At 51.1% G+C, this 111574-nt stretch carries 111 protein-coding genes; 2 read left to right on the top strand and 109 right to left on the bottom strand.

All coding sequences use genetic code 11. From position 1 onward, the window contains the following. The 42 genes from nadA to def all read right to left on the bottom strand — a co-directional run. On the bottom strand, nucleotides 1-942 hold a 942-nt coding region (gene nadA, locus WC317_03590; protein MFA5339219.1), incomplete at its 3' end, for a quinolinate synthase NadA. A 4-nt stretch (nucleotides 943-946) separates the two neighbouring features. Next, nucleotides 947-1300, bottom strand: coding sequence for an aspartate 1-decarboxylase (panD, locus tag WC317_03585; GenBank protein ID MFA5339218.1), 354 nt, complete (start codon nucleotides 1298-1300; stop codon nucleotides 947-949). After that, on the bottom strand, nucleotides 1301-2143 hold the full coding sequence (panC, locus tag WC317_03580; protein ID MFA5339217.1) for a pantoate--beta-alanine ligase: 843 nt from the start codon (nucleotides 2141-2143) through the stop codon (nucleotides 1301-1303). It abuts the gene before it with no gap. Beyond that, the gene (gene folK, locus WC317_03575) at nucleotides 2118-2561 is read right to left on the bottom strand and encodes a 2-amino-4-hydroxy-6-hydroxymethyldihydropteridine diphosphokinase (GenBank protein MFA5339216.1); all 444 of its coding nucleotides are present in this window, start codon (nucleotides 2559-2561) and stop codon (nucleotides 2118-2120) included. Before folK ends, panC begins: the two co-directional genes overlap by 26 nt. 8 nt (nucleotides 2562-2569) lie before the next feature. After that, nucleotides 2570-3739: an LL-diaminopimelate aminotransferase gene (locus WC317_03570; protein MFA5339215.1), complete on the bottom strand. Its 1170-nt coding sequence runs from the start codon at nucleotides 3737-3739 to the stop codon at nucleotides 2570-2572. Further along, nucleotides 3736-4458, bottom strand: a complete 723-nt coding sequence (dapB, locus tag WC317_03565; protein MFA5339214.1) for a 4-hydroxy-tetrahydrodipicolinate reductase — start codon at nucleotides 4456-4458, stop codon at nucleotides 3736-3738. Before dapB ends, WC317_03570 begins: the two co-directional genes overlap by 4 nt. A gap of 13 nt (nucleotides 4459-4471) precedes the next feature. After that, nucleotides 4472-5341, bottom strand: coding sequence for a 4-hydroxy-tetrahydrodipicolinate synthase (dapA, locus tag WC317_03560; GenBank protein MFA5339213.1), 870 nt, complete (start codon nucleotides 5339-5341; stop codon nucleotides 4472-4474). 16 nt (nucleotides 5342-5357) lie between these two features. Beyond that, a complete protein-coding gene (dapF, locus tag WC317_03555) occupies nucleotides 5358-6176 on the bottom strand; it encodes a diaminopimelate epimerase (protein MFA5339212.1) in 819 nt (272 codons plus the stop codon). Nucleotides 6177-6189: 13 nt separating this feature from the next. Further along, nucleotides 6190-7449, bottom strand: coding sequence for a diaminopimelate decarboxylase (lysA, locus tag WC317_03550; GenBank protein MFA5339211.1), 1260 nt, complete (start codon nucleotides 7447-7449; stop codon nucleotides 6190-6192). Further along, nucleotides 7449-8768, bottom strand: coding sequence for an argininosuccinate lyase (gene argH, locus WC317_03545; protein MFA5339210.1), 1320 nt, complete (start codon nucleotides 8766-8768; stop codon nucleotides 7449-7451). Before argH ends, lysA begins: the two co-directional genes overlap by 1 nt. Next, nucleotides 8765-9949 carry an argininosuccinate synthase gene (locus tag WC317_03540; GenBank protein ID MFA5339209.1) on the bottom strand — a complete coding sequence of 395 codons (1185 nt, stop codon included), beginning with the start codon at nucleotides 9947-9949 and terminating at the stop codon, nucleotides 8765-8767. Before WC317_03540 ends, argH begins: the two co-directional genes overlap by 4 nt. A 7-nt stretch (nucleotides 9950-9956) precedes the next feature. After that, a complete protein-coding gene (gene argF, locus WC317_03535) occupies nucleotides 9957-10877 on the bottom strand; it encodes an ornithine carbamoyltransferase (GenBank protein MFA5339208.1) in 921 nt (306 codons plus the stop codon). Continuing rightward, a complete protein-coding gene (locus WC317_03530; GenBank protein MFA5339207.1) occupies nucleotides 10867-12063 on the bottom strand; it encodes an aspartate aminotransferase family protein in 1197 nt (398 codons plus the stop codon). Before WC317_03530 ends, argF begins: the two co-directional genes overlap by 11 nt. Further along, nucleotides 12060-12917, bottom strand: a complete 858-nt coding sequence (gene argB / locus WC317_03525) for an acetylglutamate kinase (GenBank protein ID MFA5339206.1) — start codon at nucleotides 12915-12917, stop codon at nucleotides 12060-12062. The genes WC317_03530 and argB overlap by 4 nt, the downstream gene beginning before the upstream one ends. Beyond that, nucleotides 12901-14097, bottom strand: coding sequence for a bifunctional glutamate N-acetyltransferase/amino-acid acetyltransferase ArgJ (gene argJ / locus WC317_03520; protein MFA5339205.1), 1197 nt, complete (start codon nucleotides 14095-14097; stop codon nucleotides 12901-12903). The genes argB and argJ overlap by 17 nt, the downstream gene beginning before the upstream one ends. Then, nucleotides 14097-15125: an N-acetyl-gamma-glutamyl-phosphate reductase gene (argC, locus tag WC317_03515; GenBank protein ID MFA5339204.1), complete on the bottom strand. Its 1029-nt coding sequence runs from the start codon at nucleotides 15123-15125 to the stop codon at nucleotides 14097-14099. The genes argJ and argC overlap by 1 nt, the downstream gene beginning before the upstream one ends. 99 nt (nucleotides 15126-15224) lie before the next feature. Then, a complete protein-coding gene (rpsI, locus tag WC317_03510; protein ID MFA5339203.1) occupies nucleotides 15225-15620 on the bottom strand; it encodes a 30S ribosomal protein S9 in 396 nt (131 codons plus the stop codon). A gap of 12 nt (nucleotides 15621-15632) precedes the next feature. Further along, nucleotides 15633-16052: a 50S ribosomal protein L13 gene (gene rplM / locus WC317_03505; GenBank protein MFA5339202.1), complete on the bottom strand. Its 420-nt coding sequence runs from the start codon at nucleotides 16050-16052 to the stop codon at nucleotides 15633-15635. 88 nt (nucleotides 16053-16140) lie between these two features. Further along, on the bottom strand, nucleotides 16141-16875 hold the full coding sequence (truA, locus tag WC317_03500) for a tRNA pseudouridine(38-40) synthase TruA (GenBank protein MFA5339201.1): 735 nt from the start codon (nucleotides 16873-16875) through the stop codon (nucleotides 16141-16143). Beyond that, nucleotides 16851-17882: an aspartate-semialdehyde dehydrogenase gene (locus tag WC317_03495; protein MFA5339200.1), complete on the bottom strand. Its 1032-nt coding sequence runs from the start codon at nucleotides 17880-17882 to the stop codon at nucleotides 16851-16853. The genes truA and WC317_03495 overlap by 25 nt, the downstream gene beginning before the upstream one ends. Nucleotides 17883-17893: 11 nt before the next feature. Next, nucleotides 17894-18949: a 3-isopropylmalate dehydrogenase gene (locus tag WC317_03490; protein ID MFA5339199.1), complete on the bottom strand. Its 1056-nt coding sequence runs from the start codon at nucleotides 18947-18949 to the stop codon at nucleotides 17894-17896. Beyond that, nucleotides 18942-19433 carry a 3-isopropylmalate dehydratase small subunit gene (locus WC317_03485; GenBank protein ID MFA5339198.1) on the bottom strand — a complete coding sequence of 164 codons (492 nt, stop codon included), beginning with the start codon at nucleotides 19431-19433 and terminating at the stop codon, nucleotides 18942-18944. Before WC317_03485 ends, WC317_03490 begins: the two co-directional genes overlap by 8 nt. Next, nucleotides 19430-20701, bottom strand: a complete 1272-nt coding sequence (leuC, locus tag WC317_03480) for a 3-isopropylmalate dehydratase large subunit (protein MFA5339197.1) — start codon at nucleotides 20699-20701, stop codon at nucleotides 19430-19432. Before leuC ends, WC317_03485 begins: the two co-directional genes overlap by 4 nt. After that, entirely contained in the window at nucleotides 20702-21151 is a 450-nt protein-coding gene (locus WC317_03475; GenBank protein MFA5339196.1) for an N-acetyltransferase, read from the bottom strand. It abuts the gene before it with no gap. A gap of 1 nt (nucleotide 21152) precedes the next feature. Further along, the gene (locus WC317_03470; GenBank protein ID MFA5339195.1) at nucleotides 21153-21935 is read right to left on the bottom strand and encodes a thiazole synthase; all 783 of its coding nucleotides are present in this window, start codon (nucleotides 21933-21935) and stop codon (nucleotides 21153-21155) included. Then, entirely contained in the window at nucleotides 21904-22587 is a 684-nt protein-coding gene (locus WC317_03465; GenBank protein MFA5339194.1) for an endonuclease III, read from the bottom strand. Before WC317_03465 ends, WC317_03470 begins: the two co-directional genes overlap by 32 nt. Continuing rightward, the gene (glgC, locus tag WC317_03460) at nucleotides 22588-23817 is read right to left on the bottom strand and encodes a glucose-1-phosphate adenylyltransferase (GenBank protein ID MFA5339193.1); all 1230 of its coding nucleotides are present in this window, start codon (nucleotides 23815-23817) and stop codon (nucleotides 22588-22590) included. Between the two features lies 1 nt (nucleotide 23818). Continuing rightward, nucleotides 23819-24457, bottom strand: a complete 639-nt coding sequence (locus tag WC317_03455; GenBank protein ID MFA5339192.1) for a MarC family protein — start codon at nucleotides 24455-24457, stop codon at nucleotides 23819-23821. Between the two features lie 66 nt (nucleotides 24458-24523). Then, nucleotides 24524-25501 (bottom strand): dipeptide ABC transporter ATP-binding protein, encoded by a 978-nt coding sequence (locus WC317_03450; protein ID MFA5339191.1) that lies wholly within the window; start codon nucleotides 25499-25501, stop codon nucleotides 24524-24526. A gap of 1 nt (nucleotide 25502) precedes the next feature. Continuing rightward, nucleotides 25503-26300: an ABC transporter ATP-binding protein gene (locus WC317_03445; GenBank protein MFA5339190.1), complete on the bottom strand. Its 798-nt coding sequence runs from the start codon at nucleotides 26298-26300 to the stop codon at nucleotides 25503-25505. After that, nucleotides 26297-27109, bottom strand: a complete 813-nt coding sequence (locus WC317_03440) for an ABC transporter permease (protein ID MFA5339189.1) — start codon at nucleotides 27107-27109, stop codon at nucleotides 26297-26299. The genes WC317_03445 and WC317_03440 overlap by 4 nt, the downstream gene beginning before the upstream one ends. Beyond that, entirely contained in the window at nucleotides 27106-28086 is a 981-nt protein-coding gene (locus WC317_03435) for an ABC transporter permease (GenBank protein ID MFA5339188.1), read from the bottom strand. The genes WC317_03440 and WC317_03435 overlap by 4 nt, the downstream gene beginning before the upstream one ends. After that, nucleotides 28080-29666, bottom strand: coding sequence for a peptide-binding protein (locus tag WC317_03430; protein ID MFA5339187.1), 1587 nt, complete (start codon nucleotides 29664-29666; stop codon nucleotides 28080-28082). Before WC317_03430 ends, WC317_03435 begins: the two co-directional genes overlap by 7 nt. A 23-nt stretch (nucleotides 29667-29689) precedes the next feature. Beyond that, the gene (secG, locus tag WC317_03425; GenBank protein MFA5339186.1) at nucleotides 29690-30055 is read right to left on the bottom strand and encodes a preprotein translocase subunit SecG; all 366 of its coding nucleotides are present in this window, start codon (nucleotides 30053-30055) and stop codon (nucleotides 29690-29692) included. 32 nt (nucleotides 30056-30087) lie between these two features. Then, the gene (tpiA, locus tag WC317_03420; GenBank protein MFA5339185.1) at nucleotides 30088-30846 is read right to left on the bottom strand and encodes a triose-phosphate isomerase; all 759 of its coding nucleotides are present in this window, start codon (nucleotides 30844-30846) and stop codon (nucleotides 30088-30090) included. A 1-nt stretch (nucleotide 30847) separates the two neighbouring features. Continuing rightward, entirely contained in the window at nucleotides 30848-32071 is a 1224-nt protein-coding gene (locus WC317_03415; GenBank protein ID MFA5339184.1) for a phosphoglycerate kinase, read from the bottom strand. A 3-nt stretch (nucleotides 32072-32074) separates the two neighbouring features. Then, nucleotides 32075-33127: a type I glyceraldehyde-3-phosphate dehydrogenase gene (gene gap / locus WC317_03410; protein ID MFA5339183.1), complete on the bottom strand. Its 1053-nt coding sequence runs from the start codon at nucleotides 33125-33127 to the stop codon at nucleotides 32075-32077. Between the two features lie 29 nt (nucleotides 33128-33156). Then, the gene (galT, locus tag WC317_03405; protein MFA5339182.1) at nucleotides 33157-34155 is read right to left on the bottom strand and encodes a galactose-1-phosphate uridylyltransferase; all 999 of its coding nucleotides are present in this window, start codon (nucleotides 34153-34155) and stop codon (nucleotides 33157-33159) included. Between the two features lie 3 nt (nucleotides 34156-34158). Beyond that, a complete protein-coding gene (locus tag WC317_03400) occupies nucleotides 34159-35190 on the bottom strand; it encodes a galactose-1-phosphate uridylyltransferase (GenBank protein ID MFA5339181.1) in 1032 nt (343 codons plus the stop codon). Continuing rightward, nucleotides 35191-36510, bottom strand: a complete 1320-nt coding sequence (locus WC317_03395; GenBank protein MFA5339180.1) for a CBS domain-containing protein — start codon at nucleotides 36508-36510, stop codon at nucleotides 35191-35193. Between the two features lie 55 nt (nucleotides 36511-36565). Continuing rightward, nucleotides 36566-37501: a methionyl-tRNA formyltransferase gene (gene fmt / locus WC317_03390; GenBank protein ID MFA5339179.1), complete on the bottom strand. Its 936-nt coding sequence runs from the start codon at nucleotides 37499-37501 to the stop codon at nucleotides 36566-36568. Further along, complete coding sequence (gene def / locus WC317_03385; protein ID MFA5339178.1) at nucleotides 37498-37992, bottom strand: peptide deformylase; 495 nt, start codon at nucleotides 37990-37992, stop codon at nucleotides 37498-37500. The genes fmt and def overlap by 4 nt, the downstream gene beginning before the upstream one ends. Before the next feature lie 97 nt (nucleotides 37993-38089). On the opposite strand from def, the gene WC317_03380 reads away from it, so the two are divergent. Then, a complete protein-coding gene (locus tag WC317_03380) occupies nucleotides 38090-38695 on the top strand; it encodes a tetratricopeptide repeat protein (GenBank protein MFA5339177.1) in 606 nt (201 codons plus the stop codon). A gap of 3 nt (nucleotides 38696-38698) precedes the next feature. Here the strand turns inward: WC317_03380 and priA are convergent, their stop codons facing one another. The 18 genes from priA to WC317_03290 all read right to left on the bottom strand — a co-directional run bounded on the left by priA (nucleotide 38699) and on the right by WC317_03290 (nucleotide 58453). Continuing rightward, nucleotides 38699-40783, bottom strand: coding sequence for a primosomal protein N' (gene priA / locus WC317_03375; protein ID MFA5339176.1), 2085 nt, complete (start codon nucleotides 40781-40783; stop codon nucleotides 38699-38701). Further along, nucleotides 40735-41454 (bottom strand): uracil-DNA glycosylase, encoded by a 720-nt coding sequence (locus tag WC317_03370; GenBank protein MFA5339175.1) that lies wholly within the window; start codon nucleotides 41452-41454, stop codon nucleotides 40735-40737. Before WC317_03370 ends, priA begins: the two co-directional genes overlap by 49 nt. Before the next feature lie 9 nt (nucleotides 41455-41463). After that, nucleotides 41464-42612 carry a glycosyltransferase gene (locus WC317_03365; GenBank protein ID MFA5339174.1) on the bottom strand — a complete coding sequence of 383 codons (1149 nt, stop codon included), beginning with the start codon at nucleotides 42610-42612 and terminating at the stop codon, nucleotides 41464-41466. Then, nucleotides 42609-43187: a D-glycero-beta-D-manno-heptose 1,7-bisphosphate 7-phosphatase gene (gene gmhB / locus WC317_03360; GenBank protein ID MFA5339173.1), complete on the bottom strand. Its 579-nt coding sequence runs from the start codon at nucleotides 43185-43187 to the stop codon at nucleotides 42609-42611. The genes WC317_03365 and gmhB overlap by 4 nt, the downstream gene beginning before the upstream one ends. Further along, the gene (locus WC317_03355; protein ID MFA5339172.1) at nucleotides 43168-43950 is read right to left on the bottom strand and encodes a glycosyltransferase family 2 protein; all 783 of its coding nucleotides are present in this window, start codon (nucleotides 43948-43950) and stop codon (nucleotides 43168-43170) included. The genes gmhB and WC317_03355 overlap by 20 nt, the downstream gene beginning before the upstream one ends. Before the next feature lie 3 nt (nucleotides 43951-43953). Beyond that, nucleotides 43954-44982: a glycosyltransferase family 2 protein gene (locus tag WC317_03350; protein MFA5339171.1), complete on the bottom strand. Its 1029-nt coding sequence runs from the start codon at nucleotides 44980-44982 to the stop codon at nucleotides 43954-43956. Further along, entirely contained in the window at nucleotides 44973-45809 is an 837-nt protein-coding gene (locus tag WC317_03345) for a glycosyltransferase (protein MFA5339170.1), read from the bottom strand. Before WC317_03345 ends, WC317_03350 begins: the two co-directional genes overlap by 10 nt. Then, on the bottom strand, nucleotides 45806-46891 hold the full coding sequence (locus WC317_03340; GenBank protein MFA5339169.1) for a glycosyltransferase family 9 protein: 1086 nt from the start codon (nucleotides 46889-46891) through the stop codon (nucleotides 45806-45808). The genes WC317_03345 and WC317_03340 overlap by 4 nt, the downstream gene beginning before the upstream one ends. Continuing rightward, nucleotides 46876-47886 carry a glycosyltransferase family 9 protein gene (locus WC317_03335; protein ID MFA5339168.1) on the bottom strand — a complete coding sequence of 337 codons (1011 nt, stop codon included), beginning with the start codon at nucleotides 47884-47886 and terminating at the stop codon, nucleotides 46876-46878. The genes WC317_03340 and WC317_03335 overlap by 16 nt, the downstream gene beginning before the upstream one ends. 7 nt (nucleotides 47887-47893) lie before the next feature. Then, the gene (locus WC317_03330) at nucleotides 47894-49357 is read right to left on the bottom strand and encodes an O-antigen ligase family protein (protein MFA5339167.1); all 1464 of its coding nucleotides are present in this window, start codon (nucleotides 49355-49357) and stop codon (nucleotides 47894-47896) included. Further along, entirely contained in the window at nucleotides 49354-51123 is a 1770-nt protein-coding gene (locus WC317_03325) for a hypothetical protein (GenBank protein ID MFA5339166.1), read from the bottom strand. The genes WC317_03330 and WC317_03325 overlap by 4 nt, the downstream gene beginning before the upstream one ends. 23 nt (nucleotides 51124-51146) lie before the next feature. Next, nucleotides 51147-52112, bottom strand: coding sequence for a GDP-mannose 4,6-dehydratase (locus WC317_03320; GenBank protein ID MFA5339165.1), 966 nt, complete (start codon nucleotides 52110-52112; stop codon nucleotides 51147-51149). Nucleotides 52113-52173: 61 nt separating this feature from the next. After that, a complete protein-coding gene (locus WC317_03315) occupies nucleotides 52174-53352 on the bottom strand; it encodes a glycosyltransferase family 4 protein (GenBank protein ID MFA5339164.1) in 1179 nt (392 codons plus the stop codon). Next, nucleotides 53349-53699 (bottom strand): hypothetical protein, encoded by a 351-nt coding sequence (locus WC317_03310; GenBank protein ID MFA5339163.1) that lies wholly within the window; start codon nucleotides 53697-53699, stop codon nucleotides 53349-53351. Before WC317_03310 ends, WC317_03315 begins: the two co-directional genes overlap by 4 nt. Continuing rightward, nucleotides 53696-54226 (bottom strand): DUF4330 domain-containing protein, encoded by a 531-nt coding sequence (locus tag WC317_03305; protein ID MFA5339162.1) that lies wholly within the window; start codon nucleotides 54224-54226, stop codon nucleotides 53696-53698. Before WC317_03305 ends, WC317_03310 begins: the two co-directional genes overlap by 4 nt. Nucleotides 54227-54255: 29 nt before the next feature. Beyond that, nucleotides 54256-56130, bottom strand: coding sequence for an ElyC/SanA/YdcF family protein (locus WC317_03300; GenBank protein MFA5339161.1), 1875 nt, complete (start codon nucleotides 56128-56130; stop codon nucleotides 54256-54258). Beyond that, a complete protein-coding gene (locus tag WC317_03295) occupies nucleotides 56127-56951 on the bottom strand; it encodes a class I SAM-dependent methyltransferase (GenBank protein MFA5339160.1) in 825 nt (274 codons plus the stop codon). Before WC317_03295 ends, WC317_03300 begins: the two co-directional genes overlap by 4 nt. Nucleotides 56952-56953: 2 nt before the next feature. Further along, a complete protein-coding gene (locus WC317_03290) occupies nucleotides 56954-58453 on the bottom strand; it encodes a radical SAM protein (GenBank protein ID MFA5339159.1) in 1500 nt (499 codons plus the stop codon). 96 nt (nucleotides 58454-58549) lie between these two features. Between WC317_03290 and WC317_03285 the strand changes: the two genes are divergently transcribed. After that, nucleotides 58550-59680 carry a glycosyltransferase gene (locus WC317_03285; protein ID MFA5339158.1) on the top strand — a complete coding sequence of 377 codons (1131 nt, stop codon included), beginning with the start codon at nucleotides 58550-58552 and terminating at the stop codon, nucleotides 59678-59680. Here WC317_03285 and WC317_03280 read toward each other — a convergent pair. The 49 genes from WC317_03280 to WC317_03040 all read right to left on the bottom strand — a co-directional run. Continuing rightward, nucleotides 59677-60390 (bottom strand): transglutaminase domain-containing protein, encoded by a 714-nt coding sequence (locus WC317_03280; protein MFA5339157.1) that lies wholly within the window; start codon nucleotides 60388-60390, stop codon nucleotides 59677-59679. The two genes, WC317_03285 and WC317_03280, sit on opposite strands and share 4 nt — an antisense overlap. Continuing rightward, complete coding sequence (asnB, locus tag WC317_03275; protein MFA5339156.1) at nucleotides 60387-62288, bottom strand: asparagine synthase (glutamine-hydrolyzing); 1902 nt, start codon at nucleotides 62286-62288, stop codon at nucleotides 60387-60389. The genes WC317_03280 and asnB (WC317_03275) overlap by 4 nt, the downstream gene beginning before the upstream one ends. Continuing rightward, on the bottom strand, nucleotides 62288-63379 hold the full coding sequence (locus WC317_03270) for a glycosyltransferase family 4 protein (protein MFA5339155.1): 1092 nt from the start codon (nucleotides 63377-63379) through the stop codon (nucleotides 62288-62290). Before WC317_03270 ends, asnB (WC317_03275) begins: the two co-directional genes overlap by 1 nt. A gap of 1 nt (nucleotide 63380) precedes the next feature. Continuing rightward, on the bottom strand, nucleotides 63381-64577 hold the full coding sequence (locus WC317_03265) for a glycosyltransferase (protein ID MFA5339154.1): 1197 nt from the start codon (nucleotides 64575-64577) through the stop codon (nucleotides 63381-63383). Continuing rightward, nucleotides 64577-65995 carry a glycosyltransferase family 39 protein gene (locus WC317_03260; GenBank protein MFA5339153.1) on the bottom strand — a complete coding sequence of 473 codons (1419 nt, stop codon included), beginning with the start codon at nucleotides 65993-65995 and terminating at the stop codon, nucleotides 64577-64579. Before WC317_03260 ends, WC317_03265 begins: the two co-directional genes overlap by 1 nt. Then, nucleotides 65992-66954 (bottom strand): methyltransferase domain-containing protein, encoded by a 963-nt coding sequence (locus tag WC317_03255; GenBank protein MFA5339152.1) that lies wholly within the window; start codon nucleotides 66952-66954, stop codon nucleotides 65992-65994. Before WC317_03255 ends, WC317_03260 begins: the two co-directional genes overlap by 4 nt. Continuing rightward, nucleotides 66955-68247 (bottom strand): glycosyltransferase family 39 protein, encoded by a 1293-nt coding sequence (locus WC317_03250; GenBank protein ID MFA5339151.1) that lies wholly within the window; start codon nucleotides 68245-68247, stop codon nucleotides 66955-66957. Then, complete coding sequence (locus WC317_03245; protein ID MFA5339150.1) at nucleotides 68244-69635, bottom strand: radical SAM protein; 1392 nt, start codon at nucleotides 69633-69635, stop codon at nucleotides 68244-68246. Before WC317_03245 ends, WC317_03250 begins: the two co-directional genes overlap by 4 nt. Nucleotides 69636-69639: 4 nt before the next feature. Continuing rightward, nucleotides 69640-71097 (bottom strand): radical SAM protein, encoded by a 1458-nt coding sequence (locus WC317_03240; GenBank protein MFA5339149.1) that lies wholly within the window; start codon nucleotides 71095-71097, stop codon nucleotides 69640-69642. Further along, complete coding sequence (locus WC317_03235; protein ID MFA5339148.1) at nucleotides 71094-71795, bottom strand: class I SAM-dependent methyltransferase; 702 nt, start codon at nucleotides 71793-71795, stop codon at nucleotides 71094-71096. The genes WC317_03240 and WC317_03235 overlap by 4 nt, the downstream gene beginning before the upstream one ends. Then, entirely contained in the window at nucleotides 71796-72491 is a 696-nt protein-coding gene (locus WC317_03230; GenBank protein MFA5339147.1) for a glycosyltransferase family 2 protein, read from the bottom strand. It abuts the gene before it with no gap. Between the two features lies 1 nt (nucleotide 72492). Further along, nucleotides 72493-73668 (bottom strand): glycosyltransferase family 4 protein, encoded by a 1176-nt coding sequence (locus WC317_03225; protein ID MFA5339146.1) that lies wholly within the window; start codon nucleotides 73666-73668, stop codon nucleotides 72493-72495. Further along, nucleotides 73668-74600 (bottom strand): GDP-mannose 4,6-dehydratase, encoded by a 933-nt coding sequence (locus WC317_03220; GenBank protein ID MFA5339145.1) that lies wholly within the window; start codon nucleotides 74598-74600, stop codon nucleotides 73668-73670. The genes WC317_03225 and WC317_03220 overlap by 1 nt, the downstream gene beginning before the upstream one ends. Next, nucleotides 74597-75565 carry a glycosyltransferase gene (locus WC317_03215; protein ID MFA5339144.1) on the bottom strand — a complete coding sequence of 323 codons (969 nt, stop codon included), beginning with the start codon at nucleotides 75563-75565 and terminating at the stop codon, nucleotides 74597-74599. The genes WC317_03220 and WC317_03215 overlap by 4 nt, the downstream gene beginning before the upstream one ends. Nucleotide 75566: 1 nt before the next feature. Continuing rightward, nucleotides 75567-76469 (bottom strand): NAD(P)-dependent oxidoreductase, encoded by a 903-nt coding sequence (locus tag WC317_03210; GenBank protein ID MFA5339143.1) that lies wholly within the window; start codon nucleotides 76467-76469, stop codon nucleotides 75567-75569. A gap of 7 nt (nucleotides 76470-76476) precedes the next feature. Then, nucleotides 76477-78204 (bottom strand): hypothetical protein, encoded by a 1728-nt coding sequence (locus WC317_03205; protein ID MFA5339142.1) that lies wholly within the window; start codon nucleotides 78202-78204, stop codon nucleotides 76477-76479. Nucleotides 78205-78210: 6 nt separating this feature from the next. Next, on the bottom strand, nucleotides 78211-78852 hold the full coding sequence (locus WC317_03200) for an HAD hydrolase-like protein (GenBank protein MFA5339141.1): 642 nt from the start codon (nucleotides 78850-78852) through the stop codon (nucleotides 78211-78213). Beyond that, nucleotides 78845-79513 carry a cyclase family protein gene (locus WC317_03195; protein ID MFA5339140.1) on the bottom strand — a complete coding sequence of 223 codons (669 nt, stop codon included), beginning with the start codon at nucleotides 79511-79513 and terminating at the stop codon, nucleotides 78845-78847. Before WC317_03195 ends, WC317_03200 begins: the two co-directional genes overlap by 8 nt. Further along, the gene (locus WC317_03190) at nucleotides 79510-80427 is read right to left on the bottom strand and encodes an NAD(P)-dependent oxidoreductase (protein ID MFA5339139.1); all 918 of its coding nucleotides are present in this window, start codon (nucleotides 80425-80427) and stop codon (nucleotides 79510-79512) included. Before WC317_03190 ends, WC317_03195 begins: the two co-directional genes overlap by 4 nt. Then, the gene (locus tag WC317_03185; GenBank protein ID MFA5339138.1) at nucleotides 80424-81347 is read right to left on the bottom strand and encodes a phosphoglycerate dehydrogenase; all 924 of its coding nucleotides are present in this window, start codon (nucleotides 81345-81347) and stop codon (nucleotides 80424-80426) included. The genes WC317_03190 and WC317_03185 overlap by 4 nt, the downstream gene beginning before the upstream one ends. A gap of 10 nt (nucleotides 81348-81357) precedes the next feature. Next, on the bottom strand, nucleotides 81358-82851 hold the full coding sequence (locus WC317_03180) for a radical SAM protein (GenBank protein ID MFA5339137.1): 1494 nt from the start codon (nucleotides 82849-82851) through the stop codon (nucleotides 81358-81360). 3 nt (nucleotides 82852-82854) lie between these two features. Further along, entirely contained in the window at nucleotides 82855-83655 is an 801-nt protein-coding gene (locus WC317_03175; protein MFA5339136.1) for a hypothetical protein, read from the bottom strand. A 10-nt stretch (nucleotides 83656-83665) separates the two neighbouring features. Continuing rightward, complete coding sequence (locus WC317_03170; GenBank protein ID MFA5339135.1) at nucleotides 83666-84283, bottom strand: DapH/DapD/GlmU-related protein; 618 nt, start codon at nucleotides 84281-84283, stop codon at nucleotides 83666-83668. Beyond that, nucleotides 84280-85272 carry a class I SAM-dependent methyltransferase gene (locus WC317_03165; protein MFA5339134.1) on the bottom strand — a complete coding sequence of 331 codons (993 nt, stop codon included), beginning with the start codon at nucleotides 85270-85272 and terminating at the stop codon, nucleotides 84280-84282. The genes WC317_03170 and WC317_03165 overlap by 4 nt, the downstream gene beginning before the upstream one ends. A gap of 10 nt (nucleotides 85273-85282) precedes the next feature. Continuing rightward, nucleotides 85283-86050 carry a 3-deoxy-manno-octulosonate cytidylyltransferase gene (gene kdsB / locus WC317_03160; GenBank protein ID MFA5339133.1) on the bottom strand — a complete coding sequence of 256 codons (768 nt, stop codon included), beginning with the start codon at nucleotides 86048-86050 and terminating at the stop codon, nucleotides 85283-85285. A 14-nt stretch (nucleotides 86051-86064) separates the two neighbouring features. Continuing rightward, a complete protein-coding gene (locus WC317_03155) occupies nucleotides 86065-86820 on the bottom strand; it encodes an aldolase/citrate lyase family protein (protein MFA5339132.1) in 756 nt (251 codons plus the stop codon). Beyond that, nucleotides 86813-88639, bottom strand: a complete 1827-nt coding sequence (locus WC317_03150; GenBank protein ID MFA5339131.1) for an ABC transporter ATP-binding protein — start codon at nucleotides 88637-88639, stop codon at nucleotides 86813-86815. The genes WC317_03155 and WC317_03150 overlap by 8 nt, the downstream gene beginning before the upstream one ends. Nucleotides 88640-88658: 19 nt before the next feature. Further along, nucleotides 88659-90521 carry a hypothetical protein gene (locus WC317_03145; GenBank protein MFA5339130.1) on the bottom strand — a complete coding sequence of 621 codons (1863 nt, stop codon included), beginning with the start codon at nucleotides 90519-90521 and terminating at the stop codon, nucleotides 88659-88661. After that, entirely contained in the window at nucleotides 90518-91849 is a 1332-nt protein-coding gene (locus tag WC317_03140) for an amidase (GenBank protein MFA5339129.1), read from the bottom strand. The genes WC317_03145 and WC317_03140 overlap by 4 nt, the downstream gene beginning before the upstream one ends. 17 nt (nucleotides 91850-91866) lie before the next feature. Continuing rightward, nucleotides 91867-93018 (bottom strand): N-acetyl sugar amidotransferase, encoded by a 1152-nt coding sequence (locus WC317_03135; GenBank protein ID MFA5339128.1) that lies wholly within the window; start codon nucleotides 93016-93018, stop codon nucleotides 91867-91869. Between the two features lie 6 nt (nucleotides 93019-93024). After that, nucleotides 93025-93582, bottom strand: a complete 558-nt coding sequence (locus tag WC317_03130; protein MFA5339127.1) for a GNAT family protein — start codon at nucleotides 93580-93582, stop codon at nucleotides 93025-93027. After that, a complete protein-coding gene (locus WC317_03125) occupies nucleotides 93579-94901 on the bottom strand; it encodes a DegT/DnrJ/EryC1/StrS family aminotransferase (GenBank protein MFA5339126.1) in 1323 nt (440 codons plus the stop codon). Before WC317_03125 ends, WC317_03130 begins: the two co-directional genes overlap by 4 nt. Next, nucleotides 94898-96004 carry a hypothetical protein gene (locus WC317_03120; GenBank protein MFA5339125.1) on the bottom strand — a complete coding sequence of 369 codons (1107 nt, stop codon included), beginning with the start codon at nucleotides 96002-96004 and terminating at the stop codon, nucleotides 94898-94900. Before WC317_03120 ends, WC317_03125 begins: the two co-directional genes overlap by 4 nt. Nucleotides 96005-96038: 34 nt before the next feature. Continuing rightward, the gene (locus WC317_03115) at nucleotides 96039-97001 is read right to left on the bottom strand and encodes a Gfo/Idh/MocA family oxidoreductase (GenBank protein MFA5339124.1); all 963 of its coding nucleotides are present in this window, start codon (nucleotides 96999-97001) and stop codon (nucleotides 96039-96041) included. A 1-nt stretch (nucleotide 97002) separates the two neighbouring features. After that, nucleotides 97003-97776 (bottom strand): hypothetical protein, encoded by a 774-nt coding sequence (locus tag WC317_03110; protein ID MFA5339123.1) that lies wholly within the window; start codon nucleotides 97774-97776, stop codon nucleotides 97003-97005. Between the two features lie 2 nt (nucleotides 97777-97778). Beyond that, nucleotides 97779-98696 (bottom strand): methionyl-tRNA formyltransferase, encoded by a 918-nt coding sequence (locus WC317_03105; GenBank protein MFA5339122.1) that lies wholly within the window; start codon nucleotides 98694-98696, stop codon nucleotides 97779-97781. A 2-nt stretch (nucleotides 98697-98698) separates the two neighbouring features. After that, complete coding sequence (locus WC317_03100; GenBank protein MFA5339121.1) at nucleotides 98699-99364, bottom strand: PIG-L deacetylase family protein; 666 nt, start codon at nucleotides 99362-99364, stop codon at nucleotides 98699-98701. After that, a complete protein-coding gene (locus tag WC317_03095; protein ID MFA5339120.1) occupies nucleotides 99361-100149 on the bottom strand; it encodes a GNAT family N-acetyltransferase in 789 nt (262 codons plus the stop codon). The genes WC317_03100 and WC317_03095 overlap by 4 nt, the downstream gene beginning before the upstream one ends. Next, nucleotides 100121-101125, bottom strand: coding sequence for a hypothetical protein (locus tag WC317_03090; protein MFA5339119.1), 1005 nt, complete (start codon nucleotides 101123-101125; stop codon nucleotides 100121-100123). The genes WC317_03095 and WC317_03090 overlap by 29 nt, the downstream gene beginning before the upstream one ends. After that, on the bottom strand, nucleotides 101122-102195 hold the full coding sequence (locus tag WC317_03085; protein ID MFA5339118.1) for an N-acetylneuraminate synthase family protein: 1074 nt from the start codon (nucleotides 102193-102195) through the stop codon (nucleotides 101122-101124). Before WC317_03085 ends, WC317_03090 begins: the two co-directional genes overlap by 4 nt. Further along, nucleotides 102188-103213, bottom strand: a complete 1026-nt coding sequence (locus tag WC317_03080; GenBank protein ID MFA5339117.1) for a class I SAM-dependent methyltransferase — start codon at nucleotides 103211-103213, stop codon at nucleotides 102188-102190. The genes WC317_03085 and WC317_03080 overlap by 8 nt, the downstream gene beginning before the upstream one ends. 22 nt (nucleotides 103214-103235) lie before the next feature. Beyond that, nucleotides 103236-104348 carry an N-acetyl sugar amidotransferase gene (locus WC317_03075; GenBank protein MFA5339116.1) on the bottom strand — a complete coding sequence of 371 codons (1113 nt, stop codon included), beginning with the start codon at nucleotides 104346-104348 and terminating at the stop codon, nucleotides 103236-103238. A gap of 17 nt (nucleotides 104349-104365) precedes the next feature. Continuing rightward, the gene (locus WC317_03070; protein ID MFA5339115.1) at nucleotides 104366-105112 is read right to left on the bottom strand and encodes an imidazole glycerol phosphate synthase cyclase subunit; all 747 of its coding nucleotides are present in this window, start codon (nucleotides 105110-105112) and stop codon (nucleotides 104366-104368) included. Nucleotide 105113: 1 nt separating this feature from the next. Next, complete coding sequence (gene hisH, locus WC317_03065) at nucleotides 105114-105722, bottom strand: imidazole glycerol phosphate synthase subunit HisH (GenBank protein ID MFA5339114.1); 609 nt, start codon at nucleotides 105720-105722, stop codon at nucleotides 105114-105116. Further along, nucleotides 105719-107407 (bottom strand): asparagine synthase (glutamine-hydrolyzing), encoded by a 1689-nt coding sequence (gene asnB, locus WC317_03060; GenBank protein ID MFA5339113.1) that lies wholly within the window; start codon nucleotides 107405-107407, stop codon nucleotides 105719-105721. Before asnB (WC317_03060) ends, hisH begins: the two co-directional genes overlap by 4 nt. Nucleotides 107408-107410: 3 nt before the next feature. Next, nucleotides 107411-108736 carry a UDP binding domain-containing protein gene (locus WC317_03055; protein MFA5339112.1) on the bottom strand — a complete coding sequence of 442 codons (1326 nt, stop codon included), beginning with the start codon at nucleotides 108734-108736 and terminating at the stop codon, nucleotides 107411-107413. Between the two features lies 1 nt (nucleotide 108737). Further along, nucleotides 108738-109877: a DegT/DnrJ/EryC1/StrS family aminotransferase gene (locus WC317_03050; protein MFA5339111.1), complete on the bottom strand. Its 1140-nt coding sequence runs from the start codon at nucleotides 109875-109877 to the stop codon at nucleotides 108738-108740. Then, nucleotides 109870-110736, bottom strand: coding sequence for a radical SAM/SPASM domain-containing protein (locus tag WC317_03045; protein MFA5339110.1), 867 nt, complete (start codon nucleotides 110734-110736; stop codon nucleotides 109870-109872). Before WC317_03045 ends, WC317_03050 begins: the two co-directional genes overlap by 8 nt. After that, the coding region (locus tag WC317_03040; GenBank protein ID MFA5339109.1) for an NTP transferase domain-containing protein at nucleotides 110733-111574 on the bottom strand (842 nt) is incomplete at its 5' end. The genes WC317_03045 and WC317_03040, both read right to left, overlap by 4 nt.

Below are 111574 nucleotides of genomic sequence, written 5' to 3'. Positions count from 1 at the left end.
GCCGGATACCTCAAGCATCCTGTCAAGCGACTGCTTCGCCTTCGCCTTGACATCCTCCGGCACCTCGACTTTATAGACCATATTCTCCAGGGAATGCGCGAGCCAGCCGAGCGTGGTGAGTTTCATGCTCGGGCAGATAAGGTGCGAGGTCGCGAGGAAGAACTCTTTGCCCGGGTTCTCCTTCTTCAACCGGTAGAGCATCCCCGACTCGGTGCCTATGATAAACCTCTTCGACTTGGACCCTTTTATGTATTTGAACATTCCGCCGGTCGAGCATATGTGGTCGGCCAGGGCCAGGACATCGGGTTCGCATTCCGGGTGGGCTATGAATTCCGCATCAGGATAATTCTTCCTCACTTCCAATATATCTTCTTCCTGGACCCTTATATGCGTCGGGCAGAATCCCTTCCAAAGGATTATCTCTTTGTCCGGGACCTGGCTTTGCACGTATTGACCCAGGTTCCTGTCCGGGATGAATATCACGCGTTTAAACTCTTTAAGGGATTTGACTATCTCTATCGCGTTCGAGGAGGTGCAGCAGATATCGCTCTCGGCCTTTACCCTCGCCGAGGAATTTACGTAGCAGACGACAGCCGCGTCAGGATATTGCGCCTTCAGGGCGCGGACCTTCTCGGCCGTTATCATATCGGCCATCGGGCATCCCGCCTCGATGACCGGCAGGAGCACTGTCTTGTCGGGATTGAGTATCGCGGCGGTCTCGGCCATGAACGTGACGCCGCAGAAGACTATGACCTTGGCGTCTGTCCTGACCGCTGCCTGGCTGAGCGCCAACGAATCTCCCGTGATATCGGCCAGATCCTGGACCTCGTCGCGCTGGTAATTATGCGCGATTATGACGGCGTTGCGCAGTTTCTTTAGCTGGAGGATCTTTTCTTTTAGCTGTTCGTTGTAGGTAGCTTCTGGGTTAGAAGGGTTTTCGATCACTTTAGGCTTTCTTTATCCTGTTCTTGGCGTCGACGAATACTATCCTGGGTTTGATCTTGCGGACTTCCGATTCATCCGCCTGGCAATACGATATTATTATGACGGTATCTCCCTTGTGCGCCCAGCGCGCGGCAGCCCCGTTCATGCAGATCGTGCCGCTTCCGGTTTTTCCGGCAAGGGTGTAAGTTTCGACCCGGGAACCGTTGTTCAGGTTTACTATCTGGACGCGCTCGCCGGGGAGCATATCCGCTGCCTTAAGCAACTTGCCGTCTATCGTGATGGAACCGGTGTATTTGAGATTCGCTTCGGTCACAGTCGCGCCGTGAATCTTCGACTTCAACATCGTCCTTAACATTTATGCTTTGACCTCTATGTTGTCTATCAGCCGCGTTCCGCCTATCCGGACCGCCACAGCGACCAGGACTTTCCCTTTTATCTTTTTTACTTCTTTCAGGCTTTCCGGGTCTACTATCGAAATGTAATCGATCTTGTCCGCGGCAACCGAGAGTATCTTCCTTATCTCGGACTTTATCTTCGCGGCATCCCTACTGCCTGATTTTATCAAATCCCCCGCCAGTTGTAAAGCACGATATACCGTCGGGGAGACCCTCCTCCCGTCGGGAGAAAGGTAGGCGTTGCGCGATGACATCGCCAATCCGTCCTTTTCCCTGACCGTGGGCATGATTTTTATCCTTATCCCCATATTCAGGTCTTCGGCCATCTGCTTTATCACGATCGCCTGCTGCGCGTCCTTCTGTCCGAAGTAAGCCGTATCCGGCCTGACGATATTAAAGAGCTTTGCGACGATTGTAGCTACCCCGCGGAAATGCGAAGGCCTGAACTTCCCGCAGAGGTTCTCTGTAAGCCCCTCGACATTCACATACGTCGAATATCCCTTCGGGTACATCGCCTTCACCGCCGGATAAAAGATATGATCAACACCTTCTTTTTTACAAAGAGCCGCATCTTTCCGCAGGTCCCGGGGATATTCTTCATAGTCCTCGTTCGGGCCGAACTGCGCCGGATTCACGAAGATGCTTACGACGACGGTCTTATTCTCTTTGCGGGCGCGCCTGATAAGCGAAAGGTGCCCCTCGTGGAGAAAGCCCATCGTCGGGACGAACCCGACTGACCGTCCTTTCTGTCTGTCGCGTTTGAGTTCTTTATTCAGCTTATTTATCGAGCGGATTATTTTCATGTTCATTTTGGCTGAACTTCGAGGCCACGTCAGGAGCTATCTCTGCAAGCGGCTCTAACATAAAACGCCTCAAATGAAGCTGAGGGTGGGGTATCACAAGGTCCGGCTCATTCATTACGATATCACCGTACAGGAGAATATCCAGGTCGATCTCCCTGGGGCCCCATTTTACTTTTGACGGCGTCCTTCCTACCTTCTTTTCCGTCAGCTTAAGGAGCGCGAGCAACTCGTGAGGCGTAAGAAGGGTCAGGATCTCCGCGGCGCCGTCGAGGAAATTATCCTGCGGCGGGCCGCCGACAGGATCGGTCTCGTAGAGCTTTGAGACCTTTACCACCTCAACCATTCTTGAATCTCTGAGCTCTTCTATCGCTTTTCCTATATTCCCGCGCCTGTCACCCAGGTTAGAGCCAAGCGCGATGAACGCCCTTACTTTAGGAATTTCTTTATCCTCTGGACCGCGGTCTTTATCCTGTCCTTGGAAACGGTGAGGGCCATCCTTATATAACCTTCGCCGTACCTGCCGAACCCGTTCCCGGGAGTAACGATGATATCGGCCTTCTCAAGCAAAGCCTTTGCCAGCGAGGACGAGTTATAACCCGGAAGATTCTTTGCCCAGACATAGAACGACGCCTTCGGCTTGGGAACTTTCCAACCCAGGGAATTCAGGCCGTTCACCAGCGCGTCGCGGCGTTCCTTGTATGTCTTATTGGCTCTCGCTACCGGTTCCTGCGGGCCTTCGAGCGCGGCGATCCCGGCCAGTTGCACCGCCTGGAATATCCCCGAATCGATGTTCGATTTAACCTTCGCGAGCCCCTGGATAGCTTTCTTGTTCCCGCAAGCCCATCCTATCCTCCAGCCCGTCATATTGTACGTCTTCGAGAGCGAGTGGAATTCGACTGCCCTGTCCTTGGCGCCGACCATCTGGAGAATGCTCATCGGGCGGTATTTGTCGTAACAGACCTCCGAATACGCCGCGTCTGAACAGATGAGGATATTATTCCTGTGCGAGAAATCGAGGACTTTCTTGTAGAATTCTTCGTCAGCGACCGCGCCGGTCGGGTTATTCGGATAGTTGACGAATATCATCTTAGCCTTATTTGACACGGCCGTATCTATCCTGCCCAGATCAGGCAGGAAATCATTCTCCGCCAAAAGCGGCATAAGGTAAGGCACGCCGCCCGCGAATATCGTCCCGTTCTTGTAAGGCGGATAACATGGGTCCGGCACAAGCACGTAGTCGCCAGGATTTATGAAAGCGAGCGGCATATGCGCTATCCCCTCTTTCGAGCCGATAAGCGGCAGCACTTCGGTATCAGGGTCGAGTTCGACCTTAAACCTCTTCTTATACCATTTCGCTATCGCCTGTCTTAACTGCGGCATCCCGGAATCCAGCGCGTAATGATGATTGTCCGGCTCCAGTGAGGCTTTGTGCAGGGCGTTTATTATATGCCTTGGCGTCGGGAGGTCAGGGTCGCCTATGCCCAAGTCGACTATGTCCCTTCCTGCTGCCTTCGCCTGCCTCTTCGCCTTGTCTATCTCCGCGAAAAGATACGGGGGAAGTTTTGCCAACCTCTCAGAAAATTCAAAATCGCTCATTTCATGTCTCCTAATACATCCTGCATGTCGTATAATCCCGGCTTTTTGCCTGCGATGAATTTCGCGGCGGCCAAAGCGCCTTTCGCTAATATATCGCGCGTCTTCGCGCTGTGCGAAAGCTCAATGATGTCATAAGGGCTTTCGAATGTCACCTTGTGATCACCCACTATCTCGCCCTCGCGTATGGACTTTATGTCCGAGACCTCACGCTTGGAGGCCTCCTTGACTATTTGGGCGAGTTTCTTCGCGGTCCCTGACGGCGCGTCCTTCTTGTGTATGTGGTGCGCCTCGATTATTGTCACGCCATAATCCTTAGATAATTTCCCCGCGGCCTCTTTTACCAGCCGGAAGAGCAGGTTTACGCCCATTGACATATTAGGCGAGAGGATGACGGGTATTTTCTTCGACGCTTCCTTGATCTTTTTTACCTGTTCCTCGGTAAATCCCGTAGTGCCGATGACAAATGCCTTTTTGTATTTTACGGCGGCGGCAAGATGTTCCATCGTCGCTTCGGGAACGGTAAAATCCATAAGTACGTCCGCGGCCTTTATGTCATCGAGCCGGTCCGAGACCTCGCCGTAAGCGAATTTCGAGCCGACAGACGGGTGTCCCTTCACCTCAAGCCCGAGGATGACCCTCATCCCGCTCTCTTTGGGGGCTAGTCCGGCGATCCTTGCGCCCATCTTTCCAGCGTAACCGCAAACAGCGACTTTTATCATCTCAGTCCTTTTTTTACAAGCCGTATTTCTTCAGCGCTTCGGCGAGCTTCGCTAAGTTCTCTTCCGACATATGGCACAGCGGCAGGCGGAGTTCCGGCTCTATCATTCCCATCAGCTCCATAGCCGTCTTTACCGGTATCGGGTTCGTCTCGATGAACATGGCTTTCACGAGCGGCAACAACTTATAATGTAGTTCCTGAGCCTTTTTTATATCACCCTTCTTGAACGCGGCGACCAGGTCGGCTACATCGCGCGGGACTATATTCGCGACCACCGATATCACGCCGACGCCTCCTATCGCGAGGATAGGCAGCGTAAGCGCGTCATCTCCTGAGATTATCGCGAAGTTAGGCCCGCAGAGGTAACGTATCTTCGAGATCTGCTCGAGGTTCCCGCTCGATTCCTTCACACCCACTATATTCTTTATCTGCGCGAGTTTCTGGAATGTCTCCGGCTCGATATTTACCGCGGTGCGCGATTGGATGTTGTAAGGGATGATCGGTATCTTGACCGAATCCGCGACTGCCTTGTAATGCATATAGAGCCCGCGCTGTGTCGGCTTGTTGTAATAAGGCGACAATAACAGCGCTGCGTCCGCGCCTGCCTTTTCGGCATACTTCGTCAGCTCGATCGCCTCAGCCGTGCAATTCGATCCCGTTCCCGCGATTATAGTGATCCTCTTCTTCGCCGCTTCGATCACTACCTCTATCACGCGGTTGTGCTCCTCGTGCGTCAGCGTCGCGGACTCGCCTGTCGTCCCGCACGGCACTATGCCCGAGGTCCCGTTCTTTATATGGAACTCTACCAGTTCGCGTAATTTTGCTTCGTCAACTTTTCCGTTCTTGAACGGCGTCACAAGCGCGACTATCGAACCTTCGAACATCCTTACTCCCTCCTAATTATTTGTAAAGATACTTGCCTAAAAATACTTCCCGTGCGCCGCCTTCCAAATAGACGTCGGTAAAATCATCACCGCTCCTCTTGAAATATATTTTAAGACTGTCCCCGCCTTTTGTAAGGCAGGTGACCGGGCTCTTGAAATTCTTCACAGCCGCCGATATGATCGCGGAGGCCGTTACACCCGTCCCGCAGGCGAGCGTCTCACCCTCAACGCCGCGCTCGTATGTACGCACTTTAATAGGACCGTTTCTTCCACCGACTTCAACAAAATCTACGTTCGTGCCTCGCGGCGCAAAAGCGTCGTGGTAACGGACTTCCTTGCCTGTTGTCTTTACGTTATGGCCCTCAAGATGGTCCACAAAGATTACAGCGTGCGGCACCCCGGTGTTCACAAAATTCACGTTATACCCGCCGTCGCTTAAAGCGAGGTTGATATCGAGTTTCAGGCCGCTGGGATCCGACATCTTCAGTTTTACTATCGCGCCCTTGACCTCGGCCTCGATCAATCCGGCGAGGGTCTCGAAATCCATCCTCTTTCCCGCTATCTTGTTATCAACAGCGAATAACGCCGCGCAGCGCGCGCCGTTCCCGCACATCTCGGCCTCGCTGCCGTCGGAATTTATTATGCGCATCCTGAAATCGGCCTTTTTCGAGCGCTCGATAGCGATAAGCCCGTCGCCTCCGACGCCGTAATTCCTGTCGCAGATCTCCCTGGCGAAGGAATACAGTTTCGCGCCGGGTATGACCGCCTTGCGGTTATCGATGACGACAAAGTCGTTGCCGCTGGCGACCATCTTGACGAATGCTATATTTTTCATGGTTAGGTTTGGCTCACTTAAGTTCTTTGGGGATATTCTCGCCTTTTACGAGGTCTTCGTATTTTTCTCTCTCTCGCACCACGTAGAACCTGCCGCGCAAGACCATTACCTCGGCGACGCGCGGCCTCGAGTTGTAATTGCTGGACATGGTAAACCCGTAAGCGCCCGCCCCCATCACGGCTATCAATTCGCCGGGCTGGAACTCGGGCAACCTCCTGTCCCTCGCGAGGACATCCCCGCTTTCGCAGATGGGGCCTACAACATCTGCCAGTATCTTCCTGCGCGCAGGCCGCCTTATCACCGGGACGATCTCATGATAGGCGTCATAGAGCGACGGGCGGATAAGGTCGTTCATCGCCGCGTCGGATATGATGAAATTCTTCGAGCGGGTCTTCTTGACATACGTAACTTTCGCGACCAGTATGCCGCTGTTGCCGGCTATAAACCTGCCCGGCTCGAGTATGAGCCGGACGTTTATCCTGCGGATAAGCGGTACCACGGATTTCGCGAAACGCGCGGCCGTCTGCGGCTTTTCCTTGTTGTAGATTATCCCGAGGCCGCCTCCTATATTAAGCCAGTCGACCCTCGCGCCTTTCCTCCTGATATTCCCGATCAAAGTGCCGGTCTTGTTTATCGCCTTGCGGAACGGCTCGGCCTCGGTTATCTGCGAGCCGATGTGTATGTGTATCCCGCGCAGCCGGACGTTCGGGTATTTCGGGGCCTTCAGGAACGTCTCCTCGACGGTCGCGAAATCCAGGCCGAACTTGTTCTCGGCTTTCCCCGTCGTGATGAATTTGTGCGTATGCGGGTCGATATCCGGGTTGGCGCGCAGGGTGCAGTCCACCGTCCTGCCGAGCCTCTTGGCAGTCTTGTTTATCTGCGCCAATTCAGGCAGAGATTCGATATTAAAGAATAATATGCCCGACCTGATCGCGTCCTCTATCTCGCGTTCGGTCTTGCCGACGCTCGCGTAGACGATCTTCTTCGATTCGCATCCGACTTTCAGGGCTTTGTACAGTTCGCCTCCGGATACGACATCGAGCCCTGCGCCGGCTTTTACAAGCGCCATGACGACAGCGAGGTTCGAGTTCGCTTTCATCGAGAAGCAGATGAGCGGATTGAGCTCCGAGAAAGCGTCGCGCAGTTTCCTGTAATGGTCTATGAGCGTCTTGTGGCTGTAGAGATAGAAAGGCGTCCCTACGGCGGCCGCTATACCGCCTATCCCCACTTCTTCACAAAAGAGCTCATCGCCCTTATATTTGAATTCGTGCATTATCTTCCTTTTTTCCTTGATGCGACCGAAACCTTCGGATCCAGTAATTTAAACACGTCCTTTTCGAACTTATCCGAAAACTTCTTAAGTTCTTTAAGGGTGAGACCCGATATCCTCTCCTTCTTCTCGAGCGTCGCCGTCACTAATTTTCCGATCGTCGAATGCGCCTGCCTCGAGTCCAGTCCCTTAGCGACCAGGTACTCGGCCAAATCTGTCGCGTAAAGCGACTCGTCCAAAAGCGCCCTGCCGATATTCGCCTTATTTACTTTTACGCCTTTCACCATCTTGGCATATATCGATAACACCTTAGATATCTTCTCGACCGAATCGAAGAGCGGCTGCTTGTCCCACTGCATATCCCTGTTATACGTTAGCGGCAGGCCCTTCATCATCGTCAGGACCGAGAATAAGTTCCCGTATATCCTGCCGGCCATGCCCCTTACCAACTCGAGGAAATCCGGGTTGACTTTCTGCGGCATTATGCTCGAGCCGGTGCAGAACTGCTGGTCTATCTCGACGAACCCGAACTCAGGCGTAGCCCAGAGTATGAGGTCTGAAGCGAGCCTAGAGAGGTGCATCGATACCAGCGATATGGCCTCAAGCATTTCGACGACAAAATCCCTGTCAGACACCGCGTCCATCGTGTTTTCGCAGAGCGCCGCGAACCCCAGCTCTTTGGCGACATATTTCCTGTCGATCTTAAGCGAAGTCCCGGCCAACGCGCATGCGCCAAGCGGCATGAAGTCCGCCGCGTGATAGGCGTAATGGAGCTTCCTCTTGTCCCTCGCCAGCATCCATACATATGCCTCAATGTGATCGGACAAAAGCACCGGCTGCGCGTGCTGGGTATGAGTCAAACCAGGCACTATCACGTCCTTGTTCTTCTTCGCGAAACCGAGCAAGGATTCCTGCAAACTCGAAACCAAGCCGTATAATTCCTGGGCCTTATCCTTGCAATACATCCTCGTATCCAACGCGACCTGGTCGTTCCTCGACCGCGCGGTATGGAGCTTGAGCGCAGGCTTGCCTATCTTCTTCTCCAGTGCATTCTGGATATTCGTATGGATATCCTCGGCCGTAAAGTCGTATACGAACCTGCCCGCATCGATCTCTTTAGATATCGCGGTAAGCCCTTTTACTATTGCGGCGGCGTCCTTCTTCGGGATTATCCCGCATTTCCCGAGCATCTTCGCGTGGGCGATAGAGCCGAGGACGTCGTACTCTGCCAGCCTGTAGTCAAAATACATGCTGCACGAAAAATCCTCGAACTCAGGGTCCTGCGACTTCTTGAACCTTCCGCCCCAAAGTTTATTTTTCATTTTTTATGCGATCCTTTATAAGGCAATCCCCAAATCTGGACGAAACCCTTCGCCAGCGACTGGTCGAACTTATCGCCTTGCTCATACGTCGCCAATTCTTTCTTGTAAAGCGAATCCGGCGATTTCCTGCCTACGACGATGCAATGGCCTTTATGCAGTTTCACCTTTACCGTGCCGTTGACGGATTTCTGCGTATCGTCGACGAATTTGTCGAGCGCTTCCTTGAGCGGCGTATACCAGAGCCCGAAATAAGTAAGCTCCGCGTATTTGAGCGCGACAACCTCCTTGAAATGGAGCGTCTCCCTGTCAAGGACAAGGGCTTCGAGCGCCTTATGCGCGTTAAAAAGCGTCCACGCGGCCGGCGCCTCGTATATCTCCCTGGACTTTATGCCGACGAGCCTGTTCTCGATCATATCGCTCCTGCCTACGCCTGCGTCGCCGGCTATCTTCGACAGTTTCAATATCAGGCTCACTCCGTCCATCGCCTTGCCGTTAAATTTTACCGGCACGCCTTCCTTGAACTCTATCTCCGCGTAGACAGGCTCCGCCGCAGCCTTATCTACTCCCTTTGTAAGTTGATATATATCTTCGTCAGGCGCGTAATAAGGATCTTCCAGCTTCCCACTTTCAATCGATATTCCCCATAGATTAAGATCAATCGAGTACGGCTTTTTCTTTGTCGTATCAATGGGAATATTATTCTTCTTTGCATATTCTATCTCTTCGGCCCTTGTCTTAAGCTCCCACTCCCTGACAGGCGCCAGTATTTTCAGTTCCGGATCAAGCGATCCGATAGTGACTTCAAACCTTACCTGGTCGTTACCTTTACCCGTGCAGCCGTGCGCGACATATGCGGCCTTCTCTTTATGGGCCGTCTCTACGAGCCCCTTGGCGATTATCGGCCTCGACAGCGCTGTCGCAAGCAGGTATCCGCCTTCGTATACCGCCCCGGCTTTAAGCGACTTGAATACGAAGTCCTTCACGAACTCCTTCTTTAGGTCCTCGACAACGACCTTTACGGCGCCGGTAGCCAATGCCCTCTTCTTATAGACCTCAAAGTCAGACTCCTGGCCTACGTCAGCCATATAAGCGATGACGTCGTAACCCTTCTTCGACAGCCACTTTATTATGACCGAAGTATCGAGTCCGCCTGAATACGCAAGCACTACTTTCTTGTTCATCTCATCCTCACTTTAAAAGTAAAAGTAATATCGCCTTTTCGACATGCAGTCTATTCTCCGCCTGATCAAATACAACCGAATGCGGGCTCTCCAGAGACTCGTCAGAGATCTCCTCGCCCCTGTGCGCGGGCAGACAGTGCATGATAATATAATCTTTTTTAGCCTTCGAACAAAGCTTCTCATTTATCTGGAAACCCTTAAATGCCTTTAACCTTTTCGCCCTTTCCTTCTCCTGTCCCATACTCGTCCAGACGTCCGTATACACGACGTCCGCTCCGGCAACCGCCTTCTCCGGGTCGGTGCAGATAACGACCTTCGAGCCAGTGACTCCGGCGAAATCCTCGGCTATCTTCACGACCTCTTTATCCGGCTCGTAACCCTTGGGTGTAGCCACGGCGATATCCGCCCCTACCCGGGCCGCGGTCATGAGAAGCGAGTTGCAGACGTTATTGCCGTCGCCCACAAACGCGATCTTGACGCCTTTTACCTTGCCCTTCTTCTCTTTGACCGTAAAAAGGTCTGCCAGCGCCTGGCACGGGTGCGAGAAATCCGATAACCCGTTTATGACCGGGACCGACGAATACTCCGCCAGTTCCACGATGTCATCGTGCTTGAACGTCCTGGCGACTATCCCGTCGAGATACCTCGCCATCGTCCGCGCGACATCCTTTATCTCTTCCCTTTCGCCGAGCTTTACTTCCTCCGGCGCCAGGTATATCGCCGTGCCGCCTAACTGCGCCATCGCGGCCGCGAAAGACACCTTCGTCCTTAAAGAGGGCTTCTGGAATATCAACCCCAGGGTCTTCCCATTCAACGGCTCGTCTTTAGATATCCTTCCCTCACCCTTTAGCTTCGCGGCCAGGGCGAATATCTCCTCGATATCCGAGATCGAAAGGTCTTTTATCGTTATCAGGTCTTTAACCTTCAACTGTTACTCCCTTCATTACTTCCTGTATGATCGCGACAGCCGCGTCTATATCCGCGTTCTTTACCACCAGCGGCGGCATTATCCTCAATACCTTCTTCTGTGTGCAATTTATGAGGAGGCCCTTCTCGACGCATTTGTCTATTATCTGCTTCCCCTCTATCTCAAGCTCCACCGCCTGCATCAGGCCTTTGCCCCTTACTATCTTCACGAACGGGAAATCCTTCTTTAAAAGCGAGAGCCTGTTATGGAGATACCTGCCCCTCCTTACGGCCTTCTCGACAAGGTTGCCTTCCTCTATTGCCTCGAATACCGCGAGCGCCGCGGCGCACGCGAGCGGGCTGCCTCCGAATGTCGAGGCATGGGTCCCGGGCTGCAGAACGTCGGCGATCTCCTTCTTTGCGACCATCGCGCCTATCGGGAACCCGCCGCCGAGCGACTTGGCCAGCGTCATAATATCAGGCACCACGTCGTAATGCTGGTAGCAGAACATCTTCCCTGTCCTGGCTATCCCTGTCTGGACCTCATCGAATACGAGGAGTATCTTCTTCTCTTCGCAGACTTTCTTCAATCCCGCGATGAACTCCTCGGACGCGACGTTTATCCCGCCCTCGCCTTGTATCGGCTCGAGCATTATCGCGGCTGTCTTGTCGGTTATCTTCGACTTGACCGATTCCAGGTCGTTGAACTTAGCGTACACGAAACCGCCCGGGAGCGGCGCGAAACCTTCCTGGTATTTAGGCTGCGCCGTCGCCGTTATCGCGGCCAGTGTCCGTCCGTGGAATGAATCTTCCATCGTTATTATCTCATATTTTCCCGACGGATACCCTACTTTTCTCGCCAGTTTGATGGCGCTTTCCACCGCCTCTGCGCCGCTGTTGCAGAAGAAGACCTTGCCTTCGAACGAATTCTCTATTATCTTCTTCGCCAGTTTCCCCTGCAGTTCGTTGTAATAGTTGTTCGGCACGTGGATTATCTTCCCAACCTGCTCCTTTATCGCCTTGACCACCTTCGGGTGGCAATGGCCCAGCCCTGACACGGCCCATCCGGGGAAAAAATCCAGGAACTCTTTGCCCTCTATGTCATATGCCTTTATGCCTTTGCCTTTTACCATCACAAGCGGCGACTTGGCGTAAGTCGGCATCACGTATTCGTAATACAGTTGCACAACTTCTTCTGTCTTCGTCATTTTATTATCTCCGTTCCTATTCCTTTGTCGGTGAATACCTCAAGTAATATCGCGTGGCTCAGCCTACCGTCGATAATATGCGTCTTATTCACGCCTTTCTTCAGCGCGTCGACCACTGCCTTGACCTTGGGGATCATCCCGCCCCGTATTACTCCCCTTTCGATCAATTCTTCGGCTTCCTTCCTTTTTAATGTCGGGATGAGAGTAGACTCGTCAGACTCGTCTCTCAATATCCCATTGGTATCGGTTATCAAAACAAATTTTTCCGCCTTAAGCGCCGCGGCTATGTCGCAGGCCGCAAGGTCGGCGTTGATATTATAGGCCTTCCCATCTTTCCCTAATGCCACCGGGGTTATGACGGGTATGGCGCCGTCCTTGAGAGCGTCCTTAATGGGCTTGGTGTTTACAGATACGATCTTCCCCAGGAAACCCATGTGTTTGCCCTTATGCTTTAAAGTCACAGCCTTTATTATCTTGTCCTTCTTGCCTGACAGCGCCTTGACCTTGCCGCCCAGCTCTTCTATATGTTTGGCTATCTCCTTGTTCGTCGCCTCGAGCGTATCGTCGACTATCTTCATCGTCTTCGCGTCGGTGACCCTGAACCCGTCTACGAATTTCGCGACGATACCGGCTTCCTTCATCTTCTCGGTTATCCTCGGCCCGCCGCCGTGTATGATTACCGGCTTTATCCCGACCAGACTCATGAAGATTATGTCCTGGAAGATACCGGAGATGACTTCCCTGTTCTCCATCATGCTGCCGCCGGCCTTTATGACGACCGTCTTGCCCCTGAACTTCTTTATGTAAGGCAGCGCCTCTATGAGGACGTCGGCCTTTTTAATTATATCTTGCATTTATTTTAATATACCCTTCCGTAAGGTCGCATGTCCACGCCGTCGCCGAATGCTTGCCCGAGTTTAGCCCGACCGTTATCGCAACTTCTTTCTTCTTAAGCGACTTCTGCGCCTTCGGCCTTAATCCGAAATTGGCGTTCCCGCCGCTGACTATCTTTATGCCGTTCAGGTAAATATCCAGCTTCGACTCGTTAAGTTTCACTCCCGAGGCCCCGGCCGATGAGGCGATCCTCCCGGTATTCGGGTCCTCGCCTGCGATAGCCGTCTTGACTAGGTTCGAATTGGCTATCTCTTTCGCCATCTTCTTCGCGTCGGCCTTGCTCTTCGCTCCCTTGACCTGCACTTCTATAAATTTATTCGCGCCTTCCCCGTCCCTGGCTATCTCCTTGGCCAGGTAGACCATGACGTATTTCAGCGCTTCACAGAATATTTTATGGCCCTTGCTATCGTTCTTTATCTTCGCGTTCGCGGCGAGGCCGTTAGCCATTATAAAAACGGTGTCGTTCGTGCTCATATCGCCGTCGACCGTCACCATATTCAATGAATCCTCTACCGCGTCTTTCAAGGAACTCTTTAATGCTTTAACATCTATATCCGCGTCGGTCGTGATGAAACACAGCAGTGTCGCCATGTTGGGGCAAATCATACCCGAACCCTTGGCTATCCCGCCTATCTTCACGGTCTTGCCGCCTATCTTCACAGCGACCGCTATCCTCTTCGGGACCAGGTCGGTCGTCATTATCGCCTTGGCCGCGGAAAGCTCGCCCTCCTTGCACAGGCCTTTCACCAGGGCCGGCACAGACGCCTCGATCTTTTCTACCGCGAGCGGTTTTCCGATTATCCCGGTCGACGCGACGAGCACATCCTGCGCGTCTATCCAGGTATTCGCCGAAACCGCCTCAGCCATCCGGACCGCCCACTTCATCCCGTTCTTCCCGTTAAGGCAGTTGGCGTTCCCGCTGTTAGCTATTATCGTCTGCGCCCATCCGTCCTTTAAATTCCCGGCGGAAAGCACTACCGGCGCGGCCTTTACCGTATTCTTCGTGAATACGCCGGCCGCGTGGGCCGGCACGCTCGAATAGATCAGGCACAGGTCGAGGCCCTTCTTTTTTATCCCGCTTTTGACGCCGGAGGCGGCAAATCCCTGAGGGGCTGTCACCGATCCCTTTATCGTCTTCATTAAATAAGGCCCGCAGTTTCGCCGAATCCCATCATCAAATTCATGTTCTGGACCGCCTGCGATGCGGCGCCTTTCCAAAGGTTATCTATCGCGGTGATCACTATAACCCGCTTTCCCGCCGTTTTTATACCGATATCGCAAAAGTTCGTGCTGTAGACGTGCTTCGTCTCCGGGAATATGCCCTCATCCAGCACCCTGACGAACGGCGCGCCTTTGTAGAACTGTTTATAAAGCGACAGCAGCTCTGCGGTGGTCGCCTCTTTCTTCAGCGTGAAATATATCGTCGAGAGTATCCCTTTGTTCATCGGCACCAGATGCGGGGTGAACGTGACGCCTATCTTCGAGCCCGCCGCGATAGAAAGCTCCTGGTCTATCTCAGGCATATGCTGGTGCTGGTTTATCTTGTATGCCTTGAAGTTCTCGTTTAATTCCGCGAAATTAAGCGCCAGCGAAGCCGCCCTGCCTGCCCCGGTAACGCCGGATTTCGAGTCGACGATGATCTGGTCCGTATCGACGAGGCCTTTACTCACCAACGGGGCGCTTCCGAGTATCGAGCCGGTCGGATAACATCCCGGGTTCGCTATGAACTTGGACTTTTCTATCTCTTTCTTATGAAGTTCCGGAAGCCCGTATACCGCTTCCTTAAGCAGCTCCACGCTCGTGTGTTTCGCGCCGTACCATTTCTCGTATACGCCTGTATCTTTGAGCCTGTAATCCGCGCTCAGGTCGACGACCTTCTTTCCCGCCTTCAAAAAATCAGGGACGAAGAGCATCGAGACCTTATGCGGAAGCGCCAGGAATATCAGGTCTGCCGCCTTCGATATGGCCGGAACGTCGACATTGCCGCATACAAGGCCAAGCCGGCCTTTGAATAGCGGGAATATCTCCGATATCTTCTCGGCCTTCTCAACCTTGCCGCTTACCGAAGTTATCGTTACCTCCGGATGGACCAGCAGTATCTTTATCAGCTCGCAGCCGGCATAACCGGTCGCGCCGACCACCGCTACTTTAAGTTTTTCTTTTGCCATTTTATTCCCTTTCGTCATTAGATTATAAAATAAAAACGCCTATTCCGTCAAGCTGTTTCCGTCGGAATAGGCGTAATTTTGCCTTATATAAATAAGGTGCTAACGTTTAGTCCACTGGAAATGGCTGCGGGCTCCTTTTTGTCCGTACTTTTTACGTTCCTTCATGCGCGGATCGCGGGTCAAAAGGCCTTTGCCGCGGAGAACGGAACGGAAAGTAGCATCCGCCTTGAGCAAGGCGCGGGCTATGCCCAAACGCACAGCGCCAGCCTGGCTTGCGACGCCGCCGCCTGCGACATTCACAAAAATGTCGTATTTGGCCGCGGTCTGTGTCGCTTCAAGCGGTTCCCTGAGGATGCCCCTAAGCGTCTCCCTCGGAAAATAATCATCGATAGTCCTTTTATTGACGACGAACTGGCCTGAGCCGGGTTTCAATATGACCCTGGCCGTCGACTCTTTCCTTCTTCCTGTACCTAAAAATAATGCCTGCGCTTCCATTTCGCTCCTGTATTATACCTTTAAAGGTTCGGGTTTCTGGGCCGCCATGTTATGTTCCTTGCCCGCGAATACTTTCAATTTGCCCAACGCGCTCTTCCCGACCTTGTTCTTCGGCAGCATGCCTTTCACCGCGTGGGTAATGACGTATTCCGGCTTCCTCACGAGCAGATCCCCTAACATCTCGGATCTCCTGCCGCCGGGATAGCCCGAATACCAGTCATATTCTTTTGCCTTCAGCTTATTGCCGGTCACTTTTATCTTTGCGGCGTTCACGACGACTACCCCGTCGCCGGTATTGAAATCCCTGCGGTACGTGGGCTTATTTTTGCCCGAAAGTACGCGCGCGACAGCCACGGCGACCCTTCCCAGGATCTTGCCTTCGGCATCGACTATAAACCATTTTTCCGATATTTTTTCTTCCTTTTTCACCATTTTAGGCCTTCCTCAGATAGGTAAACACCAAGAAGTAAGAATTATAACATAATACGAGGGAATGTCAAGGGAAAATTAGTCCAATCCGCTAATATTTTACCTCAATGAGGCACAACCCCTTCGCCGGGGCTGTCTCACCGGCAAGTTCCCTATCCTTTGCTTTAAGGATACGGACCATGCTCCCTGCCGGAAGCTTTCCGCGGCCGATATCTACCAACGTCCCGGCGATATTCCTTACCATATTATACAAAAATCCGTCTGCCTCGATATCAATAATTATAGCCTCGCCCTTCTTTTTTATATCAAGTTTCTTTATAGTGCGGACCGAGGAGCGTTCAACCCTGTCCGCGGCCTGGAACGATTTGAAGTCATGCTTTCCCGCGAGGACCTTCGCTTCTTTTTTCATCAATGCGACATTAAGCTTATAAGGAAGATAAACTGTAAAATTCCCGGAGATCGCGGACCGGGATGAGCCGTTCATTATAGTGTAGCGGTATAGTTTAGACTTAGCGTCGAACCTTGAATTGAATTTAAGCGGGGCTTCTTTCGCTTCCTTTATCGCTATATCCTTGGGCAGGACGCTGTTGAGCGCCCTCTGCAGCTTGAAGGGCGGGATCTTCGATTCGGTCTTAAAATTCGCGAACAGGCTTAACGCGTGGACGCCGGAGTCGGTCCTCCCGCAAGAGATAAGCCGCGCTTTACGGCCTGTTATCCGATTAAGCGCGGCTTCTATAGTATCCTGTATGCTCTTTGCGTTCTTCTGCGACTGCCAACCGGCGTAATCGGTGCCGTCGTATTCTATTTTGAGTAGGATATTACGCATTCGGCGATCTGGACCGCGTTGGTAGCGGCGCCCTTGCGCAGGTTATCCGCTACGACCCACAGCCACAGCCCGTTCTTTACGAAACAATCGGAGCGGATGCGGCCAACAAAGGTTTCATCCCTTCCCTCAGCGTCCTTGGGCATGGGATAAAGGCCTTTCTTGGGGTCATCCTCGACTATGATGCCCGGCGAACTCGAAAGGAGCGCCCTGACCTTATCCGGGCTTATCGGTTTCCCTGTCTCTATATATACAGATTCGGAATGGCCGGTCCTGACAGGCACCCTCACGGTGGTCGCGGAGATCTTTATCTTATCCGCGTGCATTATCTTATGGGTCTCGTTGACAAGCTTCCACTCCTCGTTGGTATAATCACATTCAACGAAACTGCCGATGTGTGGAAAGACGTTATATGCCAGCTGCTGCGGCATCGAGCGCTCGACGTCTACGTGTATATTCTCGTATCTGCTCGCGTGGATCGCCGCCGCCTCTGCTTTCAACTGATCTACCGCGCTCTTTCCGGCGCCGGATGACGCCTGCAGGGTAGTGACGATTATCCTCTTTATCCCGACCTTTTTGTGGATCGGGTTAAGCGCTACGACCATCTGTATGGTCGAACAGTTCGGGTTCGCGATTATCCCTTTATGCTTTTTGACGTCGGCGGCGTTAACTTCCGGTACGACCAAGGGGACTTTCGGGTCCATCCTGAAATCGGCGCCGTTATCTATGACGATGCAACCCCTCTTTACCGCCTCAGGGGCATAAGTGACAGCCGCGCCCTTCTCGCCCTCAGTTCCGGCAAAAAGCGCTATGTCCATCCCGTCAAACGCCTCAGGTGAGATCGCCCGGACAGAGTATTTTTCTCCGTCAACGGTTATCTCCCTTTCGCTGCGCGCCAAAACCCGCAGGTCTCCTACCGGGAAATTCCGCTGGCGCAATACGCGCAGCATCTCTATCCCTACGACACCTACTCCGACAACGACTACATTATATTTACTTTTTCTTTTCATTTCTTTAACCCTTATATCATTACGGCGACCATATCGCCGACTTCGCTTGTTGAATAACCCATTTTACCGGCAGCGAGAGACTTCAATTTCGTGTTCACGACCTTTATGACCGCGTCCTCTATCGCCTTTCCGGCTTTTTCCTCGCCGAGGTTTTCGAGCATCATCCCGCCGGCGCAGATAGCGGCCAAGGGGTTGATTACGTTCTGGCCCGTGTATTTCGGGGCTGAGCCGCCTATCGGCTCGAACATCGATACGCCCTTCGGGTTGATGTTCCCGCCGGCCGCGATACCCATACCGCCCTGTATCATCGCGCCGAGGTCGGTTATGATATCTCCGAAGAGGTTGTCTGTCACGATGACGTCGAACCATTCCGGGTTCTTGACGAACCACATCGTAGTCGCGTCGACATGCGCGTAATCTGTCTTGACCTCGGGAAACTCTTTCGCGACCTCGTTGAACGTCCTCTGCCATAAGTCCCAGGCGTAAGTCAGGACGTTCGTCTTTCCGCAGAGCGTAAGCCTATTTTTCCTGTTGCGCTTCTTGCATAACTCGAAAGCGTAACGGATACAGCGCTCGACGCCCTTGCGGGTGTTATAAGAGATCTGTATAGCCACCTCTTCATCAGACCCTTTCTTCTGGAACTCGCCCATCCCCTTGTAGAGGCCTTCCGAATTCTCTCGCACGACGACAAAATCTATATCCTCCGGTTTCTTGTCCTTGAGCGGGCAGTATGCCGAGTTATAGAGCTTTACCGGGCGGAGGTTTATATACTGGTCTAGCGAAAACCGCAATTTAAGAAGGACCTGCTGTTCGAGGATGCCTGGCTTTACATCAGGATGCCCGACAGCGCCGAGATAGATCGCGTTATATTTCCTGAGCTCCTCGACATCTTTATCCTCGACGGTCTTTCCTGTCCTCAGGTAGCGTTCGCCGCTGAAATCGAATACCTTCGTCTCGTATTTGAAGCCGAACTTATCGCTTGCGGCTTTTAAGACCTTAAGTCCTTCGTTTATCACTTCCGGCCCTGTCCCGTCGCCGGGTATGACCGCTATCCTGTAATTACCCATTTTTCTTGACCACCCATTTCATGAGCCCGCCCGCCCCGATAAGCTCCTGCATGAACGCGGGCATCGGCTTCGCCTGGTACTTCTTGTTTTTTGTGAGGTTCCTTATCAACCCTGTCGAGGCGTCGACTTCCACTTCGTCGCCTTCTTCTATTGACTTCGCGGCCTCCGGGCATTCAAATATCGGGAGGCCGATGTTTATGCTGTTCCTGTAGAATATCCTCGCGAAGCTGTCCGCGATGACGCACGAAATGCCGCTTCCTTTTATCGCGAGCGGCGCGTGCTCACGGCTCGAGCCGCAGCCGAAGTTCTTGCCGCCCACTATAATATCGCCGGCAGAGATCTTCTTAGAAAACCCGGGGGTTATACCGTCCATGCAATTCTCCCCGAGCACCTTTGGGTCAACCGAAACAAGGTACTTCGCCGGAATTATCTCATCTGTATTTATGTCATTTCCGAATTTCCAGGTCTTCCCTTTGAGTATCATATTACTTCCTCCGGATGCGCGATCCTGCCCTTTATCGCGCTAGCCGCGGCTACAGCCGGGTTCGAGAGATAGACCTCGGACTTCAAGTGCCCCATCCGCCCGACAAAGTTGCGGTTCGTCGTCGCGATAGAGCGCTCGCCCGCGGCCAATATCCCCATATGCCCGCCTAAACACGGCCCGCACGTAGGAGTCGAGACTGCGCAGCCAGATCTCACGAATATCTCGAGCAATCCTTCGTCCATCGCCTGTAAATATACCGCCTGTGTGGCCGGGAAGATTATGCAGCGCACGTCCTTATGGACTTTCTTTCCCTTCAAGACCTTCGCGGCCATCCTTAAGTCGCTGATGCGGCCATTCGTGCATGAGCCGATTACCGACTGGTCGATCCTGACGTTCTTGACCTGGCTTACAGGCTTCGCGTTGGACGGCAACGGCGGCAAGGATACCATCGGCTCGAGTTTCGAGACGTCGTATTCCTTTACCTCACTATATTGCGCGTCCTTATCGCTCTTGTATATTTTCCATTTCTTCTTGGATTTCTTGGTAGTCTCTTTCACGTATTTCAATGTAGTTCCATCGGCCGCGATGATGCCGTTCTTGCCGCCGGCCTCGATGGCCATATTGCACATCGCGAAACGGTCGTCCATCGGAAGGCGCTCGATCGCGCCGCCTGTGAACTCCATCGCCTTATACAAAGCCCCGTCTACGCCGATATCGCCTATCGTGTAGAGTATGAGGTCCTTGCCTCCGACCCATTTATTGAGCTTTCCGCTGTATACGAATTTTATCGACTCCGGCACTTTAAACCATATCCTGCCCCTTATGAATACCGCGGCGAGGTCTGTCGAGCCGACGCCTGTCGAGAACGCGCCGACAGCGCCGTATGTGCAGGTATGCGAATCCGCGCCGATTATAAGGTCACCGGGCATGGTAAGCCCCTCTTCCGGGAGGAGCGCATGCTCGATGCCCATGCACCCGATCTCGTAATAATACTTGATGCTATGCTTCTTCGCGAACTCCCTGAGCACCTTGAGCTGTTCGGCGGATTTAATATCCTTCGCCGGAGAGAAGTGGTCAGGGACGAGCGCTATCTTCTTATTATCGAAGACCTTACCTGCGCCGGCTTTCTCGAACTCCGATATCGCTATAGGCGCGGTGATATCGTTGCCGAGGCAGAGGTCGACCTTGCAGTCGATCAAATCGCCGGGAGATATCGACTTCCTGTCCGCATGCGCCATCAATATTTTTTCAGTTATCGTGTATCCCATTTACAACTCCTTGACATATGCTATCTCATCGCACTTCGCGAACTTCGCGCAGATGCTGCAATCTGTCCATATCTTCTGAGGCAGCTTCTTCTTCTCGATCGGCATAAACCCGAATCTCTTGAAGAAATCCGATTTCTGCGTAAGCACGAAAACGCTTTTTATCCCCATATCCTGCGCTTCTTTCAGGCATGACTTCACCAGCCCGGTACCGATCCCTGATTTCACGTGGCCGGCATCGACAGCCAAAGACCTTATTTCCGCCAGTTTATTCGAGAAGATATGCAGCGCGGCGCAGCCTATCAGGACGCTGCCTTTCTCGTATACCCAGAAATCCCTAATGTTCTCCGCGATCTCGCTCTCCGCACGGGGAAGCATCAGATTATTCTTCGCGTAATAGTCTATAAGCTCGTGTATACGCCCTGTGTCCTTTACCTGCGCTTTTCTTACCATATTATTTTATGATCCCTGTTGTCGGGCTCGACGGCGAAGCGTATTGCTTCATCGCTATCCTTCCCGACAGATATGCCAATCTCCCCGCTTCGGTCGCCAATCTCATAGCACGGGCCATCCCAACCGGGTCTTTTGCCCCCGCGATGCCGGTATTCATAAGCACGCCGTCGACACCTAATTCCATCGCTACCGCCACATCCGAGGCCGTGCCTACACCCGCGTCGACTATCACCGGCACTTTAACGGCTTCCCGGATAAATCTTATATTTATGGGGTTCAATATCCCCATACCCGAACCGATCGGAGAAGCCAGGGGCATGACGCACGCCGCGCCCGCGTCCGCGAGCTTCTTCGCCATGACCGGGTCGTCGTTCGTGTACGGCATGACGGTGAAACCTTCCTTGACGAGGACTTTGGTCGCCGCGAGCAGCGCTTCCGTGTCCGGGAAGAGCGTCTTTTCATCGCCTATGACCTCGAGTTTTACCAACTCGGACAGGCCCATCCCTCGCGCGATATGCGCTATCCTTATCGCGTCCTCCGCCGTGTAGCAGCCTGCCGTGTTAGGCAATATAGTATATTTATTTCTGTCGATATGGTCAAGTAGAGTTTCTTTCTTCGCGCCGGCATCGCCGAGGTCGAGCCGCCTTATCGCGACGGTGACTATCTCGGCGCCGGATGCCTCAAGCGCTTTTTTCATTACATCGAAATCGGCGTACTTGCCGGTGCCGACGAGTAGCCGCGACCTAAACTCCCTATTTCCTATTATTAACGCCTTGTCTTCCATACTTTTCTCCGTAATATTTACACGCCTGCTTAAGGTCGCACAACGGGCATTTCGGGTCCCGTGCCGCGCATACCTGCCTGCCGTGCATTATCAGGTGCACGTGGAATTCCTTTATCGCGTCCGCTGGTGTTTCCGCGGTCAGGTATTCCTGCGCCTTCTCCGGCGTAATCTTTCCGCCGATAAGCCCGAGGCGCTTTGTCACCCTGAATATATGCGTATCTACCGGCATAACCGGCTTATTAAACCCAAAGAGCAGGACTATCGCCGCCGTCTTAGGCCCGACGCCTTTTATTGATCTTAAGAACGCGTATCCTTCACGCGTACCCGTCCGCTTTAAAAAATCCAACTCCAGCGAGCCCCGCATCAAATATATTAAGTTCAAGGCATGTTTGATGCGGGACGCCTTGATATTCGAAAGGCCGGCGATCTTTATCTCGCGCCTTATGGCCGGGACGTCCGCCCTCCTTAAGCTCTCCCAGTTCCTGAAACGCTTTTTTAGGTTGTCGAACGCCCGAAAGGAAGTTACATCAGAGGTGTTCTGCGAGAGGATAGTCTTGACGAGCAGGCCTACCGCGTCTTTCTCTCTCCTGAACCTGAGCCTTCCGAAACGGCGGCGCAAAAGCCTGATCACAACCGGTATATCGCGCCGCATCTATCTTTCTATGACCGTGCTCTTGGCTACCACGACCAGCCCGGACTCGGTCACCGTAAATCTCTTCTTGTCTTCCTCGAGATCGTACCCGATCTCTGTCCCCTGCGGGACTTTGACATCTTTATCTATTATCGCCCGTCTTATCCTGGCGTTGCGGCCGATATCCACGCCTTCCATCACTATCGAATCGGTGACGCTGGCGTAGCTGTTTACCCTCACGTTCGGCGAGAGTATCGAGCGGTCGACCTTGCCGCCGGATATTATGCATCCGTTCGAGACCATCGAATCTATCGCCACGCCGATGCGCGCGCCGTCGTCGCCGCCCGCGAAAACGAACTTGGCCGGCGGGTATTTCTCCATATAGGTGCGGATCGGCCATTCCTTGTCGTAAAGGTTAAAGACCGGCGTCACGCCGACAAGGTCCATATTCGCCTCATAATACGCGTCGAGCGTCCCTATGTCGCGCCAGTATTGCGCCTCTTTCTTGTTCTCGTCCTTAAAATTATAAGCAAAGACCTTCTCCTTCCTCGCGACCATCCCGGGGAGGATATTCTTTCCGAAATCGTGTTTGCTCGCCGGGTCCTGTGAGTCGGCGTTAAGCACCTCTTTTAGCACATCTGTCTTGAAGACGTATATGCCCATCGACGCGTAGATATGAGCCGGGTCGCCGGGGATCGTCTTAGGGGTCTTCGGCTTCTCCTCGAAACCGAGTATCCTCTCATTCCGGTCGACCTCGAGCACGCCGAAATGCTGCGAATCCTTCTTATCCATCTCGACGACCGAGACGGTGCAGTCCGCGCCCTTGGCGATGTGGTAGTCGATCATCTCCGCGTAATTCATCTTGTAGATGTGGTCGCCGGCCAGTATCAGGACATATTCGGGTTTTTCGGTCTCGATGAAATAAAGGTTCTGGAAAATCGAGTCGGCGGTGCCCATATACCACGTATCTCCGGTCCTCATCTGCGCCGGGACGATATCTATATATTCCCCGAGTTCGGCGTCGAATATGTTCCACCCGAGCCGCAGGTGCCTTATGAGTGAGTTGCATTTATACTGGATGAGGACGTGTATGCGGCGTATGCCCGAATTTATGCAGTTCGAGAGCGTGACGTCGATGATCCTGTATATCCCGCCGAACGGGACGGCCGGTTTGGTCCTGTCCCTCGTCAGGGGGATGAGCCTCTCGCCCTTCCCGCCCGCCATTATGAAAGCTATTACATTCTTTTTCATATTATTTTTTCGCCGCCATCCTTACGATTATCTCCAATATCCCCATCCTTATCATCATTATTGCGATCGCCGCCAGGAATATGTCCGCAACCTTCGCCAGGGCCCTGGAACCGCCCTGCCCGAGCATTTTTATGAAGAACTCCGAATAGGTCAATACGGCCCAGCTTATGGCCATATTTGCCAATATCGATATGACGGTGGGCAATATGCCGTAAAGGTCTATAATGATAAGTATCGTCGTCAGGACCGCCGGCCCCGTTATAAGCGGCGTCCCCAACGGAAATACGCCTACATCCGCTGAGGCATGCCTCTTCTTCTCTTCGCCCGGAAGCAGGAGGTGCACCGAAAGTACCAATAAAAGTATGCCACCGCCTATCCTGAAGTCAAAGACCTCGACCCCGGTAAGCCGCAGGGCGAGCTTTCCCGCGAATATAAATAATAACGCCACCACTGTTGCTACAAGTATACTCTTGTTGATGACCCTCTTTTTATCGGATTTGCTCATGCCCTCGGTCAGGCCGATATATAACGGCAGGTTGCCAAAGGCATTGACCGCAACGAATACCGGTATAAAACTGAGTATGAACGGGGCCAACGGTGAAAGCGGCTTTATCAGAAAGAATATTATCTTGTCTACCATAGCACCTCCGATTATAGCGAAAAGACGTTAGAAATGCAACCCTATAACAATTGAGTATATGCTTAATTATTTAACCAACTGCCTCACCCTTGGCGGGCAGGCGACGAAATGCCCCGGTTTGACCTCCTCTAAGAGAGGTTCTTCTATCTTGCACCGGGGTTCGGCGTATGGGCAACGGGGATGGAATTTGCAGCCGGCAGGCGGGGATAACGGAGACGGCAGTTCGCCTTTTACTATCATCTTTTTCTTCTTGCGATCCGGCCCGATAGATATCGCTGAGAAGAGAGCCTCGGTGTAAGGGTGTATAGGAAATGAGTAAAGCTCATCGGTAGAGGCGTATTCAAAGGCCTTGCCCAGGTACATTACCAGGACCGAATCGGATATAGATTCTATGACCCGCAGGTCGTGCGAGATAAAGAGATATGATAGGCCCAATTCCTTCTGGAGGCCCGTCAGCAATTTCAATATCTGCGCCTGTATCGAGAGGTCGAGTGATGAAACCGGCTCGTCGCAGACAATAAGTTTGGGATCTGTCGCGAGCGCCCGCGCTATACCTATCCTCTGGCGCTCCCCGCCGCTGAACTGGTGCGGGTAACGCTTCGCGTGGTCGGCCTGCAATCCGACCTTCGAAAGCAGCTCCATGACTTTCAGCCGGCGCTGCTTGGCGTCGCCGATTCCGTGAACCAGCAGCGGCTCACTTAAGATCTCGCCAATTTTCATCCTCGGGTTAAGCGAATTATACGGGTCCTGGAAGACGACTTGCAATCTTTTCCTTAACGGCCGCATCCTATCCTGCGCGAGGCCGGTTATCTGCTGCCCTTCGAATGATATCTTCCCGGCTGTAGGGTTAAGGAGATTGAGTATTATCCTGGCCAGCGTCGTCTTTCCGCAGCCCGATTCACCGACCAAGCCGAGCGTCTTCCCTGCTTCGACATCGAAGGATATCCCGTCGACGGCCTTGACCTCGCCTACGATATGGCGGGCAAGCCCCCTAGCGACCGGGAAATATTTTTTTACGTCTTTTACAGAAAGTACCGGCTGCACTCTATCTCCTGCTCATCTTCGGGATGCAATCTATTAGTTTCTTCGTGTAAGGATGCGACGGCTTCTTGTATATCATGTCGGTATCGCCGTATTCGACGATCTTCCCCTCCTGCATCACCGCGGTCTTCTCCGCGACCTGCGCGACTATCGAAAGGTCGTGGGTAATTAAAAGGACGGTGAGTTTAAGATCCTCCCTCAATTTTTCGAGGAGCTCAAGGATCTGCGCCTGTATGGTGACGTCGAGCGCGGTAGTCGGCTCATCGGCGATCAAAAGTTTCGGCCTGCATGATATCGCCATTGCTATCATCACCCTCTGCTTCATACCGCCTGAGAGCTGGTGCGGATAAGAGAACATTACTTCTTTCGGCGACGGCATCCCGACGTCCTTGAGCAGCCCGACGGCCGTATCGAATGCCTCGTTCTCCTTCGATCTCTGGTGGAGCCGTATCGTCTCGATAAGCTGGTCGCCTATGGTAAAGACCGGGTTAAGGGACGTCGCCGGGTCCTGGAATACATATGAGACCTTCGCCCCTCTTATATTCCTGAGCTGTTCTTCCGATAATTTAAATATCTCGCGGCCGTCGAATAATATGTCGCCCTTGGTTATTTCGGCCGAACTTGGGAGGAGCCTCGTCACGGAAAGCGCGGTCACGGATTTTCCGGAGCCGGATTCCCCGACGAGGCCTAGGATCTCGCCTTCATAGACTTTGAGGTCAGCGCCCCTGACAGCCTCGATCGTCTTCTCGCCCTGTTTGAAATTGACGTATAAGTTTTTAATCTCTAAAAGCGGTTCGTTCATTGTCCTTTTTTATGAGGGTTGAAATGTTCGCGCAACCCTTCTCCTAAAAGGTTATAGCCCAATACGGTGACTAATATAGCAAATCCGGGAAAGACGGTTATCCACCAGGCAATGCCCAGGGTCGATTTCGCCTCAGTGAGAATATTCCCCCAGCTCGGCGTTGGCGGCTGGACGCCGAGGCCGAGGAAACTCAACCCCGATTCTATAAGGATCGCCCCCGCTACACCTAACACAACGTTGACTAAAACAGGCCCCATCCCGTTAGGGATCAGATGGCGAACTATGATACGAAAGTCGCTGGCTCCTGTAGCGCGGGCCGCTTCGACGAATTCCCGTTCTTTTAAACTCAAAATTTCGGCCCTTATCAACCGGGCCGCTCCCATCCAACCGGTCAATCCTATGACAACCATAATACTGAAAATGCTCGGCCCCATTATTGCGATCACTGTCAGTATCAAAAAAAGCGTGGGGAAACACAACATAACATCGATAAATCTTGAGACAACGCTATCTATCCAGCCGCCGTAATAACCTGCGAGTGAACCCAATATCAACCCTATTATTACGGCTATCCCGACCGCGACAAAACCTACCGAGAGCGATATCCTCCCTCCGTAGGCCATACGCGCGAAGAGGTCGCGGCCGAGCGAGTCAGTCCCCATCGGGTGTTCGTGTGAAGGCGGCAAGAGCGCCTTCTCGAGATTTATCCCGTTCGGGTCATAGCGGCTCACCTGCGGAGCGAATATAGCGAGAAATCCCATTACGCAGACTATAATGATGCCTGCCGCGGTAAGTTTGTTTATCCTCATCGCTTCTCCCCCACGCGGATACGCGGGTCGACGCAGGCGTACATCACGTCGGCCAAAAGGTTACCGAGAAGAGTAAGAATAGCGCCCACGAAGAGTATCCCCATTATAACCGGATAATCGCGCGCCATGACCGAATCGAAGAAGAGTTTCCCCATACCCGGGATGGCGTAGATAGATTCGAATATGACGCTGCCGCCTATCAACCCCGGCACCGAAAGCCCGATTATCGTCACTATCGGCAGGAGCGCGTTCTTGAGCGCGTGTTTGTAAATTACCTCTTTCTCGGAAAGCCCCTTCGCCCGCGCCGTCCTTATGAAATCCTTATGCATGACCTCAAGCATGCTGGTCCGCATATAACGGGATATGCCGGCTAGGCCGCCGAAGGCCGAGACGAAGACGGGCAGGATCAGATGGCGCGAGACGTCCGCTATCTTCTGGAAGAAATTAAGCTCCTCAAAGTCGAGGGATTTTATGCCGGAGATCGGCAGCCATCCGAGATGGACTCCGAATAAGCTCATCGCCAGGAGGGCCAGCCAGAAGGTCGGAGTCGCGAAACCGATAAAGACAAAAACCGTAGAGCTCTTATCAAAAATGGAATTTTCTTTTACCGCGCTCATTATACCGATCGGCGCGGCGATCAGGAATATCAGGAGCAACGATAATATCTCTATCGTTATCGTTATCGGTATGCGTTCACCGATCTTGACGAGTACCGGCCTTTCGTCGGTAAAGGATTTTCCGAAATCGAATACGGCAAGCCTCTTTATCCATTGCCAGTATTGGACGTGTACGGGTTTGTCTAGGCCGTAGAGCCTGTCGAGTTTCTCCCGCGCCTCTAGGGTTATCTTCGGCGACATCTCGGCCTGAAGGCGGGTAGGTTTTCCAGGCGAGAGGTGTATCAGGAAAAAAGTGATGACCGTTATACCGAACAGCACCGGCATTAAGCCGACAAGCCGCCTTAAAATGTAGTTTACCATCTGGTGTATCTCTGCTCTTCTTTAGGCACGTTCCATTTTATGAAATTATACCCGATACCCAACGGCGCCGGCGATATCCCCTTGAATCTCGAATGGACGATAGGCAAGGCGTCCGGCACGAATAAAAATATGCAGGGATGGTCGTCGAATATCAACCGGTGCATCTTATTATATATCTCTTTCCTTTTCCCCTCGTCAAACTCGCGGCGGCCTGCCTCGAGAAGGGCGTCGACTTCCTTGTTCTCGTACCCGATAAAGTTGAACTCACCCGGCCTCTGCTTGGAAGAATGCCATATATCATAGCAATCCGGGTCGCGTGAAAGATTCCATCCCATGATGACCGCGCTAAATCTATGTTTATCTATGAACTCCGACAAAAAGGTAGCCCACTCTATTATCCTTATCTCAACGTCTATCCCTATCTCCTTTAATCTCCTTTGGATTATCTCGGCGCAGATCTGGCGCGTATCGTTCCCCATATTTGTCAATATGATGAATTTAAACTTTTTGCCGTCCTTATCGAGCCAGCCGTCTCCGTCACGGTCTTCCCATCCCGCTTCTTTCAATAATTCCTTCGCTTTTTTAGGGTCATATGGGGCGGGTTTTACTTCCTTATTATACGCCCACGACTCGGGCGGGAACGGGCCGGTCGAGATCCTGCCAAGGCCCAGGAGCACCCCTTTTATTATCTCGTCCTTATCGATAGCGTAATCGAGCGCTAGCCTTACGCGCCTGTCCGTGAAAACCGGGTCTTTCATATTAAAACCCATGTACGTATAACCGAACGAAGGATATCTGTACTTTTTGTAATATTTCTTGAAGAACGGCGTGTCTGTCTGGCGCGCGTATTGGAGCGGGGTCAGGCTGACCTCATCTACCCCCTGCGTCTGCAGCTCGAGGAAAGTGGTCGCCTGGTCAGGGATTATCCTATAGATATACCTGTTTATATAAGGACGGCCTTCGTAGTAATCCGGGTTCGAGGTGAGGACTATCTTCTCGCCGGTCTTCCATTCCTTGAATTTATACGGGCCTGTCCCGACCGGATTGCGAGAGAACTTTGTATTACCCAGATCCTCTTTCTCGAGTAAGTGTTTCGGGATTATCCACATACCCCAGCTGGATAGACCCGGAGAGAACGGCTCTTTGTAAGTCACCTTTACGGTATGGTCGTCGAGGACCTCGAGCGATTTAACCCGCTCAAAATCCCCGCTGTACGGGGTCTTTACGTTGGGGTCGATAAGTTTTTGGTAGGTGAATTCCACATCGCGCGCGGTAAAGGGTTGGCCGTCGTGCCATCTCGCATTCTTTCGCAGGTGGAAGATTATGACAAGCCCGCCCTCTTTTATCTCCCAGCTCTCGGCAAGCTCACCTTCGAGATTAAGGTCCTTATCATAGCGCACCAGGCCGTTAAAAACGAGGCCGCATATCTCGGCGGAGGCAGAATCCGAGGCGAGGATAGGGACAAGCGTTGAGGCGTCGCCGATTGAGGCCGTGATGATGGCGTCGCCGTAATCGGCCGCCATAAGCGACCCCGATGCTAGCAAAAAAAATACCGCAAGAAGCGGTATTTTTTTAAACATATCTTATTCTCCCGGGTTATTATTTATTTAGGAGCTTGCTGAGTCCCGGCAGTCACGGGTTGTGGTTTCACCGTCTGCGCCTGGGGCGCCTCGCCCGCTGCCTTAGCCGGGGCCTTCTTCTCTTCTTTCGTGACTTCCCTCTCGACTATCGAGCCGGACCTTTCGGTGCTCATCAGCGCCAAGGTCATGGATGTCACCAAAAAGAGGACAGCGCACGCGGCGGTCGCTTTCGTAAGGAAAGACGACGCCTTGGTCCCCAGCATAGACTGGAGGCCGCCGCTCCCGCCGAACGTCTCGGATATCCCGCCGCCCTTACCCGCCTGGAGCAGGATGACCATTATCAGGACTAAACACGCCATCACATGCAAAGTTATCAAGAACGCGAACATCTTATTTCCACTCCTTTTTAACGGGAACTAATTCATTTCTTACCCTGTCTTACTATTTCGGCGAAATCCTTTACCTTAAGGCTCGCCCCTCCGACCAGCGCCCCGTCGATGTCAGGACCGGCCATTATGCTCTTCGTATTGTCGGGTTTTACGCTCCCGCCGTATTGTATCCTCACTTTTGAAGAGACATCCTCGCCGTAAGCTTTCTTGAGCAGCTCGCGGATATATTTATGGACTTCCTGCGCCTGTTCCGGCGTAGCGGTCCTTCCGGTCCCGATCGCCCAGACAGGTTCATAGGCAATGACTATTTTGGCGACATCCTCTTTAGGGAGGCCGGCTAACCCGCCTTCGACATGGTTCTTTACCACATCAAAAGTCTTTCCGGAATCACGCTCTTCGAGGCGCTCGCCCACGCACATTATCGGCGTAAGGCCGTGCTTTAAAGCGGCTTTGACCTTCTTGTTAACCGTCTCATTAGTCTCGTGGAAATACGTCCTGCGCTCGGAATGCCCGATTATGCAGAATTTACAGCCGAGGTCGGTGAGCATCTTAGGGGCTACTTCACCGGTATAGGCGCCTTCCTCTTCCCAGTAGATATCCTGCGCGCCGTATCCGATGTTTGAGCCCTTGAGCGCCTCCGCGACTTTAGATATCGAGGTAAAAGGCGGACAGACCACCACCTCTACCGCGGTCTCGTCTTTTAATTCATTCTTAAGGCCGTTGACGAGCTCAAGCGCCTCGCCTGAGGTCTTGTACATCTTCCAGTTGCCTGCGATTATAGGTTTTCTCATGTTATTTATCTGTCAGCGCCTTTATGCCGGGCAGGACTTTGCCTTCTAGATACTCAAGCGAGGCGCCGCCGCCGGTAGATATGTGAGTCATCTTGTCTTCAAGTTTGAACTTCGCGATCGCGGCCGCAGTGTCGCCGCCGCCGATGATGGATATCACTTTGCCGCCGCCGCAGCACGAACAGCATGAGCTGCTTCCGCTCGAAAGGCAGGCGATATACTTGGCGACTTCCTCGGTCCCCTTCGCGAATTTATCCATCTCGAATACGCCGAGCGGACCGTTCCAGACGATCGTCTTCGCGCTCTTCAAGACATTCTTAAACGCCTCGACCGTCTTCGGGCCGACATCTAATCCCATCCATCCGTCGGGTATCTGGTCTCCGACGACCTTGGTGTTCGCGTTGGCATCGAATTTGTCGGCTATGATGTTATCGACAGGCAGAACGATGTTGACTTTCTTCTGTTTGGCTTTCTCGAGAAGCGATTTCGCGATATCTATCTTGTCCTTCTCGACCTTCGAGGCGCCTATCGATTTGCCCTGCGCCGCATAAAAAGTATAAGCCATCCCGCCGCCGATGAGTATCGAGTCGGCCTTGTCCAGAAGGTTCTCGATGACGCCTATTTTGTCCGATACTTTGGCGCCGCCGAGTATCGTCACAAACGGCTTTGCCGGGTGCATGACCTTATCTTCGAGATACTCTATCTCTTTTTCAAGAAGGAAACCCGCAGCCGACTTCAAATATTTCGTCACGCCCTCTGTCGATGCGTGCGCGCGGTGTGCGGTCCCGAAAGCGTCATTCACGAATACGTCTCCGAGGCTCGCGAGCTCTTTCGCGAAATTTGCGTCGTTGGCTTCTTCCTCGGCGTGGAAACGCAAGTTCTCGAGAAGGATGCACTCGCCCGGTTTCATGGCATCTTCCATCGCCTTGACCTCGGGCCCGATGCAGTCTTTCGCCATCTTCACCGGCTTGCCTAGCAATTGGCTAAGCTTCGCGGCGCACGGGGCGAGGCTGTACTTAGCTATTACCTTTCCGTCCGGCCTGCCGAGATGGCTCATCAGGATAAGCTTTGCTCCTTTGTCGAGCGCGTATTTTATCGTCGGCAAAGTCGCCCTTATCCTCGTGTCATCGGTTATGTTGAGTTTATCATCTAGCGGGACATTAAAGTCGACGCGCATCAATACGCGTTTTCCTTTAAGGTCCAGGTCTTTAATCGTAAGCTTGTTCATATTTTAAAGGCCTTTCTTCACGATATATTCGCAGAGGTCTACGACCCTGTTCGAATATCCCCATTCGTTGTCATACCATGAAAGGACCTTTACGAAATCATCTCCGATGACCTTGGTGCTCTTCGCGTCAATTATCGAGCTTAAGGGGCAATGGTTGAAATCGACCGATACAACCGGGTCTTCGGTGTAACCGAGGATCCCCTTCAACTTGCCTTCGGCAGCTTCCTTTAGCGCGGCATTTATCTCTTCGGCCGTAACTTTCTTGCCGAGTGTCACTGTAAGGTCGACTACCGACACGTTGGCGCACGGGACTCTCATCGAGAAACCGTCAAGTTTGCCTTTGAGCTCAGGTATGACGAGTGAAAGCGCTTTTGCTGCGCCGGTCGACGTAGGTATCATCGATAACGCGGCCGCACGCGACCTTCGCAGGTCTGAATGCGCCTGGTCCTGGAGCTTCTGGTCATTGGTGTAAGCGTGTATCGTCGTCATCAGGCCTTTGACTATCCCGTACTTGTCGTTCAATACCTTAGCCACCGGAGCGAGGCAGTTCGTCGTGCACGACGCGTTCGAGATTACATTATGGTTCTTTGGGTCGTATTTGTCCTCATTTACGCCCATGACTATAGTTATATCCTCGTCCTGCGCAGGAGCGGAAATAATGACTTTTTTTGCGCCGCCTTTGGTTATATGATTCTCGGCCCCTTTGACTTCCTTGCCCTTCTTATTGACGCCGTCCTTCTTGATAGTAAAAAGGCCCGTAGATTCTATGACGATCTGCACTCCAAGGTCCTTCCATGGGAGCTCGGACGGGTCCCTCTTCGCCAGGACTTTGATTATCTTGCCGTCAACAGATATCGTATCTTCGGACGCGGCTTTGACTTCGCCGGGGAACCTGCCGTGGACAGAATCATATTTTAAGAGATACGCGTTAGTTTTCGCGTCGGTTATATCGTTTACCGCGACCAGTTCAAGGTCTTTGCTGTTTTTTTCAAGTATGGCCCTCGCCACAAGACGGCCTATCCTTCCGAAACCGTTAATACCAACTTTTACCGCCATTTCAACTTCCTCCTTTTTCTTTTGTTTTTTTACAGGGATACTTCCCTTAAAGCCCAGGCAGCTATCTCCGGCGGGGTCTGGTTCAGGTAGAAACCCGTGCCCCACTCGAATCCAGCCGTCCTTCCCAACCTGGGCATGACTTCGATATGCCAGTGGTAATCCGCTCTTTCGCGGGAATCCATGGGAGAGGTATGTATTATAAAATTATATGAGGGATCTTTCAAGGCCAATTTCATGCGCACGAGCGTCTCCTTGAGTATCCGCGCGAGGTCGGTGATCTCTTCCTTCTGGATATAGCTGAACTCGGCGCTGTGGAGCTTCGGGAATATGGAAAACTCGAAAGGGAACCTCGATACGAAAGGCGCGAACGCGATGAAGCCCTTGTTCTCGGCTATGACCCGCTCCCTGTCTTCGATCTCCTGGTTCACCATATCGCAGAATACGCATCTCTCCCTGTACTCATAATATCTCTCCGCCCAACGGATCTCCTCGACCACGCGCTTCGGGATGATGGGCAGCGCGATCAGTTGAGAATGGGGATGTTCCAGCGACGCGCCGGCCGATACCCCGTAATTCTTGAATATCAGGATATACTTGAACCTCTTGTCACCTTTTAGGTCGAGACACCTGTTACGGCACGCCCATATTACCTTCTCGATATCATTGTCCGACATATCGGCGAGTTCTTTGTTATGGTCGGGATTCTCGATGATGACCTCGTGCGCGCCGATGCCGTTCATCATGTCGTACATGCCGACGCCGATCCTGTCGATATTGCCCTCGACCCTTAAGGCCGGGAACTTATTAGGGATAACGCGCACCTGCCAACCCGGCGTGTTGGGTTTGCTGCCTCCCTCGCGGACCGCGAATATCTCCGGCGGGGTCATACTCTCGTTGCCGGGACAGAACGGGCAGACGCCGCCCCTCTTGACATGGGTCTCGACCTCGTAGTCGGAGGGGTTCTTGACCTTGTCGATCTCTATTATAACCCACCTGCCTGTTATCGGATCCCTGCGTAATTCAGCCATTTGTCATTCTATCCCGCTTAGGTATTTGGCCGCGTCTTCAGGCGGGGTCGGGTTAATATAGAACCCGCTGCCCCACTCGAAACCTGCGACCCTTGTAAGCCTCGGCATTATCTCGAGGTGCCAGTGGAAATCGTCGTCTATCGTCCTCCAGTATCCGGCCTTGGGTACGCGGAACGGCGCGGTATGGAGGATTATATTATACGCCGGGTCGACGAGAGCTTTCTTCAATTTCGTGAGCACAAGCTTGAGCGTCCTCGCCAAATCCGCCCTCTTGTCGACAGAAAGATGCGCGAAATCCGCGCTGTGTTTCTTCGGAAGGATCCACGTCTCGAACGGGAACCTAGAGGCGAAAGGCGCGAATGCCACGAAACCGTCCACGTCGGCCACGATCCGCTTTCCGGTGTCCAATTCCTGCTTTATGACATCGCAGAATATACAGCGTTCCTTGTATTCAAAGTACTGGCGCGCGCCGACCAGTTCATCCTTAAGGCGTATCGGGTTTACGGGCATGGCTATCAGCTGCGAATGGGCGTGCCTTATCCTTCCAGAGCCTGCCGCGAGGCCGTAATTTTTGAAAAGGAGCGCGTATTTCAATCGCGGATCCCTGCCGAGGTCGGTGATGCGTTCTATGTAAGCGGTTATTGAATCGGTGATCTGCTGCTCGGGCAGGTCAGCCATATTATAGATATGCTGGGGGGTCTCGACGATTATCTCGTGGGCGCCGATGCCGTTCACCACGTCATACATGCCCTTCCCGTGCCTTTCGACCTTGCCTTCCACCTTGAGGACCGGCGAGACCGACGGCACGACCCTGACCTTCCATCCAGGCGTGCACGGTTTTGTGCCGGGGTTGCGTATCGCAAAGATCTCCGGCTGAGGCGTCTGGTCTTCCTTCCCCTCGCAGAACGGGCAGGGAGGTTCGGCCATCTTCTCCTCGGATACGGAATGCGGCACAAAATCGGTGGGCCGGCGCGCCCTTTCGGTCGCGACTATCACCCACCTTCCGATTATAGGGTCTTTTCTGAATTCAGGCATCTATTCGCGCTTTCCGTTTTCCATCATAAGCTTTATCAGGTCATGCAGCGATATTACGCCCTGCACGGCGTTGTTCTCGTCCTGTATGACCAGGAACTCCGCGCCGGCAGCTTTCATCTTCTCCAGCGCGTCCTTAAGCGGTACGCCCGATTTCACGACTATCGCGGGCCGCTTCAGGAAACTGTTTACCGGCATCTCGAGCCCCTTCATGACCGTATCGGACGTGACGACGGCCTGGAGGTTCTTGAGCGAATTGACCCTGTTGCGTATATATGTATAAAATTCCGATGATAAAGTCCTGTTGAAGCTTATGAACATCGGGAAATACGGCTTCTTATCTATGAAATTCAGGTGGCTCTGGAGCGCGCACTGCCCGATCTGCCTGTCTATCGAAAGGAAATACCTCAAAGAGCTGTCCGGCATTATGTCGTCGAGTTCTTCCGGAACCGCGGCCATGTAAGTTATCTCGAGGACTTCATCCATCGAGACGTTCAGGCCCGGCCAATTCTTCGAAATGTAATAGCCCAACTCGTCGTCCTGGTCCTTATATAGGTGGACGTATTTTTCCAGAGTATCGATCGCATCGGCCAGGAATATCCCGAGCGCCGTGCTCTTGTTATATACCATTCCCGCGGCAACGAGTGCCCCGTCATCCGACTGGCCCGGCCCGATCTTATGCCTTATATAAAGGTATCTTATCTTGTCAGGCGCGATCTTCTTGAGGTCAGCTTCGGCGATGATAAGGCCCGCTCTTTTGAACGCCTCTATCGAACCGGCGTGTTCACGGTGGGCGAGCAATTCACCGTCGAGATTCATCTTATCCATCACATCGAGATTTATCGGATAACACTTGCCATAACCGATCGTTATCCCGAATTTTTCTTCTGCCGCCGCGCGCGGGCCAGGATCATCCCTGAGGCCGCCGATATATATGCCCCTGAGGACGTCCTGGGCGTTCACTTCGATATCCTTGAGGTCAGGTACGCCGATGAACGGTTCGCCTTTGCCGTTAACGAGGCGCGTCCTCGGTTTCCCCTTGATAATATCCTCAACGAACCCGGCGATGTCGTCTATGAGCATCTGGCGCCTGGTCTTGACCTTGTTCGGGTCGAACTTAAGCGCGCGGACGATATCGTCGATGGTCGTGTTGACGTAGAAGCTCTTCTGGAAGGCTCCCGCGCCGTTGTGGGACCTTCCTTCGAGCGACTGGATAAAAAGCAGCTCCGCTATCTCATCGGTAGTGTTTAGCTCTTCGGTCTCTTTGAGATGTTGGAAATCACGTCGTATTAATTCGCTGGGCGCAACTTTATTATTTATCATATAAATTTTGGGAAATACAAGAAAATATTATATCATATGCGGGCGGGAATTCAAGTCAATTAACGAAGCTGTCGCCGACTGAAACCTTGTTGCCGAGGACGTAATCCCTGGCCTTCATGCGCTTTCCGCCCTCGGCCTGGAGCTCCTTTATCCTGAGAAAGCCGCTGCCGCACGCTACGATCATACCGGTGCCGTCGAGCGCGGCTATCTGCCCGGGCGCAAGGCCCTTCTGCTCCGGGAGGCCTACAGGCTCTGCGGCCCATATTTTTATTGTCCGGCCGTTAAGGCGGGAGAACGCGCCGGGCCAGCCGTAATAAGCCCTGACCTTGTCGCGGACTTCTTGAGCCGGCTTGTTCCAATCTATCCTTCCGTCCTCTTTCTTCAGTTTAGGGGTAAATGTAGCTTCGGATTCATCCTGTTTTGTGAATTGCGCTTTCCGCTCGGCTATCGAATCCACGGCATTGACAAGCAGGTTGGCGCCGAGGTTAGAGAGCTTTTCGGAGAGCGTCTCGGCATTATCCAAATCGAGGATATCGGCTTCCTTTTGCATAATTATCTCGCCTGCATCCATCTTCCCTGTCAACTTAAAAACCGTGACGCCTGTCCTCACTTCGCCGTTCAACAACGCAGAGCTTATAGGCGAGGCGCCCCTGTATTCCGGGAGCAGCGACGCGTGCAAGCCTACCGGATAAAGTTTCGGCAAAGAGAGTATATCGCCGGATAGTATCTTCCCGTACGAGATCACTACGAAGAGGTCGGCCTTATATTTTTTGAGTTCGGCCAAGGCTTGGGCTGCAGAAATGTCGTCTATCGAGGTGACGGGTATCCCCAGGGAATCCGCTTTTATCTTTACCGGGGACTGCGCCGTCTTGAGGCTCCTGCCACTCGGCTTATCCGGTTTGGTCACTACGGCGGCGATATCGTGGAATTTGCTCAATTTAACGAGGCTTGGGACCGCGAACCCGGACGTGCCGAAAAAGACTATCGTCATTTGAGCTCTTTTTTGAGTTTGCGCTTCGCCATGAAGCGCTTGACAGGGCTGAGCCTGTCGATGAAGAGGATCCCATCGAGGTGGTCTATCTCGTGCTGGAATATCCTGGCCAGGAGGTCCCTCGCCTCAAAGCAGGCGGGTTTTCCTTTTATATCAAGCCCTTCGACCACTATATAGGTGCTGCGACGGACAAGACCGTTTGTCCCGGGCAGGCTCAGGCAGCCCTCCTCCTTCTTCTCGCTCCCGCGCTTTTTCACTATGACCGGGTTTATGAGGGCATCTGCTCGCCACTCGTCGCAAGACGGGTTGAAGACGATGATCCTTTTAGATACCCCTACCTGCGTGGCCGCGAGGCCGACCCCTTCGGAGAGCTTCATCGTCTCGATCATATCCTCGATAAGGCTCCTCTCGCGCTCGGTCACGGTTTTGACCGGCCGGGCCTTCTTCTTGAGGACAGGATCCGGATATTTGCGTACCTGTAAGATGGACATGGCACTATTCTACTATAAACCCCCGAAAAAACCAAATCCAAAAAAAAGTTGACCTCTCCGCCCCGATGCTCTATAATCAGGTAAAAGGAGCACGAGCATGGACGAATCGGATTTAGCCAATCTTCCGAAACAGGTAAGCGATTATTATCAAAAAGGCCTTGAGGCCGTCAAAAGAGAAAATTTCGGTTACGCTATAGAACTCTTCAGTTCCGCGCTCGCCTTAAAACAGGATTTTGCGGAGGCGCGCTTCTACCTCTGGCTCTCCCTTTGGGAGCAGCAAAGGCATCATCCGAATATAATTAAATTGGTCACCGGAAAAATATTCGGGTTTATCACCATGATGGGCGGGTTTTCGCTCCAAAAAGCGGGCAAGACGTGGGAGGCGATCTATCAGTTCGAGAAGGCAATGAAGGCCGACCCGGGAAATGCCGCGATCCTGAACGCCATAGCCGATTGCTTCCTGAGCGAGGGGCAAACCTTAAACGCCATAAAGATATTGGAAGGCGTCCCGATGATAAATAACAACGATTCTAAAACACTCAAGAAACTGGCGGGGCTTTACAAGGGCATGGAGAATTATGAAAAGGCGCGCGCTTTCTATAAGGCGGCCCTGCAGGCCAACCCAGGCGATATGGACGCCGAACACGGCATAAAAGAGCTCGACGCCATAAAGACCCTCATCAAGGGCTCGTTCGACCAGTAGACATCACAATCCCATCGGGTCGACATCTACCGTAATGATCAGGCCCGACTTCCCTTTCAGGTTATCCAGGGCTTTGTCTATAAATCCGCAGATCACCGCAGGGTCTTGCCCTTTAAGCAGCAGGTTCCACCTGAATTGCCCTTTTATCTTCGATATGAATTCCGGCGCCGGGCCTACCATCTCCACCGGCTTTCCCTTAGCTTCGCTAAGGACTTCGCCGGCGATGAAAAGGTTCAGGACGGCCCCGAGGTCCTGCGCGGCCTTTATCACCCTCTCTTCCTTCCTTCCCCTCAGCTTTATCTCGACGATATGCGTGAACGGAGGGTAATTCAGCTCTTTGCGGAATTTTATCTCCTCGTTGAAAAATCCGACATAATCGTGCTCGATGCTCTTTTCTATCGCGTAATGGTTGGGAGAGAATGTCTGGACGATCACCCTGCCGGGTTCTGATCCTCTGCCCGCGCGGCCCGCGACCTGCGTCAGGAGGTTGAAAGTCCTCTCGCCGGCCCTGAAATCCGGCAGGTTGAGAGCCGTATCCGCCGAGACGACCCCGACGAGCGTCACCCGCGGGAAGTCGTGGCCCTTGGCTATCATCTGAGTCCCGACAAGGATATCTATTTTATGTTTCTTGAATTCCGAGAGTATCTGGCGGTGGGAGCCCCTCTTTACCGTCGCGTCGGTATCCATCCTGGCTATCCTCGCGGCAGGAAAAAGCCTGGCCGCCTCGCTCTCGATCTTTTGCGTGCCGATGCCGAAATACCTGATATCTCCTCCTTTGCATTTCGGACATTTCTCAGGAGGACCAACCTGGTAATTGCAGTAATGGCAGTTAAGCTTCTTTGTGTCGAAATGATATGTCATCGAGACGTTGCAGTATTTGCAGGTCACCACATAGCCGCACTTCTTGCAGTTTATGAAGGTCGAGAACCCCCTCCTGTTCATGAAGAGCATCACCTGGCCGTGCCTGCTCAGGACCTGCGATATGGCGTGTTCAAGCGCGCGGGAGAATATCTTCGGCTCCCTGGAATCGATAAGCTCCTGGCGCATGTCTATTATATCGACCTTCGGCAGGGCCCTCTTCTCTATGCGCTCGGTGATCTTCAGTAATTTGTATTCGCCTGACGCCGCCTTCTGGAAACTTTCAAGGGACGGGGTGGCGCTGCCGAGGATGACCGCGGCGCCCGCGGACCTGGCGCGTTCTATCGCGACGTCCCTGGCATTATATCTCGGCGCGTCGTCCTGTTTATAGGACGTCTCGTGTTCTTCATCTATCACTATCAGGCCGAGGTTTTTGACCGGCGCGAATATGGCCGATCGCGCGCCCACCGCGATCTTCGCGGTCCCTTCCTTAAGTTTTTTCCATTCTAAAAACCTTTCGCTCCCGAGAAGCCTGCTGTGCAGGACCGCCACGATACTCCCGAACCTCGACTTGAAACGTTCGGCCGCCTGGGGCGTAAGAGAGATCTCCGGCACCAATACTATTGCGGACCTCCCCAATTTGAGCGCCGATTCGATCGACTGCATATAGACCTCGGTCTTGCCGCTGCCTGTGATGCCGTGCAGCAGGTAGACGTTGTTTTTGCCTTTCGATATGGATTCCCTGATGGATCTCAGAGCGGCGTCCTGCTCGTCCGTGGGCTTGAAATTCCCGGTGGGTTCGTATTCCTCTTCGACCAAAGGATGGCGGGGCTTTGTCTTTATCTTCCCTTTCTTCAGCGTGCCGGGAAGCGCGGCCTCGATCGCCTCTCCCCACGACGAGTGGTAATAACCGGCGATCCACTTCGTAAGCGCCAGCAGCTCGGCGCTGATCACCGGGCCCTCCTCGTCTATTACCGAGAGGATCTCCTTTATACCTTCGAACCGGGGCTTATCGACAAAATCGGTGACATAACCGACGATCCGCCTCGGGCCGAAAGGTACCCAAACACGCTTGCCGATCTCCACTTTTTCTTTCAGGGAGGCGGGAACCCTGTAGTGGAACGGTTTCCTGACGGGAAGGCCGACCGCTACTTCAACGAACTCTTTTGCCTTCGGATTCGTCAATCCTGCTCCGAAAGGATATTCATTATCTTCTTTAGGTCCTGCCATACTTCTTTCTTGGCGGAGGGATTCCTTAAAAGGTAGGCGGGATGATAAGTGGGGATAAGCGTGACGCCGTTAAATTCGAACTCTTTACCCCTGATCTTTGTTATGAAGACCTCGGTGCCCAGTAGCGCCTCAGCGGCATGTTTCCCGAGGCAGCAGATGACCTTAGGCGAGATTATCCCGACCTGCCTGAGGAGGTAATCCTTGCATGCGGTAACTTCTTCCGGCAGGGGCGCCCTGTTGTTAGGAGGCCGGCATTTTATGACGTTGCAGATATAGACGTCTTGGCGCCTGAGGCCCATCGCCTCTATCATCTTCGTCAGGAGCTGCCCTGCGCGGCCGACGAACGGTACCCCCCGGATATCTTCGTCTTCGCCCGGCGCCTCACCTATGAATACAAGCCGGGCTTCGGGGTCCCCGTCTGAAAATACGTAATTCTTCTTGATCTTATAAAGTAGGCAGCGCCGGCATGAAAATACTTCTTTCTTTACCGGCTCGAGCAATGCGGCTTTCTTCGACCCGGATGCGGCATCCCTGCGCCGGGCAGGCGTTATGACATCGGCAATGCCGGCCGCCTTCTCGGATTTTATATAGGACTTCAGGTCCCGGGCGATGCCGGCAAGATCTTCACGAGCGTTGCTGGCGATGCCGGCAAGATCTTTCTTATTTGTCATCGCTGATGGTCAGTTCTTTACGAGTGTTGACCATTTCTTCTCGATGGTCTCCAGCACAAGCAGGACTATATCGCTCGCCGATGACGGCTTGCCCAGCTGTTTCGCCTTCGCCCTCATCGTATCGAGGGTATCTTTTGACCTGTAAAGGGCTTCAAGCTTGTCGAGGGTCTCACCGATGGTCTTGACTCCCACGCCCACCCCGTTCTTTTCCAGGAACATAAGGTTGCTCTCTTCCTGCCCCGGTATATAGGCATTGACAATGACAGGCACGCCCTTGACCATTGCCTCGGATATGCTCAGCCCGCCGGGTTTGGATATCATCACGTCGGAGGCGTCCATCAATTCGTTCACGTTGTCGACAAAACCGTAAGGCTTGATAAATATTTTTGATCTCCTGGCGATATCCCCTATCTCCTTGAGAAGACCCTCGTTCCTGCCGCATACTACGAGGAGCTGGAACGGCTCCGATGTCCCGGCGATAGTCTCGACCATCTCCGGTATCGGGCCGACGCCAAGCCCGCCCCCGATAATAAGGACGGTAAATAGGCCCTCTTTCAGGCCGAGTTTCGCCGCCGCCTCTCCTCGATCCAGTTTCTTCGTGAATTTCTCCTGGACCGGGATGCCGAGCACCCTTATCTTATCGGCTTGTATGCCTTTGCTCACAAGCTCGTTCTTGGTGTATTCTGCCGCAGCGACATAGATGTCCACCTGGGACGATATCCAGAAATCATGCACGCCGTAATCCGTGACGCACGTGATGAGTTTGCCGTCATAGAGTTTCGACATTTTAAGGTTGGATACTATGTCCGTCGCCAGGAAATGCGTAGCGACGATACAATCCGGCTTCTCTTTCCTTATGAAGGAGTAGAGTTTATGCCCGTTTACGAAATTCATCATGCGCCTTACAGTCCTTATAAGCGGCCGCAGCGGCTTGAAATCGGTAAAATAGAACGAGAATGTCCAGAGGAAAGGCGCCTTCGAGACCATGAAGTTATATCCCCAGACATAGGTGAACCTGAACAGCCGGTTCGCGTATTCCAGGGAATCTACCACCCTGACATCGTGGCCTGTGTTGGCCTTATCGAAGGCGTCTTTTATCGCCAGGGCGGCGCTCTTGTGCCCGGCCCCGGCCTGGGCATGGATGATGAATACCTTCATATATTTCTCCTATCATTCTTTAATATGAATTCCACGGCTTCCAAAAGATCCTGTCTAATGAAGTCCGGTTTTGCCGCCCAGCCGTCATCCTTCCTCGACCTTACCTTACCGGACAACACCAAAAGGGTCCTGCATCCTATCGCCTTCCCGGCCTGGACATCCCTGATATTGTCGCCTACAAAAAAAGTCTTCTTGAAATCGATCGGGCCCCTCTTCAGCGCCTTTTTGAAAAGGCCCGCCTTGGGTTTCCGGCAGCCGCAGTTATCCTCGGTCCGGTGCGGGCAGTAATAGGCCCCCGTTATCTTCCCGCCGGCCTTTTCCGCTTCCCTCGCCATGTTAACAGTTATACGTTTAAGGTCCCGCATCGAGAAATACTTTTTTGCGATCCCTGCCTGGTTGGAGATTATATATACCGAATACCCGGCGTCCGTAAGCATCTTTATGGCGCGTTTCGCTCCCGGCAGGAACTTGAAATCCTTCCACTTGGTCACATATTGGAATTTCAGATGTTCAGGGTCCTTGTTTATGACCCCGTCCCTGTCGAGGAATATTACTTTATTTTGCTTTTTGGCCACGACCCAGCTCCCTGTATTTGGCGTAACTTAACAACTGGTAAAGACCGCCGTTCACCGCCACCATGAGGCCGATGACGCCGTCGCGATACCCTTTGTTGCCGACATAACTCCTGAAGAACCTGTCCAGGGTGCGCCACAAAGCCGTCTGCAGAGGCATCTTCTTCCCCGTAGAAAACCACTTCTCCGCTTCTTTTGAAGTCTGGCCGTTCAGCGAATCGATAAGTTCCGCGAAATTCTCGTAGGAATAATGGATTATATCGCCGTTGAGCCGGCCGCACTTTCCGTCGTAGAAGACGCGCGGGTGCACGGCCGCCTCTTCGTATTTAAACCTTCCCTTCCTGAAGAACCTGTCCTTATGCGCCGGATACCAGCCGCCCCATTTTACCCAGTGATCGCCGATATAATTGCGCATCGGCACGGCAAAAACAACATACTCATTAAGCTTGTTATCCGCGTCCTCTTTGATCACGCGGACGATCTCTTCTTTCAATTCCGGGCTTATGATCTCGTCGGCATCCAGGCTGAAGACCCATCCGTTCTTCGCCTGGGAGTAGGCATAATTCCTGTGGACGCCTTCTATGTCCATCTTCCTCTCAAATATCCTGTCTGTGTAGCGGCGCGCGATCTCGACTGTCCTGTCCGTGCTCATATCGTCCACGATCACGATATCGTCGGCCCATGCAACGCTCTCGAGGCAGGATGCGATCCTCTTCTCCTCATTCTTTACTATTACAACCACCGAAACCGGTATCTTCTGCTCCATAGTTTAAATTTCCCTTATCTCCGCGCCGCGGAAGAACCGGTAACCCGCAAGCGCGCCGCGCAGCACGGGATCCCCGGTATATATCCTGTCGAACCTCTTTTTCCTTATAATGATATTCCAAAATGATCTCAACTTAAAGAAGTTTTTAGGGGAATCGTTCATAAGGTCAAGATGTTTTGGGAGGGAGCTGAGGTCGACGCCTTTTTCCACGAAGAGCCAAACCCTGTTATGCCCAACCAGTTCCTCTCTTATCTCCTGCGCGGCCTTTTCCATGGAAACGGCTTCTTTCTCCGTCACGATAAAGGCGACGCGAAGTATCCTGCCCCATCTCTTCTCGAATATCCGCGCGCTCCTGTCGAACGTATCATCCTTGTCCTTGAGAAATTTCCCGGACTTGCCCTCCTCGTGGTACACGTAGCATCCGTTCGCCATCGCGCATTTAAACCCCGCGGCCTGTGCCCTGCGGCTGTAATCCGTATCCTCGAAATAGGCGTAACCGAATTTGTCGTCGAGAAATCCGATCTTTTCTATCACTTCCCGCTTAATGAGCATGCAGAAGCCGACAGAGGCGTTCATCTCGATCCATTCGCCGGAGTGTTTCACGAATCCCCTCGAAAATTCCTCCAGCGTGGTGTCTTCTCCGAAACGCAGCCCGAAGTTATTGGAAGAAGGGTTGACGATGCCTACCGACGGGTCGCTCCCGGCCACCCTTATCATCTCCTCCAGCCAGCCTTCAGTCGCGATTATATCATTGTTAAGCAGGCAAACGTACGGGGCGCGGGATCTCTCCATTCCCTTGTTCATGCCAAGCGGAAAACCTTCGTTGAGGCGGTTGAAGATCACCTCTACGCGGATGTTCGGCCCGTCCTTGATCTCCGACAGGAACTCGCGGATCCCTTTTTCTGTCGACCCGTTGTCGACAATTATCAGGCGCGAAGCGACGCCGGTGCAGCGCATCAACGATTCCACGCACCGTTTCAGGATAGCGAGGTTGTTCCAGCTTAAAAGGACAAGGTCGCACCTTATTTCCATCCGCACACCTCCAGCATTTTCTTCAGGCTGGCTTCATAGGTATACCGGCTGACCGCAAGCGCACGGCCCTCCCCGGCGATATTTACCCTCTCTTCGTCATGGGAAAGATAATATTCCGTCTTCCTCAATAATTCCCCGGCGCTGCCGTATGTCACGAGGTTCTTTCCGTCCGCGAATAGCTCGTTAAAGCCGCTGTCATCCCTCAACCTGTTCGTAATAAGCAGCGCTCCGCACGAAAGCACTTCGAACATCCTCATGTTTATATCGCCGTTTATCGAATAATTGAACCCTATCTTCGCGCCGCTGTAGATGTTAGACATAAAGCGCGAATCCGCCCTGCCGATATAACTGTCCGGGTATCCCCGCGCGAGGAGCTTAAGGAGTTCTCCCCTTAAATTCTTCTTGCCTTCCGTCCCGACAAAAGCGATGTCGAGGTTGCGGTCGATCTTCAGGTCTTTATGTATCTCCGGATCGCAGGCGATGTGGACCCACTCGGCGGCGATACCGGCATCTCTTTTAAGTTTTTTCACCCCGGGCTTTTGGGCGCAAAAAACAAAACCGTAATGCCCGGCCTGTTCTTTTATCTTCCTGTACGGCTTTTCGAGATGGGTGTCTATCGCGTAAAAGGCGGAAGGCTTGAGGTGGCCCGGTATGTCATATTTATAGTCGCCATGGTCGATGCGCAGGTAAAGGTCATATCCGGCCGGAATATTGTTATTGCTCGTCCAGAAATGGTCGAACTCTATGCCCATTTTCGCCGCGGCACGCTCAAAATAACGCCCTATCGTGTCTTCCCTCTCCTTATTAAAGATCAGCGCGAGTTTCATTTGGCCGCCAATGCCTCCGTTGCCGCCTTAAAAACGGCTTCGGCACTTATCTCCGAGACGCACTTCCTCTCGGCGCACTCTTTCATCCTGAAATCCCTGTAACATGGGCGGCACGCGATATCATCTTTGACGACTTTATGCCTCCCTGAGGGCGGATACTGCCCATACACCTTCTCATCGACCGGCCCGAATATCCCCACGGTCTTCGTCCCGGCAGCAACGGCAAGATGCAAAGGCCCTCCGTCATTGGCGATGACAAGCCCGCACAGGGACATAAGCGCCGCGGAATGCAGAAGCGTGGTCTTGCCGCAAGCCATCACAGCCGGATTCCTCATAGCCTTCGCCGTCTTTTCGCATATTCCGGCCTCGGCCTCGCTACCCATTATGATCACCTTCGCGCCCCGTTCTTCTATAAGGCGGTCGGCGACTCCGGCAAAGCCATCGCTTCGCCAATGCTTTATCGCGGCTTCCCTGCCCCAGCTCGCGCCTCCTGCCGGTGCGATACCGATGACCAACTCACCCTCTTTAATCCCGTTTGTTTTGAGGAAACCGCGAGCCCACTCTTTATCTTCCTGCGAAAGGTACAGGCTTATCCCTTTTTGCGCCGGCTCAACCCCCATAAACCGCAAAAGCCCCAAATAATATTCTATTACATGCTTATCGTGATAACCGTCTATAGTTATCTTCCTGGTCAGGTAACTGCCCCTGCCTTTATAATTAAACCCTATCCTTTCCTTTATACCCGCTAGGAAACACAGGAACCAATATTCCCTGCTCAGCGAAAGGTCTATGGCCGCATCAAATTTTTTCTCCCTGATATCTTTCGCCAAGGCAATGAATCTTTTGTAATATCCGGCCTTCGATCCCTTCCAGAGCGCCCTCAGCTCGTCTTTTTCGTAGACGAAAACCCATTTTATCTTCGGGTTAGCCCTTAGCAAGGGTTCTGTGCGGCGGTTACAAAGGAAACCTATTCCGGAGCCTTCGGTCCGCGCGCTTAGCGCCTCAATGAGAGGCGTCGTAAAAAGCACGTCTCCTATGCCGAAAGGATTGATGATAAGTATATTTTTTAGGGCTTTTTGCATAATTTCCCGCTCACCGCTTCAAATACGTCGTCAACCGTGATATCCGTGACCTTCGGTCTCCCGACGACTATATGCCCCGCTGCGGCGGGACTTTGCCCCTGGCCGTAAGGCCCCCACCTTTTTGATGATCCGCCCGGGCGCGCCTCTCCAAAAAGGGCGATCACCGGAGTGCCCACCGCAGAGGCAATATGCACCGGCCCCGAATCGCACGATATCAGGAGAGCCGAGCTTTTTATAAGGGCGCCGGATTCCTTGAGCGACAGCTTTCCGGTAAGGTCGGTGACTTCATTGCGCATCTTCGCCTTTACTCCGGCGGCGGCGCTGCGCTCATCTTCTCCGCCGACCAAAACGGCTTTTATCCCGAACGCGTCGATCATCTTATCGCAGACTTGGGCGAATCTTTCGGCCGGCCATAATTTTTCCGGGTTGCTTGTGCCCGGATGGACGGCTGCGAAACCGCCTCCGGCGATGCCGTTCCGCGCTAATATTTCCGCCGCGGCGCGTTCGTCCGTATCTGCCAAAGGGAAACAGAGTTTTTTACTTAAGATCCCGGCGCCTGCGGCCTTCGCAAGGTCAAGGTTATATTCGACCTCGTGTTTCCCGCAAAGGTATTTTTTATCTTCTATCGCACGCGTAAGCAGGAACCCGAGTTTCCTGTCGTAACCTACCCTCACGGGTATCCCTGCGAGAAAGGCGGCGACATTAAAAAACTTGCTCGGATTGAAGATGACGACCATATCGAACCCCGACACCCTCAGGAAGCGGATAAATCCCAAGCGCTTTGCGAACGAATCGAGATCGGGAACGGGATCGAGTTTGACGATGGAATCGACGCAGGGATTCCCCTCGACCACAGGCGAAGAAGAAGGCTTTACCAGGAGCGTAATTTTGGCTCCGGGGAAACTCTCGCGTACCGAGCCGAACGCCGGGGTAGTAAGCAGTAACTCTCCTATTCTGTCCGTCCTGACAAGAAGGATCCTGCGGGGCTTTAACAAATTGGACCTACTCAGGCCGAACCCTTGCAACCGCGAGTCCGCACATCGACCAAAAAAGGACCGCCAGCGGGAGGGAATAGAGGTTGGTGTCGAAGAAACTATTAACGAGGGTGGTTATTATACATGCAACCGCGCCTATTGCGGCGGCTTTCAAAAATTTATCGGAAGTACCGGTAAATTTTGAGATCCCCCGGATTGAAACACTCACGCAGAACCACAAAAAGACCAGGAGGCCTATTATCCCTGTCTCGGCGGCTATCTGGAGGAAACAATTATGGGCATAAACGATCCATTCGTAACTAGCGGGTTTATATTTCTCGAATACGCTCATGAACGTATTTAACCCATGGCCGAATAAAGGCCTGTCTAAAAACATCTTCCAGCCCGTCTTCCATATCAAAAATCTGTCCATCGAAGAGAGGTCGCTCCCTAATTTAGATAAGGAGCCCAACTGGGCCTTGATATCCGGAGGCGCGATCAACGCAGTTAATGAGACCAGTAAAGCTACTATTACGAGCGCGGCAACGAGACGTTTCCAGCCGATAAAGATAAGAAGAAATAAAAACCCGACAACGAATCCCATCCATGCCCCTCTCGCGAAAGTAAGCAGCAAACAGGCCGCAAGGACCAGGGATATCACTAAAAGCCCGAACTTCTTCTTCCAATTCATCACGCTAAAGGCAATGAGCGCAAGCGGCAAAGGCAACATTGTCGCTACATAAGTGCCGAAATCGTTCGGGGCTTTGAACGCCGCGGTTATTTTCATGTCAGCGAACATGGGGAACTTCCGGAAAAGGTCATAGCCGGTCAATCTCTGGTATATGCCGTCTATTCCGGAAAAAAAGGCGGCGATCAAAAAAGAAGAGACAAGATTAAAGACCCGCCTCGGCGTGTTAATTACATCCGCCATTATCAGGAATATCAGAAGATATTCCATGGTCTTGAAGAGGAACGCCTCGGCGCTCATCCCCAACCGCTGGCTTGTGAAGGCAGAGGTTATCAGGCTTACGGCCATAAAGGATAAGGTTGATGCCTTAAGGCTAAACCCATGATTTGACCTTGCGACCGCCAGGGCTATTATAAAAAAAAGTATATTCAGGAATATGGCAAATAGGGTTATTGGGAGGAACACCCCTGTCACGAACAGGTCTCCTTCAATATCAAAATGGTGAGAGATGACCGCCAGGGAGATCATGATCGATGAATAGACGAGGAGTACCGCCAGGATACCCACAGGAACGAGGATCTTTAATACATCGTAAGTCGATGCGGGGGGAACAAATGATTTTATCTTCTCGAGCGTCCATTCCCATGCTTTGAGGCCGTTTTTATAAAGCCAGATCATTACCGACAATGTGGCAAAGACCTCGACCACGCTCTTAGAGGTGGGAATGAAGAAGACGAGGGTATAAAGCATATACTCGATGACCTTGTCGCAGGCCGTATAGAGTCTTTGCCTGTCGGCACTCATCTCAGGTATATCCCGCTTACTTGATGGTACTGCGCTCCGCTCTCCCTGCAGATCGCCTCTATATCCTCTTTTGTCTTATCTTCCGCTGAAGGTATGGCGATGATCACCTCATCTATCGAGTGTTCCTCAACCAACCGCGGAATATCGGACCTTACTCCTAAGACCGAAACCCCCTGGATCCTCCTGCCCTGCTTCGACAGGTCATCGTCTACGAATCCTACCGGCCAGTAGTTAAAGGCCTTGTTCTTGCGCACCTCGCGAAGGAAGGCGTCTCCTGTATCTCCCGCTCCGAAGATCAATATCTTCTTCCCTTTCGCGTCCAGCGAAACGAATATCTGCTCCTTGAAGAGCCTGAAGGCGATCCTCACTGCTGACATGAGAATAAGCAGGATCATCGCGTCCAGCAGGAATATCATCCTTGAGAAGCCCTCGAACCTGAAAGCTACCACAAGCGCGGCCGCCGAAACCACAGTTCCTAATATGACGCCTTTGACTATATTCAATATCTCGTTGAGCCCTATATATCTCCAGATATTCCCGTAAACACCGGTGATCGAGAAAGCAAGCAGGTTTACCACTATCATTATCGGGAGCGATTTCGCTATCAGTTTAAAATTAAAGGGATCTATTATGCCGTCATAACGGATTATATAACTGGAAAAATAAGCGATGCAGATCAGGCAGAGGTCGCATACTACTTCGAAAATGACCCTCTTGTATTTTATCAGGGCGTCGATAAGCTCGGACTGGTTCTTGTAATATGAGACGCTGCGAGGCAATGCAAGGGCCGGCGTCTCCTCTTCCCTGCGGGTCATCTTATTGAGGAACACGCCTAGCGAGAAGACTACTATGAGGAGCAGCGTCACTACCGTAATGCTTACATATGCCTTCATATACAAAGAAGCGTAGGCCGCAAGCCCGAAGAGGAGCGATATCAAATACAGGACCGTGACCGCTTTCCTTTCGTGCCAACCGAGAAAAACCATCCTGTGGGAGGTGTGGTCTTTTCCTCCCTTTGCTACCGACCTCCCGTCTATCGTCCTGGTCACCGTGACGAAGATCGTATCGAAGATCGGGACCGCGAGCGCCAATACGGGTATAAGCAAGACGAGAAATAGGTGTGAGGCTTCTTTCCATGTCCCCATGACCGTGATCGAGGCTAGGGCAAAACCCAGGAACATCGCGCCGCAATCTCCCATAAATATCTTGGCCGGATAAAAATTATGCGGCAAGAAGCCCAAGGACGCACCCCCCAGTATAAGCGCGAACATGGCCATTTCATGATTATTGAGCGCCAGGGCGCAGGCAAAGACAGTGAGCGAAGCGATCGCGGCAACTCCTGACGACAAGCCATCCATATTATCCAGCAAATTGAAGGAATTGGTTATACCGACGATCCACAAGATAGTCAACGGTATGGCCAACGCCGAAGGTATTATATTTATCGTGACTCCCGATATGACGGTCAGGGAAGCGCAGACTATCTGTCCAACGAGCTTGGACTGCGGACTCAATCCCTTGAGGTCATCAGCTACCCCGAGCAAAAATATGGAGGTGCCTCCGATAAGAAGCCCAAGCCCCCCCTTCATGCCTTTTAAATAGATTAGATAGGTTATTATAAATGCGGCGTAAATGGCCGCTCCGCCCATGAGCGGAATAACGTTCTTGTGCCACCTGTCCTCTTTTGGCCTGGCTACAACGCCCGCGCGGCCTGCTATTGACTTTATCAGCGGCGTAAGGAGGAAACTGATTAAAAATGCCGTCAAAAACAAGTACAAGAATTTCAAGGCTAAGCCTTTTCCTTTGTATACATAACAACGTCTTCGATGATAGTCTTTAAGTCCGCGGTGGGCCTGAATCCTATGAGGTTGCGTATCTTCGTCGTGTCAGGGACCCTTTTCTCCATGTCCTCGAAGCCCTCCTCATAGGCCTTTTCGTAAGGTATGCGGACTACCTTTGAGCGGCTACCCGTTATCTCTATGACCTTTTGAGCAAGCCCTTCGATCGTGATCTCTTCCTGGCTTCCGATATTGAAGACCTGCCCGTAGGCCTTTTCGTTTTCAATGACTTTCGGAAGGGCATTCACAACGTCTTTTACGTGAAGGAAACACCTTGATTGTTTCCCGGAACCGTAAACGGTTATATCCCTGTTCTCGAGAGCCTGTTTCACGAACCTCGGGACGACCATACCGTATGCCCCCGACTGGCGGGGCCCTACGGTATTAAAAAGCCTGACGATCGTGGCCGGGACGTTCTTCTCTTTCCAATATACGTAGGCAAGCATCTCGTCCACCGCCTTGGCGGTCGAATAGCTCCATCTCGATTTAAGGGGCGAGCCGAGTATCCTGTCCTGGTCCTCCTTCAGCGGCCCCTGCGTATTCTTACCGTAGATCTCGGACGTGGACGTAATGAGGACCTTTTTATGGTAGCGATACGCCATCTCCATGACGGTCTCGCTTCCTTTAATATTCGTCGTAAGGGATTCGAGGGGATGATTTACGATAAGCTCGACCCCGACCGCGGCCGCAAGATGGAATATGGCGTCGCAGCGTTCGGCCAGCTTGTCCACGAGGGATTGGTTAAGGATCGTCCCGACAACAAGCTGGAAAGCGGGATTGCGCTCGAGATGTTTTACGTTTTCTATCTTCCCGGTAGAAAGATCGTCAAGGATGGTCACCTTGTGTCCCTCTCCCACCAGTTTGTCCGACAGATGGGAGCCGATAAAACCGGCCCCTCCCGTGATCAGGTAATTCACGAATTTATCTCCTTTTGTAGGACTCTATTATAAGTTATCTGATACGATTTTGCAATACGCCTCAATCCCTTCGGCGAAGCGCCTCTTCGTAAAGGGCTTTTATATCCTTCACAAGGCGCTCTTTGGAATATTTCTGCAGGACTTTCCGGCGGCCGTTCCTGCCGAATTCGTCCCTTTTTTCAGGATCCCCGGCCAGCTCAAGGAGACGTTTTGCGAAACCTGCGGCATCTCCCGAAGCGACGAGACAGCCATTTATCCCGTCTTCCACCACATCCTTCACGCCGCCCACATCGGTCGATACGACAGGCCTGCCGGCAGCGAGCGCCTCTATCAAAGCTACGGGAGTGCCTTCATTAAGCGATGTCAGGGCGATGATATCCAGGTCCGCATATACATCGGCCATCCCCTCTTTCCAACCGCGAAAGACGATCTTCTCGCGGATCCCTGACTTCTCCGCATATCCTTCAAGCCCTGTCCTCTCTTCCCCGTCACCGATCACGATGCACTTTATATCCCGTCCCCCTGCCGTATCGAATAACTTCTTGCAGGCATCCAAAAACATCCTGTGGTTCTTGACCGGAACGAGCCTTCCGATTATCCCTATCAGGACGCAGTCATTGCCGATACCCAGCTCATTCCTGAGCTTCCCCTTCCTCGACCCGATCGAAGATAACACATCCAACTCCAGGCCCAGGGGCACTACTTTTACTTTTTCATCGCCGGCTATCTTATATTTTTTAATTATCTCTTTTTTCTGCGTCTCGCTGACCACCACTATATATTTGGAAAAAAAAGCCAAAGATCTCTCTATGAAAAGAAAGATGCCGGCGGAGAGACTATTGAAATAACTCTCAAATATATGCCCGTGGAAAGTGTGTATCCTGACCGGGACCCCTGCCAAAATTGCCGCGGCCCTTCCCAATGCACCGGCCTTGGCTGTATGGGTATGCACGATATCCGGCCTCTCCCGCCGCATGATCAAGTACATCTTCCATAGCGCTATGAGATCGTTTACCGGATCGATCCTTCGCCCCAATTCCGGGATGATAAGCGGTTCTACGCCTTTCTCCCTGGCCAAATAGCCCATATCCTTTTCATCGATACCGACCCTGCCCGTAACCAGGATAGACCTGTAATATTCGTCGTTTAAGGCTTGCGTCAAGAGGATGGTGTGAATGGCCGGGCCGCCTACATTCAGGCGGGCGATGATCCTGAGGACCTTCAGTTTTTTCGGGGTCATTTAAAAATTTTACTTAAAATAAAACTGTTCTTCTTTATCTCCTGCCAACCGGTTTCGCAGGAAAATCCGCCCAGGCATAAAATCAAGACCGCGCTTTTTATTATCATATCGGGTAAACTCATTTCCTTGTGAAGCGCCAAATCCAAAAAAATATTCACCGTGACCGCCGTAAATATAAAAATAGACGCCGATCTGGCCGCTTTACTGAAAAATCCCTGTTTAATCCTTGATAACAAGCCTGCTGTTTTGCTGTTTTTAATTAAACCCGCGATGGTCGACCGCGATTCACCGCAGAAACCGGCCAGCCACGCCGCGACCTTGCTTTCCTCTATCACTTTTTGGTTCATTTATCCCCTTTTTTCTCCGCTAAGGCCGTACGGTCAAAATCTATTATCACGCCCTGGAAATTATAACTATCAGTATTTAATACAACGCTATTCCCTATCTTCACGGCGTAATTGTTAAAAAATATAACCCCTCTCTCTTCCGTGCAATTTACGTCAAATAAGCACACGACATCCCTGCCGCTCGGGTTCGGGACCAAAAAATAATCGTTGTTCCTCAGGTTGAACTGGTTTATAGTGATGATCTCCGAAGGTACGTTGCTGATGATCTTCTTTAAGACCCCTATCGTATTGCCGTCGTTATCCTTGACTAAGTCCCCTTCGCGGAAAAAACCCGCTAATTCGGGCATGACGCTGGCGCATTTGATCTTTATCGAGATTTTCTTGTAATCCTTAACCACCCATTTATGCGTCAATGCCTTATTCCCTAAATAAAAGACCGGCGTAAGGCCCAGCAAGAACAGGATCACCAGAAAATCAATTAGGTTGATCCTGCCGAATATTTTCCCTTTCTCATCGATAAACTTCATTTTCCTTCTCCTTTGTTTGGCATCTTATTTTAAATATAGCCCTTCCACCAATAATAAGCGATGGCCAGATACTCGCGGAATATGCCTTCTATCTGCCCGAGGCTTATCTGTTTCAAGTTCCATCCGGCATAAATATTGCTGGTTTTGTGCTTATAAAACGAGCTCTTCTTCACCGGAGTATAAGCCACTTCTATCCCTTTGCCGGTCTTTTCAAATACCAATGAGACACGGCGCATATGATATGGGGAGCTCACCAATAGGATCTTATTCCATCCTTTACTTTTCAGCATCTCTTCTGAAAATCTGACATGTTGATAAGTGCTCATCGCCTTGTCTTCAAGGATGATCGATCCCTCCGGCACTCCCAGCGACACGGCGAGGGTTTTCATCATGACCGGCTCTTTAAATATATACATGTATCCCGACGAAAAAATGATATTTTTTGCGAATCCCGCCTTATAAAGTTCTACCGCGTATTCGGTCCTTTCCAGGTAGCCCTGTCCTACTTTGCCGGATTCGCCTACGCCTCCGGCAAATACCACTATCGCATCCGCCTTACGGGGAGTGTCGGATATCTTGAGCGGCTCCGCCAGGAACCAGATCAAAGGAGTGCAAAAAACCAAAAGATAAATGACCGCTAAAGCCGCCGCAAAACGCACTAAGCGCCTTCCGGCCGTATGATAAAAAATAAGTAATCTCTCTTTCCAGTTGGCTTCGTTTTGAAGCATATTTTTCTCGATGGCTTTCTCTATTATGGAGCTCATCTGCTCTATCTGGTTCTCCCAGCTGTTTTCGCGGGCATAGGAAACCCTTTTTCCTACGACGCTATCATCTTGTTCCTTCAAGGCCTTACCAAGGCAGGAGCTGAACTCCTCTTTATTGGCCGCTATGTAGATCACCCCGCCGTCTCTTTTCCCCAGAGACCTCAGCTCGGGGAGGTCGGTGGAAACAACGCTTTTCCCGAGGGCCAGGTATTCGTTCAACTTTGCCGGGTAAATACATTCCGTAAAATCGTTCACGAGATACGGGATGACCGCGACGTCAAAATTATTCACGTAATTCGGTAACTCATCGTGGTTTTTCTGCCCCAAAAAATGGACATTCTTGAGCCGCGCAAGCTCTCCCACGTCCATCTGCAAAGGCCCTACAAAAACAAAAGAATACCCGGGATGTGAATCAGCCAGGAATTTTATCAATTCCGTATCTACCCATTTCCTCACCCCGCCCGAAAAACCGATTATCGGCCGTTTAATATCCCTCATATCTTCAGGCACATAAGTTGTATCTATTTTACTTCTATCGAATTTATCGATATTTACGGTGAACGGGAACTTGTAAACTTTATCGTTAAACTGAGCGCAATATTCATAGAGCTTGTCTGCGGTCACGAATACGACGTCGCTCATTTTAATTATCTTCTTCTCGTACTGTTCAACTTTTTTTGCCGTAGACGAGACCAACTTAAGGTTATCGAGGCAATAGTATATCAATAATTTACTATCGATCTGTTTTACTAAATCGAGGGTAAGGGCGGTGGGCAGAAAAACCCAGATTATGGGGTTTGTGAAATTTAGCGCCTTCATCCATTTTTTAAGGACGGATAAGATCATTATCCTGTTGATCCATCGGGCAGGCCTGAAATACGGGAAAGGCACGACCAGCGGCGAAAGGATGTAAAGATTCGCGGATTCCTTTCTCACTCCTTTTACTCCCCTGAACCAGTTCTTGAGCCTCTTTTTAATGCGCGAGATGTCCCTTACTCCCGGCATCCGCACCCCGGTGTTCTCTATGAAAAACACCTTATTGCCGTTCTTGGCCAAAGTCAGCATTATCTCTTGATGCCCCTGCCAGATGAAATCCCAGTCTATGCTGGATATGCAGATAATATTTTCGTTTTTGATCATTTTCTCTTATGCCCCCAGCAGACCCAACCGGCCGTATCCTTCATCCTCGAAATTTTTGTCCTTGTAAACCCGGCTTCTTCCAAAAGACCCGTTAATTCAGACCTGCCGAACCTATGCTCGATGGGCGCGCCGAATCTATCGTAAAGGTCGCCCCTCAACGAGAATGGCCCCTTTCCAAAATTAAAAGGGACATTCTCGGCTATCTTTTCCGTTGCTTTAAACATTCCCAATATTTTTGAAGGGACGGTAAAAAATAAATAAATGACCGGCGAAAACGCATAACACAATAAATAAAGGACCCTCTTGGGGACCCTTGTCGTGAGCATCCTTAGAAGATCGATCAATTTGATGGCCATATATTTAAAAAAGTTCTCGGAATGGTCTTCATAGAGATACAGGAAAATAGGCGCGCCTTTCTTTAAAATCCGCGCGATCTCGGCTAAGCCTTTTCTAGGTTCCGGGGTATGGTGCAAAACGCCGAATGAATAGGCGAAATCGAATATCCCGCCGTTTAAAGGGATCTCCAAAGCGGAACCCTTGACAATCTCAATATTATTAAGCCCGGCTGTGATCTTTTTTTCCGTAAATACCCCGTCCGAAATATCCATGCTGACTATCCGGACAGAGGGGTTGTCCCTTGCCATGATAAAACTGTCAAAACCGCAGCCTGAGCCCACATCTATGCCGATCTCCCCCCTTACTATCGGCTCATCTATTACATCCTGCATCCTGTCGAAATGCCATTTTTCTACCGGCTTTAAGACATCCGGCCTTGTCCATAGAAACCCGTAAGTCTTCCCCGTTATTCCGGACTTATCCATCTTTAGGCGGTAAGGTAGGGATTCAGTAATTTTGTCACAGGACCCAGATCCCTGCTATCATAATACCGGTCTACCATTTCGTTTATATCTTTCTTGTTTACTTTCTCTTCCAGGGCCAGGAAAGAGATATACATTGCCAAACGGTTGATAAAAGAAACGTCGTTGTCCCTCCCGTCGATATTTACTTTATAATATTGCACGCCTTCAGGCGGTTTATAAAAATCATCTGTATCGGCTTCTGTGATGAACCCGCGCTCCAGGGCCATACTGGTTATTTCGGTCTTTGGAAAATATTTTAAAGAAAACAGGTTAAGGTAGAACGGCTGGGGCAGCTCCAGGATAAGTTTGATGCTTTCAAGCGAGTCTTCGAATGTTTCGAACGGGTTATCGAAAATGAAGTCGTATTTCACATTTATGCCGTATTCCTTGAATACTTCCGCCTGTTTCAGGACTTTTTCATTTGGGTAAAACCTTTTGAAGATATCCCTCCTTATCCTCTCGGAGCCCGATTGTACGCCGAGCCATACCCCGTTCAACATGGCTCCCTTCAGCGCTTTTGCCGTCTCCCTTGAGCATGTCCCGGGATAGAAAAAACAGTAAAAAGGCAGGGCGATCTCTTTCGGATACTTGCCGCAAAATTCCTCCAACCATGCCTTGTCCGGGATAAAAACTTCATCCAGGAAATCTATCCTTTCTATTTTCGGGAATCTCGCCCTGATCTCGGACAGTTCCGACAGCACGTGGCTGACGCTCCTGTGCCTGGTCCTAGACCAGTCCCGGTGATAAACCTTGTTTGCCATGTATTCATTGGAGCAATATGTGCATTTATAGGGGCAACCCCTGCTGGCCATGATGCCGTACCGGACATTATTCACAAAAGGCTCTCCCGGGATCAAACTGCCGTCTTCGACGGAATATACGGTCTCATCATCAAAAACCGGCACGGGATTGCTGTTTAGGTCCTTAACCAGAGGCCGCACGCCATTTTTGACCGTAGCCCCGCCTTTATTGACCCATAAATTCTGCAAATGGTCGATCGGCCGGCCGTTGAACAAGTTGTCAACGACCTCGGATATGGCTTCGTCTCCCTCGCCGATACATAACGCATCGCAATATTGTATGGTATGCTCGGGGTTGAGGGATGCCTGCCAGCCCCCTATTATAATGGTAAAATCGCCTAGGCCGCGGATCTTGCTATATATTTTCTTATAAAGCTCGAAGTTCGATGATACCAGGCTGAATGCTATTACATCGGGTTTATAATCTACGACGAAATCCGCAAAGATCTGTAATTCTGCATCTGTCAATTCATTCGGTTCGTGTAAAAACGACTTTTTCAGGTACTCTTGTCCTCTCTGGTTCCTTATGGGGAATTTCTTGATAAAGACCATCCGGGCATCGTAACCTTTATGGTAGACGATCGAATGTAACAGCCTTATATTCAAGGCCTCATCGTTAAACAGCGAGGCGAACAGGACGCGGAATTGTTTTTTATCCTTCATATCCATCTTCGACGTATATGTTCCGTTTTATCGACTTTTGTGATAAAATGTTGCCATTAACAGAATAAATTAACCAGACTTAGACTAGGTGTACCGATGAAGATATTATTTATTGCAGAGCCTTTGACCTCACATACCCAAAAGTGGCTGCGTTTTTTAGGCGAAGCGGGACATCAAATTTATGTGTTATCTTATCATAACAGGTATGCCAATACAATTAAAAATGTCTCTGAAATAGCCCATTTTGAGCCCGTCAATAAGAACCCCTTCGTTTTCTTAAAATACCTCCTCGAACTTAAAAAGATCATAAAAAGAATAAAACCGGATGCGCTGACATGCCACTATGCTCTTGGAACGCCCGGCTTATTAGCGGCGCTTTCCGGTTTCCATCCCCAAATGATAACTATTTTGGGGGGCATAGACATATACGGCCATAGATCTACGAATTGGCTAAGATATTTAATACATAATAAACTAATGGCGAAATTTATCTTCAAAACAAGCGATATGATAATCGTCGGCTGTAAGGATCACAAACAACATTTGCTTGAAAACGGCATACCCGGCAAAAAGATAGTCGTTATCATGGGCGATATCGGCTTAGGCGTTGACTTAAAGATGTTCAATAACAGGTACGATACCGCACAGATAAAAAGAGACTTGGATCTAACGGGTAAATTCGTGGTTTTTTGCCCCAGAAGGCTGGTCACATATACCAATGTAGATCTGCTGGTCAAGTCGGTCCCTTTATTGAAGGACAAAATACCTAACATCGTTTTGATGCTGCATACTTATGTCGCCGATACCAGATATTTAAACTATATCAAAGAGCTCGCCCGTAAGATCGGGATTGAAAATAATGTGATCTTTACGGGAGAAAGGGCCTATGAAGAAATGCCCCTACTTTATTGCGCTTCGGATTGCACCGTATCTATCTCCTCTTTCGACGGCACGCCTTCAAGTATAGCAGAATCGATGGCCTGCAGGGTCCCGGTAATTGCCTACGATATCCCTTCTATACGCGAATGGGTAAAAGACGGCGAAAGCGGGATACTCATCAAAAAATTGGACCCGGAAGAGATATTTAAAGCTATCCTTAAGATCCATTCCGACAAAAAAGGGACGGAAAAGATCGTAGAGAACGCGGCAAGATTTGTAGAAAATGACCTCGACATAGAAAAATGCAAGAAGGCCCTCCTGGACCTATTTCGAAACATAAAAGCCTAGTCCGTGCTGACCGGTTTTTTCATGAAATACATAAATCTCCTAAGCGGAGATTGGATCGCGCCCCTGCTTAGCCTCCATTTCTGAAAGTTTATAGAATTTAAATTTTTGAAAAACTTGTCATAGTTACCGGGGATATCTCTTTTAATGCCGCTGACGGCTTTCCAGTCTCCCCCGGATAAGTCTGAAATGCCGGCTATCTGGCCTTTTTTGTTCACGAAATAAACGCCGTTATAGACGTCAAAAACGGCCCACGTACCCCTTAAGTTCACGAACGACAAAGGTTTCCTCCCCTCCCCCGTTTCTGAATATACGTCATAAAAGAAGGAATTGATGTTTGCGTAGTTACAAAGGGTGGTAAAAACATCCTGGAACTGGTCGTCAACCGCGTATCCCCTTATAATGATATGCCAGACATGATCGTCTATTATGGGTAATTCCTTCGGATTGTCCCTTATGTTTGCGCGTGTCCATTCAAATATCTTCATCGCCTTATCTTCGTCGCTTTTGGCGCCCGAGACTATCTTCTTCGCCAGGACCCCATAATTATAATGCCTGTCATAGAAATCCAGTAATTTTAGGTATAAAGGCAGCTTAACGGTGCGGACTTTATAATTTACTCCCTGTAAGGTCGTGACCTCCAGGTTAAGGAGGAGCGCTGTTACGGCCAAAACGGCTGCGCAGCCCAGCAGCCAGTATCTGCATTTTTTCATATCGCGGAATCCATGAATTTTTTGTGCCACAATTCGAGCATCAAGATCGCCCATAACTGGAAAGCGTAATCTTTTTTCCCGGAGATATGGTCTTCGACCATCCTCTTTACCGCACCGGGTTTAAAATACCCCCTTTTAAGAGAGGCCGCGGAAAGCACTGTGTCGCATAAGAAACCTTTGAGTTCCCCTCTGAACCATTGCCCGACCGGCATGCCGAACCCCATCTTTCTCCTGCGGATATTTTCTTCCGGAAGCAGCCCTTTGACGGCCTTTCGCAGGATGTATTTCTTTGCGGCCCCCCTGATCTTAAGATCGGAAGGCAGCTTTGCGGCGAACTCGATGAGTTTATGGTCGAGGAACGGAGACCTTGCTTCGAGGGAGTTAGCCATACTGGCTATATCAACCTTGACCAGCAGGTCATCGGGCAGGTACGTCGAGGTATCGGCCAAAAGAAGGCGGTCCAGCAGATCCGGTTTGCCGGGGCAGTTTAAGTACGGTTCCAGGATAGCTAAAGGACCGGCTGAACGGGTCTCTTTTAAAAACTCGTCCGAATACAACTCATCCGGGCGGACCTCCCCCAGGATACCTGCCCACCTCAGGTACCTCTCTCCCGCCGGCAGCCCCGCGCTGCCTAAAAATCTCTTTAACCGCCTGAGCGTATCTTTTTGGTTTACAGAATCGGGCAGGATGCCCGCTAACCCGCTTATCATGTTTCTTAAATAAATGGGTAATTTTTGCAGGTTTTCCGAGATCAGCATTGCCTGGTATCTCTCATACCCTCCGAATGCCTCGTCGCCGCCGTCGCCGTTCAGGGCTACCGTCACGAACCGCCTTGTCTCCCGGCAGACGTAATAAGTAGGTATACAGGAGGAGTCGGCATAAGGTTCCCCGTACCTTTCTACCAACAAAGGAAGGATCTCAAGTGCGTTAGGTTTCACGATAAACTCGTGATGTTCCGTCGCGAATTTTCCCGCGACCATCCTTGCGTATTTAAGCTCGTTGTAATCGGATTCCTCAAAACCTATTGAAAAAGTCTTTACTTTAGCGCCGGATACCTGGCTCATCAGGCCTACTACCGCGCTTGAGTCGATTCCTCCGCTTAAGAAGGCCCCCAAGGGCACATCGCTGTATAACCTGATTTTTACCGCTTCTTTGAGCAATCTTAAGACTTCCTCCGAGGCCTCTTCTTCCGAAATATTTATTTTGCCGGAATAATCAACCTGCCAGTACCGTTCCAGGCGGATATTTCCGTCTTTCAATGTCAAGGTATGCGCCGCCGGAAGCTTAAAGATGCCGTTATAGATCGTGAACGGGGCCGGCACATAACCGAAATTCATATAATAATTAACCGCCTTGAGATTTATACTTTTATTGATTAAACCGCTTGCCAAAATTGATGAAAATTCAGACCCAAAACAAAAAATATTCCCTGATCGACAATAAAGAAGCGGCTTTTTCCCTATCCTGTCTCTCCCCAAAAAAAGGGTTTTCTTTTTTTCATCCCATACCGCAAAAGCAAACATGCCGCGGAGATGCCTTACGCACTCCTCTCCGTAAGTCTCGTAAAGATGTACCATGACCTCGGTGTCTGAATCAGACTTGAATATATGCCCTCTCATTTTCAGTTCATCTTTTAGATCTTTGTAATTATATATCTCTCCGTTAAAGACCAGCTGGACCGACCCGTCCTCATTGCTCATCGGCTGGTGGCCTGCCTGGGACAGATCAATGATGCTTAGTCTCCTATGGCCCAGGGCTACGGAAGGCATCCCGCTGTTCAGATAAATACCCCCGTCATCCGGGCCCCTGTGCCTCAATTCCCTGCACATATCATTTATCGTCTTTTCTCCGGTAATACCGCCCCCTCTATGATCGACGATCCCGCAAATACCGCACATTATATTTGGCCCTGCCTGTTTTTATTATAAGCTTCTTTTAAAACAGCTATAAATTTAGGCGCATTTACCTTAACCGAATATCTTTCTTCCACCGTCTTTTTCGCTTCAATCCCCGTTCTCTTCCTAAGCCCGGAGTCTTCGATCAATAGAGTGAGTTTTTTTAGCCATTGATCTTCGTCATAAGCCAAGAAACCGTTAACCCCGTCCGCTATTATCTCCTTGTTCATGCCCACCGGAGAGCATACCGAAGGTATTGCCATGCTCATATACAGGATAGCCTTAAACCCGCATTTCCCTCTTGTCCATTCGTTATCCGGCATGGGCATTATCCCTATATCAAACGTCCTCAATTGGCTTAATTCTTCTTCAAGCGACCATGGCACGCAGATCACGCCCGGAATTTTACCGTTATCGAGATCCCCGCCGACTATCTTAAATTCGACATTGGGAAACCGCTCCGATAACTTCGCAAATACGCCGGCCATCGGTCTTAAGAAATCCATCGTTGTGACGCTGCCTATCCAGCCAACGACCACTTTTTCCCGGATGTCCCTGGCGGCCGGATAATACTTATCCAGATCGACGGGAGTGGGTATCACGGAAACATACCGGTTATGGCGCAGCGCAAATTCGGCCAGATAGTCATTTCCGGCTATCACGTAGTCGCTAAGTTCCACTATCTTGGCTATTTTCTGCGGTTTTTTGTACTTTTCTACAAAATTATTCTGCGGGCTGGTAAAAGGCAGGAATATTGCGTCATCAAAATCGAATATTACCGGTTTTCTGACAAAACTCACAACCGATTCGAAGAAACAGCTGCCGAGCGGAAAAGCCTCTCTGTGTATAAAAACGACGTCGTACCGGGGCAGCCGGAATATGTCCAGAAAGCGGTAGGCTGTCCCCGTTAAAAAGAAAAATATTTTCGTTAAATAGTTCCCCTTTTCATATAAAACCTTGAATGCGGCGCTGTTCCAAAAGGGATGGATGTCGGCGGATATGCCTTCCTTTTTTAAATAAGGGAGGTACTGCTCTATCCTATACCTGTTGCTTGCTCCCTCGTGCGGATATGGGACCCAAAATAATATCCTCATTTCACAATAACCTTCGATAAATCATGCTGTACTTATCAACTGCATATTCGAGTGAAAAATATTTTTCCGCCGCAAACCTGCATCTTTTACTGAGGTCTTCCCCTTCCGATAATAATTCCGATGCTTTTTCGACGGCCTTTTCGACCCCTCCGGGGCTTGAAACATCCGCGATCACGCCTACTTTTTCTTTGTTTATGAACTCCTCCGTATCGCCGATTCCGGAATTAATGACTACGGGCAAGCCGCAAGACAAGCTTTCGGCAAACTTTATGGGGGAACAACCCCGAGAGGAAAGCCGGCGTTTATAGAACATTATGGACAGGTCCGAGCCTGATAAGGCAGACGGGATATCCCTGTAATCTAAATTGGTTACCGCAAAATCATTCCTGTCTATACCGTGTCCAAACATGACGCCTTCGACATCTTTGACCGCCGAGTTCGTGACCAGCCAGAAATAGGCCTTATGATTCTTGTTTTTTAAGGCCTTAAAAAATAGGGCCATCCCGTCCAGATCATAAAAGGTCCCCGTGCTGCCTAAATATATCAAAATGAACCTGTCTTTTGCCTTATCGGGTATGATATCCCCCCGCGGTTTCGGCGCAAAGAGCCCGGTATCTACACAGCACGGGATTACCGAAATTGCGGCCCCGGGGAAATCCTTCCTCAGGTATTTTTCTGCGGCCACGGTCAAGACAACGATCTCGTCGCTTCTGTTTATGAGCATCCTTTCGATCTTCTTGAATAAAGCGTAGATCGGGCTGTCTTCCCTCCAGGCCTTCGCGTCGACTTTCTCGTCCGGCCAAAAGCCCCGCATGTCGAATATAAGTTTTTTACCGCTGACCCATTTCAGTGAAACCCCCAACAGGGCCGGAATGTATCCCCTGGCGTGTATGAGCCCAAGATCGTCCCTGCGGGGACCCGACAATGCCGAATAAAAACCCGTTATAATATCAAAAATAGTCGCGGGGACCGGCGGGGATTTGTGGTATTTTAACGCTTTCCAAAAAACGTTATTTCTTTCCAGGTCCGCCCTTGTCCTGTCAGCGTCTTTTCCTGTTCTTGTCCTGTTTTCCTTCTCAAAACTGATGACGGAAACAAGAAATCCCTTTTTCGACAATCCCGACAGGTACGGCAAGACCTGGGATTTCGCGACCGGGTCCAATAATCCGTCATAAGTTATATACAGGATGTTCTTCATTAGCAGCGATTGACCGCCTGCTGTCTTGTAAGGGCATAAGCCGCGAACATGAAAGCGACAGGCATAAACATATCCTTATGCCGGAAAGCAGTCCCTATATTGCTTTCGAAAAGAGCGGCAGGCAGGATAAGTATCAAGAGTAAAGCCGTGACGGCAAGCGAGGCATATTTATCTTTCTTTAAGAAAAGCAGCCATCCCCTTACGGCGAACGGGGCCATTAAATACCAATAAATGACCTGCGGATAAAAAGGCAGGAAGCTCAAGGTCCAGTTCCCGAACGGGAACGGCGCAAAGAAAAAATATAAGATCGCTTTTAGGATAGTCGCCAGGTATCCGAAAGAAAAGACGTCTCCGGGCGTCAGCTTACCCTGCTGGTAAACCAGATCTGAATATATCCTGTAATTTGTCTGAGAAGGATGGAATGCCCCCTCAGAAACGACCTGGGCAAGGTTAACACGGGCTATGAAATTAGCGGTATTTACGATCTTTGAGGTTATCACGGTCCTATCCGCAAATACAAACACTAAGATAAAATATACGGCGAAGATCAAAGATACCCTTAGAATAGTGTTTTTCCCTACCTTAAGCGCTTTTAGAAGGCTGAATACAGAAACCACGCCCAATCCTGCCAATAATGATATTGATAACTTAGTCCTGAAGAGGTTCGATAAATATATAAAAAACAGGGCCCAGAATATATATTTAAACTTCTTTTCCGCGATCAGTTTGACAAGGAATAATAAATAAGCCAAAAGCAAAAAATTACTGACGCTGTCGCGTAAACCCGTGACAGACCAGTAGAAAATAGACGGGAAGAACGCAAAAATGACGGCGGCGATACGCGAGGGCTTCTCCTCTCCAAAGAGCCGGCGGGAGATCAAATACACGAGAATAATGCTTAAGCAGCAAATAAGGCTGTTGGTCATTTTAGCCGCGACCGGCGCATAGCCGAGCCACGCATACAAAACCCCCAACCCAAAAACATTGCTGTCGAATTGGTATCCGCCGAGGTCAGGCAGCCTGTTGTCATGGAAGTATCGCGTCTTATCAAGCATCCTGTCCAAGAACGGGTCCCTGGCCCTGGCAAGACTTTCTTCCGCGGGATTATCCTTCAGCAAATGAGCGATATAAAAAGCGTTAACGTTGTAGACTGCGGCGTCAGGCTGGGTATCTCCTCCCCAGAAAGGAGGCTCGAGGCCTACATTATAATTGACCAGGCACATTACCGCCCTGAGGATAAAACTTATGATGAAAAGTTTTATCAGGAAACCTGAAGATTCCTTTCTAACAAACAGTTTTATTACGAGCAGTGACGCCAAAAAAAGGGATAGAACGAATAAACCGGCGGTATAAAACGTCAAAATAAAGCCGAGGGCGATCCCCAGTAAAATATATGCAAATATCGCTATTTTATTCAAGATCCTTTGCCCTTTGCCTTATAGAGCGAGACTATTTCGGTATCCGTCACGGTCTTATCGCTTTTTCTCCCGAGGAAATAGAACCCTCCGGCCGCGTCGGCGGAAGAGGCCTTTTTTACAAGACAAAAATCGAAATATTTGATCCAAAAGAACGCGAAAATAGAGAACGCGCTTAATATCTTTTTGATTAAACGGGAGTCGGTAAAACTCACAAAAAAATACCTGAGGCTCCACGCCAGGGCGCTGGCAGGCCCTCCGGCTACGCCCCTTTCTATCTCCTCGAAATTCCTAAAAAGCCTCCTGTGCCCCAAATCGGTGAACCTTGTAAAATCATATCTCCCCATATGGACTTGCTGCATAAAAGGGACTTCGCTATACACAAGCCCTTTCGGTCTCAAGACGCGGTATATCTCGCTTACGCATTTGTACGGGTCCGTGACATGCTCGAGCACTGCCTGCGCGATCACTCCGTCGAGGGAAGAATCGACGAACGGCAGGTTGTGCGCGTCGCAAATTATTTGCGTCCGCGGGCCGAAAGAAACGTCGCTCTCGATGAGCACTATTTTGTCATTTTTGGTAATTTCCGCCAGGCCCGAGCCCAAAACTCCTCCCCCGATGACCAATATCGCGGGCCTCGCCGCGGAATCACATGCCTCTTTGATGAATTTTTTGAAATTTCTTTTGCTGTAAATATTAAGGGTAAGCTCCGGGGTGACCCTGCTCCATATCTTCCTCAGTAACCCTTTATTAAAGCCGCTTAACTCGATGGTAGTCGAAGACCTGCCCAGGAAATCCTTTATCCTGAATAAGCTTTTGTCCTCATTTATCAGTACAGGGATGCCGTCGACCACAGGGTATTTCCTGCGGCACTTATTACAAGTAAAGTCCCCTTCGCCGAATGACAGGTCCCCCAAACAGCCCGGACAAGCCAATTTATCCTTCAACTCTTCATTTAACATCTACCAGAGCCCTATCTTTTGGAATATGGACCTGAAGAACACTTTTGTTTCATATGAGGCCGCATAAAAACATACGTTCAACATAAAGTAACCGCTTATTAATAGGCCGGGAAGAATCTTATTCCTGGACCTGCGGATAAAATGGAAAATTCCCGCGGCGCCGATCATGATAATATACGGCTCGATAGGCAGGCGGAACCTCGGCGAACCGTAGAACACCAAAGAAACGCAAAAAGAATAGATAATAGGCAGATAGACCGGGGCCAGCTCCCAGGACCTTTTGGAATTAACGAATATGCCTAAGATGAAAAACGGCATAATGAACGCATACATGTAATTATACACGCCGTTACCCAGGATCTCCCAATCGAAGACGCTCCAGAAGTAAACGGTTTTTAGTACCTCCAGTTTTAGAACGCGGAGAGGGTTGTTTTTTATATATTTTAGCGCCTCTTTTGCCAGGAAATCGCTTTGCGCGGCCTCAGATCCTAATGACCTGGACTTTTCCACGACTTCATCACTGGCGATAAAGCCGTATAATTTCCCCTCTTTGGGCACATATGAGCTATAAAGCCCTATTCCCATCGTGGTGGAAATGGGGATAAAACGATGGGCCACTTTCCAGTTCCTGACGGTCCAGGGAGCTATCGGCAGTATAAAAAAAGCAAGCAGGATGGCCGCGCTTATAATATACTTTTTGACGCTGCGGGCCTGGGAGAGAAAGATCTTTCCCGCCAACAGAAGGATAAAAACGGGAAGCAGGACTATAACAGAGCGCGTGAGCGAAGCTATCCCCAGCGCGGCCCCGCAAAAGGCCAAATTCCCATAACCGCCGCCCTGGATATACCTTAGAAGGAAGAATATGATAGAGATAAGCAAAAAAGTATAAAGGAGCTCTGTTATCATAAGTTCCGTAGTTCTAATAAATGCCGGATAAAAACAGCCTATCAACGCGCCCAAAACGGCTGTTTTGGCGTCGAATAATCGCCTTGCTATCATAAAAATTATTACGCATGTCAGCGCGCCTATGATCGCCTGGATAACTTTAACGGCCGCGTAGTTATTGCCGAATATATGATATACCGCCGCCAGAAAAAAAGGATAAAACGGCTCTTTGAAAGTGGTAGGCTTCCCGCCCACGCTGAATCCCTTGCCCTCGAGAATGTTCCCGGCGAGTCCGTTGTAATAAATGGAGTCGGGTGTAAAGACCTGCCTGTCAGAAAGGGCTACATAAAGCCGCGGCAACAGGGCAATGGCAAAGATCGCCAAGGCGATCGATATCACTTTTTTCATGTCATGATGACCCAATGGAAGAACCTCTTCAGGAGGAACTTGAAATGCCGCGGAGACTTGATCGCCAATATGTTCTTTATCATTATTCCCGGCCGCATATAAAATCTTAAGAAAGCTTCGCGCTGCAAAGATTTGACCTGTTTTTGGCTCAAGCCGTCTCCCGCGTACGGGGCGCTCATAAAATAAAACCTGTCCCAGTCAACGCCGCCCAATTTCCCCCCTGAAGCCAATTTCTTATAACTGGCCGTGCCGGGAAAAGGCAGGTATGTAAAATAATTCGCCCTGATCAAACCCAGATCAAGCGAAAAACGTATCGTTTTCCTGATATCCTCTTCTTTCTCACCCGGGAAGCCCACGATAAAAAATCCCGCCACATCTATCTTAAACCGGCGGATCATATCTATCCCCTTCCGTATCTTATCGGTGGTGGTCCCTTTCTTCATTAAGGCAAGTACCCTGTCTGAGCCTGATTCTATCCCTAATGAAATAAGGTAAAGGCCGCTTTTTTTCATCAGCACAAGCATTTCTTCGTCCAGACAGTCTATGCGGACCCCGTTTGGAGTTGCCCAGCTTATATCCAAGTGCAGATCGGCGAGTTTCCGCAGTAATTCCTTTGCGTAGGCCCTGTCAAAAGTAAAGTTATCATCTATAATATGGAATTCCCGTATGCCATGCTTATCATACAGATACTTGATCTGCCCGAGAATGAAATCCACGCTATGTTTCCGTATCTTTTTCCCCCCTATTATGTTCCCCGCGCAAAACGTGCAGGAAAAAGGGCAACCGCGGGTGACCATTATAGGCGCTATGGGGAACTTCCGGAAAACGGCGCCGTGCTGGCATTCGGGATATTCCTCGGGCCGGATAAGGTCCCATGCCGGCATGCCCAAGCTGTCCAGGTCTTCAACGAATATCTGGGGATTTATGCGAACACGGCCGTCCTCTCTCCATCCTAACCCGGGGATATCCGAAAGGTCCCGGGGTCCTTTTCTTTCCAGCCTTTCCAGCAACATAGGAAGGCCTTTTTCGGCTTCCCCTACGAAGATAAAATCCAAAGAAGCGCCGAAATACTTAAAGCTCTCTTCGGGGGCGGCAGAAGGATGCGGCCCGCCCAGGACAGTTATCAAGCCTGGCTTCAGGTTTTTGCATCCTTCCAGGGCCTCCTTGACGAATTTCAGATCGAACGTATAGCATTGGAAACCGACGACGTCGGGCTTTACCTCTTTGACCATATGGATCAAGGCATCCGCCTTCATGCCCTTTTTAATGCAATCGAGTATCGTCACATTATGCCCGGCCCTCCTGCACGACTCGGCTAAATAGCCCAGGCCCAGGGAAGGCTGGATATGATCGCTAAGGTTATAGGGCTTTACCAGTAAAACATTCATCTGTTCATACCCACAGGTAATTCCAATGGGATTTCACGAACATGACCAAAGATTCCTTAATGCGTATATAGGCGTTCCTGGGAACGGAAAGGAACGGTATGGAAATGATCCTGGTGAAGCCGTTGATCGGGATCCTCTTGATCGCTGGGTGCAAAAACGCCGGCATTCTCGTCAGGAAAGGGATCAACACTTGCAGCCTCAAGGCCTCTTTCTCGTCTATATCCCTGATAAGAGACCCCTGTTTATACCCTCCCTCGCCGTTACAGATCTTTTCATATTCGCCTTCTTTTATGAACCCGCGTTCAGCGCAGAAATCCGCCAGCTCTGTTTTCGGAAAGGGGTAAAAAATCGACACGATGGTCCCGTCGGGTTTTATCTTCCTATTTAACTCATAAGTCTCCCACATCTGTTCGGTCGTCTCGGTCGGGAAACCGACTATGTTCAATGTGCAGAACTTGATCCCTACCTCCTTCAGGACCCTGGCCGTATTAATGATATCGTCGTTGCTCATGTTCCTTTTCAGCAATTTATACCTTACATCCTCGCTCCCGGACTCCAAGCCGATATCCACATAAATACACCCCGCTTCTTTCAAGAGTATCATAATGTCTTTTTTTACATTTTTGGGATGCACCAGGACCTTGAAAGGCAAGCCTATCTCCTTCTTATACCTGGCGGCAAAGTCCTTGATCCATTCGTCATTTATTGTGAAGACATCGTCATAGAAGAAGACCTCCTTGATGCGGTACCTGGACTTAAAATATTTAAGCTCTTCTATCACCCTTCCGACGCTCCTGCGGCGGGTATAAGAATGGCCCGGCTGGTTCAACAATTTCCTGTAGTAAGAATTGAAACAATATGTGCATTGGTACGGGCATCCCCTGCCGGTCATGACGTAAAGCCTGTCCGAAAAACATCCGTACCGCCTGAACATATCCTTGTCCGGGAAAGGCAGGGAGTCCAGGTCTTGCATCAGGGGCCTCGGCGGGTTCCGGACGATCTCCCCGTCCTTCTTGAACCAGATATTTTTTATCGAATAGTCTATCTTACCGTTTTGCATGCTATTCGCCAATTCTACCAGGGCCTCTTCGCCTTCACCGACGCATATCATGTCTATATCGGGGTTTTTTATGACGAACTCAGGCAGAATGGTGGGATGAAGGCCTCCCGCAATGATAGGCACAGCCATTTCTTTCTTCAGCAGGGAAGCCATCTTGGAGACCCAGGGGTATAAATTGGTCAAACAAGAGAACGCTATGAGGTCGGGTTTATAGGCCTTCGCCTTTTTTATCATTTTACCGGAAACGTCGAAATACCTTTCAATGATATTAAACTTGTACTCCACGTCGCCGGAACCGGGGTCGAAGAGCAGTTCGGTGTCGTGCCCCGCCCTCTTCAGGGCGCTCGAAAGATATTCGATCCCCATCCATTCCGCGTTCCTGTGGAAAAATAAGACCTTCATTCCCTCTTCCTGCATACCAATATGATGGATAAGCCTATAGGAGGCCCTATCAGGTTCTCGAAAAAATCCAGCAACGGAGTCAAGAAATTAAACATCCTCAACAGCCTGGTGGAGATCTTTTCTTTTTTCAAGACCTTCCCGTTGAAGAACCACCCGATCAGCCCGAAAAAATTAAAATACATCTTCTTATCGACGGTAAAACCGCATTTTTCTATCTTTTCCGATACCTCTGGCAGGCTGTACCTCCTGTAGTGGCCTGCCGCCCTGTCAAGGCTGCAGTATAAAGATTGGAAGGCGGGTACCAGCAAGATAAGGGTGCCGCCTTCGCTTAATACGGAATTGAAATTCCTCAAAACCGCCTCGTCATCCTTTATGTGTTCGAGGGTATTGACGCAAACGACCGTATCCAGGTTATTTTCCGAAAGCTTTGTTATCGACGGGTCGGTTAAGTCGTATCTTAGGAATTTTACGTTCGGATTATCCGAAAACCTGCTCCTGCATTCATCCAGCATGTCGGAGTCATTGTCTACTGCCAGCACCAGCTGTTTGCCCGACAGGTAAGAAGTCAGGTTCCCGGTCCCGCATCCCGCCTCCAGGATCCTCTCTCCGAGGTATGGCTCGATCTTTTTGTAAAACCAGGACTTCAAACGCTCGAGCCTTGACATGAAAGTAAGCGTATCAAAAACGACTTTGGGCATCTATTTCCCCACCCTGTATTTTACGAGCACATATAATGCCTTTAAGCCGTCCCGCCATGAGATCTTTTTGCCTTCCTGATAATCTCTCGGAACATAGGAAATGGGGACCTCGTATATTTTTACCCCTTTTCTCAGCAATTTTGCGGTTATTTCAGGCTCTATTTCGAATCCCCTGGCAGTTAAGTCTATTCCGTTCAATATCTCTTTTTTTATGACCTTATAACAAGTCTCCATATCTGTAAGTCTTGCCCCGTAAAGAAGCATCACCATAAAATTAAGAAATTTATTTCCTATAAAATGCGTCAGATAAAAGACCTTTTTGCAATGGAAAAGGTCTTTTCTATTCAGGAACCTCGAACCATATACAACATCCGCTTTGCCTTCTTTGATGGGTTTCACGAGCCTAGGATAATCCCCCGGATCATATTCTAAGTCCGCATCCTGGAAAATTATTATGTCGCCGGACGCATTTTTGAGGCCTGTACGGATAGCCGCTCCCTTTCCGCGGTTTTTATCATGAGAATATATCTTCACCCCTTTAAGGGACAGGCTTTCCAGTATCTTCATGGTATCGTCCTTAGAAAAATCGTCGACTATGATTATCTCGTCGACGACATCGCTATCCGTGACTTTTTTCAAGATCTCTTTTATTGTCTTTGCTTCGTTATAAACAGGTATAATGACGGATACCTTCATTTTAATTCGTGCCTCCGCGGTATATCGATTCTATTTCCGGGATAAGCTTCCCGGAGGAATATCTCTCCGTGAACCGGTTGATCGCTGCCTCAGCGAATCTCTTCCTCATTTGCGTATCCCCGGCAAGCTTAAGTATGGCATCAGCCAATGCCTCAGGGTCTTTAGGAGCGACCAAAAAACCCGTTTTGCCTTCAACTACCAGTTCGCTTACTCCCCCCACATTGGCGGCGACTACAGGTTTGCCGTAAGCCATGCCTTCCAGCAGGACCAACGGCGCTCCCTCTGTCAGGGAAGAAAGCACAAGTATATCGATGCGGCACATAATATCGGAGATATCCTTAAACGCGCCGGTAAGCTCTGTATTTGCGGCCAGGCCGTTTTTTTCGATGAGGACGCTTAGCTCGTTCTTCAGATAGCCCTGCCCCGCGATAATGAATTTGATATTACTGCGTTGTTTATTTATCAACTCGGCGGCCTTTAAAAAAAATACGTGCCCCTTTTCCGGGGTAAGCCTTCCGACTATGCCTACGGTTACATCCCTCTTCCCCTCAACGGGCTTTATCTCATTCTTTCCGGGAGAAGGGAGCATGGTCGGTACGACGTATACTTTTCCCGTAACCGCGGCGCCGAGGGCTACCATATGCCGTTTCATGGATTCCGAGAGGGCTATTATAGCATCACATCGCCTCCAAAAAAACCTCATAACCGACAATTGGGAAGGCGAAAGCCAATCCCCGATAAGGGACGTTTCGGTATAGACTATCCTTTTTACGCCGGCCATCCTGCCGGCAAGGACAGCCATCTTGGTCTGGTTCTGGTATAGATGGACGACATCCGGCCTTTTTTTCGCAAAGGCGGCAAATAATTTTAAAGCCGCGAGGCATTCGTTGGCAAGCCGCCTTAACCTGTCGACGGTATCGCCGCTTTTCCTGAAAACGCCGGTGTCTTCCGCGGGCGCGCCGACTTTTTTCCCAGGACCGGCCCCGGTGACGGCCCGGTTATATAGCCTGTGGACCTTTATGCCTTTTCCGGCCAACCTGTACGCTATCGGGCCGTCGTCGAAGAAACAGTAGACTCTTACCGAGTGCCCGCTGCCGGCCAACCCTGACGCCAGAAATTCAACTTGTCTCTCCCCGCCGCCGTAATTCAGCGTGGGAGTCACGATAGCGATATCCATCACGGCGTATTAAGGTACATATCCATAAGGGATGCGCCTATCGGGATCTCCGGTTTCCATCCCGTCAATGCCTTGATCTTGGTAATATCCGCTGTCTGCGCCGGTATGTCTTTCTTCATGACCTTGTCTTTCCGCTGCTCGACCGAAAATTTCCTTCCGCAAAGGCCGGAAAGAATCTTCACGATCTCCCGCACCGAATGCGGTTTCCCGCTGCCTACGTTAAATATCTCCCCCGCGACCGGTTTCTTGCATGCCATAAGCATCCAATAAGCCCTGACCGCGTCCCTTACGTCTATAAAATCCCTGCTGGTATGAAGGTTCCCTATCAGCAATCTGCCTTTCCTGCGCCCTTTCGGGCCCATATCCTTGATCTGGTTGACGATCGAACCGCAAACCAGCTGTGATGTCTGGCCCGGGCCTATCAGGTTAAAAGGCCGCGCGATGACTATGTCCAAGCCGTATCCTTGATGGTATTGCAGCGCCAAAAGCGTCTGAGCCGCCTTACTGAGGCCGTAAGGCGTTATAGGCGCTAAAGGGCCTGTCTCTTTCAGCGGTATATTCCGGCTGCTTATCCCATATTCGCCGGAGGTGCCGATAACCAATATTCGTGGAGATAACCCCTTCTCGATCACTGCGTCAAAGATGTTCTTCGTCGCAAGTACGTTATATTTCAGCAGGTCTTCATGATCCTTGCTGAAAAGCAATGCCGATAGGTGCAAAATATAATCGGGCCGTGTATCGCCTATGATCTTCGAGATGCTCCCCTTGTCCAAGAGGTCCGATCTTATGAATTTAAAATTCTCCGGGCTGCCCGGGAAACACTTTTTATCTACCCCGAAGATCTTCACCGTCCCCGGCCTCATCTTGCCGGCGAGATCGACAAAATACCTTCCCGTAAAACCGCTGACTCCCGTGACTAAGACTTTTTTCATGTATTTACCTTCCTTCGGGTGTGCCTGATGCGCAGCCGGAACCTTGATGCCAGTTTAATGAATATTCCCCTGAGGTGCGCATAAGCGGGGGACATGAAAACATACAAAATGAAGGACGGAAATCCCGACACCTTCAATGCGGACTTAAAATTTTCCCGCGCTTTTCCCGGGTCATTCCTGCGGAAATGCCTTCTTCCTAAAATAACATGGAACCTCGACAGCTCCCCTCTTCCCCTCCTGTCGATGAGGCCGTTGAGATCCGGGTAATCCGCGATAACACCCTTAAGGGTATTGACGATATTGGTAAAAGTCCTTACGTCGTCCTTTCGGAATGTGGCGGCGTGGTCCCTGTATCTCACTAAAGGCCTGTCGATAAAATCGACCTCGTAAAAAGCCGCGATCCTCAGCCATCTGTCGTAGTCCTCTATCGGGACAAGCGCCGGGTTGAACAGGCCGACTTTGCTAAAACACTCTTTTCGCGCCATCACCGAAGATGTGGGAATGAAATTTTGCGCAAACAGGTATTTGAAGACTTTTCCCCTGTGCGGGGGCCTGAATTGAAAAGTCCGCAAGTTCTCGGGGCCGTAAATGTCAAAGGAACTGTCTTTTAACATGTATTCGTCGGCATACACAAGGCCCAACGACCCCTTCTTCTCAAAAAGATCGATTTGCATCCGCAGCTTATCGGGCAGCCACGCGTCATCCTGGTCCAAAAATGCCACATACTCCCCCTTCGCGGCTAAAACTCCCGTGTTCCTGGCATTTGCCGGGCCCCCGTTCTTTTGGTATATATAGGTGATCCTTGAACGGAATTCGGAAAGGGCATTTTCCGTGGAATCCGTCGAGCCGTCATTCACGACGATCAATTCGTAATCTTTATAAGACTGCCCCAGCACGCTATTGACGGCGGCAGCTATGAACCTTTCGCAGTTATATGCGGGTATAACTACGCTTACCTTTGGCATATCATCCTTGGGCTGATTTCTTCATTAATTCCAGCCCTTCTTTTACGGTCAAAAGCCTTATGTCCAGTTCTCTTTCGATCTTGGCGGTGTTATAGCTCGTGTTGCTCGGACGAGGCGCCAAGTCTTTGAATGCGGCGCTTGAAACGGGGCTGATGAGGGCACGGCTTAACCCAAAGATATCCGCCACAAGGAGGGCAAATTCATACCGGTTCAAGACATCCTTCCCGGCTATATGATAGGGCCCTTCCTTTCCCGATCTTATAAGGGCCCATATTATCTCGGCGCAACTGGTATTTAACAACGGATTTTCGAAGACATCGTTCACCATCTTCACTCCTTCGCCGCGGCCAAGCTTCTGGATCAACCAGGTAACGGGATTCGACCGCTCATTTTTGTTATTCCAGCCATACATCAATATCGGCCTCACGATCAGGAATTTCAAGCCGCTTTCCCTGACGATCTTTTCCCCTTCCAGTTTCATTTCACCGTATTTGTTGATGGGTGAGGGCTTATCGTCCTCCGAATAAGGGGCGGACTTGCCGTCAAACACCGCGTTCGTTGATACGAAGACCATCTCTGCGCCGTATTCCGCGCATAACTCCGCCATGGCCCGGGTGCCGAATACGTTCGACTTCCGCGCCTCCGGATAATTCCGCTCGCAGTAATCTACGCTGGCGATGCCTGCCGTGTGTATGACAACCTGCGGCCTTACCTTATCGAAGACCGCGCGCATTGCGTCTTTATCGCATATATCGGCCTTATGGTAAGTGACACGTTCCCCCTCCCGCATATCATAGCCGCCGATATAGACGGCGTCGATATCTGCGATCCTGTTGGTTTCAATTAGCGCTTTTCCCAGCAATCCCGTGCCGCCGGTGATCAATATCCTGTTTTTTTCCATCATCCTTCCCTTATCCTGTACCATGCGTAACGTGCTTTAAGAAGACTGAATAATCCGGCGGGGAGAAAAATTCCTTAATATTAAATTCGGGGTACTCCTTAGTCCCTAGCGCGGCAACCAGCTTCTCCTTGAAATCTTCTGCAAAAGAAACCTCTAAATACTCCCTTATAAAATACTCGAGCCCTAAAGAAATGCCCTCGGGGATGTAATACAGCGTTTTAACGCCCAAGGAGAGGGCTTCAAACACTACCGTTGACGCGGAGGTGACCAGCAAAAAACAATCCTCCAGCAGTTCTTTCATGTCTTTCCCGGTAAATTCGCAATTATTATATCCGGAGAACTCTTTGGCGAGTAAAGCTGAGCCCCACGAATACGGATGGGGCTTGATAAGGAACTTATATCCGCTGAATTCACCGCTAGCCAGGCACGCGAGGACCTGCCTTTGTAAAGATACTGTTACCTCGGGGAAAATAGGCAAGGCAACGACAATATTATTCGTCTTCATCCCGTTACGGCCCTTGCCGCGAAGAAAGAGGTGCTGAAGCCGGGTAGCACCGGCCTCCTCTACCCGGCAGGCCTTATAGCGATCTTTTAAAAAATCGAGCCACTTCTTCCCGGCAGCCAGGATCACCTCCGGCAGGGGCGCATCCTTCTCGAAAACCGAAACGTGGTAATCCAGCCAATTAACCGGGATCGTCATATGCTGGTAGGCGATCTTCTTTACCTTCTCACCGAAAGCAAGGTTGAGCATCTTCTCCCACGGCTGGTTCTCGAACGGATATATCATAGAAGTCCCCGGAGCCAGCTTTTTTGCAAGGTTCCTGTAACAGTAATAATAGAAAAGGTACGCCTGGAAGCCGTTCGTCTCGTTCTCGTTATTTTCCTCGTTCTTTAAAAGCAGGTCCAGCAATCCCCTGTCTTTTATCCCGTTATCGTCGGGAAGCCCGCAATTAATGTACATTCTGGTAATAAATACGCGTAAAAAGTCTGCCAATCTTAAATATGGCAGGAGAAGCCCGATATTCTTAAAATTCTTTTTCAATTTAATTGCGTGTTTACACTCAACAAAAAGCGGTGTTACCCTGAAGACGCCAAGGCCGTTCTTGCTTAAAAAACCTTCCAGCCCCCCGAAGTATGGGTCATTGTACTCCGGAAGCCGCGAGAAGACCCTGTCGTCGATAAAGCTGTGCAGCAAGGTATCGCCGGCTTTAGGCCCGGCGGAAGACAAGAACAGCCTGGAAAATAGCCAATGGAAAAATATGTCAAAGAACGCCCATCCACCCTTGACCTTTTTCAGGGCCGTCTTTATATGACCCAGGGGTATCGATCCGCGGACCTCGATATTCGGCAAGCGAAGCCGTCTAAGGTTCGCCAAAAGCCGGATGTCGTCCGCCAAAAATATATGGCTGTCTTTGGAGGCGGCATAGGACTCTATAAGCTTGATATAGACATATTGGTGGAACATGGCCATCTGGGAAGTCGACTTAGATGCCACCCTGCTCGAATACCACAGCACCCTGTCCTTTTGGAGCGTCGAGACCTTGCCTATATAGTCGATGTAATTATCCCTGACCAGTGAGACAATCCGTTCTATCCCCTTGCCCACAAATATCCTCTTCTCCCTGCCGAGGACGGCCTCGGCCGGGCAAGATCCTTCATCGGCGCCCAGGTAAGACCAGGGCAAGCCTTTTAATTTTTCTATATTACGTTTATCTTCCGGAAAGACAATGTATACCATTAAGTATTATAAGGATCCCAGGATAGAGGACAATCCGGACAAGTCGTTTATCTTCAGGCAATCTATCGCCGCGAAAATACCGGCGTTGCCGTTTATCCGCGCGATGAACCTGACCCCGTTATCTTTTGCCGCCGAATAATCGCTCATCGCGTCGCCGACGTATACCGCCTCGCCGGGTGATAACCGGTTCCCGCTTAAGATCTCTTTTACGATGGTCGATTTCAATTTGGGCGCGCCGTAAATACCCGCGAAATACCGGGCCATCTTTCTCTTCTGCGCTATCTCTTCGATCTCCTCCTGCGGGGTAGCGGACGCGATAAAGCATTTGTATACGGCGCTGTAAGCTTCGAGGAATTCCCTGCCGCCTTTGACATAAGGGGCGTTTACGACTTCTTCAAGGACCAGGCCGGAGAAACGTTCGCAGAGTTCATTGAATTTACGTTCCGCGAGCTCCTTCTTAAGCAGCGTCTTGTAAAAATACTTTATCTTATCGAACCTTGATACGCCGGTATGCCTGACATGATAATCGACGACCTGCTTCACGATCTCAGGGCCTTCATTCTCAAACAGCTTGGCGAACGCGTTCGTCTTTATATCGACCGATTCGACGAGCACGCCGTCAAAATCGAATACAACGGCCTTAATCATCGAAACCTCCGATAACCGTGCATGGCGCGCTGTCTGCTCCCTCAACCCTAAGCGGCGAGACCGTCACTTCGAACAGGCCCTTGAGGTTGCACGACAGGTCCATATCTTCTATTATAAGGACGGGGTTGTTCTCGCCCTCCGGGTCCAGGAATGCCTTGTGGGCCTGCCTGCCGATAGGACGGGCGCAGAACGGGGAAACGGATATCCAGTCGATCCCCACGGCCCTTATGTTAGGCAGCTTCTTCCTTATATACATCCCCACGTCAGGATGTATCCCAGGGTTCTCCTTGCAGTACAATTCCTTGTCCCTGTGCCTTTTCCAGCCGGACTTCAAAAGCAGGATGTCCTTCGATCCGTCTATGCTCTCCAGCCACTTGCCGGAATTCAGTATCTCCGAAGGAGCCAGCGTGACGTCGATGACTTGCGGAGCCCTGAACAGCCAAAATTCGGGCGGATAATCCGCGGCCTTCCTCCCGTTCTCAAAAAAATGGTTGGGCGCATCTACGTGGGTCCCCCAATGGCTTCCCATCGAAAACCGGTAGATGTTAGCCGAACCTTCCCCGGAGACGGAACCTGTCTTGGCCATATCGAGAGAATGTCCGCCGCCGCCGTACGCGGGCAATTTCTCCGTTAAGAGATGGGATAAAAACCTGTATATCACTTTCCGGCCTTCTTTTTAGCTGCTTTCACGGCATGGTCCGCGCGCGGGCTGAACTGCTTGTGCATTTCATAAATGCTGTCCAGGATTCCCTGGCTCAGGTCAAGATAAGTCTTACTCGCCAGCCTCTTGCCTATCCTGGGCTTAAACGAATAAGGCGTTATCTCGTAGTGGCCGTTCTCCCTCGGGGACAGGAATTCGATATCTATCTTGTTATCGAACATCTCGCGTATCATGACGAGGAGGTCCTTTATCCGCAACTGCTGGTTCCCGGTGAGGATCACGTGCTGGTTGGCGAACTCCTTCGCGAGTATTTCGACGCTTCCTTTGGAGGCGTCGAATACGTGGATATACTCCCTCAATTCTTCCCCGTCGCCGTACCGCCTTATCTTGCCTTCGGTCAGGGCCTCTCTTATTATCCTGTGGATGAAATTGCCTTTATCCGACCGCGGGCCGTAAAGGGACCCGTAACGCAGGATCGTATAGGGAAGGCCGTACACTTCGTGGTAGTCCTCGATCAAGAACTCGCATGCCTGTTTAGCGCTCCTGTAAAACGAACCGGCCTTGCTGTAGACGTAGAGGGAGCTGGCGAATACGAACCTTTTGATGCCGGCTTTCCTTGCAGATTCCAGCAGCACGGAATTGCCGAGTATATTGGACTTCACGGTATCTATAGGACGCTTGCTCGCTTCCTCTATGTCCGCGATTCCGGCGAAATTATAGACGACCTCGCACCCTTTCATGCTCTTTGACACCAATCCCTCGTCGAGCACGTCTCCCACGATCATCTTTTGACCGTTCTTGAGATATTGCGAGCGGACAAGGTCATAAACTATGACATTGTGCCCGGCATCGGTCAGGGCGTCCGCCACATGACTGCCGAGGAATCCCGAACCGCCAAAGACTATGACTTTCATTTAATGTCCTCCAGTCCTTTTAACAGATTCTTCACCGCTTCCACTTCCATCTGTATCCTTGCCTCCCTGGCATAAGAACCGATGTGCGGCGTAAGTATGACATTTTCCATCTCTTTTAAAGGCCCCTGGTAGGGCTCCTGCTCAAAGACATCCATTGCCGCCCCTGACAGGCTGCCGTCTTTCAAGGCGCGGCATAAGGCCGTTTCGTCGACCATTCCTCCGCGCGACACATTAACGACCCACGCGAGTTTCTTTATCTTCTTAAGCTCGTTCTCCCCCAGCAGGTATCCTTCTTTTGTCTTGGAGATGTGTATCAGAACTATATCGGACGTACTTAATAATTCGTCGAGCCCGGTCTTTTTGGCGCCTGCGGCCGGCTGCCCGGCGGCATCCTTTATGTCATAATATGTCAATTCGCATTTAAACGGGCCCAATAACTCCGCCACTTTTCTTCCTATTCGGCCAAAACCGATTATCCCGACCCGTTTCCCGCTCAGGAGGTTTCCCATCCTTTTTTTCCATTTCCCGCCGCGGATCTCCCTGTCCATCTGGGACGTCCTTCTCAAAAGGTTTAACAATAACCCCACGGTAAGCTCAGCCACGGCGAGCGTCGGGGCATCGGGCGTATTAAAGACGCGTATGCCTAACTCTGCGGCTGCCTTCAGGTCCACATTATCCATCCCCGCTCCGCAGCGCGATATGACTTTAAGGCCGGGGAGGCGGGCCATGTTATCCCTGTCGAGCGGCTCGGTCCCGGCGACGATGCCTACCGCCCCCGAAGCGAGCTTCACTATCTCGTCTTTTGCCAGGCTCCTGCCGTTCGTGTTCATGCCGGCCTCATAACCTGCCTCTTTGAGCAGGTCAAGCGGCGCGCGGTCAAATTCCCCAAAACTCGCTGTCGAAATAAATATCTTTTTCATGGGCTCCTCGTTAAAAATACTTCTTTTGGTATTCTTCGCTCAATCTCTTGAATATCCCTTCGCTTCCCGGTTCAAGATTCTCCACTTTCTCGATATCAGGCCACATCGCTTCCGGGAACTTCACATAGAGACAAAATGTCTTGAGGAGCTGGTTGAGGTGCTCCTTCGTAATATTCTTGTTCCTTATTACGCTATTCTGCAGGAGCGAGGCGTTCGTGACGGAGCGGTCGATAAGGCCGTCCTTTGCGCAAAGATCGTATAATCTCGTCCCGGTATAGGGATAGAATATGAAAACGCTCACCGTATCCGACCTTACCTTCCTGTTCAATCTTATGGTGTCAAAGATGAGTTCGCGCGTCTCGTAGGGGAACCCTATGATATTGTTGACGCTCAGCGGGACGCCTACTTTATTGATGGTCTCGGTGGCCCTGATAAATTGTTCATTGGTAAAGTTCTTCCTTATTATCTTTTTCCTGAATCCCTCGTTGCCGTGTTCGAGCCCGACGGTGATACGGTCGCAGCCGCAATCCTTAAGCAGCCGCACCTTATCTTCGCTTATCGTCTCCACCCGCGACTGGCACCAGAAAGGAAGGCCGACCTCGTCCCTTATCCTCGACATCAACTTCACTAATACATCATCGCGGAGCGTCAGGAAAGTGTCGCTGTTAAAATAAAGGTACTCGAGGCTGTATTTTCCCGCCATCTCCTTCATCTCTTCGATTATCTTCCCGGGGTCCTTCTTCCTGAAATAGCAGCCGCCGTTCTGTTCCCGGTACCAGTTCCGGTAAGCCGGTGAGGCGCAAAAACTGCAGTCATAAGGGCAGCCCCTGTCAAAGTCTACCGGCAGCATCCTGTACATCTTTCCCTGCATGGGGCTGTACAGCCTTTTCGGGTCGAAAAGCGAATAGTCCGGGGTCGGCAGCCTGTCCAGGTCGACCAGCGGCCTGACCTTGTTCTTGACGACCTCGCTGCCGCGCCTAAAGCATAAGTTTTGGACGTCATAGTAATCCAGCCCGTTCTGCATCCTCTCGCACAATTCCACCAAGGCGCCTTCGCCTTCGCCGAGGCAGATAGAATCTATCTCCTTATTCTCAAACGCCTTCTCCTTAAGGTAAGAGATATAAATGCCCCCGAAGATGGTCGGCGGCCTGTCTTTGCCCAGTGATCCTATCAGCCTTAAAGCGAGCGGCATCGTGTCTTCAACGACCGTAACGCCTATCAGGTCGGGCTTGAATTCAGCGACCTTCTTTTTGAAATCTTCGGTAACATCCGTTGTTTTGATAGATATCCCGTAATCTTTCGCATCGTAAGTCCTTACCTGCAAATACGACTTCCGGATCTCGTCCGGGTTTTCCATGTCGGTGATGTAATATGTGGTATCGAACAGGGCGACTTCAAAACCCTTCTCCTTAAGGCAGGCCGTAAGCAACCCTATGGACGGGGGAAGCAGGTTCTTCATCATCATGTTCGGATATAACAACAGCACTTTAATATTCTTAATCATTTTTTAGGCCGGGCGCTCCATATCGGCAAACGCTTCTTTGATCGCTTTATAGACCATCATGTGCCCTAACCGGGTATAATGGACACCGTCGCAAGAAAGCATTTCCGGTTTGAAAGTCGATCCTTTAAGCGGGTCAACGAATTTTATCCTGCCGCTCCTCCTGCAAATATCGGTTAAAAACCTGTTGGAATCCTTTAGTTTCGCAAAAAATTCTTTCGGCCGTTCTCTTTTGATCTTGATTCTCGGGCTTACCTCTAAAGTGCCCATGAGTACCGTGTTTTTCGAATGGCGTTCGATGCAATCTACTATCTTTTTTTTGAAGCCCTCTTGGTTAAAATTTACGGAGTAGAGGTTTTCGCTTTCGCCGCTCGATAACCGGTATTTGCTCAATTTCTCTGTCCGGAACCGGGTTTTATTGAAGTAGAGGGCCTTCTGGTCCAGTATATCGTTTATTATCCCGATCTTTTTCGGAGTAAAGTCGACGAGCCCGATCTCGGTGATCAAGTGTTTAAAATACAGCTTGTTCGACTTCAGGAAATTCACCAGGGTCAAAAAGACCGTGCATTCCTTGGGACGGACCACAAGCATTACTGACATCTTCTTGTCCTTAAGATAACGGAACATCTTCATGCTCCAACTGTCATTAACGGATTTGATGTTGGAACTCCTTGAATCGGAAAATATCAATACGTCTATCTTGCCTGCTTCCGGAAGGTTGCAGCATCTGAATACAAAGTCCCTGTTCGGGTTATCCCTGCCCGGCCCGAATTTCAGCCCTGCCTGTTTTTTCCCGCTTTTTGCCATTTCCAGTATCTCAGCCCCTGCAATCCGCCTTTATTACCTTGGCGGGAACCCCGCAAGCCAGGGCCCCCGGCGGTATATCGCGGTTCACGACTGCGCCGGCGCCTATGACGGCTCCTTTACCTATAGTCACATTGCGCAGCACTACCGCATTTGCGCCTATCCAGACATCATCCTCCACGACTATCCTGCCTCCGGTATGGCCCTGTTTGTTGATAGGGATATCCTTGCGTCCGTATATGTGGTTGCTCGCGCGAAGGACGACATTCGGCCCGATCGCCACGTTGTCGCCCAGGATTATTTCGCCGTCGTTCGCGGCCCCTATTATCACGTTGCTGTTCATGTTGACCCCGTTGCCGATCTTGATGGTCCCGTTATCATTGGCATAAAGGCAGCAGTTGTGCATTATATTCACGCGATCGCCCATAGTGATGCCTTTCGGGTTCGTGACCCTGCAACCGTATGAAATAATGAAAGAACGGCACCGGAGGAATTGCGGCGACCAGTATAAGCGCCGCGCCAATATCCCTATCCTTCCCGGCAGATAAGCGATAAACAGCCTCTCGAACCACTCCCTGCACTCGCCGGCTACCGTTCCTGCAGCGCGTTTCATATTTCCTATCAAGCTCATGACAAGGGCCCTTTCTTCCTGGCTATTATACGCATATGGGAACTGAGATTGTTACTTGCTATCCAATCCTGCAACCCTTCCTTGCACCCGTTAGTGCCGGAATGTGCTACCATCTCCCATAGCCTGCCGACTTTTACGCCTTCATCCTTTATCATCCCTTCGACTATATCCCAGTCAAGCTTGCCCGGCGTCGAGACCTCTTCCGCCTCGAAACCGATACTCTCCATCAAATATTTCAATGAATGGGGATTGAAGAAATTAAGGTGGTGGGGCGGCGAAATGCTCTTTGACTTTTCCCATAACAGCAGTATGTCAAAGCCCATCCCGTTCAAAGTGGTCGCGAACAGCCGTCCGCCCGGCTTCAGGAGGGAGTGGGCCTTTTTGAAAAAAGAATGCGGGTCGTGGAGGTGCTCGGCCAGTTCAAAAATACTGAGCGCGTCGAATGCGCCGTCCATCCCGGTTATATCTTCCATGCATGCGCATTCCACCTCAAGGCCGTTCTTTTTGCAGATATCCGCCATTTCTAATGACGGCTCCACCGCAATATACCTGTTGCCGGGGGCGATATTCCTTAACTCTTCAAGGAATATCCCGAACCCGGCCCCTATATCCCCTATGACAAGTCCCCCGCTTTTACCGAGCATCTTGCTCAGATATTCCGCCCTCGGCCTGAATATCTTTTCCCTCCTGGCCGCGGCGACCGGCTTAAAGAACTCATTCACCCAATAACTCGTCGAAGGCGAGTTTGAGTAAAATTCCTTCAATTTATTGAACGGCGGCCTTGGATTGACGAACAGGGTAGAACATTTTTTGCATGATACATACTTGAAACCCGCCTTTTCAAACTCGAAGGCGTGCTCCGCGCCGCCGCAGGACGGGCAGCCGACCGCGGTAAACGAAGCCGGGTCAAAGAATTCCCGCGCGTCTTTTTCAACCAGCTCAAGATACCTGTTGAATGTACTGCGTTTTCTTATATCGTTTTCTTTCATGACATTCCGCCTAACGGTACCCCTTCATCAAACGGTCCTTAAGCATCAAATTCTCGACCTTGCGGAGGTCTTCTTCGGTATCCACGCTGTATGTGTCGTATTTCGTCCGGACCATCTTTACCTTATAGCCGTGCTCCAGGACCCTGAGCATGTCTACGGATTCCACGACCTCGAGCGGCGTCATCTTCAGCTTATTGAACTTGATAAGGAAATCCCTCCTGAAAGGGATTATGCAGACCTGCTTATACATCGGGACCTCCTTTGCGCCTTTCTTCCAGGACGGGATAGGCTCACGCGAAAAATACAGGGCGGAACTTTCCAGGTCCGTCACCACTTTTACCGCATTCGGGTCTCCCTGCTCTTCCTGCGATTTCAGGGGCGCCATAAGGTTGACTATCTGGACGTCCTTATCCTTCAGCATCGGCCTTATCGATTCCTGGATCATCTCGGGATAGATCATGGGCTCATCGCCCTGTATCATGACCACTATGTCCAGCCTCTTCCCGGTCTTCTTCTCTATCTTCAGCATAGCTTCCGCCGTCCTGTCGGATGCGCGCTCGTGCGTATCCTTTGTCATGACCGCATTCATGCCGTTTTTTTCGCAATACTCCTTTATCTCCTCATCGCATGTGGCGATATATACGTCCTTAAGGGACTTCGCCAGCTTGCTCCTTAGGTATACATGGCCCACCATCGGGATGCCGCAGATCCTGGCCATCGGTTTACCCGGAAAGCGCGATGATGCCATGCGGGCCGGGATGATACCTGCGATATTGATATTATGTCTTTTGTTCACCTCAGGTCTCCTGTCACTTCAAGGCATTTCCTGCCTAGATACAGGGAATCCAGCCCTACCGCCAGGAATTTATAGCCCTTTTGCTTCAATTCCTTGGCCCTTTTTATATCCGGCTCTACCACATGGAATCCCATCGGCTTCTTCATCTTCCTGCAAACAGCTTCATAACGCTGAACCGCCTTTATTACTTCCGGCCTGTCAAATTTACCCGGATATCCGATAGATCCGGAGAGGTCGTACGGCCCTATTATCGAGCCGTCGATCCCTTCAACGCCGAAGATCTCTTCCAGGTTTTCAATGCCTTCTATGTGCTCTATCTGGGCTATTACCATGCTCCGGTCCTGCAGCCATTTCTTGTAACGTTCGAACCCGAAGCCATATCCCTGGGCCCTTGCCAGTCCGACGCCCCTTGTCCCTTTCGGCGGATATTTTACAGCTTTTACGGCCTTTACGGCGTCAAGCCTGGTATTTACCATAGGCACAACAACGCCATGGGCGCCCGCATCCATCACTCTTTTTATAAGGCATGGGTCATTTTCCCCCACCCGGACAAGAGGGACAACCCCGGACAACTCAATGGTCCGGATCAATTCCTGCGCCTCAGGCAAAGTTATGGCGGAGTGTTCCATGTCCACAACAAGCCAGTCGAAGCCCGCCCTTGCCATTATCTCGGCGACGGCGGTATCCCCGATAGTGATCCAGGAACCTACGCTGTATTCATTCCTTCCCAATTTCTTTTTCAGGTCAACCATTATCGCCTCCCTCTGATTTTTGCCTCGCTATCCTTTTGAATGCCTCGGATCCTTTAGAGAGGTCCGAAAAAGTCCCTTCATCGACGATTTTCCCGCCGTCAATGACATAAATATGGTCGGCGTGCTCAAGCGTATGCAGCCGGTGCGTAACTATGATGACCGTCATCTTCCTTCCGAGATTTTTCAGCGCATTATACACCTTCGCCTCGGTATTGCCGTCCAGCGCCGATGTGGCCTCGTCGAGGATCAGTATCTCGGGGTCCCTGTAGAGCGCCCTCGCGATGCCTATCCGCTGCTTTTGGCCTCCCGATATCCGCACACCTTTTTCGCCGACATGGGTATCGACCCCTGCGGGCAATTCTTTCACGAAATCTTCGAGCTGGGAGACCCTAATGACCTGCCGCAGTTTCTCAGCATCGACCTTTTCGGAGGGGACCCCGAAAGCTATATTTGACGAGATACTCTCATCGGTAAGGAATATATTCTGGGGGATATACCCTATAGACCGGCGGTATTGCAGCATATTGCCCTTGTCAAGCGCCTGGTCACGGTAAAAGACCTTGCCCTGGTCTGCGCCCAATAGCCCCACTATTATATCTATCAGGGTGCTCTTGCCGGCGCCTGTCTCGCCTGCTATAGCTACCGTGCTGCCCATGGGAATGGAAATATCCAACCCTTTAAAGATGGGCGCTGCTGCCGCCTTGTAGCGGAACGTGACATTATCCAGCCGCAAGGTCCCGGCCCCCTGCCCGCCTTGCAGGCCCGTACCCCCGGCAGGTACAGCATCATAATCTTCGACTTCCTCCTTGAGTATCTTATGCACTATATTCATGCTGTTGAACCCGTATTGGAGATAGCTGATGCTCGCATATATCTTGGTAAACGAAGGAAGAAGCCTTAATGCCGCTACCGCGAGAACGGCCAACACCGGGATTACTTCCGCGGGCGTCTTCTGCATGTAGGAACTGGCCAATATCATGACGAGGATAAAAGCGAACAGTATGAGCTCGAATATGTAACGCGGCAACCCCGAAAGGACCGAGAACTTGACGAATCCCTCCGCGTATTTCCTGGTCGCGTCATGATATTTTGATATGAAAAACTGCTGGGCATTATAAAGCTTTATCTCCTTGATCGCGCCCAGGGATTCCAGCGCGATCTTGAACATCTTTTCGTTGAATACCTCCCTCTGGCGCGCATAAGCGTTTATGCGCTTCTTGAAGAAAGTGTTTACACATACGGTAGCAATGCCGGCGACGGAAACAAGTATCACCATCAGCAGCGGGTACAGGGCTAACAGGAAGAGAGATATGCCGGTAATGATTATAGCTTCCGAGATTATCGAGACCACAGGGTTTAAGAAATAATATACGAAATTCGAGACCTCCGTGGAGACGTTCTTAAAAAGCACCGCCGAATTACTGTCAAGATAAAATGCATAGGGCTTGGTCAGATATGCCTTCAAGGTATCCCTGCTAAGGCGGGAATATATCCTCCCCATCGACTCCTGCTGGTAGTAGAGCATTGCGGCAGAATAGACGGACTTGAACAAGAATATCAGGAATGCGGCGGCGATCAGCATGGCCAGGAAAGACGCCTCGTTCTTCGCTCCTGACATGACATAAAGGTCCGACAGTATCTTTGAAGAATGTATCTTCTCCGGAGCAAGAAAGAGGCCCAGCACCGGTATTATGATCCCTATGCTGAATATCTCCGATACCGATAATATGCATGCGCCGAGCGACAAGATAAAAAGTTTTAACTTCTCATCTTTGGTCAGCATCGCCCTGACCTTAGTCAACGATCCTATCTTTGGCATATACCCCCTGCGGTGACCATTACTTGCACAGGTACTCGACTATACGGCTGCCGGCCATCCCGTCGAGCGTCCCCATGTACTTGTTTGCGTGTTTTTCAAGGAAATCCTTCAGGAACAGGTTAAGTTTTTCCGCGTTACCCAGGTTTTCCGTTATGATGCGCATCAATTCTTTTCCGGTCGATACCCTTATCACCTCTTCTCCGTTGGTCCCGTTGAGCGGCGGGAGCAGGGTTTCGGGGTTGAAATAAGGCTCGAGGAAGACTGTCGGCACGCCCGCTGCCTGCGATTCATAAAAACAACTGGTCACGTTGGAGACGACCAGGTCCATATCATACACGACGCTGGAGAAAGGCGCGTCTTCAATATATACGAACTTCGACTCATCCACCTTGAAAAAATCAAAAAGATATTTAAAATACTTTTTTTCATAACCCGGGTGGGGCTTGAAATAGACCTTCACATTACGGGAATTGAGCTCGTCGAATATCGAGAAGATCTCCTCGTAATACTTTTCCTGGTAAGCGAACCGGTCCAAGTGGCTGTAAAAACCGTCCTCAAAGCTCAGGAACATTACGCTCTTGATCGAACTTACATGTTTGATCTTGTCGGGGGTATAAATATCCAAAGACGGGTTTCCCAGCGCGACGTACCGGCTCGTGCCCGTGCCCTGCGAACGGTAGTAACCGGTAAAGAATTCTCCGGAACAGATGACCAGGTCGGACCTGCCCCTGTCGCATACCCTTTGGGCGTGGTTGCTCCCCTGGATGCCGTGGTCTACCCATACGGACTCGATGCCCGCCGACCTGCATGCGGCAATGACCGCCTGGAATTGTTCGTCGATCTCTTCAAATATTATTATCTTCGAGATACCGAACTGCCTTACCGCTTTTCGCACCTTTCCCGTATACTCCATTAAACCGGGTATCACGCTGCATACCAGGTCCTTGACCGCCGGGTAATATAAGAAATGGTAGTCTAAGCCGTTGAAGACAAAAAAACCGTCGAGATATGCGCCCGCTCCTTCAACAAGGTATTTATTTTCGATCGACTCCAGAAAGCGTCTTTCATCTTTATCGAGATTATACGAAACATCGTCGAACTGGAGAAAACGCGGATTCAGGAACCGGCGCGGGTTTAATACGTTCGAGCCGGACCCGCTTACTATGAACTTATCCGTCATGTGCCCCAGGATGCTGTTTATATTAAAATAAGAAAAGAAATATGTGTTACCGCGTGACCCCGATAGCGCGCTAATGAGGGCACCGGCTTCCATCAACATGCCTTTTACGGCGTCTTTTAGGCTTCGTATCGGCGTTTTACGGCTGCCGGCCTGCTTAAAAGATACGCATAAGGATGGAATGGGAGTAACCGGGGCGATCGGAACGCATTCGCGTTTCAGCTGCCTGCACACCTGCTCGACAAGGCGCACTTTATTAAAGAACCTTCCCTTGTCATCGCCGCGAAGATAGAAACTGTTATTTGAAACAGAAAGATCAAAATAGACCTTTTCCGCTTCCGGCCAACGCTCTATCCCTTTCCGGACGGCTTCACCGTACTTCAGCAGGACCGTTAACATGTATTTACGCGAAAATGTGATCCTTACCATATCCCCGTAAGATATCCCCCGGGAGACGGAATGGTCTGTTCCGTCCCTCCGATACCAATCAAGGGCAAAATGGTCCGTGGCCGAATGGAGCGACTTATAATCAGCCTGGGTGAACAGGTCTTCGATAAAATAAAAAATATGTTTCCCGCCTTCTCTCTTCAGCCGCAGGTAGGCCAGGTAGTTGAAGCATACCGTCACGTCACTGCCCTCGCGATACGCCGCGGACCCTTTGAAGAAATCGATGGTGCGGTCATTTTCGATAAGGAACAAGTTCATCCGGCTGCGCGACCGTCTTTTTTGGCAAGGAAATTTTTTGCGATATGGAGCATCTTATAATCATCATATTTTTTCGCCGCGACCTGCAGGCCGAAAGGCATGCCGTTCGGGCCGGTGAATGCCGGCATGTTCAAGACAGGGTAACCGAGGAATGTCCAGATCAGGCAGGTATCCGGCTTCTCCCTCTCATCGATAAGAGGAGGTTCTCCGGAAGTGGACAGTGTCAGCACGGCATCGTATCCCGCCAGTTCCTTTCCTATCCTTGCGCTGATCCGGACCTGCTCTCCTAACGCATCGGCATATTCGGCGCCTGTGATCCGGTTGCCCCGCTCTATTATTTCATACATCAGTTCACTGATAAGCGTGTGCTGTTTAAACTCATCCTTAAAATAATAGGACAGTGTCTTGTCGTATATCGTCGAGTGGATGTCATGTATCTTATTAAAATCGGCGGAGGGCTTGATCTTGACAAGCTCGACCTGCCTCTTACCCTTCAGGCCGCGGATATACGAATCGAACGCATCCATCGCGTATTTTTCAAACTTTTTAAAAACATGTATCCCGCCGGAAATGAAACCGACTTTGATTCTTTTGGGAAGTCTTTTTGGGGAATACCTGTCAAGGGTCGCGTTGACGAAAGGATAATTGCTCCCTCTTACCCTGATGACGTCAAAAAGCAGCTTGACGTCATCGACGGTCCTGGCCAATAATCCTACTGTATCCAATGAATCCGTCGTCTTGAGCATGGCCGTCCTCGGGACCGTCCCGAACGTCGGCTTAAAACCGTATATCCCGCAATAGCTCGCCGGCCTTATTATAGAACCTGCGGTCTGGGTGCCTAACGCTAACGGCACCATATACGAAGCGACAGCCGCGGCCGAGCCGCTCGATGAAGTGCCGGGGGAATAACGGGGATCGTGCGGGTTCACCGTTTTATTCTTAGGCAGGTAATGGACTGCGAACTCGGCGCTGACGGTCTTGCCGAGCACCAAGCCGTCCTGCATGCGGATAGAATGGACCACCCTTGCGTCGTTGCCGGGCGTAAAACCCTTCCATAAGGGGCTCCCCATCGCGGTAGGCATGTCGCTGGTATTGAATATATCCTTCACTCCTACCGGGACGCCGGCCAATGACCCCAATTCCTTCTTCTTGTCGAGGCGCTTCGCATGCCTTATTGCCGATTCCGGGTCTATATATTCCCAGGCCTTGACTACCGGGTCTTTTGCCGAGACCGCTTCCAGGCAGTCGCGGCAGGCCTCTTCGACGCTCACTTTTTTACTCTTGATTTTCTTGATCAGCTCTGTCGCAGAAAGAAGGTTTAATTTCATATTTTTACCTTTGCGTATCACGGGAGCAGCTTCGCTTTTTTGCCGCGCTTATCTTTTAGTATCTTCTCGAACTCCTTTTCGCTGTAACCCGTTATTTTAAGATAGTAATCGAGAGATTTCGAAGGCCTTTGGGCGTCATGCTTCTTAGCCAGCTCAAAACCTTCCTCCCGAGTCAATAGCCCGGTGCGGACGTCGATCGAGGCGTGGTCGGTGCCCCTGCCGAATCCCCTCTTGATGAATTTGGAATAATCGTGCATCCCTGCCATCCTGCATTCGGCGCTTTTGTATCCCTTGTAAGTCCCCTCGATCTTATCTTCGCGCCAGCCGAAATTATCGCGGACGAACTCTGTCTGTCTTTCGTCGTCCCAGAACATGTAGTCCCCAAGGTAGATACCTACGATGCCCGCCTTCTCAACCTCTTCTTTTGAAGGAAGGACATACCCGAGGACATCGCTTAAGGATATATTTTTGTCTACCACCTCTTCAGCGTAGTATCTTGCCGATATCTTGGTGAAATAATCGCGGTCATACGGGATGGGATCGAAATACGTTGCGCGGCCGTGATTCTCCCCGCCCGGCTCGCCCCATACCAGCAGCTTTATTTTGTATTTCACCGCTATCTGCAAAGGGAACGCCCCCACGCCGGCATGGCAATGCCAGCACGTGTCCCCTATCAGCTGCAGGGATTTCTTCGCCAGTTTATTTACCGCCGACCTTTTGGGCGTGAACATGATGTGGTCCACGTCAAATCTCTCTAGCGCGTTCTCGAGGTTATATTTGCCGGTCTCGCTGTACCAGTTATGGTTGAAGGTGACCGCCAAAGGGTTCAATTTGTATACCTGCGTCACAACATACAGCTGGAAGGTGCTGTCCTTTCCGCCGCTTATCGGGACGATACAGTCGTAATTGCTCCCGTCCTTTGAGCGGTATTTCTCGAGGATCTTCCTCAGCTTCGCCTCCCTCTCCTTCCAGTTTATGTGTATCTTCTGCTCGGATGAACGGCAGGGCTGGCAGATACCCATCTCGTCGAATGCCAGGCCTTCGGCCGTCTCCGGCATGCAGCAGCGGACACAGTACCTTATCTTCCCGTGAAAGAGCGGGTTGCCGTATCCGGCCTTTTTGGCCAACCGTTCGTAACGCGTCTGCTTAACGCGCTTTTTATCGCCCATTGCCCGTCACCTCGCCTTCTTTCTTCTCATATACTCATCACGCAATATGCCGTATTCTATGATATCCTGGTAGGCCCCGTTCTTTAAGAACGCCTGGCGCCTGCGGCCTTCTTTTTTCATCCCCATGTGGGCGGCCAGCCCTTGCATCGCGGTATTTTTCTCGTTGGTCCCGCAGTAGACCCTGTGTATATTAAGCGCCAGGAAGGCGTGCCGCAATAACAGGCCCGACGCTTCCTTGGCTATTCCCCTGCCCCAATACTTCTTTTCCCCGATGATTATGGCAAATTCCCCATTTCTCGCTATCCAATCGATCCCGTGCAACGCAATATTCCCGATATGCCGGTCGTTCTTTTTGGACACTATCGCAAGCACAAGGTCAGAGCCGCTGTTATTCACCCTGTCTATGTAACTTTTAGCCTTGGCGGCCGAGTTCGGGAAGCGCCCATGTGCGTTGTTACGGCACACTTCCTGGTCGTTAAGCCACTGCGGATAATTGCCTTTAACGTCGCCCTTTTCAATAGCTCTGAGATATATCTGTTTTCCTTCCAAAAATACGGATCTCATGCACCACTCCTTCTTTTTAATTCGGAACGGTTCTCCCAGACTTTTTCGAACGCGCTCACTACATCATCCAGGTCATTCTTCTTCATCCCGGCATGCATCAGGTCGTTTATAAAAAGTTCCGACCCGTACATGCGCTCTGCGACAGGACAGGTCCCTTTCGAATAATCGGCCTTACCTTTATAGAACTTCCTGCTAAACGGCAGGCCGGACCTGCCGTAGGCGATCCTCTTCTGGTACATCGGCTGCATATATAAGGGCCTCACGTATCCGCCCCATATGCGGACGCCGAGGTCTTCGGATTTTTCGGTAGGCGCAAGCTCGGCGCGGACCGCGTCGAGGAACAAGTCCCGCCCTACGCCTGCGGCCTCTTTATTGAATTTGAACGGTTGTATATAATACGCGTGCTCGCAATGCGGCCTCTTGGGCGGGATTACTATCGCCGGTACGGCGCCAAGCTTTGATTCCAGGTACCGGCAATTATCCTGCCGGGCGCCAAGCAGGCCCTTAAGCTTTTTCAGCTGGCATATGCTTACCGCCGCTTCAAGCTCGGTCATCCTGAAATTGTAGCCTACCATGTTCACGAGGTTTTTTTGTTTCTTGTCTCCTACGACCGCTTCGGCGTGGTTACGGATAAGCCGCACCCGGTCGGCCAATTCATCGTTGTCCGTGACTACTATACCGCCTTCCCCGCACTGGATATGCTTATGGCAATTCAAGGAGAATACGCCGATATCAGCCAGGGTCCCTGCATACTTTCCCCTGTATCTCGCGCCGGGGGCCTGGGCGGCATCCTCTATTACTGCCAACTTATGGCGCCGGGCTATCGCATTTATCCTGTCCGCGTCATAGGGCTGGCCGAATATATCGACAACTATTATAGCCCTGGTCCTGGGCGTTATGCGCTCTTCCACCGATACCGGGTCGAGGCAAAAGTAATCTTCCTCTATATCGGCAAAGACCGGGACGCCCTGAAAAACAACGGCCGCCGTGGCCGAGGCTGACATGGTATAGGGTGAAACTATCACTTCGTCCCCAAGGCTTATTCCCGCCGCGCCTGCCGCGCAATAAAGTCCCGACGTGCAGGAATTGACCGCAATAGCGTGCTTCACGCCGAAGTATTTTGCCCATTCACCTTCAAGCCGGCGCACCCCGGGACCGCCGAAAAAATACTTCTCATCCCATGATCCCAGGAATTCCGAAAGTACCCCGGAATCTATGACCCCGCAAAGCGCCTTCTTCTCTTCCTTTCCCACTGTCCTATAAAAAGGAAAAAGCCGCTTGCGGACCGGCTTTCCGCCGAAAATCGCCAATCTGCTCATCTTCGTCCCTTCCTGTTTAATTCTGCCTTCGCGATCCCGCAAAATGTCTTGAAAAAATTCTCCCGGGGCATCACATAGCGCTTCTGGGCAAGCCGCGCCCTCTTGACGAATTTTTCGTCGGTTAACAGGCTGCGAACCAGACCCGGGAATTGGGAATACGCGTTTGCCGAAGGGCAGTATCCTGCCATCTTCAAAAAAGGTATGCCCGGGATATCGACGCCCGGCAGGAAAGATGAGACAAGCCTGCCTCTCATCATCGCCTCGAACAAAGGCGTCGTATTCATGCCCCAGACATAGTCTGAGCTTGCTATCAGCTCGCTGGCATTATATTTTTTCTTCACCATCATGACGTTGATATCCCCGGCCAGCTTCTTTTTGGCTATCCGGCCGTAGCGCCTGTAAATATCCTCTTTCTCACCGTTAGGGTGGAACTTTATGATAAGGTTCAGGCTCTTGCCGTAACCGGCGGAAACCCTCGACAGCTCGCCCACTACCCGTTCAAAGATCTTAAATTGGTCGTATTCTACCGGCGGTTCGGTCGGCTCGGCAAGATATAATATTGTCTTTGTGTCCGGATCCAGCGACAACTGCCTTAGCATACGCTTTCTAATATTGCCAAGGCCTCTCAAAGGGGTTGTCGCCGATGAAAAATACGGGTTCCCTGTGCGGGCGATCCTTACCCGGTCGCCGAAATATTTGCGGCATAAACCTTCCGCTATTCCGTCGACCACGCAGATCCAGTCGGGGACGCAGGTCTCGCCGGTCTTAGAATAAATGAACCTCTTTTCGAAATTTGTCCACCAATCTATGAAAGATACGACCGGAACCCCGCAGGCCTTTCCGGCCTTTATATAATCCCTCTCGAGGTCATCGTTTATGCTCGTGCCGGTTACGATCAGGTCCGGCCTTTCGGCCCGGACAAAATCACATATGTATGGATAACCGCTGTGCGCCTGCCTGCGCGCGCTGGGTCCGGTGCCCGCTTCTACGGCCAGGCGAAATCCCGGCCCCCGGGCCGCTACGCAGACATTTGCGCCGAGCTTTTTCAACGGCCGGTACAAGAGCAGCACCGCCTGCGATGCGCCGGGGTCGCGGATAGCCATTATTATCTTTTTCCCATTTAAATCCATATGTTTCTTACGGCCTTCTTGCCTTGCGCCAGATCTCCGACGCCAGCCTGATTATTTCCATTTCATTCTTCATGGGCCCGTGGTCTATAGACTGCGCGCGGAAGGCCTTCACGATACCGGATACGGAATTTTTCATTGCCTTCGAGATCGTTGAAGGATAACCGCGGACAGCCGCCAACTCCCGGAAATCGGGATACAGATATGATCTCCTTGCCTTATAGATATCGACCTCGCACTGATCGCCTATCCTCACGCGCGCTTTTTTGTAAAACAGGTCCAGCTCAAGATATGGGTAGTCCTTCCCGTCCACCCAGCTGAAGAATACCGGTTTTCCGTCCTTCGTCTTCAAAAGAACTGAAGCGCCAAAATCGTCTTTATAAAACTTGACACCTGGCGCGACCAGCGAAAAATCCGGCTTGAGCCCGAACAACAGCAGGAGGTCGACAAAGTGGACCGCGTTTTGCAGGAAACCGCCGTAATAGACCGCCCGTCCGGCCTGGAGATCGCCGAATTCGCCCCCGGTTATGCGCCGCTTTACCCTGTTTATCGATTCATCCCAGCGACGGAGGTAATTTACGGCGATATTAGCGCCTTTCTTTTTCGCCAAATCTGTGAGTTCCGCGGTCTGTGAGATCTCGTAAGTCAGCGGTTTTTCCGCCAGTATATACCTGACCTCCGAATTCTCTAAGATCCATTTTATTATTTCATAGTGGGCCGATGTCGTAGCGCAGACGCTGACGACGTCAAGGCGCTCATTCCTGAGCATTTCCCTGTAATCCCTGTATGGGGTGACGCCCGGATAAACGCGGGCCATTTCACGCGCCCGGTCGAATATGATATCGCTGCAACAGACCAGTCTCGCAGACGGCTCATTAAAGTACGATTTGGCGTGCGTATTATAATGCGGCCCTTTTGGGCTGTCCCATTTAAACGCTATATTCCCGCAACCAATTATCCCTGCCCTGACCATGTTATTTTATACCTGTCCTGTTTATGGAACGGCCTTTTAAAGGCTCCAATATCCCGGGCTCATCATCCAGCAACTTGATGATGTCGCCGGTATCGAACAATTTGTTCACAGGGTAAAGCCGCCCGTATATCCTCCTCATGACCTCAAGGTCCGCCTCTGTATCGAGGGCAAGATGGATATCCGGCCGGTTAAATTTTGCCGGGGCCGGATACCGGTACGACGAAAATAACTCCGGGTGGCTTTTAATGAAATAATTTGTGTGCTCGAAATTATTGCTGTCCGAATTGTAAGGGGCGCGGCGCGCCGTCTCATGCGCCCTGGATAACGCGGAAAATCCGGCCACCTGCATATCTATGCCTACGGGATAAGAGTCCTCCAGGCAATTCGATACCAGGTCGTACGCATGATTGAAGAAGAAATCGACGCCTTCATCTATTAACGAAGGAGAGATACATGAGCAATCGCCGGTGACCAAAACAAGCGCCTCCGCGGCTGCGGCCGTCCCCGCTCCCACTACCCTTCCCAGGACATCCGTTTCGCTGCCCCGGTAGCATACGGCCCCGAACCTTTTCGCGATCGGCAGCAGCCGGTCGTCGCTGTCTTTTTCGGTCGTCGCTACTACCACCCCTTTGACATTTTTACACGCCAAAAGCCTTTCTATGACCGCCCCCAAAGCGGGAAGCCCCGGGTACAGGTCAAGCGCCATCTTTCCGGGAAGGCGCGTAGACCCCATCCTGGCCTCTATCACGGCGTATACCTCTTTCGCGGTTTTCATGGTCAAATAAACCTGTCGCCTTTTGCGAAATCACGGGCCGGCCTTTCGCCCTCAGCTCCCACATCGCTTATCCAGATAGCCCGGTCCTTGGCAGACACCAAAAACGAGCGTTTATTGCCCTTCTTTCGCACCGACAGTATTTCACCGGCATCTCCGGCCGCCCTCCGGGAGCCGCCGATCTTCGCGCTCCAAACAAAATACTTTACGCCCTTGCTATATGTGAACGCGCCGGGATAAGGATGGGTCAGGGCCCGTATCCAGTTGTAAACATCGATAGCCGGGGCGTTCCAGTTGATGCGCCCGTCTTCCGGCCGCCGCTTCGGCCAAAACTTATGGTTCCCGGAAACATTCTTTATCCTGCGCGCGCGCCCCGCCTCGATCTCAGGCAGATGCCTGCTTATCAAACGGCACACCGCCGACGCGGCCTTGTCATATACCGTAGCGCACGTGTCCTCCAGGCTTATCGGAAAACTCATTTGGGCGATTATATCCCCGGTGTCCGCCTGCGGGTCGCAGTAGAACATGGTAACACCGGTCCTCTTTTCCCCGTTTATTATCGCCCAGTTCACGGGCGCGCGGCCCCTGTATTTTGGCAGCAATGAAGAATGAAAACCTATCGCGCCTTTGCCGGGCACCTTTAATATCTCCGCGCAGACCAATCTTTGCCAGCCGCATATCACTATCAATCCCGGTCCTATCTTTTTAATGCGCGAGATATTCACAGGATCGTTGAGGTCCCTTACCCTGTACAGCGGTATGCCGTGTCTCCGGGCGACCGCAGAGAAATCCGCGAACCCCGAGGTCCTGCCGGCATATTTCCTGGAGAGGGTAAATATAGCCGCGACATCGCCGCCGTCTTTTATTACCTGCCTCAGGCATTTCATCCCGATCTCGACGCAGCCTATAAAAACTATCCTCATCCCTATTTTCGCACTTCCCTTATAAGCCTGAACGGCTCGGCATACTTAATGCCCGCCGAGATCCCCCAGTAATTCGCGTAAGCCTTTATGGCTTCGGGGCTCCTGGGATGCGGGTACGGCCTGGCTTCGCTTTCGTACCGCGACATCGCCGCCGTCTTCACCCCGATCTCGCCGGCAATATCGAGAAAGATGTTAGGTATGAACAGGTCCTCCTTTTCCATGGAGTTCCATTCGGTAGCGGAAGCCACATTATACGTGAAAAGCCTTTTTATCTTCTGCCCGGGGATGGGCCTGGCGGCGGTTATCGACGCCTCATACGCAATCCGGTGGTCCTTATTCAGGTCCGCGGCGTGGTGGGTATACAGGCTGTCCGCATCCAGCCGCGATATATATTTTTCTATGCACCCGATGATACCTGAAAGCGCGATGGCATCGAGCTTCTGGTTCGGGAAATCCTCGAAAAAGACTTTTTTGGTCCCGACCTTCTTATTCGCCTCCAGGGCATTCTTCCTTAGCGCCGCAGCCTGCCGCGGCGAATACCTTCCCTTTGCGCCGTCAGTCAGGATCACGACGTATGAATCGATGCCGCATTTCTTTTGCTTGGCGATCAGACCTCCGCATCCCAATATCTCGTCATCGGGGTGCGCCGCGATTATCAAGTTTTTCATCGGCTCCACCTGTGTAATATGGTCCTGGTTTTTTCGATCACGGAAAACCCGTTCCTGATGTAAAAATTCATAGCCGAAATATTCCCGACCTGCGTTTCGGTCACCATTTCAAAGCGCCTGAAATGCCTGATAACATGCTGTATCAACGCGGTGCCCACCCCTGCGCCCGCGAACTTTTCCGCTACCGCCACATAGGCCAAAAAGACCCTTTTCATCCGCGCATCCTTATGGCACAGGATGACTCCCGCGGCTTCATCACCGATCCGCGCGACGAAGAGAAAACGCGTTGCGGATGGTTTGAAATTTTTTAAGTAATTGATCCAAAGCAGGTCCGCTTTTTCTTTCCGTATATGCGGATCGCTATGGAAACGGTCGCATGTGAAGACCGAGCCCAGCCTGGAATACGGCAGGCCTTCATTCGTTTCCAGCTTTTCTATCTTACAACCAAGCGCTCCCCTCTTGGCTTGCGCAGCCTTAGACCTTCCGGCGCAGCATCCCTTATCCTGATATTTAAGGGTTACTTCGGTATTAATGTATTTAAAACCGGTAGAATACAAAAAATCTAATACCCTTATTTCGGTTGCCGTGTCGATCTTAGCGGTAATAAATGTATCCTTGAAGGACCTCCTGAACTTGCCGTCAAGCTCGGAAGACGGCGTCAATTCCAGCCTGCCGGCATCCAGCAGAAAAGAAGGCCTTCCGAAAAAACCGGTGTCCCACTGCAAAAACTTCAGGCGGATCTTCGCGCCGGCCGCCTTAAGCGTGATGTCTTTCATATATTTCATCCACCGCCTCCCTGATAGAGTCTGTCCTTGGGAAAATGCCCGGGTCCACGGCAACGCTGCGGCGCAGCGCCTCTTTTACCATTACGGGATCGATCGTCCGGAATCCCATATAACGGGCGTATCTTTTCTTATCGAAATATTCGCACCTCGTGACTTGATGTTCATACACCGCCGTCAGTAAAGCCGGCGTACGCGCGCAGACCAGTTCATACGAGGTAAGCCCCCCCGCGGAGATAGCAAGGTCGCAATTCATATATTCCGGGAACATGCCTGCGACATTCTGCTTTAACGTATATTTGAACGGCAGATCCTCGAGCCTGCGCTCAAGGGTTTTCCGATGCCTATAGCCTGAGCCCAAAATAATATGCAGCACTACCTTGGCGTCGAGTTCAGCAAGCGCCTCTATCGCCTTTTTGGTAAAGTCGAATTCATCGGCTCCGCCGAGCGTGACCAATACCGTCTCGACCATCTCCTTATATTTCCTCTTGCGTATGCGATCGAGTTGAAAGTCGACCGGCAGAATTATATATTGCGGACCCAGGAGGAGACGAGCCCTGCCGGTATCCTTCCCGGCGAATGCCTCCTCAGCCGAAACATCCCAATCCACGACGAGGTCGAAACCGGCGGGCACGATGCCGTCAAAGCACACACATGCCTTTATCGTTTCGGGCGTTATCCCGCGGTAATCAACCAGAGTCCTTTCGGTGATCTCAAAAAAAACCGCATCTATGCCGTTTTTATCTATGTAACTGTTTATAAAATCCACCTCTTCCTCGATACTGCTATCCGGTTCGATCACGCTCAGGTTCTTCAATGCATGCTTTTTTGCCAGCGCGAGGCCAAGGTCATATCCCCTGATGATAAAATGCGCTCTCCAACCCTTCTTCTCAAAATACCTGGACAGGTGTATCAGGGAGACCAGGTCACCCGTGCCGATACAGGTTTTAGCGTCTGCCCTGAATACTATGTTCTTCATCTTAAAATATCCGCCCAGGTAATAGGTTCACCTGACGGGATATCCATTCCAGCGGTGACCCTGTGATCCTCGAATAAGCTCATATATTCCGGCGCAAGCCCATGCGCCTTTTTGCCGGGCCTGAGGACGGCGATGTGCGAGGGCCTTATTACCCTCCCCTTCTTAATGTCCCTGCGCGCAAAAAGGCTCATGAAGGCAAAATCCCTCAGGTAACGTTCATGGGGAAATGTCACCTTGGCCGTCGTGCCGTACAAAAGTTTATCGATAGTGAAATTTTTACGCTTATACGCGGTTTCCGCCGACCTGACATCCTTTACCATCTTTTCAATCTCATCCGGTTCCAACGCAAAGAAATGGTCAGGGCCTGCCATTTTTCTGTCCAGGGTAATGTGTTTTTCTATGATAGAAGCGCCGAGATAGACCGCCTGCGCCGCGGCGTCGGAGGCCTCTGCGGTGTGGTCGGAGAATCCGACCGCGATGCCCGGAAAAGCCAGCTTCAGGGTATCGATCACCCCGAGGTTGCAGTCCTTGAGCGGCGTCGGATACTTCAGAGAACAATGCAAGAGCGAGATCTTGTCATGGTGACGATTAACGGTGAAGACGGCCTTTTCTACCTCGCCGAGCGTCGCGCCCCCCGTAGAGATGATAAGCGGAAGCTTTGTCTTCGCGCATTCCCGGAGTAACGGGAGGTTCGTAAGCGAATACGAGGCGATCTTGATCCGTTTCAGCCCCTTCCTAACCATTGTCCTGAGCCCGCGCGCGTCAAAAACAGAGGCAAGGAAATCGATCTTCTTGGCGGCGCAATGGCGCATGAGCCGCGTAATCCACGCTTCGGGCATTTCAAACCGCTTTGCCGCATCGAAAATATCGTAAGAATACGCCCCTTTGGCGTCTTTCCAGTCCAGCTTGCCCGCCGTTTCCGGATAAAGATATTTCGCTTTGAAATGCTGGAACTTAGCGGCATTACAGCCCGCGGCTGCGGCGGCGTCGATCATCTCCAGGCAGTTATCGAGAGAGCCGTTATGGTTGATGCCTATTTCCGCGATGATATACACCGGCCTGTCAGGCACTCCTTAGCCTTCCCACCATGTTGATATTCCTTGCCAGGTGGTTTTTGTAGATCAGTTCCGGTGTAAGAAAATCCAGGGCATCGGCATTATCTCCGAAATAGGGGTCCTTGTAGCTAAGGTAATTTTTGATCACCCCGATCTCCGTGATTATCGTTTCGTGCTCCAGGACCTCAAACCCCGCTTTTTCAAAAAGCATGGAAAGGGTCTCCCTGCTAAAGAACTGGATATGAGAATGCCCCGCAAAAACGCCTGCTTTTTCATGCATGATCCGGTTGACAAGGGCATCCATGCAAGGGACTGAAATAAAAATTATGCCTTTTGGTTTTAATATCTTCTTTACCTCCAGCACTGTCTCTAAGGGCTCCCTCAAGTGCTCAAGGGTGTTCAATAAAAAGATGCAATCAAACCTACGCTTGATCTCCTGCTTAAGCGGGAAAAAATCGCCTATATAATCTATTTCTTTTTCCGTTAAAAATTTATGGCAGCGCCGGTTAGGTTCGACGCCAAAAGCGTAGTATCCCCTCTTTTTTGCTTCGCCAAGTAATGTGCCCGGCCCGCAGCCTACATCGCAAATACCTATATCGTTTTTTTCCTTACTATCGAAATAAAACTCGGCGATATCCAGGCTGTACCTTGCCTCCAGGGCCTGCATCTTTATCTGCTCCGTGCTCTCCAGAACCGCCTCCCAGGAATCCTCGGCGCTCCAGAGCTTCTTGTATTCATCATTATTCAGGATCCGGTTTACATATACCAACCCGCAGCTCTTGCACTTTACATGAGGGAACCCGTACTTTACGAAAACCGCATCGTGGTCTCCTGACTTGCACAACGGACAGGCTCTCTTCTCGGCAAACTTATCATAAATAAGCCCGGTACCGGGATCGGTCCATTGGTCATCATGGCTCTCCCTGTAAGCGAGGTGGTCATCGCGCTTGGTCAACAGGTTGAACTTGCGAGTGCCATAGACTATACTGGCATCAAACTCATTCCTTCTTTTTACTCGTTCCTCAAAATTCATTTTTCACTCCCGTGTTTGCATGTCAGCGTAAGGGGTATCTCAATTGCCACTTCCCGCCCTCTTTCTTCCAGATCTCGGGATTCCTGTGTTTATCCACTATCTCATGGAAATCTTTTTCTGTGAGATCCAAATATTCCAGCATATCCTTGAAATAATACGCCGGGAATTCATCATCGTATTTTTTTGCCAATTCCAGGCCCTGCTCCCTGGTGAGCTGTTTATTCTGGATCATCCTGCTCGCGTCCCTCACCGCCCTGCCGAAACCGAACTTTATGAACTGCATATAATAGTAAAGGTTGTCGGACTTGTCGTCGAGGCTGTCGAAATCGGTGTAGGTCCCTTCCGACCTTCCGGTGGGGCATGTCTTGAAGTCAAATTTTTCCTTTATGTACAGGAAGTTCTCGTAACTGCTCCATTTGAAGAAATAACCGAAGTAAAGCGCCTTTACACCCACCTTCTTGACGTCCTCCAGGCCGGGATAGAGGTAAGGGTTGAGGTCCTTCGCCGTGATTTTGTCGTCTACCCAGTTCCTGGGATCGTCGCCTATCTGGTGCTCTATGACCTCAGTAAAGTCCCGCAGTTTCTTCGACTCCTCTTTCAGGACCTTCCCCCCGTATTCGCTCTCCCCGTGTTCGGCGTAAAAGACCAGCGGCACCTTGTAATTTACCGCGGCCTGGACGGGTATCGTATTGACGCCGGCGTCCCAGGCTACCTTATGGTTGCCGCGCTCTATAAAGAACCTGCGCGACAGCCGCCGGTGTATACACTGGTTGGGGCGGAAGAAGAGATGGTCGAAACCGAGCTGGACCATCATCTCGCGGTTGTAGTTTCCCACATCAGTAGGCAGCTGCGGAGAGAATGTCGTCATGAGCGGGTTCATCCCGAACTCATATTTCAACTTGTATGCCACGGCGCTGCTGTCCTTTCCGCCGCTCCACGGTACGATACAGTCCCATGACCCGTCTTTGGACCGGTATTGGCCCAGGAGGTCGAGGAATTCCTTTTTTCTGGCCTGCCAATCTATGCCTTCCCATTTATTCTCGGCATTCCTGCACGCGTTGCAAATACCTTCCTTGTCAAAGGATATCCTCGGCCTGGTGGAAGGCATAAGGCACCGCTTACAATAAATAACCATTTTCGATCCTCTCCCGTTTACGCCCTGACATCGATACCCGAGTTCTTCAGGTAACTCTTCGCGCTCTTTATACTCGTTTCCGTAAAGTGATAAATATTAGTGGTACAGACCGCCGATGCGTGGCCGTCCTTAAAACCATCTACAAAATCCTGCCATTTCCCCGCCCCTCCGCATACAAGTACAGGTATCCCGACGGCGTCGGCAACCATCCTGTTAAGCTCATTATCGTATCCTTCTAAAGAACCGTCCTTATCGATAGAAGAGATGAGTATCTCTCCCGCCCCAAGGTCCTCGGCTCTTTTGGCCCATCCCACGGGATCCAGCCCGGAAGCCTTCTTGCCGAAATCCGTAAAAACTTCGTATTTACCCCGTTCATTCTTCTTTGCGTCGATGGAGAGGACGACGCATTGGGACCCGTATAATTTTGCGGCCTCGCTGATGAACTCCGGGCGTTCAACCGCGGCCGTATTGATGGTCACTTTATCCGCGCCCAAGCCTAGCAATGTCTTAAAGTCCCCGATGCACCTTACCCCCCCTCCTGCCGCAAGAGGGACAAAACATTTTTCAGCGAACCGGCTTACGACGTCATAAAAATTTTTCCTCTCCCCGGCTGCGGGACGGGTCACGTCCAGTACCACGATCTCATCTATCGACCAGGAATCGACGAAATTCAGGGTATACCGGTAATCCGGGCAAAAATCCTTTGTCCGGAACAGGACCCCGTTGTTAAACGTCAACACTGTGATCAGCCTTTTTTTAAGCATCTCAAGCTTTGGTCAAAAAATTCTCAAGCAGTTTTAAGCCGTGAAGCTGGCTCTTCTCCGGATGGAATTGGGTCGCGTATATGTTTCCCCGGTTCAACGCGGCGGCAAACCGGGTTCCGTATTCACATTCGCCGATGACATCATCCGGATCTGCGCACCGGATATGATAACTGTGCACATAATAAAAAAGCGCGTCCTGGGGTATGCTCTCGAAAAGTAAGTTTGCTTTCCTCTGCAAAAGGCCGTTCCATCCTACGTGGGGTATCCGCACGCCGGGCACATCTATCTTTACCACTGACGCGTCGATCCAGCCGAGGCCTTTATGATGCCCGAATTCGAAGCTCTCTTTTGCCATCAATTGCGACCCCAGGCAGATGCCAAGGACCGGTCTATGCTCTTCAAGGACCAGCCGGTCAAGCACATCGACGAGACCTGACTGGCGCAGGTTCCCGATGCCGTCCCCGAACGCGCCTACTCCGGGTATTATGAGCTTTTCGCATTTTTTGAGGTCGGAGGCATCACTGGTGATCAGCGGCTTAAAACCCAGTTTCTGTATTGCGCCTGCGACTGAACGGAGGTTGCCCAGGCCGTAATCGACAATGGCTATCATCGGGGACCCGCCGGAGGCACGGTCTCGACATTGAAGACCTTGACCCATTCGTTGAAGACGTGTTTCCTGTATTCGCTCCTGTCATACTTGCCGTTCTTCCCCCATCCGAACCAGCGGTTCACCGGCGCGCTGAAACCCCTTTTATCGACACGCGCTGCTATTTCGGCCGGGATGAACTTCTTCGCTATCCTCTTCAGTATCCATTTAGTGACCCCGTCCTTGATCTTATATTTGGACGGCATGCTGAAGGCGAACTGGATCAGCCGGTAGTCCAAAAACGGCGCCCGGTTCTCGACATGAAAAGCCATGTTGATCCTGTCGGCGAACTGCAGGAGCTCTTGCATGCTCGTATAGAAATCCGCGAGGCCCATGGCGTGGATATGGTCGTTATTTACCCTCCCGAAGAAATCCCCTATCGTCTCCTCAAGGTACTTCACGACTTCCTGGTTATATTTGTTCTCACAGCGGTTCACGATCCTGGCGTATCTCTCCACCGTGGAACCGTAATAACGGTCTATTAGGTAAGAATACTGGCTGAGGGCCTCCAACTGCTTTATGCTCTCATCGTGGTTCAAAAGGTGGTAGCGGTGATAGCCGGAAAATATCTCATCCGCACCGTCCCCGGAAAGGACGACCTTTATATCCCTGCTGGCGCGCTCAAGGAGCATCCAGAGGCTGAAGCTGGTCCAGGTGCACGGCGTATCAAGATGGTATACGATCTTCCGGTTCGTCCGGCGGAAATCCTCCTGCGTGGGCCTGACCACCACCAGCCTCTTCTTGATCTTTTTCGCGACGAGCTGGGCATAATGCAATTCGTCATAGTCCTTGGCTATGGGGTAATGGCACGTGTAGATGTAATCCGGCTTGGCGATGCAGGCGATCAGCGCGCTGTCCACGCCGCCGCTTACGAACGTCCCGAAACGGTGCACGCAATTCTTCGTCCTCAAAAGTATGGAATCGACAAGAAGGTCGGTCAACCGCGACTCTATTTTCTTAAGGTCATCCGGCATCTCCGTCAGGTTGTCCCATATCTTCCAATATGAGTGTTTCGTCACGGTAAGCCTGCTGTCAATCTTTAAGTAATCACCCGGCATCAGGCAGTATATGTCCTTGAACAGCGTCTTCTCGCCGGTATTGAACTCGAATGCCTCGTACGAAAGGCATTCGCGGTTGTAGACGGGCTTCACCAGTTTAAGCAGCGCCTTGATCTCGCTCGCAAAAGCGAAAAAATCACCGCTGCGGACATAGTACAACGGTTTTTCTCCCGCCCTGTCCCGGACGATATACATCTCTTTATCCCGGCCGTCATAGATAGCGAACGCATACATACCGTTATAATCACGGAACGAAGAAATTTTTTGTTTCAGGTAATGGCAAAGCACAGTCTCCGCATCCGATTGGGTCTTGAACTCATACTCTCCCCGGTATGAACGCCGGATATCTTCGTGGTTATAGATCTCCCCGTTATATACGATGACCGCCGACCCGTCCGGCGCCTCATAGGGTATATCGTGCCTTTCCTTGTCGATGATGCTCAGCCTCACCATCCCCAGCGCCATGCCCTTACGGGAATAGATCCCGGACTGGTCCGGGCCCCTGTGGCTGATCGCCTTCAGCATATCATGCACGATCTGCCGCGGGTTATGTTCGGGGTTGTTCGATATATATCCGGCTATTCCGCACATAGTCTATTTTGAAAGGTCCAGCGACCCGTCTCCCACCTGATGGTAACGTATGGGATCTTCGAAACGGAGGTGTTCCCATATCCCGTAATTATCGATGATCAGTTTCACTTTATTTTTGGCATCCCTCACCTTTTGCGGGGCGATGCATTTGTACTGGTTGTGGTCGGAGGCGACCACCACAACATCCGAGGAGAATACCTTAGACGGGAATGACCTTACCGTGACACCTTTTATGTATCTGCGTATCTCATCCACGGTGCAGTACGGGTCGCATATGGAGACCTTCAACCCGTTTTTTATGAGATAGTCCGCCAGCGTCACCGACGGGGAAAGCGTGAGGTCTTTCTGGTTGCCTTTATAGGTTATGCCCAGTATCTCCACGCTCTTATATCCGTGCCGGATGATATAGTCCGCATAACTGAGCACCGACGAAATGCCTATATCCTGGAACTCCTTAAGCAGAGTAAGGTTCCCCGGTTTGTCGCTGCCTTCTATGAGATAGTCTGTCGAGAACGTCATCCTTTCCCCGCCGGTGCCGATGTTCAATTCGCAATCGGCAAGCGAGATATTGCCGAAAAGGGCTTTCGACATCTTCTTCATATTCACGAACGGATACCCCATCGCGAGCTGGCGCAGGAAATCTATGGCCATCGCCTGGATGACATTCATGGAATTTGCGTAGATCTCGGCATCTTTTATGCTGTCGAGCATTATTACAGGCAGGCCGAGATGCTCAAGGAGCCTGCGTATCGCCTCCGAACCCTTCGGGCAGCACCCCGCAACGGGCATCTTGTCCTTTTTACCGATAAATGCCTCCACGCTCCAGTCCGCCCGGAAAAAGACCCCCACATGATAATCCTTTGATACGGTTATCCTCTCCTTACGGAGCTTGTCTATGAAGTTCTTCTGGATATTCCCGGGGATGAAAGCCGATTCGAATATCACCAGGGGAACCGTACCGCTCTTTTTTATATTGCGGGCGAAGATCACCGCCATCCTGGACGCAATGGTGTCCTTCCCCGTGTTCTTGCGGCTCTCCGGCATCGCGATGATATGCAGGCAGGAATCTTTGAACATCTCCTCCGCGCTCTTCGCCACCTGGATGGCCGGATAATCCAGTTTCGGCAGGAACCCGTTAAGCGACCAGGTCGCCTTTTGGTTGTTGTCGGGATACCTGCCCCCCGTGAAGGCCTTAAGCTGCCCGGCGTTCAGGTCATAGACCTTGACTTTGAACCCGCTCGTCTGCAGCTTGAATATCGTGGTGTATCCCAGGTAGCCAAGACCCCAGACAGAAACCGTCTTGTTCTTCATGATATTTTCGAATATCATCTTACCCTCCGCTCTTAAGTACATCATTAATGGTTTCGATAACGTAGTCAACGTCCTGGTCCGACATTCCGGGATACATCGGTATGGATACTATCTCCTCGTAAGCGCGGTCTGCCGCGGGAAAGCGCGAATGGATGATATCCCTATAAAAGGGATGCTTATGCAGCGGGATAAAATGGACGCTCGTGCCGACATTGCGCTCCCGGAGCCGCTTGATGAATTCGTCCCTGGGGATGATATCCTTGCCGATGCGCATGGTGAAGAGGTGGTAAATGTGGTAGTGTTCCGGCTTGTCCTCGGAAAAACGGACGCGCGGATCAAGGCCGGCCCGGTAGAGCGATGCGATGCGCCTCCGCCTCTCATTCATCCGGTCCAGTTTTTTAAGCTGCTCAAGCCCCAGGGCGGCATGGATGCTATCCATGTTATATTTATAGCCGATCTCCTCTATCTCGTAGAACCAATTGCCTTTTTGGGAATAACGGTTGAAGGCTTCCTTGTTGATGCCGAAATAACTTAATTTCCGCATCTTCTCTATCATTTTTTTGTCCCGGGAGACCGCCATACCCCCTTCGCCGCATGCCAGGTTCTTGGTAGCATAGAAACTGAAGACGGCGACATCCCCGAAACTGCCGATCTTCCTGCCTTTATATTGTGTGCCGATGGCGTGCGCCGCATCCTCTATGACCGCCAGGCCGTGCTCTTTTGCCACGGAAAGTATCGCATCCATATCGCACGGATAGCCCGCAAAATGGACCGGCATGACCGCCTTGGTCCGCGGAGTGATAAGGGACTTCATTTTTTCGACGTCGATATTAAGGGATGACTCATAGACATCGCATAATACGGGTGTCGCGCCGGTCCATAAGACCACGTGGCCCGTAGCGGCAAATGTCCATGTCGGGACTATTACCTCGTCCCCTTTACCGATACCGCAGGCCAACAGGGCCAGGTACAGGCCCGCCGTGCAGGAATTCAGGGCTACGGCATTGGCCTGGCCTCCGAGATATCCCGTCACGGCATTTTCAAATTCCGTCACACGCGGCCCGGTAGTCAAATACCCGCTCCGGATGACTTCAGCCACCGCCTCTATCTCTTCGGTCCCCATAAACGGCTTTGCCAGCGGCAAAAATTCATTACGCATTTTGTACGGTCTCCCCTGTTCCCTGGTTTCCGATCTCCGGATACCAGGAATCGCATCCTTTACACACTTCATCGATCAGTTCCATCGTTTCGTGCTGCCTCCGAAGGTCCTTATAAGACCGGCAATTCCATATCTCTTTGATGGGCGAGGTATTGGCATCCCCAAGCGGCGAACTGTTCCAATCGTGGTTGCACCTTCCCACTTTTCCGTCAAAAAATACGAGCATCTCATAAAACGGCATCACGCATCCCACGCGCCCGCTCCTCTTCGCGCCCAGGGAACCGAACTTGCCGTTACGGGAATGTTCCTCATATATACGTATGCGGTCTACCTTGCCATTCCATATGTTTTTGAAGATCTCCGGGTTCCGGGGCGGAGTATCCAATGTCTTTACCATTGAGACCTGGGTCTTCACGCGGCCTTTATTCATTTTTAAGAACTGCAGTATCGCGGCCTCGACCTTATCGTATTTTGCAGGCTCACGCGTCTTGTTGTATACTTCCGGGATATCGAGGCTGAATGAGATAAAATCTATCGCCTCGATGATCGCCTTTGACCGCGGCTCATCAAGCAGCGTCGCGTTGGTCGCCATCTGGACTTCCTTGAATTTGCCCTTCACATACCCGCATATCTCGATGAAATCCGGGTGCAGCAGGCTTTCTCCGCGCCTGTGAAGCACGAGGACCGTATCGGGATACGCGGATACTTCATCGATCAGCTTTTTAAAGAATGAAAAACCCATGAAGCCGTGGAGATCGTCCACGTACCTGCGCGGGCAATAGGAGCAGCGCAGGTTGCACGAAGCCGCCAACTCGATCTCTATCCTCCGGGGGAAATCCCCCGCATCATATTTCTTCATGCCATAAGCCCGATCATTTTGTTCCTTACGGCTTCCAGCACCTCTTTTGAAGTGAAGGCGAGAGGGTCGGCCAATTCGCCCACGATAGCGTTCGCCCTTTTCAGGTCGCCGGGATGGTCGATGGTCAATCTTATCTCATGCACAAATTCCGGGTTGAGTCCGGCATTGATGAATTTGACCGAAAACTCCTGCGGATGCGACGTTATGTATTTAGTCACGTGCTCCAAATCTTCTTTTTCTTTCGTTTTCCCCGCCGCTTTTTTCAGGGCTTCCGCGGTTAACGCCTCCGAATAGAAACCGGACGCGCATGTGCTGCGCTCCAATGAGGCGTAATCCAGTTTTTCCGCGATGAGCGTCTTCAATAGCGTATTGACTAAAGCGGTATCCACGAAAGGGGTATCTGCGCACACACGGACGATGTATTCAGCGTTCACTGATCCGGCGGCCCGGATGTATCTTTCTAAAACATTGTCCAGACTGCCCCTGAAGACGGGTATTCTATTGGCCCTGCAATGGTCGTATACCGCGTCATCGGAGATATCTTCTGAAGTGGCGACGACTACATTGTCTGCCCCGCAGGTATTGCACCGCCTGTATACGTATTCAACCAGGGGCATCCCCCCCAGGAGGGACATTACCTTGCCCGGGAACCGGCTGGAACTCATTCTGGCCTGGATGATTATCGCGCTCAACCGGCCTTTATCATCCCTTATTCCGTTCCTTTCTATATACCTCTTCGCCGCAAAGTCCAGTATATCCCGCGCTTTATCTGTTTTTAAGCTCATGTCCATTATGTCCTGCACGAATGCGCCGACCCTTTTATCCGCATTGAAATCAT

This window comes from Candidatus Omnitrophota bacterium, from assembly GCA_041653595.1.
Lineage (GTDB): Bacteria > Omnitrophota > Gorgyraeia > Pluralincolimonadales > Pluralincolimonadaceae > Pluralincolimonas.
This window is presented reverse-complemented; position numbering and strand designations above follow the sequence as displayed.

What these genes read in the sequence shown, in the direction of transcription:
- WC317_03330 (MFA5339167.1), bottom strand. Translation starts at nt 49,357, where the DNA reads ATGAGTGCCGACAGGCAAAGACTCTATACGGCCTGCGACAAGGTCATC.
- tpiA (MFA5339185.1), bottom strand. Translation starts at nt 30,846, where the DNA reads ATGAGAAAACCTATAATCGCAGGCAACTGGAAGATGTACAAGACCTCA.
- WC317_03170 (MFA5339135.1), bottom strand. Translation starts at nt 84,283, where the DNA reads ATGAGCTTGATAGGAAATATGAAACGCGCTGCAGGAACGGTAGCCGGC.
- WC317_03380 (MFA5339177.1), top strand. Translation starts at nt 38,090, where the DNA reads ATGGACGAATCGGATTTAGCCAATCTTCCGAAACAGGTAAGCGATTAT.
- WC317_03215 (MFA5339144.1), bottom strand. Translation starts at nt 75,565, where the DNA reads ATGCCAAAGGTAAGCGTAGTTATACCCGCATATAACTGCGAAAGGTTC.
- WC317_03225 (MFA5339146.1), bottom strand. Translation starts at nt 73,668, where the DNA reads ATGGATATCGCTATCGTGACTCCCACGCTGAATTACGGCGGCGGGGAG.
- WC317_03350 (MFA5339171.1), bottom strand. Translation starts at nt 44,982, where the DNA reads ATGGAAATAAGGTGCGACCTTGTCCTTTTAAGCTGGAACAACCTCGCT.
- WC317_03485 (MFA5339198.1), bottom strand. Translation starts at nt 19,433, where the DNA reads ATGATACTCAAAGGGAAGACCTGGAAATTCGGAAATGACATAAATACA.
- dapF (MFA5339212.1), bottom strand. Translation starts at nt 6,176, where the DNA reads ATGAAAAATATAGCATTCGTCAAGATGGTCGCCAGCGGCAACGACTTT.
- WC317_03530 (MFA5339207.1), bottom strand. Translation starts at nt 12,063, where the DNA reads ATGACGAAGACAGAAGAAGTTGTGCAACTGTATTACGAATACGTGATG.
- def (MFA5339178.1), bottom strand. Translation starts at nt 37,992, where the DNA reads ATGTCCATCTTACAGGTACGCAAATATCCGGATCCTGTCCTCAAGAAG.
- WC317_03045 (MFA5339110.1), bottom strand. Translation starts at nt 110,736, where the DNA reads ATGAAGAAATATGATGCGGGGGATTTCCCCCGGAGGATAGAGATCGAG.
- WC317_03095 (MFA5339120.1), bottom strand. Translation starts at nt 100,149, where the DNA reads ATGAAATATATGAAAGACATCACGCTTAAGGCGGCCGGCGCGAAGATC.
- WC317_03120 (MFA5339125.1), bottom strand. Translation starts at nt 96,004, where the DNA reads ATGGCTATCCGCGACCCCGGCGCATCGCAGGCGGTGCTGCTCTTGTAC.
- WC317_03175 (MFA5339136.1), bottom strand. Translation starts at nt 83,655, where the DNA reads ATGGCAAAAAGCGGGAAAAAACAGGCAGGGCTGAAATTCGGGCCGGGC.
- WC317_03100 (MFA5339121.1), bottom strand. Translation starts at nt 99,364, where the DNA reads ATGAAAAACTTGATAATCGCGGCGCACCCCGATGACGAGATATTGGGA.
- WC317_03290 (MFA5339159.1), bottom strand. Translation starts at nt 58,453, where the DNA reads ATGAAGGATAAAAAACAATTCCGCGTCCTGTTCGCCTCGCTGTTTAAC.
- WC317_03200 (MFA5339141.1), bottom strand. Translation starts at nt 78,852, where the DNA reads ATGATTAAGGCCGTTGTATTCGATTTTGACGGCGTGCTCGTCGAATCG.
- WC317_03415 (MFA5339184.1), bottom strand. Translation starts at nt 32,071, where the DNA reads ATGAACAAGCTTACGATTAAAGACCTGGACCTTAAAGGAAAACGCGTA.
- WC317_03125 (MFA5339126.1), bottom strand. Translation starts at nt 94,901, where the DNA reads ATGAGCAGATTGGCGATTTTCGGCGGAAAGCCGGTCCGCAAGCGGCTT.
- WC317_03240 (MFA5339149.1), bottom strand. Translation starts at nt 71,097, where the DNA reads ATGAAGGTCTTATTTTTCCACAGGAACGCGGAATGGATGGGGATCGAA.
- rpsI (MFA5339203.1), bottom strand. Translation starts at nt 15,620, where the DNA reads ATGGAAGCGCAGGCATTATTTTTAGGTACAGGAAGAAGGAAAGAGTCG.
- WC317_03285 (MFA5339158.1), top strand. Translation starts at nt 58,550, where the DNA reads ATGAAGATATTATTTATTGCAGAGCCTTTGACCTCACATACCCAAAAG.
- WC317_03570 (MFA5339215.1), bottom strand. Translation starts at nt 3,739, where the DNA reads ATGAGCGATTTTGAATTTTCTGAGAGGTTGGCAAAACTTCCCCCGTAT.
- WC317_03090 (MFA5339119.1), bottom strand. Translation starts at nt 101,125, where the DNA reads ATGAAGAACATAGTATTCAGGGCAGACGCTAAAACCTGTATCGGCACG.
- hisH (MFA5339114.1), bottom strand. Translation starts at nt 105,722, where the DNA reads ATGATAGCCATTGTCGATTACGGCCTGGGCAACCTCCGTTCAGTCGCA.
- argJ (MFA5339205.1), bottom strand. Translation starts at nt 14,097, where the DNA reads ATGAAGACGATAAAGGGATCGGTGACAGCCCCTCAGGGATTTGCCGCC.
- WC317_03185 (MFA5339138.1), bottom strand. Translation starts at nt 81,347, where the DNA reads ATGAAAAAGATATTTATTTCGACAGCGAGTTTTGGGGAATTTGACCGC.
- WC317_03080 (MFA5339117.1), bottom strand. Translation starts at nt 103,213, where the DNA reads ATGAATTTTGAGGAACGAGTAAAAAGAAGGAATGAGTTTGATGCCAGT.
- gap (MFA5339183.1), bottom strand. Translation starts at nt 33,127, where the DNA reads ATGGCGGTAAAAGTTGGTATTAACGGTTTCGGAAGGATAGGCCGTCTT.
- galT (MFA5339182.1), bottom strand. Translation starts at nt 34,155, where the DNA reads ATGGCTGAATTACGCAGGGATCCGATAACAGGCAGGTGGGTTATAATA.
- argH (MFA5339210.1), bottom strand. Translation starts at nt 8,768, where the DNA reads ATGAAAAATAAACTTTGGGGCGGAAGGTTCAAGAAGTCGCAGGACCCT.
- WC317_03470 (MFA5339195.1), bottom strand. Translation starts at nt 21,935, where the DNA reads ATGGAAGACAAGGCGTTAATAATAGGAAATAGGGAGTTTAGGTCGCGG.
- WC317_03305 (MFA5339162.1), bottom strand. Translation starts at nt 54,226, where the DNA reads ATGAAGTTTATCGATGAGAAAGGGAAAATATTCGGCAGGATCAACCTA.
- WC317_03295 (MFA5339160.1), bottom strand. Translation starts at nt 56,951, where the DNA reads ATGGATAAGTCCGGAATAACGGGGAAGACTTACGGGTTTCTATGGACA.
- WC317_03070 (MFA5339115.1), bottom strand. Translation starts at nt 105,112, where the DNA reads ATGCTTAAAAAAAGGCTGATCACAGTGTTGACGTTTAACAACGGGGTC.
- WC317_03310 (MFA5339163.1), bottom strand. Translation starts at nt 53,699, where the DNA reads ATGAACCAAAAAGTGATAGAGGAAAGCAAGGTCGCGGCGTGGCTGGCC.
- fmt (MFA5339179.1), bottom strand. Translation starts at nt 37,501, where the DNA reads ATGACGATAGTCTTTTTCGGCACGTCCGGGTTCGCGGTCCCAAGCCTC.
- WC317_03435 (MFA5339188.1), bottom strand. Translation starts at nt 28,086, where the DNA reads ATGGTAAACTACATTTTAAGGCGGCTTGTCGGCTTAATGCCGGTGCTG.
- dapB (MFA5339214.1), bottom strand. Translation starts at nt 4,458, where the DNA reads ATGATAAAAGTCGCTGTTTGCGGTTACGCTGGAAAGATGGGCGCAAGG.
- argB (MFA5339206.1), bottom strand. Translation starts at nt 12,917, where the DNA reads ATGCAAGATATAATTAAAAAGGCCGACGTCCTCATAGAGGCGCTGCCT.
- WC317_03340 (MFA5339169.1), bottom strand. Translation starts at nt 46,891, where the DNA reads ATGCAAAAAGCCCTAAAAAATATACTTATCATCAATCCTTTCGGCATA.
- leuC (MFA5339197.1), bottom strand. Translation starts at nt 20,701, where the DNA reads ATGGGATACACGATAACTGAAAAAATATTGATGGCGCATGCGGACAGG.
- WC317_03455 (MFA5339192.1), bottom strand. Translation starts at nt 24,457, where the DNA reads ATGGTAGACAAGATAATATTCTTTCTGATAAAGCCGCTTTCACCGTTG.
- panC (MFA5339217.1), bottom strand. Translation starts at nt 2,143, where the DNA reads ATGAAAATAATCCGCTCGATAAATAAGCTGAATAAAGAACTCAAACGC.
- WC317_03145 (MFA5339130.1), bottom strand. Translation starts at nt 90,521, where the DNA reads ATGAACTTGTTCCTTATCGAAAATGACCGCACCATCGATTTCTTCAAA.
- argC (MFA5339204.1), bottom strand. Translation starts at nt 15,125, where the DNA reads ATGGCAAAAGAAAAACTTAAAGTAGCGGTGGTCGGCGCGACCGGTTAT.
- WC317_03245 (MFA5339150.1), bottom strand. Translation starts at nt 69,635, where the DNA reads ATGAATGTTTTACTGGTAAAGCCCTATAACCTTAGCGATCATATCCAG.
- panD (MFA5339218.1), bottom strand. Translation starts at nt 1,300, where the DNA reads ATGTTAAGGACGATGTTGAAGTCGAAGATTCACGGCGCGACTGTGACC.
- WC317_03235 (MFA5339148.1), bottom strand. Translation starts at nt 71,795, where the DNA reads ATGCCCAAAGTCGTTTTTGATACGCTTACTTTCATGTCAAGGCTCGAG.
- WC317_03345 (MFA5339170.1), bottom strand. Translation starts at nt 45,809, where the DNA reads ATGAAACTCGCGCTGATCTTTAATAAGGAGAGGGAAGACACGATAGGG.
- truA (MFA5339201.1), bottom strand. Translation starts at nt 16,875, where the DNA reads ATGCGTAATATCCTACTCAAAATAGAATACGACGGCACCGATTACGCC.
- glgC (MFA5339193.1), bottom strand. Translation starts at nt 23,817, where the DNA reads ATGAAAAAGAATGTAATAGCTTTCATAATGGCGGGCGGGAAGGGCGAG.
- WC317_03540 (MFA5339209.1), bottom strand. Translation starts at nt 9,949, where the DNA reads ATGAACAAGAAAGTAGTGCTTGCGTATTCAGGCGGACTCGATACTTCG.
- lysA (MFA5339211.1), bottom strand. Translation starts at nt 7,449, where the DNA reads ATGCACGAATTCAAATATAAGGGCGATGAGCTCTTTTGTGAAGAAGTG.
- WC317_03300 (MFA5339161.1), bottom strand. Translation starts at nt 56,130, where the DNA reads ATGATCAAAAACGAAAATATTATCTGCATATCCAGCATAGACTGGGAT.
- WC317_03400 (MFA5339181.1), bottom strand. Translation starts at nt 35,190, where the DNA reads ATGCCTGAATTCAGAAAAGACCCTATAATCGGAAGGTGGGTGATAGTC.
- WC317_03355 (MFA5339172.1), bottom strand. Translation starts at nt 43,950, where the DNA reads ATGGAGCAGAAGATACCGGTTTCGGTGGTTGTAATAGTAAAGAATGAG.
- WC317_03270 (MFA5339155.1), bottom strand. Translation starts at nt 63,379, where the DNA reads ATGAGGATATTATTTTGGGTCCCATATCCGCACGAGGGAGCAAGCAAC.
- WC317_03140 (MFA5339129.1), bottom strand. Translation starts at nt 91,849, where the DNA reads ATGAAATTAAACCTTCTTTCTGCGACAGAGCTGATCAAGAAAATCAAG.
- WC317_03075 (MFA5339116.1), bottom strand. Translation starts at nt 104,348, where the DNA reads ATGGTTATTTATTGTAAGCGGTGCCTTATGCCTTCCACCAGGCCGAGG.
- WC317_03180 (MFA5339137.1), bottom strand. Translation starts at nt 82,851, where the DNA reads ATGATTAAGAATATTAAAGTGCTGTTGTTATATCCGAACATGATGATG.
- asnB (MFA5339113.1), bottom strand. Translation starts at nt 107,407, where the DNA reads ATGTGCGGAATAGCCGGATATATATCGAACAACCCCGAACATAACCCG.
- WC317_03205 (MFA5339142.1), bottom strand. Translation starts at nt 78,204, where the DNA reads ATGGTATACATTGTCTTTCCGGAAGATAAACGTAATATAGAAAAATTA.
- WC317_03465 (MFA5339194.1), bottom strand. Translation starts at nt 22,587, where the DNA reads ATGCGGCGCGATATACCGGTTGTGATCAGGCTTTTGCGCCGCCGTTTC.
- WC317_03365 (MFA5339174.1), bottom strand. Translation starts at nt 42,612, where the DNA reads ATGAAGGTATTCATCATCCATGCCCAGGCCGGGGCCGGGCACAAGAGC.
- WC317_03055 (MFA5339112.1), bottom strand. Translation starts at nt 108,736, where the DNA reads ATGATATTCGAAAATATCATGAAGAACAAGACGGTTTCTGTCTGGGGT.
- WC317_03315 (MFA5339164.1), bottom strand. Translation starts at nt 53,352, where the DNA reads ATGACCCCGAAAAAACTGAAGGTCCTCAGGATCATCGCCCGCCTGAAT.
- WC317_03440 (MFA5339189.1), bottom strand. Translation starts at nt 27,109, where the DNA reads ATGAGGATAAACAAACTTACCGCGGCAGGCATCATTATAGTCTGCGTA.
- WC317_03210 (MFA5339143.1), bottom strand. Translation starts at nt 76,469, where the DNA reads ATGATGGAAAAAAACAGGATATTGATCACCGGCGGCACGGGATTGCTG.
- WC317_03395 (MFA5339180.1), bottom strand. Translation starts at nt 36,510, where the DNA reads ATGATAAATAATAAAGTTGCGCCCAGCGAATTAATACGACGTGATTTC.
- WC317_03130 (MFA5339127.1), bottom strand. Translation starts at nt 93,582, where the DNA reads ATGAGATCCGTATTTTTGGAAGGAAAACAGATATATCTCAGAGCTATT.
- WC317_03430 (MFA5339187.1), bottom strand. Translation starts at nt 29,666, where the DNA reads ATGTTTAAAAAAATACCGCTTCTTGCGGTATTTTTTTTGCTAGCATCG.
- WC317_03105 (MFA5339122.1), bottom strand. Translation starts at nt 98,696, where the DNA reads ATGAGGATAGTTTTTATAGGCTGCGTCGAGATCGGGATGAAATGCCTG.
- asnB (MFA5339156.1), bottom strand. Translation starts at nt 62,288, where the DNA reads ATGTGCGGTATTTGCGGGATCGTCGATCATAGAGGGGGCGGTATTACC.
- priA (MFA5339176.1), bottom strand. Translation starts at nt 40,783, where the DNA reads ATGGCAGGACCTAAAGAAGATAATGAATATCCTTTCGGAGCAGGATTG.
- WC317_03230 (MFA5339147.1), bottom strand. Translation starts at nt 72,491, where the DNA reads ATGAAGGTATCCGTCATTATACCTGTTTATAACGAAGCAAAGACAATA.
- WC317_03370 (MFA5339175.1), bottom strand. Translation starts at nt 41,454, where the DNA reads ATGACAAATAAGAAAGATCTTGCCGGCATCGCCAGCAACGCTCGTGAA.
- WC317_03265 (MFA5339154.1), bottom strand. Translation starts at nt 64,577, where the DNA reads ATGAAGAACATCCTGTATATAACTTATGACGGATTATTGGACCCGGTC.
- WC317_03475 (MFA5339196.1), bottom strand. Translation starts at nt 21,151, where the DNA reads ATGGTAAGAAAAGCGCAGGTAAAGGACACAGGGCGTATACACGAGCTT.
- secG (MFA5339186.1), bottom strand. Translation starts at nt 30,055, where the DNA reads ATGTTCGCGTTCTTGATAACTTTGCATGTGATGGCGTGTTTAGTCCTG.
- WC317_03115 (MFA5339124.1), bottom strand. Translation starts at nt 97,001, where the DNA reads ATGGTCAGGGCAGGGATAATTGGTTGCGGGAATATAGCGTTTAAATGG.
- WC317_03255 (MFA5339152.1), bottom strand. Translation starts at nt 66,954, where the DNA reads ATGTTAAATGAAGAGTTGAAGGATAAATTGGCTTGTCCGGGCTGTTTG.
- WC317_03190 (MFA5339139.1), bottom strand. Translation starts at nt 80,427, where the DNA reads ATGAAAGTCATAGTCTTTGGCGGTTCGGGATTCCTCGGCAGTCATGTG.
- WC317_03445 (MFA5339190.1), bottom strand. Translation starts at nt 26,300, where the DNA reads ATGAACGAACCGCTTTTAGAGATTAAAAACTTATACGTCAATTTCAAA.
- WC317_03250 (MFA5339151.1), bottom strand. Translation starts at nt 68,247, where the DNA reads ATGAAAAAAGTGATATCGATCGCCTTGGCGATCTTTGCCATTGCCCTG.
- WC317_03050 (MFA5339111.1), bottom strand. Translation starts at nt 109,877, where the DNA reads ATGCGTAATGAATTTTTGCCGCTGGCAAAGCCGTTTATGGGGACCGAA.
- WC317_03495 (MFA5339200.1), bottom strand. Translation starts at nt 17,882, where the DNA reads ATGAAAAGAAAAAGTAAATATAATGTAGTCGTTGTCGGAGTAGGTGTC.
- WC317_03110 (MFA5339123.1), bottom strand. Translation starts at nt 97,776, where the DNA reads ATGAAAACCGCGAAAGAGGTATACGCCGTGATAGAGGCCAGGATGGGG.
- WC317_03135 (MFA5339128.1), bottom strand. Translation starts at nt 93,018, where the DNA reads ATGGGCGATAAAAAGCGCGTTAAGCAGACGCGTTACGAACGGTTGGCC.
- WC317_03165 (MFA5339134.1), bottom strand. Translation starts at nt 85,272, where the DNA reads ATGAAAGAAAACGATATAAGAAAACGCAGTACATTCAACAGGTATCTT.
- dapA (MFA5339213.1), bottom strand. Translation starts at nt 5,341, where the DNA reads ATGTTCGAAGGTTCGATAGTCGCGCTTGTGACGCCGTTCAAGAACGGA.
- WC317_03490 (MFA5339199.1), bottom strand. Translation starts at nt 18,949, where the DNA reads ATGGGTAATTACAGGATAGCGGTCATACCCGGCGACGGGACAGGGCCG.
- rplM (MFA5339202.1), bottom strand. Translation starts at nt 16,052, where the DNA reads ATGGTGAAAAAGGAAGAAAAAATATCGGAAAAATGGTTTATAGTCGAT.
- WC317_03220 (MFA5339145.1), bottom strand. Translation starts at nt 74,600, where the DNA reads ATGAAAAAAGTCTTAGTCACGGGAGTCAGCGGTTTTACGGGAAGGTAT.
- WC317_03155 (MFA5339132.1), bottom strand. Translation starts at nt 86,820, where the DNA reads ATGGTTGACCTGAAAAAGAAATTGGGAAGGAATGAATACAGCGTAGGT.
- WC317_03280 (MFA5339157.1), bottom strand. Translation starts at nt 60,390, where the DNA reads ATGAAAAAATGCAGATACTGGCTGCTGGGCTGCGCAGCCGTTTTGGCC.
- WC317_03150 (MFA5339131.1), bottom strand. Translation starts at nt 88,639, where the DNA reads ATGCCAAAGATAGGATCGTTGACTAAGGTCAGGGCGATGCTGACCAAA.